Origin of the sequence: Hydrogenophaga sp. ANAO-22, assembly GCF_042466645.1 — a bacterium.
Classification (GTDB): Bacteria; Pseudomonadota; Gammaproteobacteria; order Burkholderiales; family Burkholderiaceae_C; genus Hydrogenophaga.
This window is the reverse complement of sequence record NZ_CP159956.1, coordinates 5,396,248-5,505,266: the sequence shown is the minus strand read 5'-3', so window position 1 is coordinate 5,505,266 and position 109,019 is coordinate 5,396,248. Positions and strand designations below refer to the sequence as shown.

General features: G+C 65.6%; 113 protein-coding genes, 1 tRNA gene and 2 pseudogenes (2 of these 116 only partly in view). 56 read left to right on the top strand and 60 right to left on the bottom strand.

All coding sequences use genetic code 11. From position 1 onward, the window contains the following. A protein-coding gene (locus ABSY19_RS26755) for an RlmE family RNA methyltransferase (protein WP_382157366.1) crosses the window boundary here: on the bottom strand, nt 1–660 show its 5' portion. The gene continues 12 nt to the left of window position 1, outside the view; only the first 660 of its 672 coding nucleotides appear in the window; the start codon lies at nt 658–660; its stop codon lies beyond the left edge, outside the window. Nucleotides 661–704: 44 nt separating this feature from the next. On the opposite strand from ABSY19_RS26755, the gene ABSY19_RS26750 reads away from it, so the two are divergent. The 3 genes from ABSY19_RS26750 to ABSY19_RS26740 all read left to right on the top strand — a co-directional run bounded on the left by ABSY19_RS26750 (nt 705) and on the right by ABSY19_RS26740 (nt 4,030). Further along, nucleotides 705–1,181 (top strand): YhbY family RNA-binding protein, encoded by a 477-nt coding sequence (locus ABSY19_RS26750; protein ID WP_291112915.1) that lies wholly within the window; start codon nt 705–707, stop codon nt 1,179–1,181. Between the two features lie 76 nt (nt 1,182–1,257). Next, nucleotides 1,258–3,339 (top strand): M3 family metallopeptidase, encoded by a 2,082-nt coding sequence (locus ABSY19_RS26745; protein ID WP_382157364.1) that lies wholly within the window; start codon nt 1,258–1,260, stop codon nt 3,337–3,339. A 31-nt stretch (nt 3,340–3,370) separates the two neighbouring features. Further along, on the top strand, nt 3,371–4,030 hold the full coding sequence (locus ABSY19_RS26740) for a glutaredoxin family protein (RefSeq protein WP_382157362.1): 660 nt from the start codon (nt 3,371–3,373) through the stop codon (nt 4,028–4,030). Between the two features lie 33 nt (nt 4,031–4,063). Here ABSY19_RS26740 and rpiA read toward each other — a convergent pair whose 3' ends face one another. Further along, nucleotides 4,064–4,735, bottom strand: a complete 672-nt coding sequence (rpiA, locus tag ABSY19_RS26735) for a ribose-5-phosphate isomerase RpiA (protein WP_382157360.1) — start codon at nt 4,733–4,735, stop codon at nt 4,064–4,066. Nucleotides 4,736–4,773: 38 nt separating this feature from the next. Between rpiA and ABSY19_RS26730 the strand changes: the two genes are divergently transcribed. Beyond that, nucleotides 4,774–5,859 carry a quinone-dependent dihydroorotate dehydrogenase gene (locus tag ABSY19_RS26730; protein ID WP_382157359.1) on the top strand — a complete coding sequence of 362 codons (1,086 nt, stop codon included), beginning with the start codon at nt 4,774–4,776 and terminating at the stop codon, nt 5,857–5,859. On the opposite strand, the gene ABSY19_RS26725 is transcribed toward ABSY19_RS26730, so the two are convergent. The 15 genes from ABSY19_RS26725 to thrS form a co-directional block, all read right to left on the bottom strand. Next, nucleotides 5,860–6,978 carry an NAD(P)/FAD-dependent oxidoreductase gene (locus ABSY19_RS26725; RefSeq protein ID WP_382157357.1) on the bottom strand — a complete coding sequence of 373 codons (1,119 nt, stop codon included), beginning with the start codon at nt 6,976–6,978 and terminating at the stop codon, nt 5,860–5,862. 9 nt (nt 6,979–6,987) lie between these two features. Continuing rightward, nucleotides 6,988–7,713, bottom strand: a complete 726-nt coding sequence (locus tag ABSY19_RS26720) for a S1C family serine protease (RefSeq protein ID WP_382157355.1) — start codon at nt 7,711–7,713, stop codon at nt 6,988–6,990. Between the two features lie 32 nt (nt 7,714–7,745). Continuing rightward, nucleotides 7,746–8,852, bottom strand: a complete 1,107-nt coding sequence (locus tag ABSY19_RS26715; protein ID WP_382157353.1) for a nucleotidyltransferase family protein — start codon at nt 8,850–8,852, stop codon at nt 7,746–7,748. Continuing rightward, on the bottom strand, nt 8,849–9,673 hold the full coding sequence (locus ABSY19_RS26710; RefSeq protein ID WP_382157351.1) for an HprK-related kinase A: 825 nt from the start codon (nt 9,671–9,673) through the stop codon (nt 8,849–8,851). Before ABSY19_RS26710 ends, ABSY19_RS26715 begins: the two co-directional genes overlap by 4 nt. A gap of 92 nt (nt 9,674–9,765) precedes the next feature. After that, the gene (locus ABSY19_RS26705; RefSeq protein WP_382157349.1) at nt 9,766–9,975 is read right to left on the bottom strand and encodes a hypothetical protein; all 210 of its coding nucleotides are present in this window, start codon (nt 9,973–9,975) and stop codon (nt 9,766–9,768) included. A gap of 80 nt (nt 9,976–10,055) precedes the next feature. Continuing rightward, complete coding sequence (locus tag ABSY19_RS26700; protein ID WP_382157347.1) at nt 10,056–10,601, bottom strand: hypothetical protein; 546 nt, start codon at nt 10,599–10,601, stop codon at nt 10,056–10,058. A 346-nt stretch (nt 10,602–10,947) separates the two neighbouring features. After that, nucleotides 10,948–11,024: transfer RNA gene (locus ABSY19_RS26695), tRNA-Pro, on the bottom strand. A gap of 36 nt (nt 11,025–11,060) precedes the next feature. Next, nucleotides 11,061–11,513: a MerR family transcriptional regulator gene (locus tag ABSY19_RS26690; RefSeq protein WP_291112894.1), complete on the bottom strand. Its 453-nt coding sequence runs from the start codon at nt 11,511–11,513 to the stop codon at nt 11,061–11,063. A gap of 191 nt (nt 11,514–11,704) precedes the next feature. Continuing rightward, entirely contained in the window at nt 11,705–12,031 is a 327-nt protein-coding gene (locus ABSY19_RS26685) for an integration host factor subunit alpha (RefSeq protein ID WP_297402608.1), read from the bottom strand. Between the two features lie 25 nt (nt 12,032–12,056). Continuing rightward, entirely contained in the window at nt 12,057–14,492 is a 2,436-nt protein-coding gene (gene pheT, locus ABSY19_RS26680) for a phenylalanine--tRNA ligase subunit beta (RefSeq protein WP_382157345.1), read from the bottom strand. 9 nt (nt 14,493–14,501) lie between these two features. Next, on the bottom strand, nt 14,502–15,554 hold the full coding sequence (pheS, locus tag ABSY19_RS26675) for a phenylalanine--tRNA ligase subunit alpha (protein WP_382157343.1): 1,053 nt from the start codon (nt 15,552–15,554) through the stop codon (nt 14,502–14,504). Between the two features lie 121 nt (nt 15,555–15,675). Beyond that, nucleotides 15,676–16,035, bottom strand: a complete 360-nt coding sequence (rplT, locus tag ABSY19_RS26670) for a 50S ribosomal protein L20 (RefSeq protein WP_086120609.1) — start codon at nt 16,033–16,035, stop codon at nt 15,676–15,678. A gap of 25 nt (nt 16,036–16,060) precedes the next feature. After that, the gene (gene rpmI, locus ABSY19_RS26665; protein WP_159596967.1) at nt 16,061–16,264 is read right to left on the bottom strand and encodes a 50S ribosomal protein L35; all 204 of its coding nucleotides are present in this window, start codon (nt 16,262–16,264) and stop codon (nt 16,061–16,063) included. A gap of 185 nt (nt 16,265–16,449) precedes the next feature. Then, nucleotides 16,450–17,019, bottom strand: a complete 570-nt coding sequence (gene infC, locus ABSY19_RS26660; RefSeq protein WP_382163960.1) for a translation initiation factor IF-3 — start codon at nt 17,017–17,019, stop codon at nt 16,450–16,452. A gap of 159 nt (nt 17,020–17,178) precedes the next feature. Then, nucleotides 17,179–19,086 (bottom strand): threonine--tRNA ligase, encoded by a 1,908-nt coding sequence (thrS, locus tag ABSY19_RS26655; protein WP_382157341.1) that lies wholly within the window; start codon nt 19,084–19,086, stop codon nt 17,179–17,181. Between the two features lie 425 nt (nt 19,087–19,511). Between thrS and ABSY19_RS26650 the strand changes: the two genes are divergently transcribed. Continuing rightward, nucleotides 19,512–20,612, top strand: a complete 1,101-nt coding sequence (locus ABSY19_RS26650; RefSeq protein ID WP_382157339.1) for an alpha/beta hydrolase family protein — start codon at nt 19,512–19,514, stop codon at nt 20,610–20,612. A 77-nt stretch (nt 20,613–20,689) separates the two neighbouring features. Here ABSY19_RS26650 and ABSY19_RS26645 read toward each other — a convergent pair whose 3' ends face one another. After that, complete coding sequence (locus tag ABSY19_RS26645; protein ID WP_382157337.1) at nt 20,690–20,962, bottom strand: hypothetical protein; 273 nt, start codon at nt 20,960–20,962, stop codon at nt 20,690–20,692. Between the two features lie 170 nt (nt 20,963–21,132). Between ABSY19_RS26645 and ABSY19_RS26640 the strand changes: the two genes are divergently transcribed. The 3 genes and pseudogenes from ABSY19_RS26640 to ABSY19_RS26630 all read left to right on the top strand — a co-directional run. Next, the gene (locus tag ABSY19_RS26640; RefSeq protein WP_382157335.1) at nt 21,133–21,372 is read left to right on the top strand and encodes a helix-turn-helix domain-containing protein; all 240 of its coding nucleotides are present in this window, start codon (nt 21,133–21,135) and stop codon (nt 21,370–21,372) included. Nucleotides 21,373–21,385: 13 nt separating this feature from the next. After that, nucleotides 21,386–21,730: a helix-turn-helix domain-containing protein gene (locus tag ABSY19_RS26635; protein WP_382157333.1), complete on the top strand. Its 345-nt coding sequence runs from the start codon at nt 21,386–21,388 to the stop codon at nt 21,728–21,730. Then, a pseudogene (locus ABSY19_RS26630) lies at nt 21,723–21,854 on the top strand (hypothetical protein); the annotation flags it as partial. The gene ABSY19_RS26635 and the pseudogene ABSY19_RS26630, both read left to right, overlap by 8 nt. A gap of 138 nt (nt 21,855–21,992) precedes the next feature. Here ABSY19_RS26630 and ABSY19_RS26625 read toward each other — a convergent pair. Together ABSY19_RS26625 and ABSY19_RS26620 are read right to left on the bottom strand one after the other, a co-directional pair. Next, on the bottom strand, nt 21,993–22,715 hold the full coding sequence (locus ABSY19_RS26625; RefSeq protein WP_382157331.1) for an MOSC domain-containing protein: 723 nt from the start codon (nt 22,713–22,715) through the stop codon (nt 21,993–21,995). Beyond that, nucleotides 22,712–23,254, bottom strand: a complete 543-nt coding sequence (locus ABSY19_RS26620; protein ID WP_382157329.1) for a carboxymuconolactone decarboxylase family protein — start codon at nt 23,252–23,254, stop codon at nt 22,712–22,714. Before ABSY19_RS26620 ends, ABSY19_RS26625 begins: the two co-directional genes overlap by 4 nt. A gap of 122 nt (nt 23,255–23,376) precedes the next feature. Here ABSY19_RS26620 and ABSY19_RS26615 point away from each other — a divergent pair, with 122 nt between their 5' ends. After that, complete coding sequence (locus ABSY19_RS26615) at nt 23,377–24,375, top strand: cupin domain-containing protein (RefSeq protein WP_382157327.1); 999 nt, start codon at nt 23,377–23,379, stop codon at nt 24,373–24,375. Nucleotides 24,376–24,477: 102 nt separating this feature from the next. Continuing rightward, a complete protein-coding gene (locus ABSY19_RS26610; RefSeq protein WP_382157325.1) occupies nt 24,478–26,391 on the top strand; it encodes a hypothetical protein in 1,914 nt (637 codons plus the stop codon). A 90-nt stretch (nt 26,392–26,481) separates the two neighbouring features. Here the strand turns inward: ABSY19_RS26610 and aceA are convergent, their stop codons facing one another. Next, a complete protein-coding gene (aceA, locus tag ABSY19_RS26605; RefSeq protein ID WP_382157324.1) occupies nt 26,482–27,813 on the bottom strand; it encodes an isocitrate lyase in 1,332 nt (443 codons plus the stop codon). A 364-nt stretch (nt 27,814–28,177) separates the two neighbouring features. Here aceA and ABSY19_RS26600 point away from each other — a divergent pair, with 364 nt between their 5' ends. Then, nucleotides 28,178–29,062, top strand: coding sequence for a DMT family transporter (locus tag ABSY19_RS26600; protein WP_382163958.1), 885 nt, complete (start codon nt 28,178–28,180; stop codon nt 29,060–29,062). Between the two features lie 7 nt (nt 29,063–29,069). Here the strand turns inward: ABSY19_RS26600 and ABSY19_RS26595 are convergent, their stop codons facing one another. Then, nucleotides 29,070–29,741: a sulfite exporter TauE/SafE family protein gene (locus ABSY19_RS26595; protein WP_382157322.1), complete on the bottom strand. Its 672-nt coding sequence runs from the start codon at nt 29,739–29,741 to the stop codon at nt 29,070–29,072. Nucleotides 29,742–29,761: 20 nt separating this feature from the next. Beyond that, a complete protein-coding gene (hemN, locus tag ABSY19_RS26590; protein ID WP_382157320.1) occupies nt 29,762–31,141 on the bottom strand; it encodes an oxygen-independent coproporphyrinogen III oxidase in 1,380 nt (459 codons plus the stop codon). Nucleotides 31,142–31,293: 152 nt separating this feature from the next. Between hemN and fnr the strand changes: the two genes are divergently transcribed. Further along, nucleotides 31,294–32,013, top strand: coding sequence for a fumarate/nitrate reduction transcriptional regulator Fnr (gene fnr, locus ABSY19_RS26585; protein WP_382157318.1), 720 nt, complete (start codon nt 31,294–31,296; stop codon nt 32,011–32,013). On the opposite strand, the pseudogene ABSY19_RS26580 reads toward fnr, so the two are convergent. From ABSY19_RS26580 to ABSY19_RS26540, 9 genes and pseudogenes are all read right to left on the bottom strand, one after another. Continuing rightward, a pseudogene (locus tag ABSY19_RS26580) lies at nt 31,991–32,202 on the bottom strand (hypothetical protein). The gene fnr and the pseudogene ABSY19_RS26580 overlap by 23 nt on opposite strands. Before the next feature lie 19 nt (nt 32,203–32,221). After that, on the bottom strand, nt 32,222–32,524 hold the full coding sequence (locus tag ABSY19_RS26575; protein WP_382157317.1) for a nitrogen fixation protein FixH: 303 nt from the start codon (nt 32,522–32,524) through the stop codon (nt 32,222–32,224). 30 nt (nt 32,525–32,554) lie between these two features. Then, a complete protein-coding gene (gene ccoG / locus ABSY19_RS26570; RefSeq protein WP_382163956.1) occupies nt 32,555–33,928 on the bottom strand; it encodes a cytochrome c oxidase accessory protein CcoG in 1,374 nt (457 codons plus the stop codon). A gap of 93 nt (nt 33,929–34,021) precedes the next feature. Beyond that, nucleotides 34,022–34,951 (bottom strand): cytochrome-c oxidase, cbb3-type subunit III, encoded by a 930-nt coding sequence (ccoP, locus tag ABSY19_RS26565; protein WP_382157315.1) that lies wholly within the window; start codon nt 34,949–34,951, stop codon nt 34,022–34,024. After that, nucleotides 34,948–35,115: a cbb3-type cytochrome oxidase subunit 3 gene (locus ABSY19_RS26560; RefSeq protein ID WP_382157313.1), complete on the bottom strand. Its 168-nt coding sequence runs from the start codon at nt 35,113–35,115 to the stop codon at nt 34,948–34,950. The genes ccoP and ABSY19_RS26560 overlap by 4 nt, the downstream gene beginning before the upstream one ends. Before the next feature lie 19 nt (nt 35,116–35,134). Continuing rightward, nucleotides 35,135–35,761, bottom strand: a complete 627-nt coding sequence (ccoO, locus tag ABSY19_RS26555) for a cytochrome-c oxidase, cbb3-type subunit II (protein ID WP_382157311.1) — start codon at nt 35,759–35,761, stop codon at nt 35,135–35,137. 12 nt (nt 35,762–35,773) lie between these two features. Continuing rightward, nucleotides 35,774–37,219 (bottom strand): cytochrome-c oxidase, cbb3-type subunit I, encoded by a 1,446-nt coding sequence (gene ccoN, locus ABSY19_RS26550; RefSeq protein ID WP_382157309.1) that lies wholly within the window; start codon nt 37,217–37,219, stop codon nt 35,774–35,776. A gap of 81 nt (nt 37,220–37,300) precedes the next feature. Continuing rightward, entirely contained in the window at nt 37,301–37,438 is a 138-nt protein-coding gene (gene ccoS / locus ABSY19_RS26545; protein ID WP_204735344.1) for a cbb3-type cytochrome oxidase assembly protein CcoS, read from the bottom strand. Nucleotides 37,439–37,447: 9 nt separating this feature from the next. Continuing rightward, the gene (locus ABSY19_RS26540) at nt 37,448–39,820 is read right to left on the bottom strand and encodes a heavy metal translocating P-type ATPase (protein ID WP_382163954.1); all 2,373 of its coding nucleotides are present in this window, start codon (nt 39,818–39,820) and stop codon (nt 37,448–37,450) included. Between the two features lie 111 nt (nt 39,821–39,931). On the opposite strand from ABSY19_RS26540, the gene ABSY19_RS26535 reads away from it, so the two are divergent. Continuing rightward, the gene (locus tag ABSY19_RS26535) at nt 39,932–40,375 is read left to right on the top strand and encodes a universal stress protein (protein WP_291118227.1); all 444 of its coding nucleotides are present in this window, start codon (nt 39,932–39,934) and stop codon (nt 40,373–40,375) included. 289 nt (nt 40,376–40,664) lie between these two features. Here the strand turns inward: ABSY19_RS26535 and ABSY19_RS26530 are convergent, their stop codons facing one another. From ABSY19_RS26530 to ABSY19_RS26510, 5 genes are read right to left on the bottom strand one after another with little or no spacing between them, the layout of a single operon-like run. Further along, nucleotides 40,665–42,215, bottom strand: a complete 1,551-nt coding sequence (locus tag ABSY19_RS26530) for a malonyl-CoA synthase (RefSeq protein WP_382157307.1) — start codon at nt 42,213–42,215, stop codon at nt 40,665–40,667. 32 nt (nt 42,216–42,247) lie between these two features. Continuing rightward, nucleotides 42,248–43,015 (bottom strand): enoyl-CoA hydratase/isomerase family protein, encoded by a 768-nt coding sequence (locus tag ABSY19_RS26525; RefSeq protein ID WP_382157305.1) that lies wholly within the window; start codon nt 43,013–43,015, stop codon nt 42,248–42,250. Then, nucleotides 43,012–43,998: a Bug family tripartite tricarboxylate transporter substrate binding protein gene (locus ABSY19_RS26520; protein ID WP_382157304.1), complete on the bottom strand. Its 987-nt coding sequence runs from the start codon at nt 43,996–43,998 to the stop codon at nt 43,012–43,014. The genes ABSY19_RS26525 and ABSY19_RS26520 overlap by 4 nt, the downstream gene beginning before the upstream one ends. Nucleotides 43,999–44,030: 32 nt before the next feature. Continuing rightward, nucleotides 44,031–45,362 carry a malonyl-CoA decarboxylase domain-containing protein gene (locus ABSY19_RS26515; RefSeq protein WP_382157302.1) on the bottom strand — a complete coding sequence of 444 codons (1,332 nt, stop codon included), beginning with the start codon at nt 45,360–45,362 and terminating at the stop codon, nt 44,031–44,033. Then, complete coding sequence (locus tag ABSY19_RS26510; RefSeq protein WP_382157300.1) at nt 45,359–46,018, bottom strand: GntR family transcriptional regulator; 660 nt, start codon at nt 46,016–46,018, stop codon at nt 45,359–45,361. The genes ABSY19_RS26515 and ABSY19_RS26510 overlap by 4 nt, the downstream gene beginning before the upstream one ends. A gap of 669 nt (nt 46,019–46,687) precedes the next feature. Here ABSY19_RS26510 and ABSY19_RS26505 point away from each other — a divergent pair. The 14 genes from ABSY19_RS26505 (at nt 46,688) to ABSY19_RS26440 (ending at nt 58,509) form a co-directional block, all read left to right on the top strand. Further along, entirely contained in the window at nt 46,688–46,879 is a 192-nt protein-coding gene (locus ABSY19_RS26505; protein WP_382157298.1) for a Flp family type IVb pilin, read from the top strand. A 28-nt stretch (nt 46,880–46,907) separates the two neighbouring features. Next, nucleotides 46,908–47,390, top strand: a complete 483-nt coding sequence (locus ABSY19_RS26500; protein ID WP_382157296.1) for a prepilin peptidase — start codon at nt 46,908–46,910, stop codon at nt 47,388–47,390. Nucleotides 47,391–47,432: 42 nt separating this feature from the next. Beyond that, nucleotides 47,433–48,401, top strand: a complete 969-nt coding sequence (cpaB, locus tag ABSY19_RS26495; RefSeq protein ID WP_382157294.1) for a Flp pilus assembly protein CpaB — start codon at nt 47,433–47,435, stop codon at nt 48,399–48,401. 103 nt (nt 48,402–48,504) lie between these two features. Then, nucleotides 48,505–49,809, top strand: coding sequence for a type II and III secretion system protein family protein (locus tag ABSY19_RS26490; protein WP_382163952.1), 1,305 nt, complete (start codon nt 48,505–48,507; stop codon nt 49,807–49,809). Between the two features lie 16 nt (nt 49,810–49,825). Beyond that, a complete protein-coding gene (locus ABSY19_RS26485; protein ID WP_382157292.1) occupies nt 49,826–51,115 on the top strand; it encodes a CpaE family protein in 1,290 nt (429 codons plus the stop codon). A 6-nt stretch (nt 51,116–51,121) separates the two neighbouring features. After that, nucleotides 51,122–52,438 carry a CpaF family protein gene (locus tag ABSY19_RS26480; RefSeq protein ID WP_382157290.1) on the top strand — a complete coding sequence of 439 codons (1,317 nt, stop codon included), beginning with the start codon at nt 51,122–51,124 and terminating at the stop codon, nt 52,436–52,438. Beyond that, entirely contained in the window at nt 52,431–53,381 is a 951-nt protein-coding gene (locus ABSY19_RS26475; RefSeq protein WP_382157288.1) for a type II secretion system F family protein, read from the top strand. Before ABSY19_RS26480 ends, ABSY19_RS26475 begins: the two co-directional genes overlap by 8 nt. A gap of 16 nt (nt 53,382–53,397) precedes the next feature. After that, nucleotides 53,398–54,327: a type II secretion system F family protein gene (locus tag ABSY19_RS26470; protein ID WP_382157286.1), complete on the top strand. Its 930-nt coding sequence runs from the start codon at nt 53,398–53,400 to the stop codon at nt 54,325–54,327. Nucleotides 54,328–54,532: 205 nt separating this feature from the next. Further along, nucleotides 54,533–54,958: a hypothetical protein gene (locus ABSY19_RS26465; protein WP_382157284.1), complete on the top strand. Its 426-nt coding sequence runs from the start codon at nt 54,533–54,535 to the stop codon at nt 54,956–54,958. After that, nucleotides 54,958–55,116, top strand: coding sequence for a hypothetical protein (locus ABSY19_RS26460; RefSeq protein ID WP_382157282.1), 159 nt, complete (start codon nt 54,958–54,960; stop codon nt 55,114–55,116). Before ABSY19_RS26465 ends, ABSY19_RS26460 begins: the two co-directional genes overlap by 1 nt. A 32-nt stretch (nt 55,117–55,148) precedes the next feature. After that, complete coding sequence (locus tag ABSY19_RS26455; protein ID WP_382157280.1) at nt 55,149–55,448, top strand: DUF3613 domain-containing protein; 300 nt, start codon at nt 55,149–55,151, stop codon at nt 55,446–55,448. 18 nt (nt 55,449–55,466) lie between these two features. Further along, nucleotides 55,467–55,961 (top strand): TadE/TadG family type IV pilus assembly protein, encoded by a 495-nt coding sequence (locus ABSY19_RS26450; RefSeq protein WP_382157278.1) that lies wholly within the window; start codon nt 55,467–55,469, stop codon nt 55,959–55,961. Beyond that, nucleotides 55,958–56,422 (top strand): TadE/TadG family type IV pilus assembly protein, encoded by a 465-nt coding sequence (locus ABSY19_RS26445; RefSeq protein WP_382157276.1) that lies wholly within the window; start codon nt 55,958–55,960, stop codon nt 56,420–56,422. The genes ABSY19_RS26450 and ABSY19_RS26445 overlap by 4 nt, the downstream gene beginning before the upstream one ends. A gap of 2 nt (nt 56,423–56,424) precedes the next feature. Continuing rightward, a complete protein-coding gene (locus ABSY19_RS26440) occupies nt 56,425–58,509 on the top strand; it encodes a TadG family pilus assembly protein (RefSeq protein ID WP_382157274.1) in 2,085 nt (694 codons plus the stop codon). A gap of 106 nt (nt 58,510–58,615) precedes the next feature. Here ABSY19_RS26440 and lgt read toward each other — a convergent pair whose 3' ends face one another. Together lgt and ABSY19_RS26430 are read right to left on the bottom strand one after the other, a co-directional pair. After that, nucleotides 58,616–59,416 carry a prolipoprotein diacylglyceryl transferase gene (gene lgt / locus ABSY19_RS26435; protein WP_382157272.1) on the bottom strand — a complete coding sequence of 267 codons (801 nt, stop codon included), beginning with the start codon at nt 59,414–59,416 and terminating at the stop codon, nt 58,616–58,618. Nucleotides 59,417–59,420: 4 nt separating this feature from the next. Beyond that, nucleotides 59,421–60,341, bottom strand: a complete 921-nt coding sequence (locus tag ABSY19_RS26430; protein WP_382157270.1) for a LysR family transcriptional regulator — start codon at nt 60,339–60,341, stop codon at nt 59,421–59,423. 105 nt (nt 60,342–60,446) lie between these two features. Here ABSY19_RS26430 and ilvD point away from each other — a divergent pair, with 105 nt between their 5' ends. Beyond that, nucleotides 60,447–62,153 carry a dihydroxy-acid dehydratase gene (gene ilvD / locus ABSY19_RS26425; protein WP_382157268.1) on the top strand — a complete coding sequence of 569 codons (1,707 nt, stop codon included), beginning with the start codon at nt 60,447–60,449 and terminating at the stop codon, nt 62,151–62,153. An 18-nt stretch (nt 62,154–62,171) separates the two neighbouring features. Here ilvD and ABSY19_RS26420 read toward each other — a convergent pair whose 3' ends face one another. Further along, on the bottom strand, nt 62,172–62,417 hold the full coding sequence (locus ABSY19_RS26420; protein WP_291118286.1) for a TIGR04438 family Trp-rich protein: 246 nt from the start codon (nt 62,415–62,417) through the stop codon (nt 62,172–62,174). A gap of 123 nt (nt 62,418–62,540) precedes the next feature. Here ABSY19_RS26420 and ABSY19_RS26415 point away from each other — a divergent pair, with 123 nt between their 5' ends. After that, complete coding sequence (locus ABSY19_RS26415) at nt 62,541–62,855, top strand: c-type cytochrome (RefSeq protein ID WP_291118289.1); 315 nt, start codon at nt 62,541–62,543, stop codon at nt 62,853–62,855. A 72-nt stretch (nt 62,856–62,927) separates the two neighbouring features. On the opposite strand, the gene ABSY19_RS26410 is transcribed toward ABSY19_RS26415, so the two are convergent. Together ABSY19_RS26410 and acs are read right to left on the bottom strand one after the other, a co-directional pair. Then, nucleotides 62,928–64,268, bottom strand: coding sequence for a hypothetical protein (locus ABSY19_RS26410; RefSeq protein WP_382157266.1), 1,341 nt, complete (start codon nt 64,266–64,268; stop codon nt 62,928–62,930). A gap of 184 nt (nt 64,269–64,452) precedes the next feature. After that, the gene (acs, locus tag ABSY19_RS26405) at nt 64,453–66,447 is read right to left on the bottom strand and encodes an acetate--CoA ligase (protein WP_382157264.1); all 1,995 of its coding nucleotides are present in this window, start codon (nt 66,445–66,447) and stop codon (nt 64,453–64,455) included. 149 nt (nt 66,448–66,596) lie between these two features. Here acs and ABSY19_RS26400 point away from each other — a divergent pair, with 149 nt between their 5' ends. From ABSY19_RS26400 to proX, 4 genes are all read left to right on the top strand, one after another. Continuing rightward, a complete protein-coding gene (locus tag ABSY19_RS26400) occupies nt 66,597–67,196 on the top strand; it encodes a YqhA family protein (RefSeq protein ID WP_382157262.1) in 600 nt (199 codons plus the stop codon). Nucleotides 67,197–67,582: 386 nt separating this feature from the next. Then, the gene (gene proV / locus ABSY19_RS26395; RefSeq protein WP_382157261.1) at nt 67,583–68,782 is read left to right on the top strand and encodes a glycine betaine/L-proline ABC transporter ATP-binding protein ProV; all 1,200 of its coding nucleotides are present in this window, start codon (nt 67,583–67,585) and stop codon (nt 68,780–68,782) included. 23 nt (nt 68,783–68,805) lie between these two features. Next, on the top strand, nt 68,806–69,903 hold the full coding sequence (gene proW, locus ABSY19_RS26390) for a glycine betaine/L-proline ABC transporter permease ProW (RefSeq protein ID WP_382157259.1): 1,098 nt from the start codon (nt 68,806–68,808) through the stop codon (nt 69,901–69,903). Between the two features lie 44 nt (nt 69,904–69,947). Next, entirely contained in the window at nt 69,948–70,970 is a 1,023-nt protein-coding gene (gene proX, locus ABSY19_RS26385) for a glycine betaine/L-proline ABC transporter substrate-binding protein ProX (protein WP_382157257.1), read from the top strand. A gap of 48 nt (nt 70,971–71,018) precedes the next feature. Here proX and gltS read toward each other — a convergent pair whose 3' ends face one another. Both gltS and fumC read right to left on the bottom strand, forming a co-directional pair. Continuing rightward, nucleotides 71,019–72,248, bottom strand: a complete 1,230-nt coding sequence (gene gltS, locus ABSY19_RS26380) for a sodium/glutamate symporter (protein ID WP_382157255.1) — start codon at nt 72,246–72,248, stop codon at nt 71,019–71,021. 16 nt (nt 72,249–72,264) lie between these two features. After that, on the bottom strand, nt 72,265–73,662 hold the full coding sequence (gene fumC / locus ABSY19_RS26375) for a class II fumarate hydratase (protein WP_382157253.1): 1,398 nt from the start codon (nt 73,660–73,662) through the stop codon (nt 72,265–72,267). 151 nt (nt 73,663–73,813) lie between these two features. On the opposite strand from fumC, the gene ABSY19_RS26370 reads away from it, so the two are divergent. After that, a complete protein-coding gene (locus tag ABSY19_RS26370) occupies nt 73,814–75,367 on the top strand; it encodes a fumarate hydratase (protein WP_382157251.1) in 1,554 nt (517 codons plus the stop codon). After that, nucleotides 75,364–76,164, top strand: a complete 801-nt coding sequence (gene murI / locus ABSY19_RS26365; RefSeq protein ID WP_382157249.1) for a glutamate racemase — start codon at nt 75,364–75,366, stop codon at nt 76,162–76,164. Before ABSY19_RS26370 ends, murI begins: the two co-directional genes overlap by 4 nt. On the opposite strand, the gene ABSY19_RS26360 is transcribed toward murI, so the two are convergent. Together ABSY19_RS26360 and ABSY19_RS26355 are read right to left on the bottom strand one after the other, a co-directional pair. Then, complete coding sequence (locus ABSY19_RS26360) at nt 76,161–77,459, bottom strand: MFS transporter (RefSeq protein ID WP_382157247.1); 1,299 nt, start codon at nt 77,457–77,459, stop codon at nt 76,161–76,163. The two genes, murI and ABSY19_RS26360, sit on opposite strands and share 4 nt — an antisense overlap. A gap of 67 nt (nt 77,460–77,526) precedes the next feature. Then, a complete protein-coding gene (locus ABSY19_RS26355; RefSeq protein ID WP_382157245.1) occupies nt 77,527–78,147 on the bottom strand; it encodes a DUF6806 family protein in 621 nt (206 codons plus the stop codon). A gap of 271 nt (nt 78,148–78,418) precedes the next feature. Between ABSY19_RS26355 and ABSY19_RS26350 the strand changes: the two genes are divergently transcribed. The 7 genes from ABSY19_RS26350 (at nt 78,419) to ABSY19_RS26320 (ending at nt 85,736) form a co-directional block, all read left to right on the top strand. Then, nucleotides 78,419–79,618: a site-specific integrase gene (locus tag ABSY19_RS26350; RefSeq protein ID WP_056581584.1), complete on the top strand. Its 1,200-nt coding sequence runs from the start codon at nt 78,419–78,421 to the stop codon at nt 79,616–79,618. Between the two features lie 101 nt (nt 79,619–79,719). Continuing rightward, nucleotides 79,720–80,049 (top strand): type II toxin-antitoxin system RelE/ParE family toxin, encoded by a 330-nt coding sequence (locus ABSY19_RS26345; RefSeq protein ID WP_198149213.1) that lies wholly within the window; start codon nt 79,720–79,722, stop codon nt 80,047–80,049. Beyond that, nucleotides 80,046–80,363 carry a DNA-binding protein gene (locus tag ABSY19_RS26340; RefSeq protein WP_056581600.1) on the top strand — a complete coding sequence of 106 codons (318 nt, stop codon included), beginning with the start codon at nt 80,046–80,048 and terminating at the stop codon, nt 80,361–80,363. The genes ABSY19_RS26345 and ABSY19_RS26340 overlap by 4 nt, the downstream gene beginning before the upstream one ends. A gap of 12 nt (nt 80,364–80,375) precedes the next feature. Then, nucleotides 80,376–81,311 carry a hypothetical protein gene (locus ABSY19_RS26335; protein WP_056581602.1) on the top strand — a complete coding sequence of 312 codons (936 nt, stop codon included), beginning with the start codon at nt 80,376–80,378 and terminating at the stop codon, nt 81,309–81,311. Between the two features lie 17 nt (nt 81,312–81,328). Beyond that, entirely contained in the window at nt 81,329–82,147 is an 819-nt protein-coding gene (locus ABSY19_RS26330) for a TIGR02391 family protein (protein WP_056581607.1), read from the top strand. A gap of 119 nt (nt 82,148–82,266) precedes the next feature. Next, a complete protein-coding gene (locus ABSY19_RS26325; RefSeq protein ID WP_056581610.1) occupies nt 82,267–84,906 on the top strand; it encodes an AAA family ATPase in 2,640 nt (879 codons plus the stop codon). An 11-nt stretch (nt 84,907–84,917) separates the two neighbouring features. Then, a complete protein-coding gene (locus tag ABSY19_RS26320) occupies nt 84,918–85,736 on the top strand; it encodes a hypothetical protein (protein WP_056581614.1) in 819 nt (272 codons plus the stop codon). A gap of 25 nt (nt 85,737–85,761) precedes the next feature. Here the strand turns inward: ABSY19_RS26320 and ABSY19_RS26315 are convergent, their stop codons facing one another. Further along, nucleotides 85,762–86,235, bottom strand: coding sequence for a hypothetical protein (locus ABSY19_RS26315; protein WP_056582600.1), 474 nt, complete (start codon nt 86,233–86,235; stop codon nt 85,762–85,764). Beyond that, entirely contained in the window at nt 86,235–86,522 is a 288-nt protein-coding gene (locus ABSY19_RS26310; RefSeq protein WP_082548881.1) for a hypothetical protein, read from the bottom strand. Before ABSY19_RS26310 ends, ABSY19_RS26315 begins: the two co-directional genes overlap by 1 nt. Nucleotides 86,523–86,970: 448 nt before the next feature. Here ABSY19_RS26310 and ABSY19_RS26305 point away from each other — a divergent pair, with 448 nt between their 5' ends. Next, nucleotides 86,971–87,321 carry a DUF2958 domain-containing protein gene (locus ABSY19_RS26305; RefSeq protein WP_056582602.1) on the top strand — a complete coding sequence of 117 codons (351 nt, stop codon included), beginning with the start codon at nt 86,971–86,973 and terminating at the stop codon, nt 87,319–87,321. A 60-nt stretch (nt 87,322–87,381) separates the two neighbouring features. Here the strand turns inward: ABSY19_RS26305 and ABSY19_RS26300 are convergent, their stop codons facing one another. After that, complete coding sequence (locus ABSY19_RS26300) at nt 87,382–88,308, bottom strand: hypothetical protein (protein ID WP_056581617.1); 927 nt, start codon at nt 88,306–88,308, stop codon at nt 87,382–87,384. Nucleotides 88,309–89,014: 706 nt separating this feature from the next. Between ABSY19_RS26300 and ABSY19_RS26295 the strand changes: the two genes are divergently transcribed. The 3 genes from ABSY19_RS26295 to ABSY19_RS26285 all read left to right on the top strand — a co-directional run bounded on the left by ABSY19_RS26295 (nt 89,015) and on the right by ABSY19_RS26285 (nt 92,246). Then, entirely contained in the window at nt 89,015–89,845 is an 831-nt protein-coding gene (locus ABSY19_RS26295) for a DUF932 domain-containing protein (RefSeq protein ID WP_056581620.1), read from the top strand. A gap of 65 nt (nt 89,846–89,910) precedes the next feature. Next, complete coding sequence (locus tag ABSY19_RS26290) at nt 89,911–91,974, top strand: ParB/RepB/Spo0J family partition protein (RefSeq protein WP_056581626.1); 2,064 nt, start codon at nt 89,911–89,913, stop codon at nt 91,972–91,974. Nucleotides 91,975–92,036: 62 nt separating this feature from the next. Then, on the top strand, nt 92,037–92,246 hold the full coding sequence (locus tag ABSY19_RS26285) for a hypothetical protein (protein ID WP_056581629.1): 210 nt from the start codon (nt 92,037–92,039) through the stop codon (nt 92,244–92,246). Nucleotides 92,247–92,375: 129 nt separating this feature from the next. Here the strand turns inward: ABSY19_RS26285 and ABSY19_RS26280 are convergent, their stop codons facing one another. Continuing rightward, the gene (locus ABSY19_RS26280) at nt 92,376–92,894 is read right to left on the bottom strand and encodes a GNAT family N-acetyltransferase (protein WP_056581635.1); all 519 of its coding nucleotides are present in this window, start codon (nt 92,892–92,894) and stop codon (nt 92,376–92,378) included. Between the two features lie 735 nt (nt 92,895–93,629). Here ABSY19_RS26280 and ABSY19_RS26275 point away from each other — a divergent pair. Next, the gene (locus ABSY19_RS26275; protein WP_013517162.1) at nt 93,630–93,944 is read left to right on the top strand and encodes a DUF736 domain-containing protein; all 315 of its coding nucleotides are present in this window, start codon (nt 93,630–93,632) and stop codon (nt 93,942–93,944) included. A 380-nt stretch (nt 93,945–94,324) separates the two neighbouring features. On the opposite strand, the gene ABSY19_RS26270 is transcribed toward ABSY19_RS26275, so the two are convergent. Beyond that, nucleotides 94,325–94,618, bottom strand: a complete 294-nt coding sequence (locus ABSY19_RS26270) for a helix-turn-helix domain-containing protein (RefSeq protein WP_056582604.1) — start codon at nt 94,616–94,618, stop codon at nt 94,325–94,327. 215 nt (nt 94,619–94,833) lie between these two features. Between ABSY19_RS26270 and ABSY19_RS26265 the strand changes: the two genes are divergently transcribed. The 9 genes from ABSY19_RS26265 (at nt 94,834) to ABSY19_RS26225 (ending at nt 102,231) form a co-directional block, all read left to right on the top strand. Then, the gene (locus ABSY19_RS26265; protein ID WP_056581638.1) at nt 94,834–95,181 is read left to right on the top strand and encodes a DUF2958 domain-containing protein; all 348 of its coding nucleotides are present in this window, start codon (nt 94,834–94,836) and stop codon (nt 95,179–95,181) included. A 309-nt stretch (nt 95,182–95,490) separates the two neighbouring features. Continuing rightward, complete coding sequence (locus ABSY19_RS26260) at nt 95,491–96,258, top strand: DUF2285 domain-containing protein (RefSeq protein WP_056581641.1); 768 nt, start codon at nt 95,491–95,493, stop codon at nt 96,256–96,258. An 83-nt stretch (nt 96,259–96,341) separates the two neighbouring features. Further along, nucleotides 96,342–96,623 (top strand): AlpA family transcriptional regulator, encoded by a 282-nt coding sequence (locus ABSY19_RS26255; protein WP_013721771.1) that lies wholly within the window; start codon nt 96,342–96,344, stop codon nt 96,621–96,623. Between the two features lie 14 nt (nt 96,624–96,637). Then, entirely contained in the window at nt 96,638–97,483 is an 846-nt protein-coding gene (locus ABSY19_RS26250; protein WP_369882130.1) for a replication initiator protein A, read from the top strand. A 253-nt stretch (nt 97,484–97,736) separates the two neighbouring features. Then, the gene (parA, locus tag ABSY19_RS26245) at nt 97,737–98,375 is read left to right on the top strand and encodes a ParA family partition ATPase (protein WP_056582609.1); all 639 of its coding nucleotides are present in this window, start codon (nt 97,737–97,739) and stop codon (nt 98,373–98,375) included. Then, complete coding sequence (locus ABSY19_RS26240) at nt 98,372–98,656, top strand: hypothetical protein (RefSeq protein WP_056582611.1); 285 nt, start codon at nt 98,372–98,374, stop codon at nt 98,654–98,656. The genes parA and ABSY19_RS26240 overlap by 4 nt, the downstream gene beginning before the upstream one ends. Then, nucleotides 98,653–99,198, top strand: coding sequence for a DUF2840 domain-containing protein (locus ABSY19_RS26235; protein WP_056581644.1), 546 nt, complete (start codon nt 98,653–98,655; stop codon nt 99,196–99,198). Before ABSY19_RS26240 ends, ABSY19_RS26235 begins: the two co-directional genes overlap by 4 nt. Continuing rightward, nucleotides 99,195–99,791, top strand: coding sequence for a S26 family signal peptidase (locus tag ABSY19_RS26230; protein ID WP_056581647.1), 597 nt, complete (start codon nt 99,195–99,197; stop codon nt 99,789–99,791). The genes ABSY19_RS26235 and ABSY19_RS26230 overlap by 4 nt, the downstream gene beginning before the upstream one ends. A 448-nt stretch (nt 99,792–100,239) precedes the next feature. Further along, on the top strand, nt 100,240–102,231 hold the full coding sequence (locus ABSY19_RS26225) for a relaxase/mobilization nuclease and DUF3363 domain-containing protein (RefSeq protein WP_056581648.1): 1,992 nt from the start codon (nt 100,240–100,242) through the stop codon (nt 102,229–102,231). Nucleotides 102,232–102,431: 200 nt separating this feature from the next. On the opposite strand, the gene ABSY19_RS26220 is transcribed toward ABSY19_RS26225, so the two are convergent. The 9 genes from ABSY19_RS26220 to ABSY19_RS26180 all read right to left on the bottom strand — a co-directional run. Next, nucleotides 102,432–104,330, bottom strand: a complete 1,899-nt coding sequence (locus ABSY19_RS26220; protein WP_056581650.1) for a propionate--CoA ligase — start codon at nt 104,328–104,330, stop codon at nt 102,432–102,434. Nucleotides 104,331–104,496: 166 nt separating this feature from the next. Further along, nucleotides 104,497–104,685 carry a hypothetical protein gene (locus tag ABSY19_RS26215; protein WP_081266257.1) on the bottom strand — a complete coding sequence of 63 codons (189 nt, stop codon included), beginning with the start codon at nt 104,683–104,685 and terminating at the stop codon, nt 104,497–104,499. Nucleotides 104,686–104,714: 29 nt separating this feature from the next. Continuing rightward, nucleotides 104,715–105,506, bottom strand: coding sequence for a sterol desaturase family protein (locus tag ABSY19_RS26210; protein WP_081266375.1), 792 nt, complete (start codon nt 105,504–105,506; stop codon nt 104,715–104,717). Nucleotides 105,507–105,573: 67 nt separating this feature from the next. Beyond that, entirely contained in the window at nt 105,574–105,873 is a 300-nt protein-coding gene (locus tag ABSY19_RS26205; RefSeq protein ID WP_082548887.1) for a DUF6166 domain-containing protein, read from the bottom strand. A gap of 13 nt (nt 105,874–105,886) precedes the next feature. Continuing rightward, nucleotides 105,887–106,189, bottom strand: a complete 303-nt coding sequence (locus ABSY19_RS26200; RefSeq protein WP_382157243.1) for a hypothetical protein — start codon at nt 106,187–106,189, stop codon at nt 105,887–105,889. Next, a complete protein-coding gene (locus ABSY19_RS26195; RefSeq protein WP_382157241.1) occupies nt 106,093–106,611 on the bottom strand; it encodes an ATP-binding cassette domain-containing protein in 519 nt (172 codons plus the stop codon). The genes ABSY19_RS26200 and ABSY19_RS26195 overlap by 97 nt, the downstream gene beginning before the upstream one ends. After that, entirely contained in the window at nt 106,605–107,399 is a 795-nt protein-coding gene (locus ABSY19_RS26190; protein WP_066123746.1) for an ABC transporter ATP-binding protein, read from the bottom strand. Before ABSY19_RS26190 ends, ABSY19_RS26195 begins: the two co-directional genes overlap by 7 nt. Beyond that, nucleotides 107,396–108,412: a branched-chain amino acid ABC transporter permease gene (locus ABSY19_RS26185; protein WP_056581651.1), complete on the bottom strand. Its 1,017-nt coding sequence runs from the start codon at nt 108,410–108,412 to the stop codon at nt 107,396–107,398. Before ABSY19_RS26185 ends, ABSY19_RS26190 begins: the two co-directional genes overlap by 4 nt. After that, nucleotides 108,409–109,019, bottom strand: the 3' portion of a protein-coding gene (locus tag ABSY19_RS26180) for a branched-chain amino acid ABC transporter permease (protein ID WP_056581653.1). 271 nt of this gene lie beyond the right edge of the window; only the last 611 of its 882 coding nucleotides appear in the window; its start codon lies off the right edge, out of view; it ends in the stop codon at nt 108,409–108,411. The genes ABSY19_RS26185 and ABSY19_RS26180 overlap by 4 nt, the downstream gene beginning before the upstream one ends.

Genomic DNA, 109,019 nt, shown 5'->3' with positions numbered 1-109,019 from the left:
TTTCAGACCCAGTCCCACCAGGAAGGTTTCCGAGGATTTGTCCCGGGAGGCCTTGGGTTTGACCGCCTTGACTGTGCGAAAGGTCTCGCGAAACAGCGCCACCATGGGGTCATAGGCCCCGCCATGGAACAGTTTGACCACCAGCGCACCGTCGGGCTTGAGGTGATGAACGGCAAAATCCACCGCGAGTTCAACCAGATCGGAGATCCGGGCGGCGTCGGTCATGCCGATGCCCGAGAGGTTGGGCGCCATGTCCGACACCACCAGATCGACCTGCTGCACGCCCCGGTCCACCAGGGCCTGCTCCAGCTCAGCCAGCACCGCCGCCTCGCGGAAATCGCCCTGGATGAAGTGCACACCTTCCACCGCCTCCATGGGCAGCATGTCCAGCGCGACGATGGTGCCGTGCAATTCGCCCACGGCCGCCCCGTTCGGGCTGAGCCGGCGGCGCAGGTACTGGCTCCAGGCCCCGGGCGTGGAACCCAGATCGACAACCGCCTGTCCGGGCCGCACCAGCCCCAGCGTGTCATCGATTTCCTGCAGCTTGTAGGCCGCCCGCGCACGGTAGCCGTCCTTCTGCGCCAGGCGCACGTACGGGTCGTTGACGTGCTGGTTGAGCCAGGCCTTGTTGACCTTCTTGCTCTGTGTTTTGACTTTCATGCCCATGAGGGACGCCTGGGGTCTGTGTAAACGATAATTGTCCCATGCCCCAGATCACACTCACCCCCGCCCAGCGCAAAGTCCACCGAGCCGAGGCCCACCACCTCGATCCCGTCGTCCACATCGGGGGTGACGGTCTGAGCGCCTCGGTGAAGAAAGAAGCCGACGCCGCGCTCAAGGCCCACGGCCTGATCAAGATCCGGGTGCTCAACGACGACCGCACCGCCCGCGAAGCCATGCTCCAGACCCTGGCCGACGAGCTGGACGCTGCGCCAATCCAGCACATCGGCAAGCTGCTGGTGCTCTGGCGCCCCATGCCGGAGAAGGAAAAGGTCGTCGACGAGGACCGCAAGCCGGGCCCGCGCGACGTCAAGGTGCTGAAATTCAGCAAGCGCGGCGGCCAGCGCCCCGAGGTCAAGGTGGTGCGCGTGCTGGGCAACCAGCGCCTCACGCCCGGTGGCCAGGTCAAGCGCGCCAAGGTCATGAAAAAGAGCGTGAAGAAGAGCGCGCAATCCCAATAGCCGCGATAGCCTCTGGCTCCCCGTTCGTGCAGGGCCGCGCCTTGAACTTCCCTCATACCGCCACATCTGACAACGCATGAACGACCGAACCGCCCCAGCCACCCTCAATCCCCTGCTCGACTTCAGCGACCTGCCCCGCTTCGATGCGATCACGCCAGCGGCGGTGGGTCCCGCGATGGACCTGCTGCTGCAGGCGGCGAGCACCGCGCTGGAAGAGGTCACGGCACCCGGTTTTCCCAACGATTGGGCCCGGATTTCCCTCACGCTGGACGTGCCCGCGGAGCGCCTGTCACGCGCCTGGGGCGCGGTGAGCCACCTCAACAGCGTGGCCGACACCCCTGAGCTGCGCGCGGCTTACAACGAGGCGCTGCCCAAAGTCACCGAGTTCTGGACGCGGCTGGGTGCCGACGAGCGCCTGTACGCCAAGTACAAGGCCATGGACCCCGCCACGCTCAATGCCGAACAGGCCCAGGCCCACCACAACGCCATGCGCGGCTTCGTGCTGGGTGGCGCGGCCCTGGAAGGTGAGGCCAAGGCCCGCTTTGCCTGGCTGCAGGAACGCCAGGCCGAACTGGCCCAGAAGTTCAGCGAAAACGCATTGGACGCCACCGACGCCTTTTCGCTGATCGCCACGGCCGACGAGATGGCCGGCGTGCCCGACGACGTGCTCCAGGCCACCGCCGCGGCGGCCCAGGCCGAAGGCAAGACCGGCCACAAGCTCACGCTGAAGATGCCCTGCTACCTGCCGGTGATGCAGTTCGCCCACAGCAGCCCCCTGCGCGAGAAGCTCTACCGCGCCTACGCCACCCGCGCCAGCGATCAGGCCGCTGGCGAGGCCGCGAAGTTCGACAACACCGCGATCATGGGCGAGCTGCTCGCCCTGCGCCACGAAGAGGCCCGCCTGCTGGGCTACCGCCATTACGCCGACGTGTCGCTGGTGCCCAAGATGGCCGAGTCGCCCGAGCAGGTGATCGCCTTCCTGCGCGACCTGGCCGCCAAGGCCCGGCCCCACGCCGAGAAAGACCTGGCCGACCTGCGCGAATTCGCGGCCACCGAACTGGGCCTGAACGATCCCCAGGCCTGGGACTGGCCCTACATCGGCGAGAAGCTCAAGGAGGCGCGCTACGCCTTCAGCGAGCAGGAAGTCAAACCCTATTTCACCGCCCCCAAGGTGCTGGCCGGTCTGTTCCAGATCGTCGAGACCCTGTTCGAGGTCGCGATCCGCCCCGACCAGGCGCCCGTGTGGAACCCGGGCGTGGCGTTCTACCGCATCGAGCGCTCGGGGCCTCAGGGCACCGAGCTGGTCGGGCAGTTCTACCTGGACCCGGCCGCCCGCACCGGCAAGCGGGGCGGCGCCTGGATGGACGATGTGCGCGCGCGCTGGCTGCGACCCGACACGGGCGTGCTGCAAACGCCGGTGGCGCACCTGGTCTGCAACTTCGCCGAGGGGGTGAACGGCAAGCCCGCGCTGCTCACGCACGACGACGTCATCACCCTGTTCCACGAGTTCGGCCACGGCCTGCACCACATGCTCACGAAAGTGAACGAGCGCGATGTCTCCGGCATCAGCGGCGTGGAGTGGGACGCGGTCGAGCTGCCCAGCCAGTTCATGGAGAACTTCTGTTGGGAGTGGGATGTGCTCAAGCACATGACGGCCCACGTGGACACCGGCGAGCCGCTGCCGCGCGCGCTGTTCGACAAGATGTTGGCCGCCAAGAACTACCAGAGCGGCCTGCAGACGCTGCGCCAGGTGGAGTTCTCGCTGTTCGACATGCTGCTGCACAGCCTGCCCGAGCCCGCCGCCAGTGGTGCGGCCATTCTGGCGCTGCAGCAACAGGTGCGCGACGAAGTGGCCGTGCTGCAACCGCCGGCCTACAGCCGCACGCCGCACACCTTCAGCCACATCTTCGCCGGCGGTTATTCCGCGGGCTACTACAGCTACAAATGGGCCGAAGTGCTGTCGGCCGACGCCTACGCCGCCTTCGAGGAAGCGGCGCTGCAAAATGGCCACAGCACGCTGGACGTCGCCACGGGGCGCCGCTATCGTCAGGCGATCCTGGAAGCCGGTGGCAGCCGCCCGGCCATGGAGTCGTTCAAGGCCTTCCGGGGCCGCGAGCCGAGCATCGACGCCCTGCTGCGCCACCAGGGCATGGCTTGATTTGTCCCGTGGCCTGCCGATAGGAACCGCCATGAACGCCCATTGCCCCGCGCCCCGACTGCTTGCCCTGGCCGTGTTGGCCGGCCTGGTCGCCGCCCCCGTGCTCGCGCAAGGCGTCTACCGGATCGTGGGGCCGGACGGCAAGGTCACCTACTCCGACCAACCACCGCCGGCGACCCCCCCGGCACGGCCCGTGGGCGGCACGGCGGCGGGCACCTCCGCCGGCGCAAGCGCCCAATTGCCCTTTGAACTGCGCCAGACCAGCAGCCGCTACCCGGTCACGCTCTACACCGGTCGCGACTGCGCACCGTGCAACAGCGGGCGCAACCTGCTCAATGCGCGTGGCATTCCCTACAGCGAGAAGACGGTCGAGACGCCACAGGATGCTGAAGCGCTCAAGCGCCTCAGCGGCGAGGCCTCTCTGCCCTTCCTGACCATCGGCAGCCAGCAGATCAAGGGCTATTCGGACACCGAGTGGTCGCAGTTCCTGGACGCCGCCGGTTACCCCAAGCAATCCGCCCTGCCCTCCAGCTACCGCCGCCCGGCCGCCACGCCTCTGGTGGCAACGGCGCGGCCTGCTGAAGCGGCAGGTGCGTCTTCTGCCGCGCGCGAGCAACCCGCAGCGCCCTCGACACCGGCCGAAGTGCCCGTGACGCCGCCCCCGCAGAACCCCGCCGGCATCCGTTTCTGATCACCGGGCCGCCTTCGGCGGCGGCCCACTCTCTCAGAACGTCAGCGTCTTCACGCCATCCGGCGTGCCCAGCAGGCACACGCCAGCCTTCTGGTGGGCGAACACCCCCACCGTCACCACGCCAGGCCATTGGTTGACCTGGCTCTCGAACGCCAGCGGGTCGGTGATCTGCAGACCGGTCACATCCAGGATGTGCTGGCCGTTGTCGGTGACCAGGGGAGCGCCATCCTTCATCCGCACCTGGGCGGTGCCGCCCATCTGCGCGAACTGGCGCACCACCCGGGCCGTCGCCATGGGAATCACCTCCACCGGCAAGGGGAAGCGGCCCAGCACCTTCACCAGCTTGGAGTCGTCGGCGATGCAGACGAAGCGGCGCGATTGCGCGGCCACGATCTTCTCCCGCGTGAGCGCCGCGCCGCCGCCTTTGACCATGTGGCCCTGGCCGTCGATCTCGTCCGCGCCGTCGATGTAGACCGAGAGTTCGCCCACGGTATTGGCCTCGAAGACCGGGATGCCCAGCGCCTTCAGGCGCGCGGTGGACGCCTCCGAGCTCGACACGGCGCCCGGGATCTGGTCCTTCATGCCGGCCAGCGCGTCGATGAACTTGTTGACGGTCGAGCCAGTGCCGACCCCCACGATGTCGCCCGGGGTCACGTATTGCAGGGCGGCCTGGCCCACCAGGGCTTTGAGTTCGTCTTGGGTCATTTGAGACAATCGGTTGGAACAACAAGTCGGATTATCCAATGTCGCTTCTTCCCTACGCTGTCGCACGCCCCTTTCTGTTCGGTCTGGACCCCGAAGCCGCCCACGAACTCACCCTGGGCTCCATCGCCCGGCTGCAGCATTCGCCGCTGACCTGCCTGTATGGCGAACCTCGGGTGCACGACCCGTACACGCTGGCGGGCCTGCAGTTCCCCAACCGCGTGGGACTGGCCGCCGGGCTGGACAAGAACGCGCGCTGCATCGACGGCCTGGCCGCCATGGGTTTCGGGTTCGTGGAGGTCGGCACCGTCACGCCCAAGGCCCAGGCCGGCAACCCCAAGCCCCGCATGTTCCGCCTGCCCAAGGCCCAGGCGCTGATCAACCGCCTGGGTTTCAACAACGAAGGCTTGGACGCGTTCATCGCCAACGTGAAACAGGCGCGCTTTCGCCAACAGAAGGGCGTGAGCCCCATGCTGCTGGGCCTGAACATCGGCAAGAACGCCAGCACGCCGATCGAGCGCGCGATCGACGACTACCTGGTCTGCCTCGACGGGGTCTACCCCCACGCCGACTACGTCACCGTCAACATCTCCAGCCCCAATACGCAGAACCTGCGCAGCCTGCAGAGCGATGAGGCCCTGGACGCCCTGCTCGGCGCCGTCGCGGAGCGGCGCGAGCTGCTGGCACAGCGCCATGGCCGCCGCATCCCGGTGTTCGTGAAGATCGCGCCGGACCTGGACGAAACGCAGGTCGAGATCATCGCCACCACGCTGATGCGCTACGGCGCCGACAGCGATGGCGTGGCCACCAGCGCCTTCGGCGTGATCGCGACCAACACCACATTGAGCCGCGAAGCGGTCGCGGGCCTGCCGCACGCCCAGGAAACCGGGGGCCTGTCGGGCGCCCCCGTGCTGCAGGCCAGCAACCGCGTGATCCGCCAGCTGCGCGCCTGCCTGGGCAAGACCTTTCCCATCGTGGGCGTGGGCGGCGTGATGAGCGCGGACGATGCGGTGAGCAAGATCCAGTCGGGTGCCAACATCGTGCAGATCTACACCGGCCTGATCTACCAGGGCCCTTCCCTGGTCTGGGAATCGGCGCGGGCGATCCAGGCCCTGGCCGACAGCTGATCAGGCCAACGCAACCACCTGGTCCGCGATGGCCAGGCAGCTGGTCAGGCCCGGGGACTCGATGCCGAACAGGTTGACCAGCCCCGGCACCCCATGCACCGCCGGCCCCTGGATCACGAAGTCGGCCGCCGGCTCATGCGGACCGCTGATCTTGGGCCGCATGCCCGCATAGCCCGGCTGCAAGGCACCATCGGGCAGGCCGGGCCAGTAGCGGCGGACCTCCGCATAGAACGCCTCACCCCGGGCCGGGTCCACCTGCAGGTCGTCGGCCCGATCGACCCATTGCACGTCCGGCCCGAACTTGGCCTGCCCACCCAGGTCCAGCGTGAGGTGCACGCCCAGACCGGCCAGGTGCTTGTCCGGCTCGGGCGCGGGGTAGATCAGATGCTCAAAAGGGGATCGGCCCGACAAGGTGAAGTAGTTGCCCTTGGCGAACCAGGCCCTGGGCACGTGGTCGGCCGCCAGTCCGCGGATGCGCAAGGCCAGATCGCAGGCGCCGAGACCGGCGGCATTGATCACCGTGCGCGCCCGCAGGCGCGTGCCGTCGACGGTCTGCACATCGATGCCGGCATCGGTTGCCGCGAGGTGATCCACCTGCGCGTGGCACACCACCATGCCGCCCGCGTGCTCCAGATCGCCTTGCAGCGAGAGCATGAGGCCATGGCTGTCCACGATGCCCGTGGAAGGTGAATGCACCGCGCCCAGGCACTCCAGTTCTGGTTCGAGTTCACGCGCCTGCTCGCGGTTGAGCAGCCGCAGGTCGTGCACCCCGTTCGCGCGGGCCTTCTCGATGATCGATGGCAACGCCGCCAGCTGCGAAGCCGTGTTGGCCACGATCAGCTTTCCGCAACGCTGGTGGGCAATGCCCCGCTCCGCGCAATAGGCGTACAGGGCCTGCTTGCCCTGAACGCAGAGTTGCGCCTTGAGCGAGCCCGCCGGGTAGTAGATGCCGGCGTGAATGACCTCGCTGTTGCGCGAACTCGTGCCCGTGCCGATGTCGGCTTCGCTCTCGAGCACCATCACCTCGCGCCCCGCCAGCGCCAGGGCACGCGCCACGGCGAGCCCCACCACACCGGCGCCCACCACCAGGGCATCGACCTGTTCGATCGCAGCGCTCATGGGAAGGCCTCAGCGGTGGCGATCCACCAGTTCCTGCACATAACGCGCGGGAATGGCATACGAGATGCCGGAGGGCTGGCTCAGCGCCGACTCGCGCGTGTTCTTGATGAGCACCATGTTCATCACCCCCATCACCTCGCCCGTGTCCGGATCGAACAAGGGCCCGCCGCTGTTGCCCGGGTAGGCCGTGGCGTCGAGCTGGAAGATGTCGAAAGTGCCATTGCGCAGGCTGCGGATGGCCTGCTCCCGCAAGCGCTCCGCCGATGGGCTGGGCAACGCCGCCGAGGTGATGGTGGACACGGTCGCGCGGTGCGTGACGTGCGAGAACCCCAATGAGCCTCCAATCGGAAAACCCATGAAGGCCAGGTCATCGCCCTCTCTCACGCGCCGGGAATCGCCGATCTTAAGCGCGGGCCCGGGCGCGCCCGACACGCGCAGCAGCGTCAGATCGCGCGCCACATCGGTCTCCAGCACCGTGGCCGTGCGCATCTGCCAATCGCCTTGCCCCACGCGCACCTGGACCACCAGCGACGCCTCGTCGGCCTCCGACGGCAGCACATGGGCATTGGTCACCACCAGATCACCGCGCGCGACCAGAAAGCCCGCGCCCCGCAGTTGAAACCGCGGGTTGTCCGTGGTCCTGAACGTGCCGACCAGCACCACTGACGGCTTCACGCGCACCACCGTGTCGGCCAACCCCGCCCAAGCGCCGGCCCCGCCCAGGAGAGCGATCATCCCGAGGCCCAAAGCATGGAAAAGGCGTCGTTTCATTTCGCGTCCGCAGGCTCGGCCCGCATCGATTTGACCAGCTTGCGCAACAGATGCCACACCAGCATGACCGGCGGCATGCGCAGCCAATGACCGCGCAGGTACAGGACGAACCGGGCGGTGGGCGTCCACGCATCCGATGCGGACGGATGGGCGGGGCGCAAGGCGCGCAGGAAGAGCGCATCCATCATGCGCTGGCGCCAGGGCGCCATGCGCACAGCGGGGCTGGCGCGCAGCACCTCGGTCACCGCCGGGGGGATGGGCGCATCGAGCAGCAGGCCGACATAGCGCAAGGCCTGGTGCAGCGGCCATTCCAGTTGCAAGGCGCGAGCCCGCGCAAGCAATTCGGGCCAGAAGTCCGGATTCGCGGTGAACTCACGCAGCAATGCCTCCAGATCGACCAGCCCCCGAAGACCCAGCTCCAGATCGCCCTCGTGGAACAGGTGCGCCGCGCTGTGCAGCACCATGTCGGCCGGGCACAGCACCTGGATGCGCGGATCGTCAGCCACCGGCCGGGCACTGGCCAAGAGCAGATCGGAGTCGGGCTTGAGCCGAGCCGTCAGCGGCATGATGGCGTGGTGCACATCGAGCACCGTGCCACGCTTCATGTGCTTGAGCGGTGGCAGCTCGTGCATCCAGGTGCGGTAGTAGCGCTGGTCGTAGGCGTCTCGGTTCATGGACACCCAGCCACCCATCATCAGCGCCGACTCCACCTCCGCCAGGCGCTGCCTGGGCACCAGGATGTCCACGTCCGACACCATGCGGCCCCGCGAGGCATCCAGCCCGGCCATGGTGTAGGCCGCGCCCTTGAGCAGCACCGCCGGCAAACCCATGGGCTCCAGCGCGCGCGCAATCTCGACCACCTCGTAGCGCAGCTCGGTGTGCTGTCGGGCCGCCAGCGCCATGGCCGAGCCAAGATGCCGTCGGGGCGCCGCCGGCAAACCATCCCAATCGCCCGTGGCCTGGGCACCGCTGCCGATGCGGGCGAGCACGTCGGCCTGACGGGCCTGACGAATGAGCAGATCCCAGGCGCCTGGTCCCAAGGCGCCCAGGCTGTCCGGCCGTTTCAGGGCCGCCACGAGGGTATCGATGCGGGGCAGCGTCATGCGGGTGTGGCGGCAAGGGCCTCGAACCAGGCAATGGCCTCGTCGAGGTGGCCGTATTGCAAGTCATGGCAGCCGCACTCGTCCACCAGCGCCGCCAAAGCTTGAAAGCCAGCACGCCCATGCACGTGGTGGTTGAAACTGTTGGACGCGAGCTCCACCAGCGCGCTGGGCTTGGGACGCGCTTCCACGGTCAGCGGAGCCTCTCGCTTGAACTGGGGAAAGACGACCCAGGCCGGCCGGGCCGGCTGATCTGCGCGCGCGAGGCTGTCCGGCGAAATGCGCATGTGGGCCACCGTGCCCTTCATCGTGTCCCGGGCCACGGGGCCGAAGTTCGCATTGGGCGCCCGTTTCCGGATGACCTCGATCGACTCGTTCTTCAGGCTCACCGGGCGCGGCGACGGGGTCACCAGGCCCGACACCGGATCGAGCAAGGCCATTTCGTCGGACAACAGACGCCAGCCACTCAGCATGAGGGCCGCGCACAGCGTGCTCTTGCCCGAGCCCGGTGGCGCTGGCAGGACGAGCACCCGCCCGCCCCGCTCCAGCACCGCCGAATGGATCGTGATCCAGGTGTGGCAATAGCTGGTCACGCACCAGTTCATGCCCCACTCCAGAAACGCGAACGCCTCGCCGTACGCCAGGGGCGTGAACGGCTGGAAGCCGTCCATCTCGAACACACAGACCGTCTTGAGCAGGTGGCGCTTGGGCTTCACCTTCACGTGGAAGTCAGCAAAAACGTCTTCCCCCGTCAACACCTCATGGTCGGGATAGAGCGCCTGCAAACCCTGCGCTACCACCGGAATGGGGCTGCGGATGTGCATGACAAAGGGGTGGACGCGCAGAAAGAGACCGTCGGAACGCAGGCGGTGCGCCAGTTCCGCTGGAGGGAGTGCGGCCAGCGCCTGCGTGGACCTTACCCCTGCGTGCACTCGACCAGACCCATGGACTCGAATTGCACAAGCAAGGACTGCAGCATGTCCAGTTCCTCGGCCGCGGGCTCGACAAGGCCCATGGCTTGGGCGAGGCTTTGGGCATCGCGGGCCTGTCCGGCCTGGATCAGGCCAAACGCCTCGCCAGCGATGGGCGTCAGCGCGTGAAGACTGCCGCTGGAGTCGTCGTACACGACCACACCATCCGGCCAATGCTGAATCGCGAAATGATCGGCCCGGGCACAACCGAAGTTGACCTGAGCCTGAGCCAGGGTCACAGGAAGGCTGGACCGTAGATCATGTCAAAGTAGGCCATCGTCTGCGACAGCGTCCAGGTCGTCCCCGCAAAGGGCGACCACACACCTTGACCATTCCAGATCGCGCGGCACTGGCTCTTGGTCAAGAGCACGCGCGTCGAGTCGTTGTTGAATGCGGTGGCCGTCAGGAAAGCGGCCGCCACATGGCGCGCCAATGCCGCGTTGTTGCGGTTGCCGCCCTGGTCGAGCACTTCCTGGATCGTCATCTTGCCGTAGACGTTGCCGGGATCGCGCGTGAAGCCCGTGGTCGTGGACAGGAACTTCGTTTCCTTGAACTTCGTGGCCAGGCCCGCTTCGCTGTTCTTCCAGTAGCCATGCGACTTGCATTCGTAGTCGGTCTTGATCGCGCGCCCCTGGCTGACCTTCATGTGCGCAGCGGCCAGCGACGAGAACGACGACGGGCGGATGCAGGTATGGTCACCAGCCAGCACGCTGTTGCTCTTCAAGGCGGCCATCACAGGAGCAGCCGACAGGCCTGCGCGCACCAGACGGCGACGCGACACGCCAGAAGCGGGTTGCTGAGACGGAGTGGAAGAATCGATCATCTTGTTTACCTCTCTTGCAAGACAGGCCCAGGTGCGGATGGAAGCCCAATGGGTGCTTGAGCCTTTGGTAGCGTAAGTATAGACCACGCGCAACAAAAAGTAAGCAAATACGGGTCAAAAGCGGACATATTGCCGGTTTGGCGCTCCCTCAAAATGGGGAGAATTCTGTCAGACCCGTGTGACGATTTGACAGCACTTTCTCAACAAGCGCGCAAAGCGTTTTGATTTTCTTGGGATTCGGTTTTTCCGCAGAGACAAAAAACAGAAAAGCCCGGAATCTTTCGATTCCGGGCTTTCGTAAAAATGGTCGGCGTGGCGGGATTCGAACTCGCGACCCCTTGCACCCCATGCAAGTGCGCTACCAGGCTGCGCTACACGCCGACAAGCCTCAAATTATAGCGTCCAAATGAGGGCAAATCAGGCAGAGTGCCTCAGAAGCTCACGAATTTCAAGCAGTTCACGCCGAACGTCGTGCAGGAGGCCGCCTGAACCGGTGTGCACAGGGTATTCGGCTTCGATCAAGGGGATCACCACGTCACCATGAACGACTTCATCGAGGTCGATCACATCGATGGCTTCATCTTCCTCGTTGCGGCGCTTGTCGCGCTCGGCCTGAACGATTTCCTGCAGCTTGTTGCGTGCACCGCTGATGGTGAACCCCTGGTCGTACAGAAGCTCGCGGATGCGGCGGATCATCAACACCTCATGGTGCTGGTAATAACGGCGATTGCCGCGCCGCTTCATGGGCCTGAGCTGCGTGAACTCCTGCTCCCAGTACCGCAGCACGTGCGGCTTGACGCCACACAGCTCGCCCACTTCACCAATGGTGAAGTAGCGTTTGGCGGGAATGGGTGGAAGCGTTTTTTCCATGAAAATCAAGGCGGTACGGACCGAACCTTGAAATCTACTCTAACTGGTGCGTGTGTGCACGGCATGGTGAACATTTCCGTGTGAAATGTTGCAACGGCCCCGCCCGCCAACAAAAACGCCCCAAATCGGGGCGTTTTGTGTTGTGAAGACCGCAGTGGCGGCCGGTCGGCTGTTGCCGTCCCGGGGTGCGCTCAACCCCCGATGATGGCGGTCTGCACCTGTTCCTTGAGCTTGGGACTGGCGTGAAACGTCACCACGCGGCGCGCTTCGATGGCCACGGGTTCACCCGTTCTCGGGTTGCGCCCGGGCCTGGGCGCCTTGGTGCGGATCTGGAAATTGCCGAAACCCGAAATCTTCACGTCGGTGCCGTTCACCAGGCTGTCGGTGATCAGATCGAAGAAGGCATCGATCATGTCCTTGGATTCGCGCTTGTTCAGGCCAATCTGGTCGAACAGCAGCTCAGCGAGCTGTGCCTTGGTCAGGGCAGGCGTTTCCAGGCTTTCCACAGCGAGTTCCATGCGGGCATTCTCCATTTTGTTCGTATCAGGCACGCAACCGGCCAGCCACACGCTGGGCCACCGCCTCGACGGCGGCGTTGACGGTCGCGTCGATGTCCTCTTCGGTCAGTGTAGCGTCGTCGCGGTTGAGCACCAGCCGCACCGCCAGGCTTTTTTCATCCGCGGCCAGCGACCCCGGGGGCGTGCTCTCGGACGACGCCTGCTTCTTGGGCCGGTACACGTCGAACAGCACGACGTCGCGCAACCAGGGGCTCGCCGGCGCGCGGATCGCCTCCAGCACAGCGGCGTGGGTCACCGACTCCTTGACCACGATGGCCAGATCGCGCTCCACCGCCTGGTGGCGGCTCACCGCCTGGTAGGCCGGCACGAGGCGGTCCAGCACGGCATCGAGCTCCAGCTCGAACAGCACCGGAGCCTGCGCCACCTCGTAGCCCTGGCGCCAGCGGGGGTGCAGTTCACCGACATGGCCGATGCAGCGGTCGTCCAGCCAGACGCTGGCGCAGCGCCCCGGGTGCATCGCCGGGTGTTCAGCCACCTTGAACTCAGGCCGGCGCGGGGCCAGCAAGGCCTGCACATCGCCCTTCACGTCGAAGAAGTCCACGGCGCGTTCGGCGGCGCCCCATTGAAGCGTGTCGGTGGCACCGTAGGCCAGGCCGGCCACGCGCATGGGCTGGCGGAAGCCGGCCACGGTCGTGTCGCTCTCGACGATGGAGGCGTCCTTGAAGAACACACGCCCAACTTCGAACAGGCGCACGCGATCGGTCCGCCGATCCAGGTTGAATTTGAGGACCGACAGCAAGCTGCCGAGCAAAGACGAGCGCATCACGCTCATCTGGCTGGCGATGGGGTTCAGCAGGCGGATCGGATCGTCATTGCCGGCCAGTTCGCGCTCCCAACGCTCTTCCACGAAGCTGAAATTGATGGTTTCCTGATAGCCCAGCTGCGCCAGGCTGCGGCGAACCGCAAACGGACCGCGGCGCGCCTCGGTGCGGATCTTGGCCGTGATGGGCGCCAGCGGCGGCGTGTCGGGCAACTTCTCGTAGCCGACGATGCGGGCGACCTCTTCGATCAGGTCTTCTTCGATCTGCAGGTCGAAACGGTAGGCGGGCGGCATGACCGTGAGCACGCCATCGCCCTCTTCCACCGGCAAGCCCAGGCGGCGCAGGGCACCCGCGCACTGGGCCTGGTCGACCGGCATGCCGATGACCTTGGCCGCGCGAGCCACCCGCAGGCTCACGGGTTGCGGCGTGGGCAGCTGCACCACGTGGTCGTCCAGCACGGCGGCCTGACCACCGCAGATGTCCAGCACCAACTGCGTGATGCGCTCCACGTGCTCGCGCGTGGTGGACGGGTCCACACCCCGCTCGAACCGGTGACCGGCGTCGGTGGAGAAGTTGTAGCGGCGCGAACGGCCCGCAATGGACTTGGGCCACCAGAAGGCGGCTTCGATGTAGATGTTCTGCGTGCCGTCCGACACCGCCGTGGAGTCGCCGCCCATGATGCCGGCCAGCGATTCAACGCTTTGATCGTCCGCGATCACACCAACCCGCGCGTCCACCGCGACCGTGTTGCCATTGAGCAGCTTGAGCGATTCGCCTTCCCGACCCCAACGCACCTGCAGGCCACCATGGATCTTGTCGAGATCGAAGATGTGGGACGGGCGGCCCAGTTCGAACATCACGTAGTTGGAGATGTCCACCAGTGGGGAGACGCTGCGCTGGCCGCAACGCGCCAGCCGCTCGACCATCCAGGCCGGCGTGGTGGCGCGGGTGTTCACGCCACGCACGATGCGCCCGGTGAAACGGCCACACAGCTCGGGGGCTTCCACGCGCACCGGCAGGCGATCCTGCAGGGGTGCCGCCACCGCCGGAAACGCCGGCTCGATCAGAGGCGAGCCGGTGAGCGCCGACACCTCGCGGGCAACGCCGTACACGCTCAGGCAATGCGCCAGATTGGGCGTGAGCTTGAGCGTGAACAGCATGTCGTCCAGCGCGAGCTGTTCGCGGATATCGCGCCCCACGGGCGCGTCGGCCGGCAGCTCCAGCAGACCGCCATGGTCTTCGGACAGCTTGAGCTCGCGCGCCGAGCACAGCATGCCCTGGCTCTCCACGCCACGCAGCTTGCCCAGCTTGATCAGGAAGGGCTTGCCGTCTTCGCCGGGTGGCAACTCGGCCCCCACCAGCGCGCAAGGCACCTTGATGCCCACGCGGGCATTGGGCGCACCACAGACGATGTTGAGCAGACTGCCCTGCCCCACGTCCACCTGGCACACGCGCAGGCGATCGGCATTGGGGTGTTGCACGGCGTCCTTGATCTCGCCCACCACCACCTTGGTGAACGGAGGCGCCACCGGCTCCAGCTCTTCGACCTCCAGACCCGCCATGGTCAGGGTGTCGGCCAGTTGCTGGCTGGTCAGGGGTGGATTGCAGAAGGCACGCAGCCAGGATTCGGGAAATTGCATGTCGTGGTCTCAGCGGAACTGGGCGAGAAAACGGACGTCACCGTCGAAGAACAGACGCAGGTCATTGACCCCGTAGCGCAGCATGGTCAGGCGGTCCGGCCCCATGCCGAAAGCAAAGCCGATGTAGCGCTCAGGATCCAGGCCCATGTTGCGCACCACGTTCGGGTGCACCTGGCCGGAGCCCGCCACCTCCAGCCAACGACCCGCCAGGGGACCGTGCTGGAACTGGATGTCGATCTCGGCGCTGGGCTCGGTGAAGGGAAAGAAGCTGGGGCGGAAGCGCAGCACGAGATCGTCGGACTCGAAGAAGGTGCGGCAGAAATCCGTGAAGACGTACTTCAGGTCCTTGAAGCTGACGTTCTCGCCGACCCACAGGCCTTCGCACTGGTGGAACATCGGCGAGTGCGTCGCATCGCTGTCCACCCGGTAGGTGCGGCCAGGCGCGATCACGCGGATCTCGGGCATGGAACGCCCCGCATCCAGGTCGGCGCGGTGGCGCTTGACGTGCTGCACCGCGTGGCGGATCTGCATCGGGCTGGTGTGCGTGCGCAGGAGGTTGGGCGCCTTCTCGCTGCCCCCCTCCACATAGAACGTGTCGTGCATCGAACGCGCGGGATGGTCTTCCGGCGTGTTCAGGGCGGTGAAGTTGAACCAGTCGGATTCGATCTCGGGGCCGTCGGCCACCTCGAAGCCCATCGAGCCGAAGATCGCTTCGATGCGCTCCAGCGTCAGGCTCACCGGGTGAAGACCACCCTGGCCGCGCTGGCGACCGGGCAAGGTCACGTCGAGCGCCTCGGCCTTGAGTTGCGCCTGCAACTCGGCATCGGCCAGAGCCTGGCGCCGCTCGGTCAGCGCGCCTTCGATCGCCTGCTTGGCCTGGTTGATGGCCGCGCCACGGGTCTTCTTCTCTTCCACGGAGAGCGCGCCCAGGCCCTTCATCAGCTCGGTGATGCGGCCCGACTTGCCCAGGTACTGGGCCTTGGCGTTTTCCAGATCGGCCGGCGTGGCGGCTTGAACAAACCCGGCACGGGCGCTCTCGACCAATGCGTCCAACTCGTTCATGTGTGTGCTTGAATCGTTGGGAAATAAAAAAGGGGTTGAAGCCAGCGAGGGAATCCCTCAAGCCTCAACCCCTTTGAGCGACGGAGCACACCGCCGTGAGGCGGCGCGCTCCTGCCGTGAATCAAGCGGCCAGCTTGGCTTTGACTTGCTCCACGATGCTGCCAAAGGCAGCCGGATCGTTCACCGCCAGATCGGCCAGCACCTTGCGGTCGATTTCGATCTGGGCCTTCTTCAGGCCGTTGGCGAATTGGCTGTACGTCAGGCCGCAAGCACGGGCACCCGCATTGATACGGGCGATCCACAGTTGACGGAAGACGCGCTTTTTCGTGCGGCGATCGCGGTAGGCATATTGCCCAGCCTTCATCACCGCCTGTTTGGCGATGCGGAAGACGTTGCCGCGGCGGCCGCGGAAACCTTTGGCCAGAGCCAGAACCTTTTTGTGTCGGGCGCGAGCCGTTACACCACGTTTGACGCGAGGCATGTGTGTTCTCCTTGTTCGTCGTTGATCAAATGCCCGTGCCGGGCAGCATCTGTGCCATGTGACCCATGTTGGTCTCATGCACGGTGACTGCTCCACGCAGGTGGCGCTTGTTCTTGGTGGTCTTCTTGGTCAGGATGTGACGCTTGAAGGCTTGACCGCGCTTGACGGTGCCACCGGGACGAACGCGAAAACGCTTCTTCGCGCTGCTCTTGGTCTTCATTTTGGGCATCTTCATGCTCCTTTTCATTTGTGCTCGTGAGGCGCCGCGAACCTTCCGCGGACTTGTTGGCCCCGAGCCACTTTTATGGGCAGCCTTTCGGCTCCCCGATTCGGCGTCCGGCTTTTCAGCCAGCGCCTCGGACCGGCAGGAGACTACCCTGCCCGTCCAATGCTGTTCTTGGCCGCCAACCGCCCTCAGGCGGCCGACTGGCTTGCCGCAGGCGCTGCTGCTGCTGCAGCGGCCTCGGCGGGTTTGGCCGCTCCACCGGCCTTCTTGCGGCCGGGCGCGATCATCATGATCATCTGGCGCCCTTCGAGCTTCGGAAACTGCTCCACCACGATCGAATCGGCCAACTCATCGCGAATGCGGTTCAGCAGGGCCAGCCCCAGATCCTGGTGGGTGATCTCACGGCCGCGGAACCGCAGCGTGATCTTGCACTTGTCACCATCGTCCAGAAAGCGCCGGATGTTGCGCATCTTGATGTTGTAGTCGCCGTCGTCGGTACCGGGCCGGAACTTGATTTCCTTGATCTCGATGACCGTCTGCTTGGCCTTGGCTTCCGCCGCCTTCTTCTGCTCCTGGTACTTGAACTTGCCGTAGTCCATCAGGCGACACACCGGAGGGACGGCAGTGGCCGCGATTTCGACCAGGTCCACATCCAGCTCACCGGCCATGCGCAGCGCTTCCTGCAAACTGACGATGCCCAAGGGCTCGTTCTCGGGGCCGTTGAGGCGAACCTCAGGGGCCATGATTTCCCGGTTCAGTCTGTGTGCGCGCTCTTCACGTTGGCGGCGGTCGCGAAAGTTGGTAGCTATGGTGAGTTCCTTTGTGTGGGCCGGTTCAGGCGAATTGGCGGCCACCCGGCCGCCTCACGCACACGAAGTGCGCCATGGCAGCAGGGGCATCCAGCCAGATGTTTGAAATCAAACTTTGGATGAAACGTCAGCCGCGATCAATTTGGAAAAGGCTTCCAGCGGCATGACACCGAGGTCTTTGTTCCCTCGCGCCCGCACAGCCACGGCACCAGCTTCTTTCTCTTTGTCGCCCACGACAAGGATAAAAGGCAGCTTTTGCAACGCGTGCTCCCGTATTTTATACGTAATTTTCTCGTTGCGCAGGTCCGTCGTCACCCTAAGCCCTTGATTCTGCAGAGTTTTCGCGATTTCCAGACAGTATTCGGCCTGGGAATCGGTGATGTTGAGCACCGCCACCTGCACCGGCGCCAGCCAGGTGGGCAACGCGCCGGCGTGCTGCTCGATCAGGATGCCGATGAAACGCTCCAGGCTACCCACGATGGCGCGGTGCAGCATGATGGGGCGGTGGCGCGCGCCGTCCTCCCCCACGAATTCGGCGTCCAGGCGCTCGGGCAGGTTCGGATCGACTTGCATCGTTCCGCACTGCCAGGGGCGGCCCAGCGCGTCCTTGAGGGTGTATTCGATCTTCGGGCCGTAGAAGGCTCCCTCGCCCGGCAGGTACTCGAAGTCACAGCCCGAGGTGCGCAAGCCTTCGGCCAGCGCTTTTTCCGCGCGATCCCAGCTCTCTTCCGTGCCAATGCGCTTTTCCGGGCGTGTGGAGAGCTTGTAGATGATGTCGGTGAAGCCGAAGTCCTTGTAGACCTTCTGCAGCAGCGTGGTGAAGGCCACCACCTCCGCCTGGATCTGGTCTTCCGTGCAGAAGATGTGGCCGTCGTCCTGGGTGAAGGCGCGCACGCGCATGATGCCATGCAGGCCGCCCGAGGGCTCGTTGCGGTGGCACTGGCCGAATTCACCAAAGCGCAGCGGCAGATCGCGGTAGCTCTTGATCCCCTGCTTGAAGATCAGGATGTGGCCCGGGCAGTTCATCGGCTTGAGCGCGTAGTCGCGCTTTTCCGACTCCGTGACGAACATGTTCTCGCGGTACTTGTCCCAGTGGCCGGTCTTCTCCCACAGGCCCTGATCCAGGATCTGCGGGCCCTTCACCTCCTGGTAGCCGTTCTCGCGGTACACGCGGCGCATGTACTGCTCCACCTCCTGCCACACCGTCCAGCCCTTGGGGTGCCAGAACACCGTGCCCGGTGAGTGCTCGTCGATGTGGAACAGGTCCAGTTCGCGGCCCAGCTTGCGGTGGTCGCGCTTCTCGGCCTCTTCCAGCATGGTCAGGTACTGCTGCAGCTCGTCCTTGGTCGCCCAGGCCGTGCCGTAGATGCGTTGCAGCATCTCGTTGCGGTGGTCGCCGCGCCAGTAGGCGCCGGCCACCTTCATGAGCTTGAAGTGCTTGAGCTTGCCGGTGCTGGGCACGTGCGGGCCACGGCACAGGTCTTCAAAAGCGCCTTCGCGGTACAGCGACACATCCTCGTTGCTGGGAATGCTGGCGATGATCTCCGCCTTGTAGAACTCGCCCAGACCCTTGAAATACGCCACGGCCTCGTCGCGCGGCAGCACGCGGCGCACCACGGGCTCGTCCTTGGCGGCCAGCTCGGCCATGCGCTTTTCGATCGCCACCAAGTCTTCGGGCGTGAAGGGGCGCTTGTACGAGAAGTCGTAGAAGAAGCCGTGCTCGATCACCGGGCCGATGGTCACCTGCGCGTCGGGAAACAGCTCCTTGACGGCGTAGGCCAGCAAGTGAGCCGTCGAGTGGCGGATCACCTCCAGACCATCAGCGTCCTTCGCCGTGACGATGGACAGCGGGCTGTCCTGCGTGATGAGGTAGCTGGTGTCCACCACCTTGTCGCCGATCTTGCCGGCCAGGGCAGCCTTGGCCAGGCCGGTGCCGATCGAGGCCGCCACGTCGGCGACCGTGACCGGGCCGGAGTATTCGCGTTGGGAGCCGTCGGGGAGCGTGATGTGCAACATGGGGAGGTCCAGAAAACAAAAAAGCGCGGCAGGGGCCGCGCTGGTGTGGGGTGAAAAGGAAATCAATCGGGCAGGCGCGAACTGCAGGCCTCAGAGGGCCGTGGAGGTGGTCTCCATAGTTCGCGGTGTCATAACCAGATTGCCTTTCTCGCTCTTGCTGATTCAGAAGAGCAAACATTTTCCCACAAAACCCGGACATACCGTCGCCCTGCTCGCCTCAGCGCCGCGGCATGCGCCACCGCGTCGTTTCTTCCTTGGAATTTCGGTACCGGGAAATTCCCATGGAGTCATCGGCTGACCATCAGTACCATTTACTTGATTCTTATGTGAATCACAGTTTTATATATAAAACAATCGTTTCATTCCCGAAGGAGCACCCATCCATGCATTTCCAGCTTCTCCGCCTCCCGCTTCTTGTCGGCAGCTTGTCCGTCCTCGCCGCGTGCGGCAGCACGCCCGGTGCTCGCAACGCCATGCCCAGCCCCGGCCAGGTGGTCAACGTCCAGCCCCAGACCCGGTCCCTGCTCACGGAATCCTCGCAACGCTGGATGGTGTCCTACATCACCACCTCGCACTCGGGGCAGAGCACCGTGGTCCAGGGCCTGATCGATCTGCCGAAAACGCCACCGCCGGCTGGCGGCTACCCGGTCGTGAGTTGGGGCACCGGCACCACCGGCGTGGCGCCGCAATGCGCCCCCTCTCTGGCAGCTTCGCCCTCCCGGCTCGAATACCAGAACCTGCTGCTGAAACAGGGCTACGCCGTGCTGCGCACGGACTACGAAGGCTGGGGCGCCTTCGCCGGCCGGCCTGACCTCGAAGGCCGCAGCAACGCCTACGCCATGGCCGACCTCGTCACCGCCGCCCATGCCCTGCCCATCCAGCTCAGCAAGGAATGGATCGCCGCCGGGCACAGCCAAGGTGGGGGTGCGGTCATCTGGGTGGCCTCGATGAAGGAGCGCACACCCGCCTATCCGCTGAAGGCCGCCGTGGCGCTGGCACCCACCGGGCCCGGCGTGCTGAAGTTCCTGAACGACGTGGTGGACGGCCAACCCGTCTCGGCCGGCGCTCAGCCCTTCGTCGCCATCACGGCCTTGGCGACGAAAGTGGCGGACCCGAGCCTCGATCTGGACAAGCTCACGCACCCCGCCATGAAGCCTCAGATCGAGGCGGCCAAGACCACCTGCATCGGCGGCTTGTTTGGCATGCCCGTGCTGGCGCCGGGCCAGTACCTGAAGAAGGGGCCGGAGTTCGACAAGATGGTGAAATTCTTTGCCGCGCAGGACCCTACCCAGCTCAAGCTGCAAGTGCCGGTGTTCATCGCCCAGGGCGAGAAGGACCAGACCACCGTCACGCCGCCCACGACGCGGCAGATGATGGGCGCTCTGTGTGGCAAGGGCGCGCGCATCCAGTACAAGGAATACGCGGGCGAAGATCACGGCTCGGTGATCATGGCATCGAGCGCGGATTCGTTGCGCTTCATCTCGTCCGTGCTGTCGAACCAGGCACCGGCCAACGACTGCCGCTGACAGGCCCTCGCGCTCCTTCCCCAAAGAACGCCACCCAGCCGGGTGGCGTTTCTGCTTTCTCGACCCGGCTTGCCGATTCAGCGCTTGGCCCGTTGGGCCGAGACAGCTTGCAGCTCACCGATCTTGTTGCAGAGCGCCTCGAACCGCAGGTCCAGCTCGGTAAAAAGCATCTTCGGGTTCTCCAGCTTGGGCGCGAGCCCTTTCTCTCGATCCGTGTAGCGCTCCAGCGTGGCGGCCAGCTGATCGAGCTGGAGGGAAGCGTCAGAGGCGAGGACGGACACTTGGGTCGCGAAGTCGTTTCGATCACGCAGGCGGGTGAGCACGTTTCGGAAATAAAGACTGATAGCCATGCTTGAGATTTCCATTTGCTAAAGGTTGAACTATTGAGCATTGAGGCAAGAACTTCTTGCCTCAATGCTCTACCCCTCGACACCAACGGTGCAAGAGTATTTTGCCGGGAATTACCGGCAATTGTGAGATTGCTCTGGCCCAACCTTGCTCATCCTTCAGGGCAAGCTACGTGGAACCAGATCAAGCATTCGGGCAGGCATTGAGAAACCTGCGTACGCGTCGTAAGTGGAGCCAGACCGAGCTCTCACTTCGCGCAGACGTGGATCGACGCCACCTCTCGGAGATTGAGCTGGGGCGGAATAGTCCGGGTCTGCGTCTAATTTTCAAACTCTGCGACGCACTTGACGTCACCCCGTCGGACCTCATGAAGGACGTCGAAAAGCGCATGCGCGCTCAGCGTGCCCGCTAAAACCTGGCACGCCATGAACCTCGAGCCAGGCGGCCAAAAATTCGACCACCCCATCCCCAACCTCGTCGGCGAGCGCATTCGCTCGCGACGGGAAGAATTGGGGTGGTCTCAGGAAAAACTAGGGGTAGCCATCGGCATCGACGAGTCGTCGAGCCGCGCGCGGATCAGCCGCTATGAGCTGGGAAACCATGAACCTCCGTTGGACACGGTGCGCAACATCGCGAAGGCACTCGGTGTGCCGCTGGCGTATCTCTACTGCGAAGAGAACGACGTGGCTGGCTTGCTGCTCGCCCTCAAGAAGGTGCCTGTAAAGCAACGCGGGCCCTTGATCTCGACCTGGATGAGCGAGATTGCCTAACCAGCCTTACAACGCGAGCCGTCGATTCGATCCCGATGAGGCACTCGGGCAGGCATTGCGCAGTCTGCGAACGCGCCGCAAGTGGAGCCAGACCGAGCTTTCACTTCGTGCGGACGTGCATAGAAGCTACATCTCGGCAATCGAGCTCGGGAAGAACAGCCCGAGCGTGCGGCTTCTGTTCAAGCATCTGCGATGCACTCGACGTCACCCCCTCGGATTTCATGAAGGACGTCGAGAAGCGCATGCGCACACAGCGCGTCCGCTAAGTACCGCTTTTCGCCCCTTCCAATCGCGAGGCCCAGGCCTCGACCTGCCCCGTCTCCAGTCGCCGACGAAACAACCTGGCCCAGGAAGGCGGCAGCGGCAACGCCAGAATGTGGGCCAAGGTTTCGGGGTTGCAATCGCGCTCGGCAATGGCGCTCAACAGCCTCGCCAGTGTCCAGTCCGGGTGCGGTCGTGCCACGAGCCGAACCGCATCGCCTGTCTGAACCAGCCCCGGCCGCAAGACGCGCAGGTACCAGCCAGCGTGGCCGCCCTGCTGCACGCGCCGCGCCATGTCGGGCACGCCAAATCGGTCGTTGAGCTTCCAGCAAGGCTGACGGCCCTGGCTCACCTCGAACAGCGCATCACCAACCGCCCATTGATCGGCGATGCAGACGTTCGTTTCGTCCAGGCCCGGCTCCAGGCTGAAGTTTTCACCGAAGGCACCGGGTTGGCGCAACAAGGCGGCAGCCGTCTCGCCCGGCAGATCGCGCTGCCAGGCGCCGTAATGCACCCAGGTGTAGCAATGCACGGCCTTGTCGGGTCCACCATGCACCCGTGGGTCACCCTGCTCATCGCCTTCCAGACCGGTGAGGCCCGCCATGACGGCGCCGTCCCACGGCTGCTTGTCGATCGCGCTGAGGCTGCCGGCCCGGGTGTACGGCCGGGCCTTGCCCATCAGCACGGCGCGCAAGCGGCCGATGATCACCGGCGCCTCGCTCATCGCGGCCTCAGCTTCACGGCAGGGAAATCGACCGGCACCGCGAAAGCCACGTTCACGTAGTTGGTGAAAAGGTTCAGTGCCACATGGGCGAGTATCTCAACGATCTGCTCGTCGTTGAAACCAGCCCCGCGCAGCGTCTGCACGTCGGCGTCGCCGAGCTGGGCGCGGTCGTTGACGACCTTCAAGGCAAAGCGCAGCGCGGCGGCGGTTTTCGGGTCGTCGGATTCGCCTTGCTGCGCGGCGGCCATCTCGGCGGCCGTTGCACCGGCCTTGCGACCCAGAGCGTTGTGGGCGGCCAGGCAGTACTCGCACTGGTTGCGGTCAGCGATGGCGACGGCGATCTGCTCGCCCAGCTTCGGCGAGATCACGCCACCACCCAGGGCGCCAAAACTGCCCCACATGCTCTTGAGCGCGGCGCTGGAGTTGGCGACCGCCCGGAACATCGCCGGCGTCGCCCCGAAGGCGCCATGGATCTGGTCGAGCACTTGCTTGCGCTCGCCAGTGGCTTGGGCGGGATCGATCAATGGAACGCGTGACATGGTGTGGTCCTTTCGGTGGATTCGGGTCGGAGGGATGAAGCAGCTGCTGTGCGCCAGTGTGCGCCGGCAGGAAGTACCATTGGGAACGAATCGTCTATGTGACATACCGAATCGTCCAACGCATGAGCAACCTGCCGATCGACCGCCTGTCCAGCCTGCTGGACCGCTTCAAGGTGCGGGCGCACCTGTTCCACAACGGGCCGCTGTGCGGCGTCAGCCGCTTCCCTGCGGAGCCGGGGCGTGGCTTCCTGCATGTGATGCGGCGCGGCGAACTGGAACTGCGGCACGGTGCCAAAACCGCACTGCCGCGCCGGCTGACCATCACGGAACCGAGCCTGCTGTTCTACCCACGGGCGCTGGCGCACGAGTTCCGCAACCCACCTCAGGACGGTTCAGATTTCGTCTGCGCCGAACTGGCGTTCGACGGCGGCGAGCGCAACCCGCTGGTGCGTGCCCTGCCCCCTTTGATCCTGCTGCCCCTGGCGCGGGTGGAGGGGTTGGAGCCGGCGCTGGCCCTGCTGTTCGCCGAGACCGAGCGGCTGCGCTGCGGCCAGCGGCTGCTGGCGGATCGCCTGTTCGAAGTGGTGCTGATTCAGCTGCTGCGCTGGCTGATCGACCATCCGGCCGAGGCTGGCATCCCGCCCGGGCTGCTGAACGGGCTGGCGGACCCTCGGCTGGCGCGCGCGCTGGTGGGGCTGCACGAGCACCCCGGTGCGCCCTGGAGCCTGGCCACCATGGCCCAGGAGGCGGGCATGTCCCGCAGCGCGTTCGCTGCGGCGTTCAAGGCCGCCGTGGGTCAGACGCCCGCCAACTACCTGGCGGACTGGCGGCTGAGCCTGGCCCAGACGCAGTTGCGCCAGGGACGCCAGGTCAAGGAGATTGCCGACGCACTGGGCTACGCCAGCGCGCCAGCGCTGTCGCGCCTGTTCAGCCAGCGCCTGGGCTGCTCGCCGCGTGAATGGCGGGAGCGCAACGCCGCCCCTAGACGCTCACCACCGTGCTTACGTACCGCGTGGCCGGGGGCAAGTGGGACGCAGCGGCAATCGCGAAGACCACCGCCGGTGACACGCTGGTCGCGAAATCCGCCGCGTGGACCACCTTCGAGGTGGCTGAGCCGTTGACCGGTGATCGTGTCCAAGGCAGCCTTTTTTGAACCTTTGGAATTGAGCGTTCACTGCTTGTGCTGAACTTTCACCGCCAAGCAGCAGCATCAAAGATCTGACATGCCTTCATTGCTACCCATTTCCAACCATCAACTCGACACGCAGACGGTCGAAGACCATTTGCCGCCCACCCGCACGCAAATCCACACCGCCCTGCAGGAAGCGCTGATCACCCAACACGACAACCACATCAACCAGTTGCTCAACCGAATTCGCCACGAGCCCCGCATCGAGATGGCGGGCGTCGTCGGCGAGATCTACTTCGAAGCCAATGAGCACCAGAGACTCGCCATTGACATCTGGTCCGCGCATCTTTCCGCTGATCAGCTCTCTTGCTTCGAGGCCAGAAGGGAAGACGCAAGGAGCATGGCGTACTCCCGTTTGCTGACCATTGCGCTCCAGAAGCCGCACGATCGGCTTCTAAGCAAACTCCTGGATGTTGCAAATACGCTCGACAACGTGCGCATTTTTCAATTGATCGGCATTCACTATGCCGATGCACAACCGACTCAAAAAGAAAAAATCAATGCATGGCGGTCCACTTTGAGCGACCAGCAAGCACGAGATTGCAATCCATTGGTTGAACCCAAGGAGCGCCATCTCAAGCAGCATGTGCTGCCCTTTCTAAGCGGGAATGACCTCGCGCGCGCGTCCGCCGCGAGCAAGGGCCTGAAGCAGGCGATTCAACAGGAACCGTCCTTGTCCGGCCGGCTGCTCAGCCACAGAATCTCCAGGTTCATCAGCTCCCACGAAGATGCGGAGAACAACCGCCTGAGGGGCTTGTTGAAAGAAATCACCGAGTTGAAGGAGCAACCTCTCCAACTGGATCTGATGAAACAGCTGGTGGAGGTCATCGCCGGTTTGGAAGACAAGCTCGACCGAAGAGAGATCGCCGACCTGCTGGAATTCACGAACTCAACACTGTCCATGGCATCCCGAGCCTCACTTCTGGAGACGGTGGCCGAGCACTTTCCAAAGCTCGAAGGAAAAGAGAAAAGGACGAACGACAAAAGCCAGCGCTACCAGCGCTCCATCCGCTGGTTCAACGACAACCCTCTGAGAGAAAACCTCCCGGGAGACAGACACTTTTGCTACTCCGCGCCGAGCAACGGCGTCGTGCGCAGCTTCCTGAAAAGCTTGAACTTGCTGGATTCTCCAGAATTGAGAATTCAACCACTTGTCGCGCTCATGAAGAATCGCGTCGGCAACAACATGAACGAACAATACTGGCCCATGTTTGCCGAAGCCGTCCTGGCCATTCAGCCCGAGCCCTTGTTGCACACGGACTTTGAGCATTTCCTGGACGCCTTGGCGCTCTCTTCAGACTACGTTGCTGGCGCCGACGAGATGGTCCAAAGGCTAGAAGGGATCATCGAACACCACCAAGAGCAAGGTCGATTGAGCGAGGACAAACGACTTGAACTTCTGTCCAAGCTGCTGCCGATTGACGACGGTGGAAACACGCAAACGCAACAGATCCAAGAGCAGCTGTTGTCCCGATTGCGCTCGGGCTTGCGAAACCACGCCGTGGCACTGAATCTCGCTGCTTACATCGGCCGGTTGGGCAACAGTGAACAATTCGAAGCCCTGGCGCTTTACATCGAAGACGCACCCGAACACCGGCAGGCCGAGCAGCTGGCCATCGCACTGTCAAAGCCCCTCAGGCTGCGCCTAAACACCTGTCTCAAGTTCGACCTCGTGGAGGAACTCCTCCCGACTTTCAGAATGGCACTGCGCTCCCTGCCACTGTTGCCCCGTTTGGAGCGGGGGTATGAGCTTGGTTACTTGATCCGGCATTTTTCGAAGGCCGTCGGCCAACCTGGTCGTTCTTTTTACCCGGCCTATCGTTCCATTCATGACCTGCCTAGGCGAGAAAAGAGCGACATGGCCAGACAGCTGCAAAACGTCGCCAACGGGCTGCCCAACATCGCTTTTGGCGATTTAATGGATGAAATCCGCAGGCTTGCGGCGTAAGCGCGCTGTGCGCATCCGAATTGGCACTCCACCCACAAAAAAACCGCCCCGAAGGGCGGCTTTCTGTCTCCTCTTCGCGAGGGATTCAGCTCAGTGGAACTGCTCTTCCTCGGTCGACCCCGTCAGCGCCTTCACGCTCGAAGAACCGCCCTGGATGACGGTGGTCACGTCGTCGAAGTAACCCGCGCCCACTTCCTGCTGGTGCGACACGAAGGTGTAGCCCTTGTCGCGCGCAGCGAATTCGGGTTCCTGCACCATTTCCGTGTAGTGCTTCATGCCTTCGCCGCGGGCATAGGCGTGGGCGAACTGGAAGGTGTTGAACCAGTTGATGTGGATGCCTGCCAGCGTGATGAACTGGTACTTGTAGCCCAGCGCGGCCAGGTCTTCCTGGAACGAGGCGATCTGCTTGTCGTTGAGGTTCTTCTTCCAGTTGAACGAGGGCGAGCAGTTGTACGACAGCAGCTTGCCGGGGCAGGCGGCTTGCACGGCTTGCGCGAATTCGCGGGCGAAGCCGATATCCGGCACGCCGGTTTCGCACCACACGAGGTCGGCGTACGGGGCGTAGGCCACGCCGCGGCTGATGGCTTGCTCCAGGCCGTTCTTGACGCGGTAGAAACCTTCTTGCGTGCGCTCGCCGGTCAGGAAGGGCTTGTCGTTGGCGTCGTGGTCGCTGGTGATCAGGTTGGCGGCTTCGGCGTCGGTGCGGGCCAGCACGATGGTGGACACACCCATCACGTCGGCGGCGAAGCGCGCGGCGATCAGCTTCTCGCAGGCTTCTTGCGTGGGCACGAGCACCTTGCCACCCATGTGGCCGCATTTCTTCACGGCGGCCAGCTGGTCTTCGAAGTGCACGCCGGCGGCACCGGCGGCGATCATGTTCTTCATGAGTTCGAAGGCGTTGAGCACGCCGCCGAAGCCGGCTTCCGCATCGGCCACGATGGGCAGGAAGTAGTCGATGAATTCCGCGCTGCCCGGCTCGATGCCACGGCCCCACTGGATTTCGTCGGCGCGCTTGAAGGTGTTGTTGATGCGGCGAACCATGGTGGGCACCGAGTCGTAGGCGTAGAGCGACTGGTCGGGGTACATGGTCTCGGAGGTGTTGCCGTCGGCGGCGACTTGCCAGCCCGAGAGGTACACGGCTTCCAGGCCGGCCTTGGCCTGTTGCATGGCCTGGCCGGCGGAGATGGCGCCGAAGGCGTTCACGTAGCCCTTCTTGGCGCCGCCGTTGACCTTGTCCCACAGTTTCTCGGCACCGCGCTTGGCCAGCGTGTGCTCCACCTGCATGCTGCCGCGCAGGCGCACGACGTCGGCGGCGCTGTAGCCGCGCTTCACACCTTTCCAGCGCGGGTTGGTCGCCCAGTCTTTTTCCAGGGCTTCGATCTGTTGGGCGCGGCTCAGTTGCTCGGTCAGGGATTGCGGCATTTGAATACTCCGTGAGGTTGATGGATCGGGGCGGCTGGCTTGCATGCAAACGCGGTGCCGTTGAGAAGACTTTAAGTCTTATAGAAGAGTTTTGGAAGCTCTTATGTCTTATATAAGAGAAAAAATTTCTTGTTGTTTTTCAACGTACTTTTCATAAAATTTCTCAATGTAGAAATCCGTTTCTTGCATTGAGAAATTTTCTTGCGCCGCAACATTTTGTGTTTTCATATTGCAAAACAAACATCTCTCATCCCGGAATACCCTGAAACGCTTCAGGCATGATGCGACCCACTTTCGTGCACACCCGTCAAAAACCGTGACTTCCCCGAACCGTTGGTGGGCCTATGCGTGCCTGGCCTTGAGCATGTCGCTGGTGGGCAGCTATGTGGCCCTCTCCAAGCCCCTGGTGCTGGTGTTCCCTGTGTTCCTGCTCGCCTGGCTGCGCTTTGGCATCGGCGGCCTGGCGATGTGGAACTGGTTGAAGAAGCCGGCCGACGAACCGCCGATGTCGCCGCGCACGCGCGGCCTGCTGTTCCTCGAATCGTTCCTGGGCAACTTCCTGTTCTCCATCTGCATGCTGTTCGGCGTGAGCCTGACCACCGCCGTGGCCGCGGGCGTGGTGATGTCGTCGATCCCGGCCGTGGTGGCCTTGCTGAGCTGGCTGTTCCTGCGCGAGCGCATTGGCTGGCGCAGCGCGGCCGGCATTGCCTGCGCGGCGCTGGGCATTGGCCTGTTCTCGCTGCAGAAGGTGGACGCCGGCGCGGTGGTGGCCGACACCAGCGGCCCGTTCGGCATCAGCAAGGCGCTGCTGGGCAACCTGCTGGTGTTCGCCGCCGTGGTGTGCGAGGCCTCTTACGTGGTGATCGGCAAGCACCTCACCGAGGGGCTGGGTCCGAAGCGCATTTCGGCCATCATCAACCTCTGGGGTTTCGCGCTGGTCACGCCGTTCGGCCTGTGGGCGGCGTGGACGTTCGACTTCTCCACCGTCGCCCTGCCCGTCTGGGGCCTTCTGGTGTTCTACGCGCTGGCCGCGAGCGTGTGGACGGTGTGGCTGTGGATGACCGGGCTCAAGACGGTGCCCGCTTCGCAGGCCGGTGTGTTCACCGTGATGCTGCCGATCAGCGCGGCCGCCATCGGCGTGTTGTTCATGGGCGAGCGGCTGTCGCTCTTGCAAGGCGTGGCGTTCGGCATCGCCCTGCTCGGCCTGGTGCTGGCCACCCTGCCCGGCCGCGCCGCGCCCAAGGCCTGAGCGTTTTTCAGAGACACCAGAGGCCGGTGGGCCGGGTGATGCCCATCCACAGCGCCCAGCCCGAAGTGACGGCCAGGGCCAGCCCGGCCAGGCGGATGCCCCAGCCACCCGAGCGCGCGCCGCGCAGGCGCAGCAGCAGCCACGGCCCGGCGGTGAGCGAGACCGAGGTGCCGATGGAGAACAGAGCCATGATGGCCGCGCCTTCCAGCGCGTTGGCCGAGAGCGAAGCCACCAGCAGCGCCGAGTACAGCAGGCCACAGGGCATGAGCGCCCAGGCCACGCCCAGCACCATGGGCGCGCGCGGCCCCAGTCTCACCATGGCGGGCCGGGCGCGGCGCCACACCTGCTGCCCAAGGTTCTCGATCCAGGCCGGTTGGCGCGCGCGCCAGAGCAGCACCGCGCCCAGGAGCAGCGCGGCCACATGGAACATGGTCCACACCGGCCGCAGCACCGCGGTGTTCGTGCCCAACCAGGCCAGGCCCTGCACCGAGCCGGCCGCGAAGGCGCCGAACAGCGCGTAGCCCAGCATGCGGCTCGCCTGAAAACCCAGCAGGGCCTGCGTGCTGCGCGCGCCAGCCGCGCGGCCGATGCCGGCGCAGGCTGCGCCGCACATGGCCACGCAGTGCGGGCCGCCCACCAGGCCCATGAAGAGCGCCGTGATCGCCATGGAGGTTTGCATGGTGGGCGCCCGCGCCGGCCTCAGATGATGCGCGAGAAGCGCGCGCGGTCGAGGTCGACCTGCAGGTTCTTGTCGAACACCATGGCGATGGCGCGCACCAGGAACCAGCCGGCCTCGGTGACCTGGATGCCGGTCGGGCTCAGGCACACCAGGCCCTCGGCGGCCAGGCCTTCGAGCACCTCGAGTTCGCGCGCGAAGTGGTTCTTGAAACTGATCAGGTGGCCGAGTTCGATCGACTCGAACTGCACCTCGCCCTGGCACATGAGCGCCATGATCACCGCGCGGCGCAGGAGGTCGTCGCGCGTGAGCGCGAGCCCGCGCACGATGGGCAGTCGGCCCTGGTCGAGCAGGTCGCGGTATTCCTCCAGCGTCTTGGCGTTCTGGCTGTAGGTGGCGCCGATGCGCCCGATGGCGGACACGCCGAGCGCGATCAGGTCGCAGTCGGGCTGCGTGCTGTAGCCCTGGAAGTTGCGGTGCAGGCGCCCCTGGCGCTTGGCCACCGCGAGCGCGTCGTTGGGCAGCGCGAAGTGGTCCATGCCCACGTAGACATAGCCGGCGTCGATCAGCGCATCGAGCGACATCGACAGCATGCCGAGCTTGTCGCCCGGGCTGGGCAACTCAGCCGCCGAGATGCGCCGCTGCGGTTTGAAGCGCGATGGCAGGTGGGCATAGGCGTAGAGCGCGATGCGGTCGGGCCGCAGCTCGTTCACCTGCGCCAGCGTGCGCGCGAAAGACGCGGGGGTCTGCAGCGGCAGGCCGTAGATCAGGTCCACGTTGACCGACTCGAAGCCGATGCGCCGCGCCGCGGCCACCAGCGCGAACACCTGCTCGGCGGGCTGCACGCGGTGCACGGCCTTCTGCACCGCGGGGTCGAAGTCCTGCACGCCGAAGCTCAGGCGGTTGAAGCCCAGGCGGGCCAGGGTCTTCAGGCGGTCCTCGGTCACGGTGCGCGGGTCCACCTCCACCGAGTACTCGCCGCCGGGCGCCAGCGTGAAGTGGCGCCGCAGCATGGCCATGAGTTCTTCGAGCTCGGCATCGGAGAGGAAGGTGGGTGTGCCGCCGCCCAGGTGCAGTTGCGACACGCTGTGGCCCTGGCCCAGGTGCGCCACCTGCAGCTCCACCTCGCGCGCCAGGTAGCGCAGGTACTCGGCCGCGCGCGAATGGTGTTTGGTGATGACCTTGTTGCAGGCGCAGTAGTAGCAGACCGATTCGCAGAACGGGATGTGCACGTACAGGGACAGCGGAAGGGCCATCGAGCCCGCTCGGCGCTGTTGCAGCGCCTGGATGTAGTCGTTCTCGGTGAACGCCTCCACGAACCGGTCGGCGGTGGGGTATGAGGTGTAGCGCGGCCCCGGCACGTCAAAACGCTTCAGCAGCTCCTCGGAAATGGCGTGGCTCAAGATCGAATCTCCATCAAGGCCCTCACTGTGCGACAGAGTGTCTGGAATTCCCTTGATCCTGGTCAAAAGGTGGTGAACTGATCCGCTGCCGGGGCGCGAAGTCGACACCGTGGGGGGTATGCTGTAACCTTTTGCGAATCCGGACTTTTCTAATGGACGCTCAACGCATCAAAGTCGCCTGCTCGAGCTGCAACCTGCGCGAGCTGTGCTTGCCCATGGGCTTGAACCCCGACGAGATGGACAAGCTGGACAAGGTGATCTCCAAGCGCCGGCGCATCAAGCGCGGCACGGCGCTGTTCAGCGTGGGGGACAAGTTCACGTCGCTGTACGCCGTGCGCTCGGGCTTCTTCAAGACCTGCGTGACAACGGCCGACGGCCGCGATCAGGTGACGGGCTTCCAGATGACGGGCGAGATCATCGGCCTGGACGGCATCGTGAGCGACCACCATTCCTGCAACGCGGTGGCGCTGGAAGATGCCGAGGTCTGCGTGATGCCGTTCGACCAGGTCGAAGAGCTCTCGCGCGAATTCACCACCCTGCAGCACCACGTGCACAAGATCATGAGCCGCGAGATCGTGCGCGACCATGGCGTGATGCTGCTGCTGGGCAGCATGCGCGCCGAAGAGCGCCTGGCGGCCTTCCTGCTCAACCTGGTGCAGCGCCTGCATGCGCGCGGCTTCTCGCAGTCCGAGCTGGTGCTGCGCATGACGCGCGAAGAGATCGGCAGCTACCTCGGCATGAAGCTCGAGACGGTGAGCCGCACCTTCTCCAAGTTCGTGGAGGACGGCATCATCGATGTGAAGCAGCGCTACGTGCACATCAAGAACACCGACGGCCTGCGCCGCATCGTCAATCCTCAGACTTGCGGATGACGAGCAGCGCGGTCAGCGCGCTCGACACCGCCGTCACCCCCAGAAGACGAAGAAGGCCACGGTGTAGACCGCCTGGCGCGACCAGTCCAGCGGCTGGCCGAACCAGTGCAGGTCGCCCGGGTCCACCATCGCGAAGACCAGCATCTCCAGCACCGCCGCGAGCAGGAAAGCCGGCCAGGCGATGCCCATCCAGTGGCGCGCCTGCACCTCAGCGCTCCGGTTGAGGCACCACCGGCGAAGCCGCGTGGTTGCGCGCCTGGTGCGCGGGCTGCAGCTTGATCAGCGCCTCGGCCTTGGCCTGTCCTTCCAGCGCCAGCGCGGCTTCGCGGTCGCGTTCGAACACGGCCTTGTCGAGCACCGGGTCGGCGTTGTTGACCGCGATGAAGGCGGTGATGAGGCTGGCCACCACCACCACCAGCGGGCCGCCCACCACCAGCCACATGTGTGGGACACGCCACCAGGACACCGGCGGCACGGGGGCCGCCACGGCGGGAGAGCTGGATGGGTTCATGAGAGAGCTCCTTCGAGAAGATGGATCGGATCAGCGCGGCACCAGGAAGGCTGCCTTTTCGGAGACGTGGATCGATTCGTCGCCGATGGCGCGGATGTCGAAATGGATCGGGTGCGAGCCCGGGCTCGCGGCATCGGGCGGGATCTGCACCCGCACCGCCACCGCGCGCACCTCGGTGGAGAGCACCTCCACCTCGGCGCTGGAGTCCAGCGCGATGCCGGGCAGGCCGGAGACACCGATGGCGTAGCGCTGCGGCGACTCGGTGGCGTTCATGATCTGCAGGCGGAACACGTTCTCGATGCGCCCCTGCTCCACCATGCGGGCCAGGGCGCCGCGGTCGCGGATCACGTCCACCTTGAGTGGCGTGCGCATGTAAAGGCTCAGTCCCACGGCGAGGGTGATGGCGCCGAGGATCGCGGTGTAGATCAGCACGCGCGGGCGCAAGGCGCGCCGCAGCATCTGCCGCGTGGTCCAGCCGTTGTCCAGGCCGTTCTCGGTGGAGAAGCGGATCAGCCCACGCGGGTAGCCCACCTTGTCCATCACGTCGTCGCACACGTCGATGCAGGCCGCGCAGCCGATGCAGTCGGACTGCAGGCCGTTGCGGATGTCGATGCCGGTGGGGCACACCTGCACGCACAGCGTGCAGTCCACGCACGAGCCCAGGCCGAGGGCCTTGGGGTCGGCCTTCTTCGAGCGCGGGCCGCGCGGTTCACCGCGCCGCGTGTCGTAGGTGACGATCATGGTGTCCCGGTCGAACATCGCGCTCTGGAAGCGCGCGTAGGGGCACATGTACTTGCAGACCTGCTCGCGCAGGAAGCCGGCGTTGCCGTAGGTGGCGAAGCCGTAGAAGAAGATCCAGAACAGCTGCCAGGGCCCCAGCGCGGCGGCCACCGAGAGAGCGCCCAGCTCGCGGATGGGCGTGAAGTAGCCGACGAAGGTGAAGCCCGTCCAGAGCGAGAAGGCGATCCACAGCGCGTGCTTGAGCGAGCGCTTGCCCAGCTTGCTGGCGGACAGGGCCGACTGGTCCAGCCGCAGGCGGGCCGAGCGGTCGCCCTCCACCTTCTTCTCGATCCACAGGAAGATTTCGGTGTAGACCGTCTGCGGGCAGGCGAAACCGCACCACAGGCGACCGGCCACGGCGGTGAACAGGAACAGCGCGAAGGCGCAGATGACCAGCAGGCCGGTGAGGTAGATGAAGTCCTGCGGGTAGAGCACCAGCCCGAAGATGTAGAAGCGGCGCGCCTCCAGGTCGAACAGCACGGCCTGGCGCGCGTTCCACTCCAGCCAGGGCAGCCCGTAGAAAACGAGCTGCGTGATCCAGACCATGACCCAGCGCCAGTTGGCGAACAGGCCCTGGACCGATCGCGGCTGGATCTTCTCGCGCGACGCGTAGAGGGACACCATCGTCTCGTCATCGACGGGGACGATGGGAATGGAGGCTCTGGGCTTGCTGGACGGAATGGTCACGTGGGCTGGCTGGGAGCAGGTGCGAATCGATCAGTTGCCGGCGGCGGCGGCGGTTGCGCCGGCCTTGTTGGACAGGCCCCAGACGTAGGCGCTCAGCACACGGATCTGGTCCGCGTTGAGCTTGCCGGCCTGTGCCGGCATCTGGTTGTTGAAGCCCTTGGTGATGGCGCGCACCACGGCGTCTTCGCCCCAGCCGTGCAGCCAGGTGTTGTCGCTCAGGTTGGGCGCGCCCATGGCGGTGTTGCCTTTGCCGTCCGCACCGTGGCAGGCCGCACAGGCGGCAAAGCCGGCGCGGCCCAGCGCGGCGCGCACCGAGTCGTGCGGGCTGCCCGAGAGGCTGAGCACGAAGTGGGCGACGTTGCGCACGTCGTCCGGCGTGCCCACGGCGGCGGCCATGGGCGGCATGACGCCGTTGCGGCCCTGGGTGATGGTGGCCTTGATCGCCTCGGGCTCACCGCCCCAGAGCCAGTCGCGGTCGGTCAGGTTGGGGAAGCTGCGCGCGCCGCGCGCGTCCGAGCCGTGGCACTGGGCGCAGTTGTTCATGAACAGGCGCTCGCCGATGGCCATGGCCGAGGCATCGCCGGAAAGCTGCTGCGGCGTCATGCCGTTGAACTGCGCGTAGATCGGTGCGATGGCCTTCTCGACCTTGGCCACCTCGGCCTTGTGCTGGCCGTCGGACGACCAGCCCAGCAGGCCCTGGTACTTGCCGAAGGTCGGGTACAGCAGGCCGTAGGCGATCGAGAACACGCAGGTGATGATGAAGAGGTAGACCCACCACTTGGGCAGCGGGTTGTTCATCTCGCGCAGGTCGCCGTCCCACACGTGGCCGGTGGTGTTGTCGGCCGTGGCCTTGACCTTGGTGGTGCCGCTGATCCAGAGCAGGATCAGGCAGGCGATGATGCTGACCACGGTCAGCACGGCCACGTACCAGTTCCAGAATTCGCTGGTGAAGTCGCTCATGACGGTTCTTTCGTGCTGTCGGTGGTGGCTTCGTCCTGGAACGGCAGCATCGCTGCCTCGTCGAAGCGGGACTGGTTGCGCCGGGCCCAGGCCCAGGCCACGATGCCCAGGAAGGTCATCAGGCTGATCACGGTGACGGCGCTGCGCAGGTCATTGATGTCCATGTGATGTTCTCCTTGGCACTCACTTGATGGCGGTGCCCAGCACCTGCAGGTAGGCGATGAGGGCTTCCATCTCGGTCTTGCCCTTCACGTCGACCTGGGATGCGGCGATCTCTTCGTCGGTGTAGGGCGCGCCCAGGGTGCGCAGCACTTCCATGCGCTTGGGCAGGCCGGCCTCGTTCACGGTCTTCTTCTCCAGCCAGGGGTAGGCCGGCATGTTGGACTCGGGCACGAGATCGCGCGGGTTGTTCAGGTGGATGCGGTGCCATTCATCGCTGTAGCGCCCGCCCACGCGCGCCAGGTCGGGGCCGGTGCGCTTGCTGCCCCACTGGAAGGGCCGGTCGTAGACGAATTCGCCGGCCACCGAGTAGTGGCCGTAGCGCAGCGTCTCGGCCTGGAAGGGGCGGATCATCTGCGAGTGGCAGTTGTAGCAGCCCTCGCGCACGTACACGTCGCGCCCGGCGATCTGCAGCGCGCTGTAGGGCTTGAGGCCCTCCACCGGCTGCGTGGTGGACTTCTGGAAGAACAGCGGAACGATCTCGACCAGGCCACCGACCGCGATCACCAGCACGATGAGCACGATCATCAGGAAGTTGTTGGTCTCGATCCGCTCGTGGGTGAAACCCTGGGGCTTGTTGTTGTCGGCCATGGTTGTGGCTCCTCAGGCGTGGACGGGGTTGAGAGCGGGAATGCGGACGTCTTCCACGCGGCCGTTGCGCGCGGTCATCACCGTGTTCCACAGCATCACGCCCATGCCGGCCAGGTACAGCACGCCACCGAGCAGGCGGATGACGTAGAACGGGAAGGTGGCCTTGACCGATTCGACGAAGGTGTAGGTCAGGCTGCCGTCGGGGTTGACGGCGCGCCACATCAGGCCCTGCATCACACCAGCAATCCACATCGCGGCGATGTAGAGCACGATGCCCAGGGTCGCGATCCAGAAGTGCAGTTCGATGGCTGGCACCGAGTACATCTTCTTCTGGCCGTACAGGCGCGGGATCAGGTAGTACATGGAACCCATGGTCACCAGGCCCACCCAGCCGAGGGCGCCGGAGTGCACGTGGCCGATGGTCCAGTCGGTGTAGTGCGAGAGCGCGTTGACCGTCTTGATCGACATCATCGGACCCTCGAAGGTCGACATGCCGTAGAACGAGAGCGAGACGATCAGGAAGCGCAGGATGGGGTCGTCGCGCAGTTTGTGCCAGGCGCCCGAGAGCGTCATGATGCCGTTGATCATGCCGCCCCAGCTCGGCGCGAGCAGGATGAGCGAGAACACCATGCCCACCGATTGCGTCCAGTCCGGCAGCGCGGTGTAGTGCAGGTGGTGCGGGCCGGCCCACATGTAGGTGAAGATCAGGGCCCAGAAGTGCACGATGGACAGGCGGTACGAGTACACCGGGCGCTCCGCCTGCTTGGGGATGAAGTAATACATCATCCCGAGGAAGCCGGCGGTGAGGAAGAAGCCCACGGCGTTGTGGCCGTACCACCACTGCACCATCGCGTCCTGCACGCCGGCGTAGGCCGAGTAGCTCTTGAAGATGTCCACCGGCAGCGCGGCGCTGTTGACGATGTGCAGCACCGCCACGGCCAGGATGAAGGCGCCGAAGAACCAGTTGGCCACGTAGATGTGGCGCACCTTGCGCACGCCGATGGTGCCGAAGAACACGATCGCGTAGGCCACCCAGACGAGGGTGATGAGCACGTCGATCGGCCACTCCAGTTCGGCGTACTCCTTGCCGGAGGTCATGCCCAGCGGCAGCGAGACCACCGCCAGCAGGATCACCGCCTGCCAGCCCCAGAAGGAGAAGGCGGCGAGCTGCCCGCCGAACAGCCGCACCTGGCAGGTGCGCTGCACCACGTAGTAGCTGGCGGCGAACAGGCCGCAACCGCCGAAGGCGAAGATCACCGCGTTGGTGTGCAGCGGCCGCAGGCGGCCGTAGGACAGCCACTCGACGCCCAGGTTGAGCGCCGGCCAGGTCAGCTGCGCGGCGATGATCACGCCCACCAGCATCCCCACCACGCCCCAGACCACCGTCATGATGGCGAACTGCCGAACGACTTTGTCGTTGTAGACCGCCGACTGGCTGGCCCTGTTGGTCACGGACATACACATACTCCTTGCCAATGTCACTGCCGACAGTGTGCGCAGGGAGTTCCTGTTTGGCCTTGACCTAGGTCAAGCGCGCCCTCAATCGCCCTTGAGGATGCGCTCGCCTTCGCGTTCGATGTTGTCGAACTGCCCCGCCTGGAGCGCCCACCAGAACACGCCGATGATGCCGAACACGAGCAGCACGGACAGCGGGATCAGGAGGTAGAGGATGTCCATCGAAAGCCTTCAGTGCCGCGCCAGGCGCAGGGCGTTGCCGATCACCAGCAGCGAACTCGCCGCCATGCCCAGGCCGGCCAGCCAGGGCGGCATGTAGCCGGCCAGCGCGAGCGGCACGCTGACCACGTTGTAGGCCGCGGCCCAGGCCAGGTTCTGCCGCACGGTGCGCAGCGTGGCGCGCGCCTGCGTGAGGGTGTTGACCACGTCCATGACCTGGCCGCCCTGCACGATGAAGTCCGACTGCGACTGCGCCAGCGGTGCCGCGTGGCCGAGCGCGAAGGAGGTGTCGGCGCGCGCGAGCACGGGCCCGTCGTTGAGGCCGTCGCCCACCATCGCCACCTTCAGGCCGCGCGCCTGCAGCGCCGCGATCTCGGCCAGTTTCTGCTCGGGCGATGCGCCCGCGATCACGTGGTCCACGCCCACCACCTGGGCCACCTGCCGCGCGGCGGTCTCGCGGTCGCCCGACAGCAGCCAGGTGCGCACACCGAGCGCGCGCAGCGCGGCCACGGCGGCCACCGCGTCGTCGCGCAAACTTTCTTGCAGAACAAAGCTCGCGATCCAGCCGCGGGCGTCGCTCAGGTGAACGGCAGGCAGCTGCTCACCGGCCACCGAAGGCGGGAGGCCGCAGTACCGGGCCGAGCCCAGGCGCACCCAGCTTCCGTCGGGCCGCAAGGCCTGCATGCCCTGCCCTGCCCGCTCGGTATGCCCCGCCAGTGGAGCCAGGTCGGGCTGGCGCGCCATGGCCTCGCGCGCGATCATCCGGGACACGGGGTGCAGCGAGCCTTCGGCGAGGGCACCCGCCAGCGCCCACGCTTCCGAGAGGCTTGCACCTTCCCGGAGGGTGACCTTCTGCAGCGCCAGGCGGTCGTGCGTGAGCGTGCCGGTCTTGTCGAACACCACCGCGTCGATGCCCGCCAGCGCCTCGAAGGCCTGCAGCCGGCGCACCAGCACGCCGCGCCGCGCCAGCGCGCCGGCCGAGGCCAGCATGGCCGTCGGCGTGGCCAGCGACAGCGCGCAGGGGCAGGTGACGATGAGCACGGCCACCGCCACCGCGAGGGCCTGCGTGTGGTCGATCTGCCACCAGTAGAAGCCGGCCACGGTGGCCGCGAGCAGCACGCAGACGAGGAAAGGCGCCGCGACGCGGTCGGCCAGCACGGCCAGGCGGGGCTTCTCGGTCGAGGCCCGCTCCATCAGCTGGACGATCTGCGCGAAGCGCGTGTCGGCGCCGAGGCGGTCGATGCGCACCCGCACCGGGCCGCCGAGGTTGAAGCTGCCGGCCACCACGCCCTGCCCGGCCTGGAGCGACACCGGGTGCGACTCGCCGGTCAGCAGGGCTTCGTCCACCGTGGCCAGGCCATCGAGCAATTCGCCGTCGGCCGGGAAGGCCTGGCCGGCCTGCACGCGCACGGTGTCGCCCACGCGCAGGCGGCGCAGCGAGACGGACTCATAGCCGCCGTCGGGCTTCTGCCGCTCGCAGACCTCGGGCAGCCGGTTCATGAGGCCGTCGAGCGCGCCGGCCGTGCGGTCGCGCGCCTTGTGCTCCAGGTAGCGCCCGCCCAGCAGGAAGAACACGAACATGGTCAGCGAGTCGAACCAGACCTCGGCGCCCCAGGGGCCGGTGGGGTCGAAGGTGGCGGCCGAGCTGACGAGGAAGGTGACGAGGATGCCGATGGACACCGGCGTGTCCATGCCCACGCGGCCGTGCTTCAGGTCGCGCCAGGCGCTGGCGAAGAAGGGGCCGCTGGCGAAGAACACCACGGGCAGGCTGATCACCCAGCTGGCCCAGCGCAGCAGCTGGGTGATGTCGGGCGGGATCTCGCCGGGCGCGGTCACGTACGCGGGCCACGCGTACATCATCACCTGCATCATGCAGAAGCCGGCCACGAAGAGGCGCCACAGCGCCTGGCGGGTTTCGCGCAGGCGTTCGCTGACCGAGAGCGCGTGCTGCATGGGCAGCAGGCGGTAGCCGGTGTCGCCCAGCGCGCGGGCCAGGCTGGAGAGGCGCGTGCGCGTCGGGTCCCAGCGCAGCGTGAGGCGCCGCGTGGCGGCGTGCACCTGGGCGCGCTGCACGCCGGGCAGGTGCTGCAGCACCGACTCGACCGTGTCGGCGCAGGCGGCGCAGTACATGCCCTGCACCACCAGCACGGATTCGGCACCGGCGCCCTCGCCATCGGGCGCGAGGGCGCGCGTGAAGGTCTCCTGTTCGACGGGGTCGTCCAGGACGGCGAAGTCGTCGGTGACCGTGAGGGAGCCGCGGTGGGTGCCCAGCCAGTCGGCGCGCGGCGGCCATGGCGTGGCCTCGCCTGCCGCAGGGGGCAGGACGGCGGGCGCGGGAGGGGCAGGCACGTGGCTTGCCACGAGCGCTGAGGCGGCCGGGTTCATGGTGGGAGCGTATTCCACGCCGTGCTTCGGGCCATTGACATAGGTCAACACCTCAGGCCCCTGCTTTGTTACCCTGAGGGTTCCGAGTTCAACCACACAAGGAGATCAACAATGTACAAGCGAATTCTCGTGGCGACCGATGGTTCGAAGCTGTCGCAGAAGGCGGTGGAGCATGGTCTGAATCTGGCCGATCTGACGGGTGCCGAGGTGGTGGCGCTCAAGGTGATTCCGCGTTACCCGCAAACCTATTTCGAGGGTGGTGTGGCGTTGGCGGCGGCCGAGGTGGCCCGCATCGAGAAACAATGGCAGGAAGAGGCGCTGGTGGCGGTGAATGCGGTGAAGTCGGCCGGGCAGTTGCGTGAGGTGAAGGTGAAGCCGGTGACGGTGAAGTCCGATCTGGTGGCCGAGGCGATCATCGCGGCGGCCAAGCGCAACAAGTGCGATCTGATCGTGATGGCTTCGCATGGGCGTCGGGGCATCAAGCGCCTTTTGCTGGGCAGTGAGACGCAGCAGGTGCTGACGCATTCGCACATTCCTGTGCTTGTTCTGCGCTGACGTTTTTTTGGGGTGATACCTCGCGGGAGTCAGGGGCAGTGGGCTCTGCTCCGCGGGTGTCCCCCGGCGGCTGGTGCCGCCTCCTCCTTTACCCCGCTGCGCAGAGCCCACTGCCCCTGACTCCGCAAAAGCATCGGCGTGCCAACGTTCCGAACCACCCGTAGGTCCTCGGTGACCGGGGTGGCCGGCGCAGCGAAGTCAAGGAGGAGAACCGGCGAAGCCGGTTCGGGGGACATGAGCGGAGCCGGCCACCCCGGTCGCCGAGGACCGCTGCGGCCGGAGAAAACAGTCAGGCGAACAAGCCCTTGTACTGATCCCGAAGAAGGTTTTTCTGCACCTTCCCCATGGTGTTGCGCGGCAACTCCGCCACCACCACACAGCGCTTGGGAATCTTGAAGTTGGCCAGCCGCGCCTTGAGCGCGGACACCACCTCATCGGGCTTCACCGAAGCCCCGGGCTTGGTGATCACCACCGCCACCCCCACCTCGCCGAAGTCCGGGTGTGGCACCCCCACCACCGCGCTCTCGGCCACGCCCGGCATCTCGTTGATGTAGCCCTCGATCTCGGCCGGGTAGACGTTGTACCCCCCGGAAATGATCAGGTCCTTGCTGCGCCCGACGATGCTCACATAGCCCCGCTCGTCGATGCGCCCCACATCGCCCGTCTTGAAGAACCCATCGGCGGTGAACTCCTCGGCCGTCTTCTCCGGCATGCGCCAGTAGCCCTTGAACACATTGGGCCCGCGCACCTGGATCGCACCGATCTCGCCCACCGGCACCGGTTTCGTGTCCTCGTCCACCACCCGCAGCTCGTTGCCCGGCAGGGGAAAGCCCACGGTGCCGCCGCGCCGCTCGCTCTCGCCACCGAAGCGCGCGTCCGCCGCATAGGGGTTGGAGGTGATCATCACCGTCTCGCTCATGCCGTAACGCTCCAGGATGGTGTGGCCCGTGCGGGTCTTCCACTCCTCGAAGGTCTCGATCAGCAAGGGCGCGGAGCCCGAGATGAACAGGCGCATGTGGGCCACCTGCTGTTTCGTGAGGCCCGGTTCGGCGAGCAGGCGCACGTACAGCGTGGGCACACCCATGAACACCGTGGCGCGCGGGAACAGCTCCAGCACCGCGCGCGGCTCGAACTTGTTGAGCCACAACATCGGGCTGCCGTTGATCAGCGCGCCGTGGATGGCCACGAACAGGCCGTGCACGTGGAAGATCGGCAGCGCGTGGATCAGCACGTCGCCCGGTTTCCAGCCCCAGTATTCGCGCAGCACTTGCGCGTTGCTCAGCATGTTGCCGTGCGACAGCATCGCCCCTTTGCTGCGGCCGGTGGTGCCGCTGGTGTAGATGATCACGCCCAGGTCTTCGGCGCGGCTGTGTGCTGGCGTGTGCTCGGCGCTGTGGTGCGCGGCGCGCTCCAGCAGGCTGCCGGTGCGGTCGTCGCCCAGCGTGAACACGTGGCGCGTACCGGCCTTGAAGGCGATCTTGGACACCCAGCCGAAGTTGGCCGGGCTGCAGACCACCACGGCGGGTTCGGCGTTGCCGATGAAGTACTCGATCTCACCGGCCTGGTAGGCCGTGTTGAGCGGCAGGAACACGTGGCCCGCGCGCAAGGTGGCGAGGTACAGCACCAGGGCCTCGACCGACTTCTCCACCTGCACCGCGATGCGCGAGCCTTCGGGCAGCTTCATCGAATCGAGCAGGTTGGCCATCATGGCGCTGGCGCGGTCCAGGTCGCGCCAGGAGTAGCGCAGGCCGGCATGGGCGCCGCCCACCGTCTCCACGGCGGTGCTGTCCAGATCGGCGGGAAAGGCCGCGCGCAACGCGGCGTACAGGTTGTGGTTCATGGTGTGGGAACGCAACAAAGAGAAGAAAGGATTCAGAAAACGGGTTGGCGCTTGGCCAGGAAGGCGGCGATGCCTTCGCGGTGTTCGGCCTGGGCGGCGTAATGGTAGGCCTGCTCGACCACGGCCTGCACCGGCTGGCCCGCGCCGAGCGCGCGCAGGGTCTGCTTGTTCTGGCGCGCGGCCTGCGGCGCCAGGCGCGCGATGCGCTGCGCGCGGGCCTGCACTTCGGCGCTCAGCTCGGCATCGGGCCGCACCGCCTGCAGGAAACCGCGCGCCTTCATCTCGTGCGCATCGAGCACGGCGGCTTCCAGCAGCATCTCGCGCGCGGTCGCCAGGCCGGCCTCGCGCGCCACCAGCTGGGCTTCGCGCGGGGCCATGGGAAAACCCAGGCGGGCGATGGGCGCGCCGAAGCGCGCGCCCTCGCCGGCCACGCGGATGTCGCAGCAGCTGGCGATCTCCACACCCGCGCCCATGCAGTTGCCCTCGATCTGCGCCAGCAGCGGCAGGTCGCAGGCCAGCATGGCGCCCAGGCCGCCCCACACGTCGTTCTCGTGGAAGTCGCGCAGCGCGTCGGCATCGAAGCGAAAGCCCGGGTACTCGGCGATGTCGCCACCGGCGCAGAAGTGCCCGCCCTCGCCCGCCACGATCACGCCGCGCAACTCGGTGCGCGCCTGCAGCTCGGTGAAGACCACCTTCAGCTCGCGCCACATCGCGCGCGACATGGCGTTGAACTTGCCCGGGTGGAACAGCGTCACGCGCGCCAGCGCGTGATCGATGGCCAGGTGAACCCGGCCGCTCATTCGAGCGTGGCGCCCGAGGCCTTGACCACCTGCGCCCACTTCTGGATTTCACCCTTGACGAAGGCATCGAACTGCGGGCCACTCACGTTGGCGAATTCCGCACCCTGGTTGGCCCAGACCGCTTTCGCTTCGTCCGTGCTCACGGCTTTGCGGATTTCATCGATCGCGCCTTTCTGCGCGTCCGCCGGCGTGCCCTTGGGCGCCCACACGCCGTACCAGGTGGTCACGTTGTAGTCCGGCAGGCCCATCTCGGCCGCGCAGGGCACGTCCGGCAAGGCCGGGCTGCGCTGCTTGCCCGACACCATCAGTGCCTTGATGCGCCCGCCCTTGATGTGCGCGGCCGACGAGCCCAGGCCGTCGAACATCACGTCCACCTGGCCGGCGATCAGGTCGTTGAGCGCCGGGCCCGCGCCGCGGTAGGGAATGTGGGTGATGAAGGTCTTGGTCTGCTGCTTGAACAGCTCACCCGCGAGGTGGTGCGAGGTGCCGCTGCCGGCCGAGGCGTAGTTGAGCTTGCCCGGGTTGGCCTTGGCCATGGCGAGGAATTCCTTGAAGTTGGCGGAGGTCACGCGCTTGGGGTTGACCACCACCACCTGCGGCACGCTGGCCACCAGGATCAGCGGCACCAGGTCCTTGTCGATGTCGTAGTCGAGCTTGGGGTACATGCTGGGCGCGATCGCATGGTGCACCGCGCCCATGAACAGGGTGTAGCCGTCGGGCGCGGCCTTGGCCGCGATGCTGGCGCCCAGCGTGCCGCCCGCACCGCCCCGGTTGTCGATCACCAGGCTCTTGCCCGAGAGCCGCGCGAACTGCGCGGCCATGGGCCGGGCAAACGCATCGGTGCCACCCCCTGCCGGGAACGGCACGATCAGGGTCACCGGCTTGGTGGGCCAGGTGGACTGGGCATGGCCCGCCGTGGCATAGAGGGTGGCGCCGGCCACGGCCGCGCGCAGGATGTCTCGTCGATTCAGGCTCTCGGTCATGCTGTTGTCTCCTTGTGGTTGAAATGGCGGCTTCAAAGATAGAGGTCCTTGATGGCCGCGGCTATCGGGATCTTTCCCTGCGCGAGCGAGGCGCGGTGCTTGTCCAGTCGCTTGAGATCGTAGAGGTAGTTCACCATCAGGCCGTAGGACTGTTTCAGCCCCTTGGCCGACGGATCGGCGGCCCAGTTCAGGCGCTCGACCCGCGCGCCGTTGCCCAGGTGGAAGCGCGCCACCGGGTCCAGCGGTTTGCCCTCGTTCAGTTCGTCGCCCAGGTAACGCGCGGCCCAGCCCATGAGCGCGCGGCGCTCGGGCGCGTTTTCGGCCAGCTCGTCCACGCGCTCCCAGGCCTTGAGCATCTCGGCCGGGGCGTTCTTCGTGAGCCAGCCACGCAGGGCCGGAATGGGCGAGAGGGTGGCGAAGGTCTTGAGGCGGGGGAACTCCTGCTTGAGCGTCTCGACCACGCGCTTGATGAGCGAGTCCCCGAAGCTCACACCCTTGAGGCCGGTCTGCGTGTTGCTGATCGAATAGAAGATGGCGGTGGTGGCCTTGCCCAGGTCGGCCGGCGCGGCCGCCTCGTCGAGCAGCGGCGTGATGCTGGCGGCGATCTCGTTCATCAGCGCCACCTCGACGAAGATCAGCGGCTCCTCGGGCAGGCGCGGGTGGAAGAAGCCGTAGCAGCGGCGGTCGCTGTCGAGCCGGTTCTTCACGTCGGCCCAGCTGCGGATGTCGTGCACCGCCTCGTACTTGATGAGCTTTTCCACCAGCGAGGCCGGCGAGTCCCAGGTGATGCGGCGCAGGTCGAGAAAGCCCACGTCGAACCAGGTGGAGAACATGTACTCCATCTCCACGTCCAGCGCGAACAGGCGCTTGTCGCTGCGCAGCTGCGGCTGCAGCTCGGCGCGCATGTCCACCAGGAAGCGCACACCCTCGGGGTTGGCGCTGAAGCGCTGCAGCAGGCGGCGCCGGGGCGAGACGGTGGCGCGCCGGTAGAGCACCTCGGCCGCGGCCTCGTCGGGCGTGCCCACGGCGGCGGCGAACTGGGCCTGCGCCTTCTTGACGCGCTGGGGGTCGGCCACGAAGCGCTCGCTCATGAGCAGCCAGAGGTCGCGCCGGTGCGGCGGCGAGGCACTGGCGTACCAGTCCATCATGGCCTGCGCGCGGCGCCCGCCCTCGACCTCGCTCACCAACGGGTCCACGATGGCTTGCAGGTCCCGGAGGGACTGGCGCAGCATGCGCGGCGACATGGCCTCTTCGTCCTGCCGCAAGGTGGCATCGAGCCGCTCCTGGGTCGAGCGTGGGCCAGCGGCTTTCGCCGTCGGGCGCAGGAGGGAGACGCCTTGCGCCAACCAGTCGGGTGGGGTCATGCCGAAAGCCTCGATGTCTGATTGCGGGCCAGTTCCCGCAAGGCCACGCGCTGGCGCGTGAGGTGGGTGCGCATGGCGGCTTCGGCACCCTCGGCGTCGCGCGCCTTGAGCGCGGCGAACACCGCCATGTGCTCGGACAGGCTCTGGTCCAGCCGCCCCGGCGCGTGCAGCTGCTGCAGGCGCGCGAGCTTGACGATTTTGCGCAGGTCGCCGATCACCTGGGCCAGCCAGCGGTTGTTCGCCAGCGTGATGATGGCCTCGTGGATCTTGAAGTTGGCGTCGTAGTACTCGTTGATGAGCCGGGCCCGGGCGCTGCGGTTGAGCCGGTCGTGCAGTTGCTCCAGGGCCGCGAGGTCGGCATCGCTCGCGTTGTTCGCGGCCTCGAAGGCGCACCGCCCTTCGAGCAGCGCGATGACGGGAAAGATCTCGTCGAGATCGCGCTCGGTGACCTCGCTCACGAAACAGCCGCGCCGGGGTTCGTGCCGCACCAGGCCTTCGGCGGTCAGCACCTTCAGGGCTTCGCGCAGCGGCGTGCGCGAGATGGCCAGTTCCGCGCACAGCGCGGGTTCGTCGACGAAGCTGCCCGGGGCGAGCACCCCCGCGAAGATGCGCTCGCGCAGCTTCGTGGCCACTTCGTCATGCAGGGAGTTGAGCATCGGTCGCTTGCAAAATTATCTGTAATTACGCGTAATTCTAAGACCACCCGTCGGGCCCCCGACACCCCGGACTTACCCGAAGTACCGCCGAGGCCGGGCATGGGCGGCTGCGGATCGGCATCCCGGGTTGCCAGCCATTTCGCCCATCGATGCAATCGAATGCCCGTCCCCATGCAAATCTTTGCATGCCGGGACACGTCGCGCCCTGCCCTCTGTTCAAAAGCAAGACCATTTGGTCAAAATACAGACCCAATTACTTTGCATTGCCTGCGCAATACCTCACGGCAATTGCGTCAAACCGAATTAATAGGCGGTGCAAACCCCTAACTTCCCTTCATTATTCAATCGCCCCGTCGATACGATTGCCAGATCGAAGCGAATCCGTCTGGAAATCACCCCAACGGGCTGAACACCGCGGAAACGCAGTACCACAGCGCGCTCTCGGGCCGACACCCAAAAGCGTGTAGGGAATGTTGGATTGCCTTTCCGGTGCCGCATCGGATTGGCTTTCATACAAGGAGGTTGAATTATCGAAACCACCCATCTGCCCTCACCGATTAACCGTTCGGTGATGAAAACCAAGGGCCTCATTTCCAGCCGATCGGCAAGACCGATCAATTGATAGTCGATCCAAAGTTCTCAATCCAGTTTTCCCTACAGGAGTTCATCATGAAAGCAGCCATCACCCGTTTCCTGCGCGACGAAGAAGGCGCCACCGCAATCGAATACGGCATCATCGCCGGCCTGATGGCGGTCATCCTGCTCGCCGTTTTCAACAGCGACGCCGGCGTCAAGGGCACGCTGAACGCCATCTTTGCGCACGTGAAAACGGTGGCCACCACCGGCGCGGCCACCCCCTGACCTCACCACTTGGCCGAGGTTGCCCGCCATGAAACTGGTCCTGCTGCTCTGGCTGCTGATCGCCATCGTTCACGATGGCCTCGAGCGCCGGGTGCGCAACGGGCTGGTGCTGGCGGGCATCGCACTGGCGCTGGCCGCCCTGGCCCTGGACCTGCAGCCCTTCGGCCTGACCTGGCCGCAGGCTTTGCTGGGCGGTGCCACCGCGTTCGGCGGCCTGCTCTGTTTCTATGCCTTCGGACTCATGGGTGCGGGCGACGTCAAGTTCGCGGGCGCCCTGGGCCTGTGGGTGGGTCTGCAGCCGCTGCTGCCCATCTGGGTCGCCGCCAGCCTGCTGGCCGGGCTGCACGGCCTGCTCTGGCTCGCGCTGCAGCGCTGGCCCCTGGCGCCGCGCCTGGCGCTGGCGCTCTCGGGCCGGCCGCGTGGCACCGGGTCGCGCGCACGCCCGATCCCCCTGGCGGCGTATCTCGCCGTCTCGACCATCGCCTTCATGGCCTGGCGCGCTGGCGGCTGAAGCGCCGCGGACACCGACCCATCCCTTCAAAGGCCCGACACCATGATCCGATTCACCCAAATCATCGCTGGCGTCCTGGTGTTGCTGGCGCTCCTGCTGATCGGCTATGCGTGGATGCTCAGCCGCAAACCACCCCCGCCGGTCGCCGCCCCGCAGCCGGTTGTGCAGCTCGCGCCGGCCGAGGCCACTTTCCCGGTGGTGGTGGCCACCAAACCGCTGCCGGCGGGCCAGGCCATTGAAGCCGGCGCGCTGCGCGTGGCGCAACTTCCCATCAACCCGGCTGGCGCCTTCATGGCGGTGGCCGAGGCGGTCGGCCGCGTGCCGGTGTTCGACCTGGGCACCGGCGCGCCACTGCTCGAGAACCAGCTGGTGTCGGGCCTGGCCCTGCGCCTGGAGCCCGGCGAACGCGCCGTGGCCGTGAAGGCCGATGAGGTCATGGGTGTGGCCAACAGCGTGCGCCCGGGCGATTTCGTCGATGTGTTCTTCGCCCTCAAGGCCGACGGCCGGGACGTGGACCGCAGCCAGTCGCGCCTGCTGCTGGCGCGCAAGCGCGTGCTGGCCTTCGGCACGGCATCGGTGGACGGCATGCCCACCAGCGGCGAGGGCCGCGGCAACCAGAAACCTCAGGCAGGCAACCAGCAACCCGCGCGCACCGCCGTGCTCGCCGTGCCGGTGGAAGACGTGAACCGGCTCGCATTGGGCGAGGCCAACGGCCGCCTGCTGCTGGCGCTGCGCCACCCGAACGACACCGCCGAACCCGATCCCACCCTGTTCGCCGAGCTGCAGACCGCCTTGCAGCCGGCCCGCCGCAGCGGCGGTGCGCTCACCGGCATGGACCGCGCGCTCGCCGGCCTGACCACCCAGGACCTCGCGGCCGGTGGCGGCGCGGCGGGCACCCGCCGGCCGGCACAGCCGGGCGCCGCGCCCCGCGCGGTGCTGGCGACCGCGGCCCCCACGGGCCACGAGGTCGAGATCATCCGCGGCGACCGCCGCGACACCGTGCGCTATTGAGACCACGCGCGTCAACCCACCAGGTGCTCCGCATGATGTTCAAGCCCACACCCCCGCCCTTGCCCGCCCGTCGCGCTGGCCCCGCCTGGCGCTGCTGGCCGGCCTGTTGATCACCGCCACCTCGGGTGGCCTGTTCGCGCAACCGGCGAGCGACGCATCGGCCAGCTCGAGCACCGACCGGCTCCTGCGGCTGACCGCGGGCACGCAGCAGGAACTGGTGATCGACAAGGGGGTGGACCGCATCGCCATCGCCAACGAGCAGGTCGCCTCGGTCATGGTCACGCGCAAGGCGCGAGCGGCATCGGGTGCACCGGGCGCGCGCCTCATCATCACCGGCAAGGCCCCGGGCAGCACCTCGCTGCTGGTGTGGGAGCGGGGCAGCGACGCCGCCACCACCTACACACTGCACGTGCAGCGCGACGGCGCGGTGCTGCAAGGCGCCTTCCCGACGGCCGCCGAGCACCAGCAGGGGCGCGAGGCGGCCCTGGCGCTGCAGCCCGACAAGGCCCCGCTGGCCGACCGCTCCACGCTGAGCGTGAAGAGCCAGACCGTGCAGGTCGAAGTCAAGATCGTGGAATTCAACAAGCGCGTGCTCAAACAGGCCGGGCTGAACATCTTCAGCACCGCCCCGAACAAGCACGGCTTCAGCTTCGGCGTGTTCTCGCCCAGCTCGCTCCAGTCCTTCGGGTTCGAGCGCGACGGTGTGATCAAAGGCGAGATAACCTCGCCTCTCGCGCAGGCCTTCGGCCTGCTGCTGAGCTTCGGCAAGGCCAACATCGGCCTGAACCTGGGCCTGCTCGAAGGCAACGGCCTGGCCCGCGTGCTGGCCGAACCCACGCTGGTGGCGCTCTCGGGCCAGAGCGCGAACTTCCTCGCCGGGGGCGAGATTCCGGTGCCCGTGGCGCAAGGCCTGGGCACCACCAGCATCGAATACAAACCCTTCGGCATCGGGCTGACCGTCTCGCCCACCGTGCTGTCCAACCAGCGCATCGTGCTCAAGGTAGCGCCCGAGGCCAGCGACCTGGACTACACCAACGCCGTCACGCTCAGCGGTGTCGCCGTGCCCGCGATCACCACGCGCCGCGCCGACACCACCGTCGAACTCGGCGACGGTGAGAGCTTCGTCATCGGTGGCCTGGTCAGCCGCACCACCACCTCCAGCCTGGACAAGGTGCCCATGCTCGGCGACCTGCCGGTCCTGGGCACGATGTTCAAGCGCCAGGACTACCAGCAGAACGAACGCGAGCTGGTGATCGTGGTCACGCCCCACCTCGTCAAGCCGCTCGCCCAAGGTACCCAGGTGGATGCGGCCCTGCCCGGTCGCACCGAGCAGCGCGACCCCGCCTTCTGGCGCGGTTTCCTCGTGGGCAACGGCGCCGACGACGCCCTGCCCGGTTTTTCCCGGTGACGCCCGGCCACCCGCCATGAGCACCATGCCCACCCCCCTGCACACCACGGTCCAGAGCCGCAACGTCTACCTGTACGCGTCGGACAACGGCGAACACACAGGCTGGCTGAACGCGGCCCTGGGGCAACTCGGCCAGGTCACGGTGGTCACGCTCGACGAAGCCGCGCTGGGCGAACGCATCGCCACGGCCCAACCCCGCACCCTGTTCCTGGACTTCTCCGGCGCCCAGGCCCTGCGCAGCACGCGCCTGGCCACCGCCCTGCGGCGCGACTGGCCGGAGCTGCTGCTGATCGGCACCGGCCACGCGAACGAAACCAACACCACGCTCGCCGCCCTGCGCGCGGGCGTGGACGACTTCCTCGACCTCGACGGCCCGACCACCGAGGTGCTGGCGGTGCTGCAGGACCTGATGGCGCGGCGCCAGGGCCAGCGCTCGCCGCAGGTCAAGGGCCGCAGCATCGCCCTGCTCGGCGCGCGCGTCGGCCTGGGCGTCAGCACGCTGGCCTGCAACCTCGCCGCGATGCTGCAGGAGCAGCGCGCGGCTGCCCTGGCCCGCGTGCCCGGACGCGTGGTCCACCGCCAGGGCGTGGCCTTGCTCGACCTGGGGCTGCCCGCGCGCGACGCCCTGCTCTACCTCGGCCTCAAGAGCGAGTTCAGCTTCGTGGACGGCGTGCACAACCTGCACCGCCTGGACCCGACCCTGCTGCAGACCGCGCTGGTGCAACACGCCAGCGGCGCGGCGGTGCTGCCCCTGCCGGCCAGCCTGGCGCAGATCCGCGAGATCTCGCACGCCGAGTCGGTCTCGCTGGTCCAGCGCCTGACCGATTTCTTCGACGTGCAGATCGCCGACCTCGGCGGCTTCTCGTCGATCGACTTCGTGGCCCAGGTCGCGCGCAACGCCGACCAGGTCTGGGTGGTCTGCGACCAGAGCATCGGCGGCATCGTCTCCACCGCCGCGCTGTTGCGCGAGCTGCGGGAACACGACGTCAACATGCAGCGGCTCTCGCTGGTGGTCAACAAGTTCGAGCCGTTCGTGAACCTGCCCGCGCTGGACATCGCCCACCAGCTCGGCCTGCCCTTGAGCCACGTGCTGCCGGCGCGCGCCAGCGCCCTGCTGGCGGCCTCGTGCCAGGGCCAGCTGCTGGCGCGATCCGCGCGCAACGACCCCTACGTGCAGGCGGTCGGCCAGATGGTGCGCGGCCTGCTGCCGTGGATCGATGGCAGCGCGCCGCCCGACGGCGGCGAGCCCCCACCGTGGACGCCGCGCGTGGCGCAGATGCTCAACAAGTGGATCCACCGGAGGTAACAGGCCATGACGAACCACGTCGAGTTTTCCGACAACCAGCAGGCCTTCCTGAACTCCAACGAGTTCCAGACCGTCAAGACCTTCATCCACGAACACCTGCTCAACCGCATCGAGGAACTCGGTGCCGAGTTCGGGCGCTGGTCGCGCAGCTCGGTGCAACAGTTCGTCAACCTCGAATGCGAGAGCCAGGTGCGCCTGCACCGCGTACCGATCAACGCGCGCGAAACCCAGCTGCTCGCCGATGCCCTCACCAAGGAATTCGCCGGCTTCGGCCCGCTGGAAGACCTGTTGAACGACCCGAGCGTGGAGGACATCCTCATCAACGGCAGCAAGCTGGTCTACGTGTCGCGCCGCGGCATGCTGCAGAAGGAGCACGTGGCCTTCACCGACAACGAGCACCTGATGCGCATCATCCGCCGCATCCTCGCGCCCATCGGCCGCCGGCTCGACGAGTCCAACCCCATGGTCGACGCGCGCCTGAGCGACGGCGGCCGCATCAACGTGGTGATCGAGCCCCTGGTGATCAACGGCCCGGCGGTGTCCATCCGCAAGTTCCGCAAGGACCCGCTGAGCCCCGAGGAGCTGTTCGAACTCGGCACCTTCGACCAGGCCATGGGCCACCTGCTGGAGATGGCGGTGCGCTCGCGCTGCAACATTCTGGTCAGCGGCGGCACCAGCTCGGGCAAGACCTCGCTGCTCAACGCGCTGGCCAACTTCGCGCCCGACACCGAGCGCGTGGTCACCATCGAAGACACCGCCGAACTCGCTCTCAACCATCCCCACGTGGTGCGGCTGGAGAGCCGCCCCGGCGGCTACGACGGCTCGGGCAGCGTGGCCATCCGCGACCTGCTGCGCAACAGCCTGCGCATGCGGCCCGACCGCATCATCGTGGGCGAGGTGCGTGGCGGCGAGGTGATCGAAATGCTGCAGGCCATGAACACCGGGCACGACGGCTCCATGGGCACCATCCACGCCAGTTCGCCGCGCGAATGCCTGTACCGCCTGGAGATGCTCGCGGGCTTCGGGGGTTACCAGGGCAGCGAACTCAGCCTGCGCCGCCAGATCGCCAACGCGATCGACTTCATCGTGCAGATCGGCCGCCTGCCCAACGGCACGCGCCGCATCCTCTCCATCAGCGAGATCACCGGCCTGAACGACAGCGTGGTCGCGATGCAGGAGCTGTTCCGCCACGAACCGGTGACGCAGCCCGATGGCCAGGAAGGCGATCGCTGGATCGCCATGGGCGTGGTGCCGCACTCCCCCAAGATTGCGCGCCTGCGCCAGAGCCTGCAGGCCCAGCTCACGGAGCGCGGCCATGCCTGAACGCAGCGCCGTCGCCCTCGCCGTGGCCCTGCTGCTGGCCGCCGTCGGCGTGCTGCTGTGGGCCGCTTCGGTGCGGCGCCAGCGCCGCCAGCTGGCCCAGCGCCACCTGGCCGACCGCATCGACCCGGTGGCCGCCAACCCGCTGCCCTCGGGTTCGCTGCGGTTTGGCGCGCCCCCACCGGTGGTGCCGCTGCCCTCCTCGACCACCGCCCGCAAGCCCGCCGTGCGCCTGCCGGGCTGGCTGCTGGGCGCGGTGCCGCCCGGCGCGCTGCTGGGCGGGCTGGCCGCCACCACCGTCTCGGTCGGCGTCACCGCGCTGAGCTCGGGCGCCGTGAGCGCGTTGGGCCTGCTCGCGGTGCTGCTCATCGGTGGCGCCTTCTTCATCTGGCTTCGGGTGCAGCGCATGCGGCGCCAGATCATCCGGCAACTGCCCGGCTTTCTCGACGTGATCGTGCGCCTGATCGTGATGGGCCACTCCACCCAGGCCGCGTTCCAGACCGCCGCGGCCACCACCAAGCAGCCGCTGCGCGGCCACATGGACAACGCCATGGGCCTGATCAAGGCCGGCGTGAACATCGACCAGGCGCTGCTGCAGATCGCGCGCAAGGTGCACATCGAAGAGATCTTCCTGCTGGCCTCCATCCTCGGCCTGGGCATGCGCTATGGCGGCCGCTCCGACGTGCTGCTCGAACGCGTCGCCCACTTCATGCGCGACCACGAGGAGGCCGAACAGGAGCTGGTGGCGATGTCGGCCGAAACGCGCTTCTCGGCCTGGATCCTGGGCCTGCTGCCGGTGGTGGTCGGGGGGGCGATCGTCACCACCAACGGCGACTACTTCGCGCGCATGTGGAGCGATCCCACGGGGCAGGCCATGGTGTTCGGTGCCATCGGCCTGCAGGCGTTCGGCGCGCTGCTGCTCTACCGGCTGGCGCGGCTGTCCTGATCCGAGGCAACCCACCATGAGCGCCCTGCCCCTGTCCATCCTGGCCGTGCTGCTGCTGGCCCTGGCCCTGGCGATGGCCGCCGGCCTGCTGCTGCACCAGCACGCGCAGCGCCAGACCACGGCGCAGGTCATCCAGCGGGCCCTGGGCGAGAACGCCACACCGGCCCATGCCCTGCCCGACGAACTGGCCTTCCTGCAAGGCAGCCACTGGCCCGCGCGCTGGCTGGAAAGCCGCCTGGGCCGGCTGCTCGTGGCCGATGAGGACCGCCGCCTCATCCAGCAATGCGGCCTGCCGCCGGTGCGCGCCCAGCTCACCCTGCTGATCTCGCGCGCCGTGCTGGCGCTGGGCCTGCCCGTGCTGGGCCACCTCGCCTGGGGCCATTCGGGCAACGCCTTGTTGTGGTCCGCGGCGGCCTTCGCCGTGGGCTTCATGGGCCCCAAGTGGCTGCTCAAGCACCGCGCCGGCCAGCGCCGCGAGCGCGTGGCGCACGAACTGCCCCTGTTCGTGGACATGCTGGGCCTGCTGCAGAGCGTGGGGCTGAGCCTGGACCAGAGCCTGCAGGTGATCGCCAGCGACTTCCAGCACGTGCTGCCGGTGCTCGGCGCGGAAGTGGCGCAGGCCAACCGCCAGTACAGCCAGGGCCGCACGCGCGAGCAGGCCTACCAGCGCATGGCCGGCCTGCACGACAACCAGCACCTGATGGACTTCGTCGCCCTGATCAACCAGGTCGACAAACACGGCGGCGCCATCCAGGAACCGATCCGCCAGTTCAGCGAGCGCCTGCGCGTGCACCGCAAGGCCGGCATGAAGGCGCTCATCGGAAAGATCACCGTGAAGATGACCGTCGTGATGGTCACCACCCTCCTGCCCGCGCTGGTGATCATCACCGCGGGTCCCGGTTTCCTCGCCATCATCCGCTCCGTCGGGAGCATGACCGGATCATGAACACCACCGCCTCCACCCGCCTCTCTTCGCTCGGCCGCGCCTGCGGCAGCCTGCTGCTCGGTGCCGGCGCCCTGGCGCTGGGCGCCTGCGCCTCGCTGCCCGACGCGGCGCAGCTCGAAGCCGCGCAGGCCGCTGCCCGCGAACCCACGCTGGACAACCGGCCCACCTACCTGTCGCTGGTGCGCCAGATGCAGGGCAACGGCATGTGGTTCGCCTCGCTCGCCCACATCGACGCGCTGGAGCAGCGCTGGGGGTCAGTTCCGAAACCCGCCTGCTGCGCGCCGACGCCCTGCGCCAGACCGGCCAGCCCGGGCCCAGCGCGGCGCTGTACGACAAGCTGCTCGACACCCCCGAGCGCGCCGCCGCCTACCGGGGCCTGGGCCTGCTCGCCGGCGCCGGCGACGACTACGCGCGCGCGGCCGAGATGTTCGAGCGCGCGCGCCAGGTGCTGCCGGCCGACGGCCTGCTGCTCAGCGACCTGGGCTACGCCCTGCTGCGCGCGCAGCGCTTCGACGCCGCGCGCCTGCCGGTGCAACAGGCCGCGCAGCTGCTGCCCACCCACCCCGGGTGCGCAGCAACCTCGCGCTGTACCTGCTCACCCAGGGCCAGACCGAGCAGGCCCGCCAGGTGATGGACGAAGCCCGCTTCAGCGGCGCCACGCGCCAGGCGATCGAACAACTGGCCCAGGAACTCGCGCCGCACCGCCCGCTGGCGGGCACCCTGGCGGTGCAGACCGGCCTGCGGTTGAGCCCGATGCTCACCACGCCCCCGGCCCTGGCCACGCCCTGATCTCTCACGCTGTCACACCCTCAGGAGGTTCCATGAAAACAAGAACGCACCGCCCGCGCCCGCTGCGATGCCTGGCCCTGTGGGCCGCGCTCGCGGTGGTGCCGCCGCTGTGGGCGCAATCGGCCCCGGCGCCAGCCACCCCGGCCGCGCCTTCCGCGCGCGTGGGGGACGCCACCCATGAGCTGCTGCAGCGCCAGCGCGAGGGGCGCGAGGCCTCGGCCACGCCACGGCCCATCGACGGTGCGGTGGCCGAGGCCAGCCACCAGCGCTACATGAAGAGCTTCGAGCAGCCACTGCCGGTCTGGTTCGGCTCGCGGCTGCAGACCAAGTAAGGCCAGCGGTTCACGGCCATGCGCCCGGCCCAGGCCCTCCTTCGCCGACACCGGCGCCAGCGCGGTGTGTACGCCATCGAGTACGCCATGGCCTTCCTGCTCTTCTTCGGCCTCGTCTATTCGATCGTCTGCTACAGCATCCTGTTCACCTTCCGCTTCGGGCTGCAGAACGCGGCCGAAGACGGCGCGCGCGCGGCCCTGCGGCACCAGAACAGCCTGGCCGCGCGGCAGCTCAAGGCACAGCAGGTGGCCGAAGACCGCTCCCTGGGCTGGAAGCCCACGGCCGCGGTGCTCACCATCCCGTTGCCCGAGGTCTGCCAGACCGCCACCGGCACCTGCCTGCAGCCCGCCGGCACACTGCCCTGCGGCACCTCGTGGGCGCTGCGCTGCCAGGTGAGCGTCACCGTGCGGCTGGGCGGCCTGCACCAGGTGCTGCCACCCTTCCCGTCCTTTGCCCTGCCCAACGAACTGGTGGGCCGGGCCAGCGTGCTGCTCGACGGGAGCGCGCTGTGAACCGCCGGCAGCGTGGCGTGGCGGCGATCGAATTCGCCTTCGTGCTGCTGGGCCTGCTGCTGGCGTTCTACGGCATCGCCACCTTCGGCGTCGTGCTCTACACACAGCAGGCCTTGTCGCGCGCGGCGGCGGACGGTGCGCGCGCGGCGCAGATGTTTCCCCAGTTGCGCACCGCCACCGGCCCCGAGCTCGCCACGGCCAAGTCGCACATCGAGAGCGTGGTCTGGGACTCGCTGAGCGGCTCGGTCATCGTGCCGCTGGCGCACAGCAACACGCCGGCCATGCGCCGCGCCTGGCTCACTCAGACCGCGAGCGTGAACGTCGCCACCCCCAACACCACGCTCACCGTGACGGTGTCCTTCCCCTACACCGCCGGCCGCCTGCTGCCCTGGGTGCCGCTGCTCGACACCAGCCAGTGGCTGCCCGGCACGCTCACCAGCCGCGCCATCGCCGCGCTCTGACCATGCCACGCCGCCAGTCCGGTTCGATCGTCATCAACACGGCCATCGCGCTCAGCCTGATCGTGATCGCGCTCGTGGGCACCGAACTGGGCTACCTGTTTTTCATGAAGCGCGAGCTGCAGAAGACGGCCGACCTCGCGGCCATCGCCGGCGCCTCGGCCGTGCTGCCGGCCGATTGCACCGCGGCCCGCGCGGCGGCTCTCAACAACGCCGGCCAGAACCTCGCCGGCTTCACGCCCGTGGTGGCCTGCGGCCGCTGGGACCCGGCGCAGGGCACGGAACGCCACTTCACCGCTGGTCAGACCGCCTTCAACGCCATGCACGTGGTGATCGAAGGCGCGCCACCGCCCCTGCTCGCCTTCTTTCCGGGCGAGCGCAGCCTGCGGGCCGAAGCGATCGCCGCCGCCACCGACCCGCTGGCTTCGTTCTCGGTGGGCAGCACCCTGCTGCGCACCGGAGACTCGGTGCTGGGCGACCTGCTCAAGGGCATCGGGCTCGACCTCACCGGCACCTCGCTGGTGGGCTACGACGGCCTGGCGCAAGTGCAGATCACCCCCGCCGGGCTGCTGCAAGCCCTGGGCATCCCGGTGGCCACCGACATCGGCGTGGGCGAACTCAATACCCTGCTCGCGGCCGAGACCGTGCAACTGGGGCCGCTGCTCAACGCCATCGTCACGGCCGGTGGGCAGGACACGCTGCTGGCGAGCAACGCCGCGCTGCTCAATGCCGTGGCCACCCGCCTGGGCGTGCCGAACCTGGAGGTGCAGCTCGGCAGCCTGGCCAGCGGGCCCTCGGGCCTGTTCGCCGAGATCATCGCCCCCGGCGCCAACGCCGCCTCGGCGCTCAACGTGGGCGTGAACGCGCTGGACCTGCTGTACTCGGCCATCGGCGTGGCCACGCAGAAGCACGCGGTGGCCGTCAACGGCCTGAGCCTGGCGGGCCTGGTGAGCGCGAAGACCGTGCTGATCGAGCCGCCCTCCGTGGCCATCGGCGGCGTGGGCGCCACGGCCTACACCGCCCAGTTGCGCACCTGGATCGAGATCAGCACCAGCAACCTGCCGGTGATCAACCAGTTCGCGCAGATCAAGCTGCCCATCATGGTCGACCTGGTCAACGGCCGGGGCACGCTCACCGAGATGTGCACACCCGCGCTGCGCAAACCCGACGGCACGGAGCGCGCATCCATCGCGGTGAACGCCTCCATCGTCAAGGTCTGCGTAGGCCGGCCGGGTGCCAACCCGGCCAATGAAAATGAAATCTTCTCCACCAGCGCGAGCTGCGACCAGAACCTGGCCGACGAAGACCTGCTGCGCCTGGGCCTGGGGCCCGTGAACCTGGTGAGCCTGCGCACGCACCTCAAGATGGACGCGCTGCCGCTGCAGGCGAGCGTGACCCTGGCGGCTGGCGAAACCGGCACGGTGGGCAACGACCTGTTGCTGGGCAGCACCGTCAAGAACATCACCGACGCGCTGCTGGCCACCCTGCTGGTGGAAACGCTCGATCGGGGGCCGGCCCTGACCCTGGCGCAGCGCCAGGCCTCAGCGCAGGACCTGTGGAACGCGCAAGGTGCCGCCTGCGGCAGCCGGGCCTGCCGCGTGGGCCGCCTGGCCATCATCAAGGCCAACATCGAGAACACCACCAACGGCCTCGGTGGTTTCCTGGGCGGGCTGAGCAGCGAGGTGCTGGCCCTGCTCAGCCACACCCTGTCACTCAACCTGCAAGGCCTGTTGACCGGGGTGGGCAACCTCGTCGGCGGGCTGCTGACCAGCGTGGGCGACATCCTGGGGGCCGTGCTCGGCGGCGTGATCGGAGGGTGCAGCGCGCTCATCGGCTCCAACGACGCGGCCTGCGTCAACGAGATCGCCAACAGCCTGAACGGCAACTCGTCCGGCGGCGGCGATACCGTGCCCAACGCCATCACCGCCCTCACCGGCTACCTGCTGCAGGTGCTGCGTCCGTTGCTCGACGGCATCGGGAACAGTGTGCTCACCCCCATCCTGCACGACGTGCTGGGCCTGCACCTGGGCCAGATCGACGTGCACCTGCGGACCCTCAACTGCCAGGCGCGCGCGCACCTCGTGTATTGAGCAGGACCAGGGGCAACAAGGGTCCGGCTCCGCCGGCCCAAGGTGCCGTCCCCCTCCCAGCCGAAGGCGCCAGAGAGGGGGAAGCCGCGAAGCGGCGCAGGGGGTGTCAGCCTCTCCGGCCGAACCACCACCACATGAACGCGCCGGCCAGGATCATGGGCACACACAGCCACTGGCCCATGCTCATGCCCAGCGAGAGCAGGCCCAGGTGGGCGTCGGGCTCGCGGAAGAACTCGGCGATGAAGCGGAACACGCCGTAGCCGAACAGGAACACGGCCGAGACCTGGCCACGCGCATGCTCCTTGCGGGCGTAGAACCACAGCAGAACGAACAGCAACACGCCTTCGAGCAGGAACTGGTACACCTGCGAGGGATGGCGCGGCAGATCGCCCGCGCCGCGGAACACCATGCCCCAGGGCAGCGAGGGATCGGCCACGCGACCCCAGAGCTCGCCGTTGATGAAGTTGCCCAGCCGCCCCGCGGCCAGGCCCGTGGGCACGCAAGGGGCCACGAAGTCCATCACCTGCATGAAGGGCCGCTGGCGGCTGCGCGCGTACCAGACCATGGCCAGCATCACGCCCAGCAGGCCGCCGTGGAAGCTCATGCCGCCCTGCCACACCGCAAAGATCTCCAATGGGTTGGCGAGGTAGTACGCGGGTTTGTAGAACAGGCAGTAGCCGATGCGCCCACCGGCCACCACGCCCAGCACGCCGAGGAACAGGATGTCCTCCACGTCGCGGCGCGTCCAGGGCGGCTGGGTCACGCTGGCGAACGGGGGATGGCGCAGGCGCGCGTTGGCCAGCAGCAGGAACAGGCCGAAGGCCAGCAGGTAGGTCAGGCCATACCAGTGAATGGCCAGCGGGCCGATCTGGAGGGCGACGGGGTCGATCTGGGGATGTTGGAGCATGGTTCTATTGTGGTCCAGCTTGTGTGCGGGCGAATTCGATGAAATGGGCCAGCGCCGGCGTGACCGCGTCGGCGCGCCAGACCAGGCTGGTCTCGCACGCCGGCGCGGCCCGCCCGCGCGAGGGCCTGGGACTGCGATAGACCACGCCGGGGCGCTGGAACTGCCGCACGCTCTGCGGCACCCAGGCCAGCCCCAGCCCGGCCGACACCAGGTTGACGATGGTCTGCATCTGGATCGCTTCCTGCGCCACCTGCGGCGCGCGGCCCGCCGCGTGGTACAGCGCGAAGATGGCGTCGTGCAAGGTCGGCAGGATGCGCCGCGGAAAGATCACCAGCGGCTCGGCCAGCAGCGCCGCCAGCCCCGGGTGGTCCCGCGCGGCCAGCGGGTGCGACTCGGGCAGCGCGACCACGAAGGGCTCGCTGGCGATGCGCGCGTGCGCCAGGCCCAGCGCCTGGAACCCCGGGGAATGCAGCACCATGCCCGCGTCCACCTCGCCCCGCGCGAGCAGCTCCAGCTGCACGTCGCCCGTGGCCTCGATCAGCTCCAGCGCCACCTGCGGCCAGCGCTGGCGAAAGGCGCGCACCCAGCGCGGCAGCAATTCGAATCCCACGGTGGACACGAAGGCCAGCCGCAACCGGCCCAGCTCGCCCGCGGCGGCCGCGCGCGCCAGCTCGGGCAGCGCCTGCGCCCGGCCCAGCAGGTCGCGCACCTCGGGCAGCAAGGCCCGGCCCGCGGGCGTGAGCGCCACGCTGCGCTTGGTGCGGTCGAACAGGCGCACGCCCAGCGCCTGCTCCAGCCCCGCAATGGCCTGGGTGAGCGGCGGCTGCGTCATGTGCAGGCGCGCGGCGGCCCGGCCGAAGTGCAGCTCTTCGGCCAGCGCCGCGAACTGGCGCCACTGGCGCAATTCAATGCGCAGCGTTTTCATGGTATCACTCATATGCCCAGCATATTAATGGAAGCCGCCAAAGCAATTGGAAACGGCCGCCGGCCTGACGCATACTTCCCGCACCCTCCCCACGAAGAGACCTCCATGGCCGACAACAAAACCATCTCCATCAAGCCCATCAACAGCCGCAGCGCCAACATCACGCAAGGCAAGTCGCGCGCGCCCAACCGCTCCATGTACTACGCCATGGGCTACGAGGAAAGCGACTTCAAGAAGCCCATGGTGGGCGTGGCCAACGGCCACAGCACCATCACCCCCTGCAACAGCGGCCTGCAGAAGCTGGCCGACGCGGCGGTGGCCGGCATCGAGGAAGCCGGCGGCAACGCCCAGATCTTCGGCACGCCCACCATCTCCGACGGCATGGCCATGGGCACCGAAGGCATGAAGTACTCGCTGGTCAGCCGCGAGGTGATCTCCGACTGCATCGAGACCTGCGTGCAGGGCCAGTGGATGGACGGCGTGGTCGTGGTCGGCGGCTGCGACAAGAACATGCCCGGCGGCATGATGGGCATGCTGCGCGCCAACGTGCCGGCCATCTACGTGTACGGCGGCACCATCCTGCCCGGCCGCTACAAGGGCCAGGACCTCAACATCGTCAGCGTGTTCGAGGCCGTGGGCCAGAACGCCGCCGGCAACCTGAGCGACGAAGACCTGCGCGAGATCGAGATGCGCGCCATCCCCGGCTCCGGCTCGTGCGGCGGCATGTACACCGCCAACACCATGTCCTCGTCCTTCGAGGCCCTGGGCCTGTCGCTGGCGTACTCCAGCACCATGGCCAACCCGCACGACGAGAAGCAGAACTCGGCCAAGGAATCGGCCAAGGTGCTGATCGAGGCGATCAAGAAGGACATCAAGCCGCGCGACATCGTGACCAGGAAGTCGCTGGAAAACGCCGTGGCCGTGATCATGGCCACCGGCGGCTCCACCAACGCGGTGCTGCACTTCCTGGCCATCGCGCACGCGGCCGGCGTGGAATGGTCCATCGACGATTTCGAGCGCATCCGCAAGAAGACCCCCGTGCTGTGCGACCTCAAGCCCTCGGGCAAGTACCTTGCCGTCGACCTGCATCAGGCTGGCGGCATCCCGCAGGTCATGAAGGTGCTGCTCAAGGCCGGCCTGCTGCACGGCGACTGCCTCACCATCACCGGCCAGACCGTGGCCGAGGTGCTCAAGGACGTGCCCGATGCGCCGCGCGCCGACCAGGACGTGATCCGCCCCATCGACAAGCCCATGTACGCGGAAGGCCACCTGGCCATCCTCAAGGGCAACCTGTCGCCCGAGGGCGCGGTGGCCAAGATCACCGGCCTGAAGAACCCCGTCATCACCGGCCCGGCGCGCGTGTTCGACGACGAGCAGTCGGCGCTCCAGGCGATCCTGGACGGCAAGATCGTCGCGGGCGACGTGATGGTGCTGCGCTACCTGGGCCCCAAGGGCGGCCCGGGCATGCCCGAGATGCTCGCCCCCACCGGTGCGCTGATCGGCGCGGGCCTGGGCGAGAGCGTGGGCCTGATCACCGACGGCCGCTTCTCCGGCGGCACCTGGGGCATGGTGGTGGGCCACGTGGCGCCCGAAGCCGCCGCAGGTGGCACGATCGCCTTCGTGAAGGAAGGCGACTCCATCACCATCGATGCCCACCAACTGGTGCTGGAACTCAACGTGCCCGAGGCGGAGATCGCCAAGCGCCGTGAAGGCTGGACGCCGCCGGCACCGCGCTACACGCGCGGCGTGCAGGCCAAGTTCGCGTTCAACGCGGCCAGCGCCAGCAAGGGCGCCGTGCTCGACAACTACTGATCCGCCCGCGCGGATCGGTCAGCGCGAGGGGCGCTTGGGCTTGATGCCCAGCGCCTCGCGCTGCTTGTCGATGCGGTCCTTCTTCTTCTGATCCATCTTCTCCATCGCCTTGCGCTTGGTGTAGCCGGTGGCGTCGGCCCAGGCCCACCAGGCCACGGCCAGGGCGAACGGCGACAGCACCCACCACCAGGACCATTCGGCCACCACGCCGAACTCCAGGTACTTCAACAACGACAGCACGACGCCTGCGATCAGCAAATACATCACAAACTCCGGTAAAGGCCCCGTGAAGCGGGCAAGAAACTGTAAGCGTTCGTTTCTGGGCAGGTGCGGCTCGGTAGAATCGATCGCGTGACACTCTCCCGCATTCATCGACAAGGACACCCCATGAAACGCGCTCTCCTGATTATGGCCGCCATGACGACGCTGGCCGCTCCGGCCATCGCCGACGAAGCCCTCGCCAAGAGCAAGAACTGCATGGCCTGCCATGCCGTGGACAAGAAGCTGGTCGGCCCCTCCTACAAGGACGTGGCCAAGAAGTATGCGGGCGACGCCAAGGCCGTGGACGCACTGGCCGCCAAGATCGTCAAGGGCTCCGAAGTGGGCAAGGGCAACTGGGGTGCGGTGCCCATGCCGCCCAACCCGCAGGTCAGCGAAGCCGAGGCCAAGAAGCTGGCGGCCTGGGTGCTGAGCATCAAGTAAGCCACCTGCCTGCTATCCCACAAAAAAACCCGCTGGAGTCCAGCGGGTTTTTTGTTGCCGGTGGCGGTGGACTCAGTCCACGATGCCCACGTGCAGGAAGCCGGCCTGCGCCGAGCTGCGCGCGCCAATCAGCAGTTCGATGCGCGTCGAACGCATGGTGAAGAAAGTGTTGGGCGCTTGGGTGGCCGAGTAGATGCCGATCGATCTCTGAGGAACCCAGCTACCCAGGGTCAAGTCCAGCAGCTGGAGCCCCGCATCGGTCATGGACATTTTGTACTCGGTCGAGGTCGCGTTGGTCACATCGAGCGTGCCGTTGGTGGACCACCCGGTGCTGGTGAACGTCGTGGCGCCAGCGACCGTGGGAACACCGATGGTGAGCACCTGGGATCCATCCCCCGGCGAGGTGCCGGCGCTCAGATAAATCTTCTCGCCATCCACTTCGGCCACGCTGAAGCGGCCCTGAGACGTGCCCGTGACGGGATCCTTCATCTGCCACATCCCAGCCTGGGCGTCGGCCTCGACGTCGAAGGTGAGCAGATTGGCCGGAGGACAGTGGGCGACCTGGTAGATCGTGGCATCGGTGCAAAAACTGATCACGGTGCCGCTGCCCGATATCGCGAACTGCGAAATGGCCGATTGGCGACCGCCGCCCACCAAGTGTTGAATGTAGGCGCGGTCGTAGACGCCATCCAGGCTGCCTTGCGTGAGCACGAAGGCGCGGGTGGCCACGAAGGGGTAGACCGCATACGTCGCCGGTGCGGCAAACGGCACCGCGAATGGGAAGCCGCCCACAATGCTGTCCCCGACGCTGCGCAGGGAGGACGTGTTGGTGCCGACGATGCGGCTGCTCTGCACCGTCCAGTTCCTGGCGGGCGCCACGGGCGCGGTCAGCGTGCCCGAGGTTGTGGTGCCGACCGCATCTGTCATCGTGTAGGCGGCCTCGTCGTAGTCGATGCTGAGCTTCTGGCGCGAGCCGTTGGCGGCGAACACGGTGTAGTCGCCGCTGCGGGAGTCACGGGGCTGCACCAGGAAATCCACCGTTTTCGTGCGGCCACCCGAGGCGCTGGCCGTGAGCTTGTAGGCGCCGGACAGCACCGCGCTGGGGTTCTTGAACCGCGAGACCCACCGCGAGGTGCCCGTCTCCACGTCGGTGCGGGTCACGCCGCTCCCGCTGTCGCTGCCGGCCCAGGAGGCGGCGTCATTGGACTTGACCACCACCGATTGTCCCGGCCGCACGGTGTACTTGCCGGCCAGATCGGGGGTTGCTGCAGTGCCCGCAACTTCGACGGTGAGCGCGAACTCGGGGGGCGGTGCTGTCGGCGCGGGACTGTCGCCCCCTCCCCCTCCGCAACCCAGCAACCCCATGACCAATGCCGCGGCAAACGCGGACTTCACGCTTCTGAGCATGTCCATCCCTTGATGCAAATTGATTCGTTGATCCCTCCGACAGCGCCAGAGAGTGAATCAAAATGTAACCAAATGCAGAGTATTTGTAACATGAGGAGAAACCCTCATGGGTGCTCACAAAGAGCGGAGCGGCCCTTCAAGGGCCGCTCTGAAGGCCGCGGCGAGCGGCCTGAAAACACCCTGGCCGGGGTCAGTTGGTCTCGGCCAGCTGTTCGAGGATGGCCGGGTTCTCCAGGGTCGAGGTGTCCTGCGTGATGGCCTCGCCCTTGGCGATGGAGCGCAGCAGGCGGCGCATGATCTTGCCGCTGCGGGTCTTGGGCAGGTTGTCGCCGAAGCGGATGTCCTTGGGCTTGGCGATCGGGCCGATTTCCTTGCCCACCCAGTCGCGCAACTGCTTGGCGATGGCCTTGGCCTCCTCGCCCGTGGGGCGGCTGCGCTTGAGCACCACGAAGGCCACGATGGCCTCGCCCGTGAGGTCGTCCGGGCGGCCCACCACGGCGGCTTCGGCCACCAGGTCCGTCTTGCCCACCAGCGCGGACTCGATCTCCATCGTGCCCATGCGGTGGCCCGAGACGTTGAGCACGTCGTCGATGCGGCCGGTGATGCGGAAGTAGCCCCGGTCGGCGCTGCGCACCGCGCCGTCACCCGCCAGGTAGTAGCCCTTGAGTTCCTCGGGGAAGTAGCTCTTCTTGAAACGCTCCGGGTCGCCCCAGATGGTGCGGATCATGGACGGCCAGGGCTTCTTCACCACCAGGATGCCGCCCGCGCCGTTGGGCACGTCGTTGCCGGCCTCATCGACGATGGCCGCGGCAATGCCCGGCAGGGGCAGCGTGCACGAGCCCGGCACCAGCGGCGTGGCGCCCGGCAACGGGGTGATCATGTGGCCGCCAGTCTCGGTCTGCCAGAAGGTGTCCACGATGGGGCAGCGCTCGCCGCCCACGTGCTTGTAGTACCACATCCAGGCCTCGGGGTTGATGGGCTCGCCCACCGAGCCGAGCAGGCGCAGGCTGGACAGATCGGAGCGCGCGGGGTGCACCTTTTCGTCGCCCTCGGCGGCCTTGATCAGCGAGCGGATGGCCGTGGGTGCGGTGTAGAAGATCGTGACCTTGTGCTTCTCGATCATCTGCCAGAAGCGCCCGGCGTTCGGGTAGGTGGGCACGCCCTCGAACACGACCTGCGTGGCGCCCGCGGCCAGCGGGCCGTAGGTGACGTAGGTGTGGCCGGTGATCCAGCCGATGTCGGCCGTGCACCAGAAGATGTCTTCGGGCCTCAGGTCGAAGGTCCAGTTCATGGTGAGCTGCGCCCACAGCAGGTAGCCGCCGGTGCTGTGCTGCACGCCCTTGGGCTTGCCGGTGGAGCCCGAGGTGTAGAGCACGAACAGGGGGTGCTCGGCGCTCACCATTTCCGCCGGGCAGCTGGTGGACTGCTCGGCCATGGCGTCGTGCATGAAGGTGTCGCGGCCGGCGACCATGTTGCAGGCCGTGGGGGTGCGCTGGAACACGATCACGTTCTTGATGGAGTCGCAGCCACCCATGGCGATGCCTTCGTCCACGATGGCCTTGAGCGGCAGCTCCTTGCCGCCGCGCAGCTGGTAGTTGGCGGTGATCACGGCCACGGCGCCCGCGTCCTGGATGCGCTCCTGCAAGGCCTTGGCCGAGAAGCCGCCGAACACCACGCTGTGCGTGGCGCCGATGCGCGCGCAGGCCTGCATGGCCACCACACCCTCCACCGTCATGGGCATGTAGATGACGACGCGGTCGCCCTTCTTCACGCCGCGCGCCTTGAGCGCGTTGGCGAACTGCGAGACCTTGGCCAGCAGTTCCTTGTAGGTGACCTTGGTCACGTCGCCGTTGTCGGCCTCGAAGATGATGGCGGTCTTGTTCTCCACCGGCGTGCCCATGTGGCGGTCCAGGCAGTTGTACGAGGCGTTGAGCTCGCCGTCCTCGAACCACTTGTAGAACGGCGCCTTGCTGCTATCGAGCGTCTTGGTGAAGGGCTTGTGCCAGCTCAGGGTTTCGCGCGCCAGCCGGGCCCAGAAGCCTTCGAAGTCCTTGTCGGCCTCGGCGCACAGCGCCTGGTAGGCCTCCATGCCCGAGACCCGCGCGGCCTTCACGGTGGCGGCCGAGGGCTCAAAGACGCGGTTTTCGACCAGGGTGGATTCGATCGTCGACGAAGGCGCGGACATGAAAGTCTCCTAAATGTTGTGGGCAGATGACAGGCCGGGACTGTGCTGAAGGGCTCTTACGAGTCTCTTACAGAAAAGGGCGCAGACCTACAATACCGCCTGCCGTCTGGCCGCCCATCCCGGGGGCTCGGTACATTGTGTCACCATCCATGAGCGACCCCGTCAAAGTCCAAGCCCCGATCCGCGCGCTGCCCAACCTGATCTTCGCCAGCCGCTGGCTGCAGTTGCCGCTCTACATCGGCCTGATCGCGGCACAGGCCATCTATGTCTTCCATTTCTGGGTTGAACTGGTCCACCTGATCGAGGCCGCGTTCGGCAACGACGTGGCACTGGCCAAGCTGGTCACCAGCATCGGCTACAAGAGCGACGTGCAGCTCACCGGCCTGAACGAGACCATCATCATGCTGGTGGTGCTCGCCCTGATCGACGTGGTGATGATCTCCAACCTGCTGATCATGGTGATCGTGGGCGGCTACGAGACCTTCGTGAGCCGCATGCACCTGGAAAACCACCCCGACCAGCCCGAGTGGCTCAGCCACGTGAACGCCTCGGTGCTCAAGGTGAAGCTGGCCACGGCCATCATCGGCATCAGCTCGATCCACCTGCTCAAGACCTTCATCAACGCCGCCAACTACGACGTGAAGGTCCTGATGTGGCAGACCATCATCCATGTGGTCTTCCTGCTCAGCGCCATGGCCATCGCCATGACCGACCGGCTGATGGCCCACCCGGCGGACAACGGCCACTGACCGCGCGCCTTCGGGCGCCTTGTGGGGTTTTCTGCGCCCCGGCATGGGCCATCCATGCACAAAAGTTATAATTGACGCCTCAGCCATCCGGCCCCTGGCCGGGTGGCGCTCATGTGCTACTCGCGGATCGCCCTGCATCCCGTCGCGGCACAGAGATTTCAATGGCCGGTCTTCCGGCCTCGACGCCGCGTCACTCCCGCACCGTGCCAGCCCCCCAGACAGGGCCCGCTGACCGGGCTTGCGTGATGGCAGGCGCTGGGTTTGCCGATTCGTCGCTGTCAGTGTCTGTCTGCGGTCTTGAATGACCCGGTCGGGCACGCGCGTGCCCCCTGCTTCAAGACCGTTCGCGGTGCCTTGTCCAACTTGCACAGGAGGCAGCACCACCCATGGCCCAACCCATTTCCATCGAACACGTCTTCAAGGTGTTCGGCGACCAGCCCGGGGCCGCCCTCGATCTCGTCCGCGAAGGCCGCAGCAAGCAGGAGATCCTCGCCGAAACCGGGCAATCCATCGGGGTCTTCGACGCCCATTTCGAAATCGAGGCCGGCGAGATCTTCGTCATCATGGGCCTGTCGGGCTCGGGCAAATCGACGCTGGTGCGCCTGCTCAACCGGCTGATCGAACCCACGGCCGGCCGCATCCTGGTCAACGGCCAGAACATCAACGACCTCTCGGACGCCGGCCTGCGCGCCCTGCGGCGCAAGGACATCAGCATGGTGTTCCAGTCGTTCGCGCTGATGCCGCACATGACCGTGCGCGACAACACCGCCTTCGGCCTCGAACTCGCGGGCGTCAAGCCCGCGCAGCGCCTGGCGCTGGCCGACCAGGCCCTCGAACAGGTGGGCCTGGCTGGCTGGGGCGACAGCTACCCCGACGAACTCTCCGGCGGCATGCAGCAGCGCGTGGGCCTGGCGCGCGCGCTGGCTTCGGACCCGTCCATCCTGCTGATGGACGAGGCCTTCTCGGCGCTGGACCCGATCATCCGCACCGAGATGCAGAGCGAGCTGCTGCGCCTGCAGCAGGTGCGCCGCCGCACCATCGTCTTCATCTCGCACGACCTCGACGAGGCCATGCGCATCGGCGACCGCATCGCCATCATGAAGGACGGCCAGGTGGTGCAGGTCGGCACGCCGGAAGACATCCTGCGCCAGCCGGCCGACGACTACGTGCGCAACTTCGTGCGCGGCGTCGACGCGGCGGCGGTGTTCAAGGCCGGCGACATCGCCCGGCAGACGCAGGTCGTGGTGGCCGAGCACCCGAACAAGGGCGCGCGCGCCGCGCTCAAGCTGCTCGAAGACAAGGACCGCGACTGGGCCTACGTCGTCAGCCCCGACCAGCGCTACCTCGGCCTGGTGTCGGCGGATTCCCTGCGCCATGCGTTGCAGGACCACGACGGCCCGCTGGGCCTCTCGCGCGCCTACCTGCCCGACGTGCAGGTGGTCAACGCCGCCCACCCGGTGGCCGAGCTCTTCGGCCAGGCCGCGAACGCGCCCTACCCGCTGCCCGTCGTGGACGCCCACGGCCGCTACCGCGGCGCCATCAGCAAGAACACGCTGCTGAAGTTCCTGGACCGCGCGGCAGCTTGAGGCCGCCCCCCACTGGAGAGAACATGAACGACACCGACATCGAGATCACCGCAAGCCCCGCCACCACCGACGCGTGGGGCGCGTCCACCGCGGCCGCCAGCGACAACTGGCTCGACACCCCCGCGCTCAGCGACACCACCGCCCCGATGGCCGACGAAGGTTTTCGCCTCAGCCAGCTGTGGGACGGCTCGCTGCCCGTCGAGAACTGGATCAACGACGCCCTGAGCTGGACGGTGGACCACTTCCGCCCGTTCTTCCAGACCGTGCGCGCGCCCATCGACACCACGCTCACCAGCGTGGAACAGCTGCTGTTGAGCGTGCCGATGCTGGCCATGGTCACGCTGATGGGCCTGCTGGCCTGGCAGTTCGCCGGCCGCGCCATCGCCATCGGCACCGTGGTCTCGCTGCTGCTGGTGGGCATGCTGGGCATCTGGCCCGAGGCCATGGTCACGCTCTCGCTGGTGCTGACCTCGCTGGTGTTCTGCATCGCCATCGGCCTGCCGCTGGGCATCCTGCTGGCGAGCAGCGACCGCACGCAGCGCCTGCTTCGCCCAGTGCTCGACGCGATGCAGACCACCCCGGCCTTCGTCTACCTGGTGCCGGTGGTGATGCTGTTCGGCATCGGCAACGTGCCCGGCGTCATCGTCACCATCGTCTTCGCCCTGCCCCCGCTGGTGCGCCTGACCGACCTGGGCATCCGCCAGGTGCGGCCCGACCTGATCGAGGCAGCGCGCGCCTACGGCGCCTCGCGCTGGCAGATGCTGGCCAAGGTGCAGTTGCCGCTGGCCCTGCCTTCCATCATGGCGGGCATCAACCAGGCGCTGATGCTCTCGCTGTCCATGGTGGTCATCGCTTCGATGATCGCCGTCGGCGGCCTGGGGCAGATGGTGCTGCGCGGCATTGGCCGCCTGGACATGGGCATGGCCACCGTCGGCGGCCTGGGCATCGTGCTGCTGGCGATCGCGCTGGACCGCATCACCCAGGCCCTGGGCCGGCCCGGCCGCGGTGCGCGCCACTGGTGGCAACAAGGCCCCGCCGGCCTGATCGTGCGGCTGCTGCGCGCTTCGCCAAGCCGCCCGGTGGCGCCCACGCCTTCCACCGCCCCTCTTTCCACCTCCTGAGCGTTCGCGCCCAGGCCCTCCCACCCACCATCGAAAGGAAACCGATGACCTTCCCCTCGCCCACCCCTCTGTGGCGCACCCTGCTCGGCGGCGGCCTCATGGCCCTCGCCCTCACGGGCCCGGCCCAGGCGCAGAACCTGCCCGGCAAAGGCATTGCCGTGCAGCCGCTGCAAAGCTCCATCGCCGAAGAGACCTTCCAGACCCTGCTGGTGTCGCGCGCGCTGGCCAAACTGGGTTACGACGTGAAGCCGATCAAGGAAGTGGAGTACCCGACCGCCCACGTGGCCATCGCCAACGGCGACGCCACCTTCATGGCCGACCACTGGGACCCGCTGCACGCGGACTTCTACAAGAACGCCGGCGGCGACGCCAAGCTCTACCGCCAGGGCGCCTACTCGCCCGGCGCGGCCCAGGGCTACCTGATCGACCGCAAGACCGCCGAGGCCCACAAGATCACGCGCGTGGACCAGCTCAAGGACCCGGCGATCGCCAAGCTGTTCGACCACAACGGCGACGGCAAGGCCGACCTGACCGGTTGCAACCCCGGCTGGGGCTGCGAGGCGGTGATCGAGCACCACCTCGACGCCTACAAGCTGCGCGACACGGTGACGCACCAGCAGGGCAGCTACGCCGCGCTGATCGCCGACACCATCACGCGCCTCAAGCAGGGCCAGCCGGTGCTGTACTACACCTGGACGCCCTACTGGGTCAGCGGCGTGCTGCGCCCCGGCCAGGAAGTGGTGTGGCTGCAGGTGCCGTTCTCCTCGCTGCCGGGGGAGCAATCCAAGCTCGACACCCAGCTGCCCAATGGCCAGAACTACGGCTTCGTGCTCAACACGCAGCGCATCGTGGCCAACCGGCAGTTCACCGAGCAGAACCCGGCGGCCGCGCGGCTGTTCGAGGTGATGGCGCTGCCGGTGGCCGACATCAACGCCCAGAACCTGCGCATGCGCGAAGGCCAGAACAAGCCGCAGGACGTGGAGCGCCACACCGACGCCTGGATCAAGGCCCACCAGAAGACTTTTGACGGCTGGATCTCCCAGGCCCTGTCGGCCGCGAAACGCTAAGGCGCCGCCCCCCTGAAAAAGCCCGGCCTGCCGGGCTTTTTCATGCGCTCAACGCGCCAGCAAGCCGATCACCAGCGCGTTGGCGAGGTCGATGAAGAACCCGCACACCAGCGGCACCACGATGAAGGCCCGGGGCGCCGCGCCGTAGGCCCGCACCACCGCGCTCATGTTGGCGATGGCCGTGGCGGTCGAGCCCAGCGCGATGCCGCCGAAGCCCGAGCAGATGACGGCCGCTTCGTAGTCGCGCCCCATGAAGCGGAACACGACGAAAGCCGTGAAGGCCACCGCGAGCAGCACCTGCAGCGTCATGGTCACGGCCATGAAGCCCAGCACCGGCTCCAGCTCCCACAGGCGCAGGCCCATGAGCGCCATGGTGAGGAACAGGCCCAGGCTCACGTCGGAGATCAGCGCCACCCCCAGCCGCATGCTCGGCCAGTTCCACAGGCGACCGCCTTCGGGCGCCAGCCACTGCCCGGCGCTGCGCAGGCCGATGCCCGCCATCAGGCAGCCCACGAAGGCCGGCAGGTGCAGCCCGGTGAGCGCGACCAGCTCGTTGACGCCCTGCCCCAGCATCAGGGCCAGGTTGAGCCAGAGCAAGGCCATCAGCACGCCGTGGTAGTCGAGCCGCAGGTGGGCTTCGTCCTGGTAGCGCGTGCCGACCTCCACGTCGGCCGAGCCCGAGGGCACGATGCGGTGGCGGCGCATCAACCACGCCGCCAGCGGCCCGCCCACCAGGCAGGCCGCGATCATGCCCACCATGTTGGCCGCCAGGCCCAGCTCGCCCGCGTTGGCGATGCCCAGGCGGTCAACGAAGTGCGGCGTCCAGGCCAGCGTGGTGCCGACCCCGCCGGTGAGCGAGATCGAGCCGGCCATGAGACCCGCCCGCGCGTCCATACCGAACGCGCTGGCCGCCGCCATGCCGACCCCGTTCTGCAGCAGCATGAAGCCGATGGCCAGCACCAGCAGCACCACCAGCGAGCGCCCGCCCTGGCGCAGCGTGCGCACGTCCGTGCCCAGGCCGATGGCGGCGAAAAAGTACAGCAGCAGCATGTCCCGCGCGCCGAGCTCGAACACCACCCGCACATCCAGCGTGTAGTACAGGGTGCAGACGACCAGCGCGCACACCACTCCGCCCACCACGGCCTCCGGGATGTTGTAGCGCTGCAGCCAGGCGTGGCGCTGCGTGAGCCACTTGCCGACGAAGAGCAGCAGGATGGCGAGCGTGAAGCTGGCGAAAGGATCGACGAGGAAGCTGGTGCGCCAGGGGAACAGGATCATGGCGCCATGGTAGCGGTCAACGCCCCGTCATCTTCTCCGGCACCACCCACTGGTCGAACTGCTCGGCCGTCACGTGGCCCAGCGCCAGCGCAGCCTCGCGCAGCGTGGTGCCCTCCTTGTGCGCCTTCTTGGCGATCTGCGCGGCCTTGTCGTAGCCGATGTGCGTGTTCAGCGCCGTCACCAGCATGAGCGAGCGGTCCACCAGCTCGGTGATGCGCGCGCGGTTGGGCTCGATGCCCACGGCGCAGTGGTCGTTGAAGCTCTTCATGCCATCGGCCAGCAGGCGCACGCTCTGCAGGAAGTTGTGCGCCACCATCGGCCTGAACACATTGAGCTCGAAATTGCCCGAGGCGCCGCCGAAGTTGATCGCCACGTCGTTGCCGAACACCTGGGCCGCCAGCATGGTGACGGCCTCGCTCTGGGTCGGGTTGACCTTGCCGGGCATGATGGACGAGCCGGGCTCGTTCTCGGGAATGCTGAGCTCGCCGATGCCGCTGCGCGGGCCGCTGGCGAGCCAGCGCACGTCGTTGGCGATCTTCATGAGGCTGGCCGCGAGCGTCTTGAGCGCGCCGTGCGCGTGCACCAGGGCATCGACGCTGGCCATGGCCTCGAACTTGTTGGGCGCGGTCACGAAAGGCAGGCCGGTGAGCCGGGCCAGCTCGGCCGCCACCTGCTCGGCATAGCCCTTGGGCGCGTTCAGGCCGGTACCCACCGCCGTGCCGCCCAGCGCCAGCTCGCACAGGTGCGGCAGGGCAGCGCGCACATGCGCCTCGCCGTGCGCGAGCTGCGCCACCCAGCCCGAGAACTCCTGCCCCAGCGTGAGCGGCGTGGCGTCCTGCAGGTGGGTGCGGCCGATCTTGACGATGCCGTCGAAGTCGCGCGCCTTCTTCTCCAGCGTGCCGCGCAGCAGCGCCAGCGCCGGCAGCAGGCGGTGCGTGAGGGCCTCCACCGCCGCCACGTGCATGGCGGTCGGGAACACGTCGTTGCTCGACTGGCTGCGGTTCACGTCGTCGTTCGGGTGCACCAGGCGCCCTTCGCCGCGCTCGCCGCCCAGCAGCTCGCTCGCGCGGTTGGCCAGCACCTCGTTCACGTTCATGTTGGTCTGCGTGCCCGAGCCGGTCTGCCAGACCACCAGCGGGAACTCCACCTCGTGGCCGCCGGCGATCACCTCGTCGGCCGCTTTCGCGATGGCCTCGGTCTTCTTCTCGTCCTGCAGGCCCAGCGCGTGGTTGACCACGGCCGAGGCGCGCTTGACCTGCGCCAGGGCGCGGATCATCTCGCGCGGCTGTCGCTCGCCCGAGATGTCGAAGTTCTGCAGCGAGCGCTGCGTCTGGGAGCCCCAGAGGCGGTCGGCCGGGACGTCGATGGGGCCGAAGGTGTCGCGTTCGGAGCGGGTGGCCGGGCGGGTGTTCATGGTGTGGCGTGACCTGTCAAAATAGAGGGCTGGAGAAGCCAAGCCCCAAGGCCCTCCAGCATAGCTCCAAATAAAAGCAATTCTCATCTGATGGCCACTTGACGCCTTGCCCCGGCCGCCGACGCGATTTGCCCCCTACGCCCACGACACCATGACGACCACCATCCGCCAGGCCGACCTCATCGAATCCATCGCGGCCGCGCTGCAGTACATCAGCTACTACCACCCCGCCGACTACATCGCCCACCTGGCCCGCGCCTACCAGCGCGAGCAGAGCCCCGCCGCGAAGGACGCGATCGCCCAGATCCTGACCAACAGCAAGATGAGCGCCACCGGCCAGCGCCCGATCTGCCAGGACACCGGCATCGTCAACGTCTTCCTCAAGGTCGGCATGAACGTGCGCTGGGAAGGCTTCACCGGCAGCCTGGACGACGCCATCAACGAAGGCGTGCGCCGCGGCTACAACCACCCCGACAACACGCTGCGCGCCTCGGTCGTGGCCGACCCGCAGTTCGCCCGCAAGAACACCAAGGACAACACCCCCGCCGTGATCGTCACCGAGCTGGTGCCGGGCGACACCGTGGAAGTGACCGTGGCCGCCAAGGGCGGCGGCAGCGAGAACAAGAGCAAGATGATCATGCTCAACCCCGGCGACTCGGTGGTCGACTGGGTGCTCAAGACCGTGCCCACCATGGGGGCCGGCTGGTGCCCGCCGGGCATGCTGGGCATCGGCATCGGCGGCACGGCCGAGAAGGCGGTGCTGATGGCCAAGGAAAGCCTGATGGACGACATCGACATGTACGAGCTGCAGGCCAAGGCCTCGAAGGGCGAGAAGCTCGACCAGGTCGAGGAACTGCGCCTGGAGCTGTACGAGAAGGTCAATGCCCTGGGCATCGGCGCGCAAGGCCTGGGCGGCCTGACCACCGTGCTCGACGTCAAGATCAAGATGTACCCCACGCACGCGGCCAGCAAGCCCGTGGCCATGATCCCCAACTGCGCGGCCACGCGCCACGCGCACTTCGTGATGGACGGCAGCGGCCCGGTCTACCTGGACGCGCCGAGCCTGGACCTCTGGCCCAACGTGAACTGGGTGCCCGACACGCAGAAGAGCAAGCGCGTCGACCTCAACACGCTGACCAAGGAAGAAGTCGCCAGCTGGAAGCCCGGCGACACCCTGCTGCTCAACGGCAAGATGCTCACGGGCCGCGACGCGGCGCACAAGCGCATCAAGGACATGCTGGCCAAGGGCGAGAAACTGCCGGTGGACTTCACCAACCGTGTGATCTATTACGTCGGCCCGGTCGACCCGGTGCGCGACGAGGCCGTGGGCCCGGCCGGCCCCACCACCGCCACCCGCATGGACGGCTTCACCGAAATGATGCTGGCCGAGACCGGCCTGATCGCGATGATCGGCAAGTCCGAGCGCGGCCCGGTCGCCATCGAGGCCATCAAGAAGCACAAGAGCGCCTACCTCATGGCCGTGGGCGGCGCGGCCTATTTGGTCTCCAAGGCCATCAAGACCGCGAAGGTGCTGGGTTTCGCCGACCTGGGCATGGAAGCCATCTACGAATTCGACGTGGTCGACATGCCCGTGACCGTGGCCGTGGACGCGGGCGGCACCAGCGCGCACATCACCGGCCCGGCCGAGTGGCAGAAGCGCATCGCCACCGGCGAGTTCAAGGGCATCGAGGTCGCCGCCGCTTGAAAACCGTCGGGGTGTTCGACAGCGGGGTCGGCGGCCTGAGCGTGCTGCGCGCCCTGCTCGCCGAACTGCCGGGCACGCGCTTCGTCTACGCCGCCGACAGCGCGCACGCGCCCTACGGCGAGCGCACGGCGCAGGACGTGTCGGCGCGCACGCACCGCATCACCGCCCAGCTGCGCGAGCAGCACGGCATCGATGCCCTGGTGGTGGCCTGCAACACCGCCACGGCCCACGCCATCGACGACCTGCGCAAGGCCTACCCCGACCTGCCCATCGTGGGCGTGGAACCTGCCCTCAAGCCCGCCGCCGCCCTGAGCCGCAGCGGCGGCATCGGCGTGCTGGCCACGCGCGGCACGCTCGAGAGCGCGCGTTTCGCCCAGCTGCGCGACCGGCTGATCGCCGCCGCGCCCCGTCCCCTGCGGTTCATCAGTCAGCCCTGCGATGGCCTGGCGGCGGCCATCGAGCGGCACGAGCTGCCGACCATCGAGGCCTTGAGCACGCGCTATGTGAAGGAGCTGCTGCAAGGCCCCCAAGGCGACCACCCCATCGACACCCTGGTGCTTGGTTGCACGCACTACCCGTTCGCGGCCGAGTTGCTGGGCCGCCTGTGCGGCCCCGATGTGACGCTGGTGGACACCGGCGCCCCCGTCGCGCGCCGCACCCGCGACGTGCTGGGCCTGCCCCTGCTCCCGGGCGCGCCCGCCGTGCCGCCCTTGCTGCTGTCCAGCGGCAACCCCTCGGCCCTGGCCCAGGCCGCCCAGCGCTGGCTGGGCCTGGGCGTGGAAGCGCGAAGCCTCTAGGCCTGCAGCGCAGCGGCACGCCCGCGCTGCATGTTCACCGGCACCAGCAAGGCCAGGCCGATCACGAACAGCACGGCCGTGAAGCCGATGGCCAGGCGCTGGTTGCCCCCGGTCATCCAGGTGATGGCGCCATAGCTCAGCGGACCGATGATGCTGGCCACCCGCGTGGCGAAGGTCCACAGGCCGAAGAACTCGGCCAGTTGCGCCGGTGGCGCCAGCATGCCGGCCATGGCACGGCCCGAAGACTGGCTCGCACCCATGCACACGCCCGCGATGGCCGCGGCGTACCAGAAGCCGCCCTTGGTGGTGGTGAGCGCCGCGATGATGCAGGTCGCCACCCAGCCCACCAGCGTGATGCCCAGCGCCAGCTTGTGGCCCAGGCGGTCCTGCCAGTAGCCAAAGGCCAGAGCCCCGAGCGCGGCCGCGATGTTGAGCACGAAGATCAGCACCATGGTCTCCTGCTGCACGAAGCCGATCACCTGCTCCGCGTAGATCGCCGCCAGGGTGATGGCCACCGCCACGCCGCCCTGGTAGGCCGCCACGCAGGCCAGCAGCCACATGAAATCGCGGTAACGGCGCGCCTGCTGGAAGGTGCGGTGCAGCTGGCGCAGCGATTCGCGCCACCCCGCCGCGCCGGCGGGCCCGGTCTGGGGCTGGGCGCGCTCACGCAGCAAACCCAGCGTGAACAGCGCCGCCACCGCGAACACCGCCGCCGTGATCCCCATCGTCACCGGCACGAACTGCTCGGCTTTCTGGCCCTGCGCCTGGGCCCAGAGCACATAGCCCAGGCTCAGCCCCAGCGCCAGCATGCCGCCCACGTAGCCCAGGCTCCAGCCCCAGCCGCTCACCCGGCCCATGGCCTCGGGTTTCGCCAGCTCGGGCAGGAACGCGGCAATGAGCGACTCGCCCCAGGCAAAGAACACGTTGGACACGACGATGAGCACCATGCCCAGCACCACCGCCCCCGGCCCCACCAGACCCAGCGCGGCCGTGGCCAGCACACAGCCCAGCGTGGTCATCATGAGCAGCCGCTTCTTGGCCGCGTGGCGGTCCGCCCACGCGCCCATGGCGGGGATGGTGAACATCACGATCAGGTGCGAAATGCTGAGCGCCAGCGTCCAGGCGAAGGTCGCCCATTCGGCGCCACCGGCCACCGCCCCCACGAAATAGGCCGCGAACACCGCGGTGATCACCACCGTGGTGTAGCCGGAGTTCGCGAAGTCGAACATCGCCCAGCCGAACACCTCGCGCTTGCGCACGCCGGGGTTCAGGGCATCGGTAGAGAAAAAGGCCATGGGGACTCCGGAGGGCGAGGCCAGGTGCTCGCGCTCTGAAGTCTATTACGCGCCCGTGACCGGGCCGTCAGTGCAGGTGGCGCGGCTTGCGCGGGCCACCGTGCGAGGGGCCGCCATGGCCGCGCGGCGGCTTGCCCAGCTGCATCGAATTCACCAGCGACTCGAAGCGCTGGTTGAAGAGCTTGTCGATCGCGCCCACGACGTCGCCCAGTTCGGCCTGGTCGAAGTGGCGCTCCATGACGTGCAGCACGTCCTGCACCAGCAGATCGCGTTGCACCTGCATGATGGCGGCGGGCGTGGGGCCCACGAAGCACATCAGGAAGTCGTCGCGCGCTTCCTCGTCGGGCGCACCCTCTTCTTCGTCGTACTCGGCGTCGTAGAACGACACTTCCAGCGGTGCCCCGGCCGACGCGATGTCGTTCAGGCCCATGCAGGCCTCTTCGATCACCTGGCGGAAATCCTCGTCGCCCGGCACCGTCCAGCAGATCTGCAGCACATGGGCCTCGGCGTCGAAACGGATGCCCGGCTCGTCTTCGTAGCTGCTCTCGGCCGCCGCCGCCAGCGAGCGAGCGCCCGCGTACTGCCACAAGGGTTTGAGCGCATCCTGGATCTGGCCGTAGGCCACATCCTCGCGCAACGGCACGTCGCCGTGCACGTGGATCTCGAAGGGCGCGTTGTATCGGGTCATGGAAAACTCACTGTAGCGGCGAAACCGCAAAAAACCTAGAGGTGGTGCCTCGAAGCGGACTCGAACCGCTAAGTCTCGCGACGGGGGATTTTAAGCCTGAGCATGGCATCCGCACCGGACTAAGGATGGGCTTGGATGAGGCTTGCTGCAGCAGGTTTTCCCCGAGGCCAGTGCCTTCGATCATATCCCGGTGCGCGATGCAAACCGCCCCGGTTCCCCTCCGCCTGGCTCCTAGCCGGCCCCTGGAATCGGGGCCTTTCAGGAGCACCTCATGGCGAAGGTCAAACTCACCAAGTCCGTCGTTGACACATCGCAGGCTCAAACCTGCGACGTGGAACTCCGGGATACGCTCGTTCCGGGCTTCTTGTGCAAGATTACACCAACGGGCCGCAAGGTCTTCATGGTTCAGTACCGCACGAACTCCGGCGTGCGGCGCAAGCCGGCAATCGGCCAGTTCGGCGAACTGACGGTCGAACAGGCGCGATTGCTTGCGCAAGACTGGCTGGCCGAAGTCCGGCGCGGGGGCGATCCCGGACTCGACAAGGCCGAATCCCGCAAGGCGCCGACGGTCAAGGAGCTGTGCGGCCGGTTCATGGACGACCACTCCAAGCCGCACAACAAGCCCAGCACACAGGCCGGCTACCAGTACCAGATCGACAGCTTCGTCATCCCGGCCTTCGGCAGCAAGAAGGTTCACGAGGTCACACGCCACGACATCACCGCGCTGATGAAGCGCATGGAGAAGTCGCCCACCCAGGCTAACCGGGTGCTGTCGCTCGTCCGCAAGATGTTCAACCTGGCCGAGCTGTGGGGCTACCGGCCCGATGGCTCCAACCCGTGCCGCCACGTCCCCAAGTACCCGGAAAAGGGTTCGACCCGGCTCATCACCGACGACCAGATGACCAAGCTGTTCACCTATCTGGAGAAGGCCGAGGCCGAAGGCTTGGAGCATCCCACCCACCTGCTGGCAGTCCGGCTGCAATTCGAGTTCGCCGCACGCATGTCGGAAGTCCTGCTCTTGCAGTGGGATTGGCTCGACCTACCCAACGGCCGGGTGGTCTGGCCGGACAGCAAGACCGGCGATATGTCCAAGCCCTTGAGTGAGGAAGCCCGCCGGCGGCTGACCAATGCTCCTCGCTACGGCGATTCGCCCTATGTCTGCCCGGCGATCCTCGACCACAGCAAGCCCCTCAGCACCCACACCTACTATCAGGCGTGGCGGCGCATCCTTGACCGTGCCGGTGTGCCGAAGGTCGGCACTCACGGTATCCGCCACCGCTCGGCGACCGACATTGCCAATTCGGGCGTTCCCCTAAAGGTCGGCATGGCGCTGACAGCGCACAAGACCGCGGCGATGTTCATGCGCTACGTCCATACCGAGGACGATCCGGTGCGGCAAGCGGCCGAACTAGTGGCGGCCCGGCGCAAGACGATCACGGGTGCGCAACGCCAGGCGGAGGTCGAAGCATGAGAAGGAGGCCCACCCGGGAAATCCGAGACAGTGTCTCGGAAATGTGGACGCGGGCTCGCCCCTTCTCCTTGACTTCCATTCGTCTATAAACGAAAATAACAATGTACCGAATCGAGCACTACCTCTCGGCCGACGTACAGAAGGATCTCTACACCGACTGGCTGCGGCGCTTGCGTGATGCACAAGCCAAGGTGGCGGTCATCCGCCGCGTGGCCCGTATCGAGCAAGGCAACTTCGGCGACCACAAGTTTTGCCGAGATGGCGTGTGGGAGCTGCGCATCGACGCGGGGCCTGGCTATCGGGTTTATTACGGCCTAGCGGGGCAACGGTTGGTGCTGCTGCTGTGTGGTGGCGACAAGCGCACCCAGGATGCGGACATTGACCGGGCGGTGGGCTATTGGCAGGACTGGCAACGGAGAATCGACGAATGAGAGGCAAATCCCATGACGAGGCGATGGCCGAGCTGTACCGCAACGATCCGGCGCTCGCACTTGAAGTCATCAACAACATCCTGGCCGATGGCGACCAAGCCGAACTGATGACCGTGCTGCGCCAGCTTGCGCAGACAGTCGGCGGCGTGCAGGCGGTGGCCGAACAGGCTCACCTTAACCCGACGCAGCTTTACCGCACGTTGTCGCCGAAGGGCAATCCCGCCCTGAACAGCTTGACCGCCATCCTCAAGACGATGGGCCTACGCTTGGCTGTGCAGCCGCTGGCTTCTGCGCCCTCGGCGCACGCGGCTTGATGTTCGATGCCTATGGCAAGCATCGTTCATCCGATTCACTTTGAAGACTACAGCGGCGTTCAATTTGAGCGCCTTGCTTTTGCTTATCACGTTCGTACCGGCTGGCGCGACCTGATCTGGCACGGCCAATCGGGTAGCGACCAGGGACGAGACATCTTCGGAATCGAGGAGTTTGACGATCGACCTTCGCGCAAGACGATTATCCAGTGCGCTAATCGTGACATGCTGACCCTGGCGAAAGCCCGAACCGATATGGAGAAGGCTGTCGAGGCTACTGGCGGTACGCCAGATGCTTTCAAATTCATCTGTCGTGGTGCAGTCTCTGACGCCAGCAGAACACGGATCAGCGATAGCGCTGCTGCACTTGGCGTAGCGCATGTGACGATCTGGTCGAGCGTCGAGTTCGAGGAGAACCTGCGTTTGCGTGGCGAATACCTCTTGCACCGCTTCGTCCAGGGAGTCGAGTTCCCCGAAGCCGAAGCTGAGATCCGAAAATTCGTTGATGACTTCCCTGGCTTATCCGACGCCGAGGCGCTGGGTTTGATGGCTGCCGTATTCGACCGGCCTGCTTTTCGCACACCTTTTCAACAGGAAAGTTCGCTACCCGCCTTCCAGCAAGCTGTTGAGGACACCATTCGAGCACTCAACACCGGAGCGTGGAGAACACGTGAAGGCACCGAAATTCGGCGCATTCCATCGATCCATCACATCAGAGATCAGCGTGTTCGCAAGGTGCTGGCCCAGGTTGTGCGTCAAGTCGATGAACTGCGCCGCATCTTCGTCTCTCGCCTCCGAGAAGGCGAGATCCGGCATTGTGAATGCGGCAAGGCGGACTGCCCCACCTACATGCTCAGTTCTCGTGTAGCGGACGAACTGGATTGCGCCCGTGACCGCATCCTCGCTACCTTTCGCTCGGTGCATGCACCGTTCGATGTTGTCGTCCGCTAAACGCGGAGAGGTCGGCAATGGCGGCGCAAATTGACCTGTTCAGTTCTCAGCATCTTGAAGCTGCCTGCCGTGTGCTTGCAGACACCGAGCGCGGCTTGAGTGGCACACAGATTGGGAGGCTGCTGCAAGAGATGGAAGTGATCGACCCATCGCCGGGCATGACGAAGTGGAAGCGGTTGTTCAACGCGCTCGCCGAGTTGCAGAACAAGCATCAGCGAGGCAACCATCTGATTATGTTCATCAACCGCGCAATGAACCCGGTGAACTACGTGCGCGATCCTGGAACATTTGCTTGGCTGCGGGATGAACTCAATGTCGTGCTGGCGTTCTCTGGCTTCTATGTTCGCGACGATGGCAAGGTGGGATATGCCGACAAGGCGACGACGTTGGATGCAGCCCGCGCACGCGCTGGACGTCTCAAGGCGGCGCTGGAAAGCAGAGTCGTCCATGCGGAGGTCTTGAATTACTGCCGAGCCGAGCTGTTGGACGAGAACTATTTTCATGCGGTCTTCGAGGCGAGCAAGGGTGTCGCCGAGCGAATTCGCATACTGTCGGGGTTGACCGGCGATGGTGCCGACTTGGTGAACAAGGCGTTCGCGGGTCAGCAGCCAATCTTGGTCTTGGGACCACTGAGCACCGAGTCCGAAAAGAGCGAGCAGAGAGGATTTGCGAACTTGCTAATCGGTCTGTTCGGCGCCGTGCGCAATCCCTTGGCCCATGCCCCGAAGACGAATTGGCCTATGTCTGAGCAGGATGCGCTCGACATCTTGACGCTGGTTTCACTGATCCATAGAAAACTGGATGGCGTGCAGAAAGCGGCAGTGTCCTTTTCGTAGGCGTCGCAACGCCGTCCTGATCGATTGTTGTATCGTGATACGACAATCACCTGCCTCCTCTGAATAGACCGTCCCAGCCTGTTGAACGAGATTCAAATGGCTTAAAACAAGGAATCTTCATGTCGCAAGCGGCGTTCAATGTCTTCGATGCGCTGTCCGCTTGGGGCAAGACGCTTTCCAACTGGCAGCGGTGCCTGCTGGTCAAACTCGTTGGCGCCGTCGATTTCCCGGACGAGGCTTTGGATGAGGTCTACCGCGAGTACTTGATGGACCAGCAACTGGCCACCACGGAGATGCCACGCGCCACATGGGACATCGCCTTGCCCCAGATCCAAGGCGGCCCCACAACGGACTCAAGCGTAGTGACCGCCATGACCGCACTGACCGGCGTCAACGCCCTGGCGCCGGGTGAAACACTGACTTTCGGGCGCAAGCTCACTGTGATCTATGGTCCCAACGGTGCGGGCAAGTCCGGCTATGCGCGAGTGCTCAAAGCCGCATGCTTCACCCGTTCCAAGCAAACCGCGATTCTCGGCGATGTGAAGTTGGCCAAGCACAAACAACCCACGCCTAGCGCGACGTTTGCCTTCGACGACGGCTCCAACACGACATTTGTCTACAAGGAGCCTTGCCAGCGACTGCGCGACAACTTCGCGGTGTTCGACTCGACCTGCGTGCGTGTCCATCTGGATGAGCGCAATGCCTTCCAAGTCATGCCTTATCTGTTCGATGTTTTTCCCCGCATGGTGGAGGTCTTCGGAAAGCTCCAGCGCAAGCTGCGCGATGACATCGCTCTACGTTCCCACGCTACGGACAAGTTCGCGATTCCAGGCAGCACGTCCGAAGTCGCTTCGCTGCTGATCACCCTGACGGCACAGACGGACCTCGTTGGCTTGCAGGCATTGGCCGCCTTCGGCGACGAGGAGCGCGCGCGCCTGGAATCGGTTGTCCAGCAACTCGCGACACTCAGGACCACCGATCCCAAGGAGATCATTCGCCAGAATGAGCAGCGCATCATCGATCTGGACGCACTGAAAGCATCGATCTCAGGTTTGCACATGGCTGTATCGCCTGCAGTCGCGGAACAGATCACCAATGCCGTCAAGCAGATTCAGACGCTGACGGAAAAGGCGTCAGCGCTCTCAGCGGCACAGTTGGGCGAGGAGCCGGTGCAGCCCATCGGCACAGCAGCATGGCGTGACCTGCTGGCTGCGGCCATTGCTTACAACGCCGAAGCCTATCCTGACGAGGCGTTTCCACCGAAGGCGGATGCGGCCCGATGCGTGCTTTGCCATCAGGTTCTCGACGAAGACGGCATTGCACGATTGACCCGCTTCTATCAGTTCGCAACCAGTGGTGTCGAAGCGCAGCTTGGCCAGGCCAAGACAACGCTCGCAGGGTATGGCACGAAGTTGTCGAAGATCAGTCTCGCCTTCTTCGACGAGGGCAGTGTCGCGCGCCGGACCTTGACCGAGGTGGATGCCGCAATGGCCGCGGCGGTTTCCAGTCATGTCGAAGGCTATCGGGAAGTCATCGGAGCATTGGCGCGGGCGGTTGCCGGTGCCTTCGACCCTGGCTTGAGCATGTTGGACCATGACCCGGTCTCGGTACGCATCACGGAGTTGGTTGAGCGCCTGAAATCCGACAACGATGCCTTGCGACAGAAGGACCCCAAGGTACTGATGGGGTCGTTGATGGCAGAGGAGCGATTGTTACTCGATCGCCAGGTGCTCTCCGGCCAGTACGATGCCATCGCTGCGGCGGTGGCAGACCTCAAATGGGTGGTGAAGGCCAATTCGTGCATCCGCGGCTTTGCCGTATCCCAACGCGAAGTGACCAGCAAGCAGAAAGCGCTGGCCACAGAACTGGTGGCGCAGGGCTTCATCGCGCGATTCACGGAGAACTGCGCCGCCCTGCAGCTCAAGCTGCCGGTGCAATTCCGCTTCGCGGGCGATGCTGGAACGACTGATCGCAAAATCGAGATTGCCAACGCCAGCGTGGCCGGCATCGACCCGTCTTCGGTGCTGAGCGAGGGCGAACAGACCGCCGCGGCATTGGCCGACTTTCTCACTGAAGTGGAACTCAACGGTTCCTGTTTGGGCGTGGTGTTCGATGACCCCGTGACCTCGATGGACCATGTACGCAAAGAGGCGATCGCACAACGCCTGGTGGACGAAGCCGCCAAGCGGCAGGTGATCGTCTTTACGCACGACATCCTGTTTACGAACTATCTGGCGACGGCTGCGGTGGAAAAGGGTGTCGATTTCGCGGGCCGGACCGTGTGGCGTGGCGAGGCCGAAGAGCCAGGTGTCATCGACAGCCTGGCCTTCCCTCACGAACATTACGAAGGTGCTGCACACGATCGCGCACGAAAGCACCTTGACGTCGCCCGCACGCTGGATGGCGACAAGCAGCGCGACAGCCTGGAGAAGGCGTGTGGCAGCCTGCGTACCGCCTATGAGGACTTCATTCAGCGAAAGCTGTTCGGCAATGTCGTGCGCCGCTGGCGGGAGAACATCACCTTCACCCTCAGTCAGGTGTATTTTGATGAAGGCATTGCTGCACAGGTTCACACGCGCATGGTGATGTTATCCCGATACATCGATGCTCACTCCCACTCGCCAGACTTCCACGAAGTGCCGTTGACGATTGATTTCGTGGTTGACGAATTGGCACAGATGGACCGCATCAAGGCTGAGTACAACACAGCGCGCAAGGCATGGGAGAAAGCCAAGCCCCAGGCGGCGACCTTTAGCTGATCCGGACTTCAATGGCAAAGCCCACGATTGTTCTCGACAAGAACTACCTGCAAGGATCGACGGCGGCGCACATGCTGCAACTCGCGCAGTCGCACCAGTTGCTGATGGCCGACGTACTTTTCTACGAGTTGATCTCGTCGTCCGAACCGGGACGCTCGCGCTGCTTCGCCAAGTTTCCCAAGATCGAGAACCCGGTGATCTTGGTCAATCACGTAGGGGCGCTGCTGAAACAGGAGATAGAGTCGCACGAAGCCTGCGGCAAGCCCTCTACGCGGTACGAGGATATCCGCTTCCAATTCAACGAGGCGCTGACCGGCGCGAACTACGCGCTGCCGCCTTCGGCGGCTGAGGCGCTTCAGGAGCAGACGGCGGAACTTCGTGAAGATGTCGAACGATTTCTTGACCGGGTGCGCTTGATTCCGACCCTAATCCCAAATCTTCTGGAAGGCACCAGCGCGGAGCGACAGTCACTGCGGGAGGCCGCCGAGGAGGTCATCGCGACCAATACCGATGCAATGTTGAAGTTCTACGGGAGCCTGGAAGTCCCTTCGGGCGAACTTCCACTACCGCCTGCCACGATCATGACCCGGGATTGGGCACTATTTCGTTGGCAGCAGGTCCAGTTGCTTTTCGCGCTGGACGCATATTGTCGTTATGGTGGACGTGTTCCCGACACACTGAGCGGAAAAGCCTACGAGAAAATCGAGCACGATGTTCTCGACGCGCACTACCTCCTGTTGGGAACACTGGAAGGATCGTTCGCCACGCGAGAAAAGAAACTGCAGCGGTGGTTTGGTCTGCTTTGTCCCGACGGCCAGCTCTATTCCTAGCCAGTGGCCTTGCGCAGGCATCTTTTCAGATCGTCGGGTAGACCACCTTCTCGTTGTGATCGCTGAAATCGTCGCTCCACGTCAGCTTGATGGAGTGCTTGCTTTTGCTACCCAGTGATATGGACGCAATCAATTCCACCGACTGGAGCGTGTCCAGTGTCTCTAGCGGAAATTTCGAGTCGATGTCCGATTGAACCAGGCAGTCGTTGCCATCGGGAAACGACAGCGACACGTTGCGCGCGGCCGATTTCCCCTTGTTCCAGATTTTCAGCCGTCGGTTGTTGCTGCCGATCTTGATGAACGTCGCGCCGAGGTCCGCTTTCTTAATGTTGAGGATTTCAGTGGCTTCTTTTTCCAGAAGTAGCTTGTTCAGTCGATCCTGGCTCTCAATCAACTTGTTCTGTTTCTGATTGAATCTGAACGTCGTCCAAGTGGCGTACGCGGACAGCAAAAGAGCGCCTATGGCGATGGCATCACCAACACTGATTGGGAAGGGCATCATCGGATCTTGATGTTCTTGCTGCCGCGGAATGCCCTCTTCAGCGATTCGTGCAGTTCCTTCTGAAGATCTTTGACGACGGCTTTCCCGATCTCCTTGGCATGCGCTTGCACGTTCTCATCGTTGGCTCGGATGAGATCATCCTTGGAAATCTGCAACCCACAGTTGCCGCAGGTGAACAGTTCGCTCGTCTGCCCATCAGCGCCGTCGTGTGAAAACTCAGTGCCACCGCACGTTGGGCAATTCAGACAGACCGACCGGTTGTACTTGTCCGCTTTGAACGTCATGCCGTATCTCCGATCGTGTCAACGCTGTGAGCCGTGAATGATCGCAGCGAAGAAAAGAATAGCATCGCTGCACGGGGATCTTTCGTCGACGCGATGCCTATTTATTCTATCTGACAGTCTTCATTGCGTCCCGGCGTGCCGCCGCCGGGTTCGAGGGCTGCGCCCCGCGCTTCGTGCCGAATCGCGGCCATTCGGCTTTGCCCCCTGACGCCTCCGGCCCTTTCGAGCCTGCGCGTTCCGCTTGCCCTAAAAGCCGAGTGTGTGCAGCGGGCGGGTGTGGGCAGTCTTGCTGTTCCCTTCACCGTATCACGGCGTTCTCGCCGTCAAGGGCGGCGCGCGCCATGCGCGCTTGCGTCCTGTCGGCCGTCTGCGACCCCTGACTGCTTGCGCTGCGCCGTGCCCCGGAAGGGTCGGGCAATTCCGCCCGGCATCCTTGCAGGAGTTCACCATGAACAACGCACTCATCACTGACGAGCAGCGCATCGTACTGCTGGCCAACGGCCGCGAATCCTTGGAGAACCCGGACTTTGATCCGGCCCCCGTGGTCAAGCTGTTCACGCCGGACGCCGGCGCGACCTGGCTGCTGACCGAGATTGATCCTGACGACCACGACCACGCTTTTGGTCTTTGCGACCTGGGCCTGGGGGCGCCGGAAATCGGCTGGGTCAGCCTGGGCGAGTTGGCGATCGTGCGCGGCGGGCTGGGCTTGCCGATCGAGCGCGACCTGTCTTTCCGCGCTGAGAAGCGGTTGAGCGCCTACGCGCGCGAGGCGCGGCTGAGCGGGCGGATAGCTGTCTGACTCGGCCTTGGGCGGATGGCCCAGCAGCGCATCCCGTATCGGGATGCGCTTACTGCATCGTCAGCGAGGCCAGTCGTCGCTACGAACGCCTTCAAAGAAGCCAGGGCCGACTTCGATACGCAGTGAAGAGTGACGGCGCAAGATCTTCTGCGCTATCTCGGGCGATGCGTAGTCCGTGAAGTCGAGGAGGTAGCCGTAGACCATTTCACCGCTACTGCCGTCCAACTCCATTGCTTCTACATCGGCGAGATTGCCAACCTCATGCAGTTCGAGGCCCAGCAGTTCGGCATAGGATTGCGATACGCTGCGCGGCGGTGGCTCGCCGTCGTGGTCGTCATCCCCCCAGTTCGTATCGAGTTCCGCTTTGGTGACTTGGCAGTCCACTGACCCAAAGCACTGGCTGCCCAATCGCTCCACGCTCAAAGTGCCCTCCACATTCACGATGTGGCCCGCGTAGGGACGCTCAGTGTCGATGCCCAAGCCAACATGGCCATCCAGGTCGATTTCCAGCGAGCTGCCAACGGGGACGTTTTCAGACTCAACCTCGAAATCGAAATAGACCTCATCAATGCCATCGTAATTGGCGTTGGCCATCTCGCTGTTCACGTCATCGTCTTCGATGACCACCTGATCCACATGCTCACGCAGATAGTTATCGAAGCCTGCGTGAGAGGCGTGAATGTGTGTGTGGGGTGCTCGTTCCTTGAAGGCTGCGTCGATCAGCTCATGCAGTTGGCTTGGCGCGGGGGCTGCGCCAAGTTCGCTGGCGCGCCTATCGAGCGAGTCGTAGTCGAGTACAACGTGGTAGACATTGCTCAAGTCTTTGGGTTCGAGTGCGGCTACCTGGGCGGCCTGGTAGGCGGCAAGGCTCTTGTAGCCGAGTGCAGCAACAATGATTTGCTGCGCATGGCCAAGCTGCACAGGGGCGGCCACAGAAACGCTGTTCTTGCGAACAGAATGGGCAAGGTCGGAAATGCCGATGGGCATACGATTCTCCTGATTTCAGCGCAGGCCAATCGAGCGATTACTTGGCCTACGCCCAGGCGATATCGCATGGTGGTGGCAAGAAATACGGGGGGAAAGCAGAACGCAGTCTTGATTGAGCCGCTCGAAGCTCAGGCGGACAGGGCCTTGCCCACATTGTCCGCGAAAAATCCGCCGAAGACAAATCCCGCGATGCCCAAACTGCATGGGCGTCCCCGGCCACCTGGGAGATGGCCGGTCGCGCTGTCGTGCTGCGCATCGAGCCGCCTGCGGCGTCTCGCCCCTGACGGGCTTCCATCGTTCCCTCGCTCCGCTCGGCTGACGCCTCCGGCCCGGCTTCCAGCTTCGGGCCTGCGCGCTTCGCTTGCCGTGCGGTCGGCGTGTGGGGAAGGCCGTTGCCTTGTCCAGCCGTCTCCCCTGACTTCATCACCTTCACCGCGACTGTAGCCCGCGCCCGTGTGCCGTCAAGGCGCGCAGGGCCGTGTCCTCGGCTGCGCCTGCGGGCCGCACCAACCCTGCGCTTGCCTCCTTGACGGCGCCCGTTCGCGCGCTCCTGACCGTCGCGGGCGATGAACTCAGGAAAGACGGTGGCAACAGGGCCAACCGGGTTCCTCGTGCCGACCGCACCGAACAGCCGAAAGGCTGGGCTCCGAATCTAGGAATCCGGTGTGCGGTTTTCTTCAACAGCCTTTTTGTTCAGGAGAAAGACATGCAACTCGCATCCCGTTTCGCTTCCCGCTCCCCTTCGCTGCGCAGTGACTACCCGCTGTCCGATGACCAGATTCATCGCGTGGCCCCGTCCATCTTCGCGGATGCCCCGCACGAAAGCCGTTCGCAGCGGTACGCCTATATCCCCACCGCCGCCGTGCTGACCGAGCTTCGCAAGGAGGGATTTCAACCCTTCATGGTGACGCAGACCCGCGTGCGCGATGAAGGCAAGCGCGAGCACACGAAACACATGCTGCGCCTGCGCCACGCCAGCCAGATCAACGGCGCAGAGGCCAACGAAATCGTGCTGCTGAACTCGCATGACGGCACCAGCAGCTATCAGATGCTGGCCGGAATGTTCCGCTTCGTTTGCAGCAATGGTCTTGTGTGCGGCGACACCGTGGCGGACGTGCGCGTACCCCATAAGGGCGACGTAGCCGGTTCCGTCATCGAAGGCGCTTTCGAGGTGTTGAGCGGCTTCGAGCGGGTGAAGGATTCCCGCGATGCCATGCGCGCTATCACGCTGGATGAAGGCGAAGCCGAAGTGTTCGCCCGTTCCGCGCTGGCCCTCAAGTACGACCCCACCGACAAGAAGCCCGCGCCCATCACCGAATCGCAAATCTTGATGCCGCGCCGGTTCGACGACCGCCGCCCCGACCTGTGGAGCGTGTTCAACCGCACGCAGGAAAACCTGACCAAAGGCGGATTGCATGGCCGCAGCGCCAACGGACGCCGCCAGCAGACCCGCCCGGTGCAGGGCATTGATTCCGATGTGCGCCTCAATCGCGCCCTCTGGATGCTGGCCGATGGCCTGCGCCAGTTGAAAGCCTGAACCGTTTCCCCGCCGGAGGGGCGGTTCCCCTCCATTCCCTTGTTTCACTCGATTGGAGATTCACCATGAACGCCGTTACCCAAACCGAAGCCCGCGCCGTCAATACCGCCGCCGCTATCCCGTTGGAAGCCGCCGACCCGACCAAGAACCTGATTCTGGTTCCACTGTCGCGGCTGGTGCTGCGCCCCACGGGCCGCAACGTGCGCAAGACCCCGCGCATGTCCATCCCCGAACTTGCCGCAAGCATCCAGCGTGTCGGCCTGCTGCAAAACCTGATCGTGATTGCATCCGCCGATGGCGAGCATTACGAAGTCGTGGCCGGTGGCCGTCGCCTCGCAGCCCTCAAGCTGCTGGCGAAAAAGCACCGAATCAGCAAGGAATGGGAAGTGCCTTGCCTGCTGGTGGCCGATGGCACCGCCCGCACCGCCAGCCTCACCGAGAACGTGCAGCGCGAAGCCATGCACCCGGCAGACCAGTTTGAAGCCTTCGCGGCGCTGGTGGCCGAAGGCCGCCCCATCGAGGACATTGCGGCGGATTTCTCCGTTACGCCGCTGGTGGTGCAGCGCCGCTTGAAGCTGGCGAACGTGTCGCCCCGCCTCATGGCCGACTATCGCGCCGATGCCGTGAGCCTTGACCAGTTGATGGCCCTTGCCATCACCGATGACCACGCCGCGCAGGAAAGCGCGTTCTACGATGCGCCAACCTGGCAGCGTCACCCGTCCAACCTGCGCGAACGCCTCACCGAAAGGGAAATCGACGCCTACCGGCATCCGCTGGTGCGCTTCGTCGGGCTGGACAGCTACGAGGCCGCAGGCGGTGGCATCCGCCGTGACCTGTTCGCCGAAGATGACGCGGGCGTGTATCTGACCGATGCCGCGCTGCTGGAAGGGCTGGCGTTCAATAAGCTGACGGGCATTGCTGCCGAGGTGAAGGCCGAAGGCTGGGCATGGGTGGATGCCACGCCAGGCGTGACCCATGCCGACCTGCACGCCTTCCAGCGTGCGCCGAAGGAGCGGCGCGAACCGAACAAGCGTGAAGCCGCACGCATCGAGAAGCTGCAAACCAAGATGCACGAACTGGCCGAAGCCGTGGATGCTGCGCTGGACGCTGACGATGAGGAAAAGGCCGACGCCTTGCAGGAGGAAGGCGAAACCCTGGGCGAGCAGTTGCAGGTGCTGGAAGATGGCTTGCAGGACTACGGCGCGACCGTGAAGGCCGCAGCCGGTGCCATCGTCACCATCGACCGCAACGGCGAAGCCGTGATTCATCGCGGCTTGATGCGCGAGGCCGAGGCCAAGGCGCTGCGCACGCTGGAAAGGCTGCGCCAAGGTTTCGGCAGCGAAGGCGAAGCCGCGAACGACGACGAAGGCGAGGACGACGAGCCACCCAAGACCGCCGCCATGTCCGACCGGCTGGCGCAACGCTTGAGCGCCCACCGCACCGCCGCGCTACAAATCGAAGTCGCCCGGCATCCGCAAGCCGCGCTGGCCGCCGTGGTGCATGGCATGGTGCAGACCGTCTTGCAGGAACGCCGCTACGGCCGCAGCCGTGATTCTCTGCCGCTGGGCGTGGGCCTCAAAGTGCAAGACCGGCTGGAAGGCATGGCCCCGGACTGGCCGGAAACTCCCGCCGCCGTGGCGCTGTGCGAATTGCAACAGGTGGCGGGCGAAGCCTTGCCGGAGGACAGCGCCGAACTGTTTGCCGCGCTGCTGGCGAAGCCGCAAGATGAACTGGTGCGGCTGCTGGCCGTGTGCGTGGCTTCCACGGTGGACGTGGTGACGCCCCGTGCCACACCGCACCAGCCCGGCGAGGAACTGGCGCAGGCCGTGGGCCTCGACATGGCTGCATGGTGGAAGCCGACCGCAGAAGGCTACTTCAAGCACGTTTCCAAGGCCGTGATTCTGGAAGCCGTGGGCCAGTACGCGCCCGAGCACGTCACGCGACTGGCGAAGTTGAAGAAGGCCGACATTGCCAGCGAAGCCGAGCGGTTGGCCGATGGCACGGGCTGGATGCCTGCCATCTTCAAGACCGAAGGCCCGGAAGCTGCGCCGCAGGAAACGCAGGCGCAGGATGCCCCGGAGGATGCCGAGGCAATGGCGGATGAACCCGCCGAGGCGCTGGCCGCTTGACCCGCGCCGAAGGCAAGCGCCCCGGCCTCGACCGGGGCGCTTCGCTGCAAGGAGAAGCCCCCATGACCCGCATCACCAGCAGCCGCCCGCGCATGGCGGCGATCTACGCGCCCAGCACGGTACGCGCTCGCCGCTGGCACGACGATGGCGACGTGCGCGGCTACCGCCCGCCCTCGGGCTGGTCGGCCCGCGCCGACCTCACCGACATTCACCCCATCACGGGCCGCGCCTTGCCGCGTGCCGTGTGGTGGCTCATCGAGACGAAGGAATAACCGCGTTCAGCACCGCGCCCAGGCCGTTCCGTCCTGGGCGCGGTGGACGCAAAATCCGGGCGCGGCAGTGGCCGCGCCCGGTGTTCAAGGCCAGCAGCCGAGTCAGAACGCCGCCGCCTTCGCGGTGGCTCAGGCGGTGGCGTTGAAGGCATCGCTGTAGCGCGCGATGCCTTCGGGCACTGGCCCATGCAGGGCCAGCGCCATGAAGTAGCCGGGCGGCACGCCCGGCAGTTGCAGGCCCGCATGGGCCTGAAAACCAAAACGCGCGTAATACGCGGGATCGCCTAGCAGCACGCAGCCTGCGGCCTGCATGGCCCGCAGTTCAGACAGCGCCTGCTCCATCAGGCGCGAGCCGATGCCGTGCCCCTGCCTTTGCGGCAGGACGGAGATCGGCCCCAACCCGTACCAGTCCTCAGCCTGGCGGCCGTGGCCGTCGGTGATGGTCACGGGCGACAGGGCCACATGGCCGATGATCTGGCCGTGTTCTTCGGCCACGATGGAAAGCGTCAGTTCGTTGGCAGTGCGCAGTGCGCGCACGATGAATTGCTCGGTGTGGCTGGTGTGCGGCGCATCGGCGAAAGCGGCCGTCGTGACGGCTTCGATGGCAGCAATGTCGTCCGGGGTTTCGTGTCGGAGCTGGAGAGTCATGGGCTTGTCTTGGGTTACTTCCTGAAAATATAGAACGGCCTGGGCGTGTCGGCGCGAGGCGCCGCCGGGCTTTCGGGCTGCGCCCCGTGCTTCGTGCCGAATCACGGCCATTCGGCTTCAATCCCTCACGCCTTCGCGCCTGTGGCGCTGCGCGCTTCGCTTGCGAGGAAGGCTGCGCCCCGCCGCAATGGGCGGAGCTTGTGGGGCTACGCCCCGGCTTGCTGCGGCAGGTTGTGCAAAAGCGTGCCGTCCTCGACGCTGGCGATTCGTTGCCTGTACGTCACGAAGGACGGTTCACCGACACACCGCTCGGCCTCGCCCGATGGAGCTTCCTCACCACGCCTCAAGCATGTGCCGCGAGCTGCGGCTGGGGCGCTCTGGCCTTGTCGTCGGGGCATTGACCTGGCCCGCGTCAGGGCGCAAGCCGGTGAAGCCGTCACGCGGGGATGCCGAGTCGGCCCTGTCTCCATTCGGGAGCGGGCGGCCTGTGCGTCCTTGTCTTGTTGTGAATCCTGGCGGTGGCGCGGCTGCGCCTTGGGCTTCATGGCCGCAACCTTCCAGCGAAAACAATTTCCCCTGCGCTGCGCGCATTCCTCGCGGGACAAATTCTTTTCGCCTCCAGGTTCTCCACGGTGTTGCGACCGCTGCGCGGTGCGGCCAGCCCATCCCCCGCCGGACGGATCACAACAAGGACGCACTGGCGCGACCTTGTTCAACCCGAAAGGAGAAATCATCATGGCCAACATCGGCACCTTCACCGCAGACAAAGACGGCTTCAACGGCCAGCTCCGCACCCTGACGCTCAACGTCAAGGTCAAGCTGGTTCCCAACGACAAGGGCAACAACGAGAGCGCCCCCGACTTCCGCCTGCAAGCGGCTGGCCACGACATCGGCGCGGCGTGGAAGAAAACCAGCGAGGCCGGACGCCCCTACGTGTCCGTGACCCTGGACGATCCTTCATTCCCGGCAACGGTCTATGCCCGCCTGATCGAGAACGAGGACGGCACGCACGACCTGATCTGGTCGCGCAACAAGCCCAAGGCGGCCTGACGGCCGCCCACAGCGCCCCGCCCATTGCGGCGGGGCGCTGTGCTGCTCATCGCAGCACCGCACGCACGGGGTTCGGCAACGGGTGCCTCTTGGCATGTTCACCAGGGCCGGTATTCATCGGTGGATGGCCCGCAGCCCGTGGCGTAGCAAGCCCAGGATGGCGTGTCGGCGCTGCAAGCGCCGCCGGGCTTTCGGGCTGCGCCCCGTGCCGGCAAGCCGTCACGGCCATTCGGCTCCAATCCCTCACGCCTTCGCGCCTGCGGCGCTACGCGCTGGCGCTTGCACTCCAGGGGAAAGCCCTGTGGGCTATCCCCGCCGCGCGATGCTTGGCGCCCCTCGATGCCGCCGAACCGGCTGCGCCGGATCGGCCCGGCCAGCGCCTACGGCTGGGCCGCTGCCGCGAGCTGGCTTTCAGCCTCGCTCATCAGCACCGCCGTGCTGCATTCGAGCGCGCCGGCAATCTTGAAGATCAGCGATAGCGTGGGCTGGTGTTCGCCACGCTCCACCTTGCCCATGTGCGAACGCTCGACGCCGGCCAGGTGCGCCAGCGTCTCCTGGGCGATGCCGCGTTCCGTGCGCAGCGCACGCACCGCCGCGCCGAAGGCTTGAGCCAGCTCGGCGTCGAAGGTGGTGGCGCCGGCCGGTCGGCCGGGCTGGACGGATCGCTTCTGCATGGACAGAAGCGTCGATTCGCAGCACAATTAAAACCACGTTATCTTTAACTCATTCATCAAAAGCTCACTGTTCTGCGCTTCTACAGAAATCCGCATTTGCGGGTTTCAACAAAGGCGCGAAATCACGGAACCGCCATCGTGTTTATGCCCAAATCCGCAGGTACGGCTTTGCGCTTTTGCGCTTCGGCGGATTCGTGCGGCCGGAGGGTGGCGCCATGACGGCACTCATCACCGAGGACGACCGCGCGCGCCTGCTGGCCCACGGCAAGGCCCGCGCCGCTGGCGAGGCCATCGACCCGGTGCCCGTGGTGCGGTTGTTCACGCCGGACGCGCATGTGACCTGGCTGCTGGCCGCGCTCGATCCTGCGGACGGCGATACGGCCTACGGCCTGATCGACCTCGGGCTGGGGATGCCAGAGCTGGGGACGGTGAAGCTGTCCGACCTGGCCGGCATCGTCGGGCCGCGCCAGCAGCCCGTGCTACGCGACCTCTATTTCCGCCCCACGCGCACGCTGTCGGAATACACCCGGCTGGCCGAGCGCGACGGAGCGATCCCGGACTGAATACGGCCTACTGTGACTTTTTCAGTCTGGCGTCATGCCGGGCAGGTCTCAATCGGGATTCTTGCGGCATACCCCGGCCAGTCTGATCGAAACAGTCATGATGCCTGGCTTGGGTTGCGGCAGGCTGGCCGATACGGCGTCCCACGGTCGGGGCGCTGCCACCGCCGCATTGAGACGGAAACCGCAACGCATCGGAGCCAATCGGTCTTGACAACCCCAGTCACCATTTTTACCCATGACGTTCTGACGATGGCGATGTAGCGCGTAGCCCAGCCGTGGCGGCGATTCCTGTTCCCAGGAGGTTGCGTCATGGCCGACCGCGCCGCCGAGCCTTGGTATCCGACTGCCGCGTATCTGTACGTGCTGCATCTGGACAGCCTTGCGCTCGCCTGGGAGTACCTGCGCAGGCACCCCGACTACCGGCTCGACTGGCTGCGCCATCGTCGTCGGTCGCAGGCGGCACAGGAAGCGGCGCAACGCTGGGGCTTGCGCCTGCTGGAAGACCCGGCCCTGGATGCGCGCGACGCGCATCCGGCCTGGCTGCCCGGCCACGCTGCGATGGTGCAGCTCTACCCGGATGAAGATCCGCCACCCGATGCCTCGATCTTCGCGTTCTGGCGCATCCCTGGCCATAAGCAACTGCTCCATGACGGCAAACGGCTGGCGCTGATCGCGCGCAGCCCAGGCCATTGCCTGCGCTTTGCGCTGGCCCCCGGCCTGGAAGACGGCATGGCTGTCGCCTATGCCCATCGCGGCGGCACTGCCGCGCCTGTGCGCGGTCATGTGCCCGGCGTGACCTTCGCCGCCACGCCCAGGCCAACACCTTCCGCGCTGCTGGAACTGCACACCTTGCAGGCGCTCGACGCGACCCTGGCGGGCGCGTCCTCGCGTGAGGTCGGCGAAGGCTTGTTCGGTGCCGACGCCGTGGCCGACTGGTACGCCGACGGCGGCTTGCGCTCCAAGGTGCGCCGCTTGGTGCGGCGTGGCGATGCGCTGATGCGCGGCGGCTATCGCCGCCTAGCACAGCTTGCGCCGCTTGAGAAGGGTCGTTTTGAAGGCGACGCAAAACGACCCTGAGCAAGTGGGCCGCGTTTTCTGAGACTGCCTCCATCCGGTTGCGCTGTGTGGCCGGAGCTTTGAAAGCTATGGAGGTTCACACCATGCGTCCTGCTCCCTTGCGGCCTGCCGCCGCTGTCTCGACCGCTGCCGCGCAGCCCCAACGCTATCTCACCAACGACGAAGCCGCCGAGTACCTGCGCCTGTCGCCGCGCACGCTGGAAAAGCAGCGCGTGATCGGCGGCGGCCCGCGCTTTCGCAAGTTCGGCCGGCGGGTCATGTACGCCGTGGCCGACCTCGATGCCTGGGCCGCCGACCGCAGTTTCGAGACGACTTCCGATCCCGAGTACGCCGAGCACCACTCGGCCGACAGCCGTGCGCGCTGATCGGCGGCGCGTGGATGGCCTTCGCCATGTCCACACCCTTGCAGGAGCGCGAACAGCTCGACCTGTTTCGCGCGCTGCCGGGCGACATGGCGCCACGCGACAGCCAGGACTTGATGGCCTTTCCGTTCTTCTCGCTGGCGAAGTCCAAACGGGTCAAGCCCATCGACTTCCGGGCGGGCAACGTGACGATCCGCGTGGAAGGCACGCAGGAGCACGGCATCGCCACGATCTGGGATGCCGACATCCTGATCTGGGCCGCCAGCCAGATCGTGGAGGCGCGCGACGCGGGCCTGCGGCCTTCGCGCTTGATGCAGGTACGCCCCTACGAGGTGCTGCGCTTCATTGGGCGCGGTACGTCGCTGCGCGACTACCAGCGCCTCAAGGCTGCGCTGGATCGGCTGCAATCGACCACGGTGGCCACGTCCATCCGCGAGACGACCGGGCGGCGATTGCATCGGTTTTCCTGGATCAACGAGTGGAAGGAACTGGCCGATGCCAGCGGCACGCCGCTGGGCCTCGAACTGATCCTGCCGGACTGGTTCTTTGCCGGCGTGCTCGACGCCGCCCTGGTGCTGACCATCGACCCGGCGTATTTCCGGCTCACGGGCGGCATCGAGCGGTGGCTGTACCGCCTGGTGCGCAAGCACGGCGGGCGGCAGCCGGGCGGCTGGCAATTCGACTTCCAGCACCTGTACCGCAAATCGGGCAGCGTGGCGCGCTACTACGACTTCGCCGCCGACCTGCGGGCGCTGGTGGCGCGGCAAGCCTTGCCGGGCTACCTGTTGGGCATCGAGCACGCGTCCGGGATTTCCTCGCCGCTGCTGACCTTCCGGCCCGTGCCGCAAACGGCACGGGGATAACTTCGGGAGAGTCTGTGGATGGACTCGTGCTATCAGGCAACAGAGGTGTCGTGCTATCAGGCAACGAATCCTCGTGCTATCAGGCAACAAAATCGGCCGCAAACCCGCGCCAGCACTGGGTTTCGCGTCCCTCTAACTTCCCTAACTTAAATTCTCTAACTTTTAGTAGAAGCGCCGCGCCACGGTGGATAACCACCACACGGCATGAAAGGCAGCAGCAAAAGCCCGGCTTTCCAGCATGGAGGGCCAAGCCATGATCGTTGCTCTGCTCAATCAGAAAGGCGGCGTGGGCAAGACCACGCTCGCCACGCACATCGCCGGCGAGCTGGCGATGCGCGGGCAGCATGTCATGCTGCTGGACGCCGACCCGCAGGGTTCATCGCTAGACTGGACACAGCGCAGAAGCCAGCAAGGCTTGCCAAGGCTGTTCAGCGCCGTGGGCCTCGCACGCGAAACGCTGCACCAAGAGGCGCCAGAACTCGCCAGGCGGGCCGATCACGTCATCATCGACGGCCCGCCCAGGATCGCTGCCTTGGCGCGTTCCGCGCTGCTGGCGGCCGAGCGCGTGCTGATTCCCGTGCAGCCCAGCCCCTATGACCTGTGGGCCAGCGCGGAGATGGTGGCGCTGATCCGTGAGGCGCAGGTGTTTCGGCCAGCGCTGCGCGCGGCCTTCGTCATCAATCGGCGCGTCAGCACCACCGTGATCGGGCGCGAAGCGCGCCAGGCTCTGGCCGACCAACCGCTTCCTGCGCTGCGCGCGGAAGTGCATCAGCGCATCGTGTTCGCCGACAGCGTCGCCGCTGGCCGGCTTGCACGCGAGACGGCGCCGGACAGCACCGCCGCACGCGAAATCACTGCGCTGGTCGATGAACTATTGCGGTGGACGACATGACAACGACGCCGCCACCGAACAGCAAACGCACGGCCAAGCGCGTCGGCATCGGCGCGCGTCCGCCCGCGAATCCGCACGCCGAGGCGTGGATTCGCCAGGGCGATGCCGATGCGCTGGGCAAGGGCGACCTCTACACGGCTCGCCTGACCCTCGACATCACGCCCGCGATGCGGGCGCGCATCAAGGTGTCGGCCTTCACGCAGGGCGTGACCGTGGCCGACCTGCTGCGCGGCCTGCTGGAGCGGGAGTTTCCAGAGCACCGCAGGGAGAACACCCCATGACTGCATCCGTTTCGTCTGCCGCCGCGCCTGTTGCGTGCGCGGCCACGGCTGCGCACGCAGCACCTTCCGGCCAGCCTGCCAGCACGCCGCTGACGCGCGTGGCGCTGGCCTACATCGAACCGCGCTTCAAGCTCTACCTGCGCTTCGGCGAACCTGCGCGCACGCTCCAGCTCGACCGCTGGCGGCGCTGCGCGGTGTTCCTGCCGGGCGCCATGTTCAGCCGCATCCGCTGGCAGGCCAACGACTACGGCACGATCCGCTGGCAGCTCATGGTGATGCAGGCTTGCACGCCGCTGGATGCGGCGCAGCGCATCCCCGGCGTGCAGCCGGGCGCGCGCCTGCTGCTGCACGCCGAGGGGGAGAACCAGGTGCGCGCCGTGCTGGAGCGCATCGACGCCATCGAGGCGCTAGGCATCGCGCCATCCGCCGCTTCGCCCGTGTACTGGCGCACGCTCGCCAACCGGCTCGCTGCGCGTCTGCCGCTGCCCGAATACACCGCCGAGCGGCACGCCGCCTGGCTGACCGGGAGGGCACTGCCATGACCGCCGTTTCGACTGCCGGCGCCGCGTCGCGTCCTCGCTCGCCCCGCGCACGTTTGCGCGCTCGCCTCGTACTGGCGGGCCTGTCCGCCTGCGGCCTCGCTGCGCTGGCCTGGGCGTCCTTCGTGCAGCCGCTGCCGCGCCTGATCTACAACCCGTCCGACAGCGTGGCGGTCGGCTGGTATCGCGTCAATCCGCAGCGCCACGGCACCGGCTCGCTGCCGCGTCGGCTGGAAGTGGGCAGCATCGTCCTGACCACGCTGCCGCCAGACGCCGCCGCGCTGGCCGCGCAGCGCGGCTACCTGCCGGCGCGCGTGCCGCTGCTCAAGCGCGTGGGCGCCATCGCGCCGCAGGAGGTGTGCATCACTGGCCGCATCGTCCGCATCGACGGCGTGCCTTCGGCCGCTGTGCTGCCTGCCGACCGCTGGGGCCGGCCGCTGCCATCCTGGCAGCAGTGCCGTCGCCTCGAACCCGGTGAACTGTTCCTGCTCAGTGTGACCAACCCGGCGTCGTTCGACAGCCGGTATTTCGGGCCGGTCAGTGTGGGCGCCGTGATTGGCGTCGCGCATCCGGTCTGGCTGGAGTCCCGCCCATGATGGCCGCCGACTTGCTGCACGTTGCCGTGCATCTTGTCGTGCCATCGGGCGTGTCGTGCTGCTGGCCGTCGCCGTGTCGTCGCGCGTGCAGTGCGAGCGCATCCGCGCCGCACTTCGCGCTGCCTTCGGCGCAGCCGTCCAACGTGCAGGTGTCTTGCCTCGAACGCGCCCGGCCTGTGGCCGTCGCTGCGTTCGCCGGCGTGCTGGCTGCTCGTGCAGCAGCGCCGCCGGGCCGCCGCTGCCCGGAGCGCCAGCGAGGGGCAAAGGCGGAAGGCAAGATTGAAGGGCGCGGCACCACGGTGCGCGCAAAGCCAGTCTGCACATGGGTTTGGGGCAGCACGCGCCACAGGGTGGCTTCGTGCCGCCAACAGCGCAAATGCCATGCAGGCATTGGGAACACCGTGTGCCGCATCCGCTCGGGCGCGATGGGCTTGGCTGGAGGCGCATCATGAGCCAGCGCGGAAACTCGGATGGTGATGACCGTTTCCGCGTGCGGCCAGGCAAGCCGAAGCAGCGCGGCGACACCTTCATTGCGCAGGTGCTGCGTCAGACCAGCAAGGCGGCTGGCGTTACAGGCGGCAAGCGCGGAATGGGTGGCAAGGTGAGGGGCAAAACCACCGGCAAGGCGCCTGGTTCTCGTCTGGGGCGCGGGCATACGGCGGCGAGCTTCACGGGCCAGTCCTTGACTGCCTATTCACGCCGGGCCACGGTCAAGGTTCGGCTGGTGTATTTGCAGCAGGCCAGCGGCAAATCGACGGTGCAGCACCTGCGTTACATCGGGCGCGAAGGCGTGGATCGCCAGGGCGAACAGGGACGGGCCTATGGGACCATCACCGACGAGGCGGACACGGCAGCTTTCGAGGAACGCGGGCGGGGCGACCGTCACCAGTTCCGCTTCATCGTCTCGCCCGAGCATGCCGACCAACTCGAAGACCTGCGCACCTATACCCGCCACCTGATGCAGCGCATGGAGGCTGATCTGGGCACCCGGCTGGACTGGGTGGCGGTGGATCACTGGAACACCGACAACCCGCACACCCACGTCGTGCTGCGCGGCAAGGACGATACGGGCAAAGACCTCATCATCTCGCAGGAGTACATCACCCGCGGGATGCGCGAGCGGGCGATGGAGCTGGCCACCGAATGGCTCGGGCCACGCACCGAGCTGGAGATCCAGCGCACTCTGGCCCGCGAGGTGGAGCAGGAGCGCTGGACTTCTCTGGATCGAACCTTGCAGCGTGAAGCGGTAGAGGGATTGGTGAAAATCGAACGCTTCAATGATCCCAAGCTGCAGCGCCAGCGCCTGCTGCTGGTCGGGCGACTGCAACGGCTTCAGCGCATGGGCTTGGCGACGGAAACCCAGCCTGGCACCTGTGCCGTCCACGCCGAAGCTGAGTCCACCCTGCGGGCGATGGGCGAGCGCGGCGACATCATCCGCACCATGCAACGTGCGATGGGCGGCAGGCAGCGCGACCTGGCCGTGTTCCAGCCGGCCGAAGATGGGCACTCCATCATCGGCCGCGTAGCGGGCAAGGGGCTGGCCGACGAACTGTACGACCGGGGCTATCTCGTGGTCGATGGCATCGACGGCAAGGCGCACTACGTCGCGCTGTCGCCCAGGACGAAACTGGAGCAGTATCCGATGGGCGCGGTGGTCGAGGTGAAAGGCTCTGCCGAGATACGGGCGGCGGACAAGACCATCGCCGCGATGGCAAGCAATGGCCTGTACCGCACCGACCATCACCTTGCCATCGCGCAAGGGCAGACTGTCCCTGGCCGCGATCCGCAAGAAGTCGTGGCAGCCCATGTCCGGCGCCTGGAAGCCCTGCGCCGGGCTGGCATCGTGGAGCGCGTGGCCGAGGGGCTATGGAAGGTGCCGGACGACCTGCCCGAGCGTGGCCGCCAGTACGACGCGCAGCGCCTGGGCGGCGTGGCCGTGGAGCTAAAATCGCACCTGCCCATTGAGCGTCAAGCTCGCGTCATCGGCGCCACCTGGCTCGACCAGCAGTTGATCGGCGGCGGCTCCGGCTTGGGTGATTTGGGTTTTGGTAGCGAGGCCAAGCAGGCAATGCAGCAGCGTGCCAACTTCCTGACGGAACAGGGGCTGGCCGAGCGGCGCGGGCAGCGCGTGATCTTGGCGCGCAACCTGCTGGGCACGCTGCGCGACCGGGAACTGACGCTCGCCGCGAAGGACATTGCCGCCGAAACCGGCTTGGGGTATCGCCCCGTGGCTGACGGCCAGCGCGTGGCCGGCATCTACCGGCGCAGCGTGATGCTTGCCAGCGGACGCTACGCACTGCTCGATGAGGGTATGGGGTTCAGCTTGGTGCCTTGGAAGCCGGTGCTTGAACAGCGGCTGGGGCAGCAACTCGTCGCCACAATGCGAGGCGGGAGCGTGTCATGGAAGATCGGGCGACGGCGCTACCTGTCCATCCAATGATGAATGGAGCAAATCAGAGATTCAACACGCCCCCTCATTCGGGCCAGCAATCACTGGGATTTTACCGTGTGTTGGCTTTGATACCGAGGTGATGGACTGCACAACTCTCTCCGTCTGTTTGTGACAGAGGGCTGACTTCAAAGCTTTGCTACTACCGTACGCAAGTGAGGCACGTTTCGGCAATTCCGGTGTGTTTTCTTCTAGTATTCTTCTACCAACAATGCACGTATCTGTTGCAGCGCAGCAGGATCGTCCATGGTGGTGAGGTCACCCGGATCGCGCCCCTCGCACACGGCCTGGATGGCGCGGCGCAACAGTTTGCCGCTGCGGGTCTTGGGTAGCACTGTCACGAAGCGCACCCGTGCCGGGCGCGCCACGGCACCCAACTGCTCGTCCACCCGCTTCATGATCTCGCCCTCCAGCTTGAGTTTCGAGGCATCGTCGTAGAGCGAAGAACTGTCCTTGGCCACCACGAAAGCCATCGCCACCTGCCCCTTGAGCTGGTCGGCAACCCCTACCACCGCCACCTCGGCCACATTGGCGTGGCTGGAAATGCTTTCCTCGATCTCCCGCGTGCCCAGGCGGTGGCCCGCCACGTTGATCACATCGTCGGTGCGGCCCAGGATGTAGAAGTAGCCATCCTGGTCGCGAATGCCCCAGTCGAAGGTGCTGTAGACCAGCTTGCCGGGAATGCTCTTCCAGTAGGTGTTGACGAAGCGCGCGTCGTCCTTCCAGACCGTCTGCATGAAACCCGGTGGCGTGGGCCCTTCGATGACGACCACCCCTTTCTCATCGGCACCGGTGAGTTCTTCGCCGGTGGATTCGTGCAGCAGCTTGACGCTGTAGCCATACATCGGCACACCCGGGCTGCCGAACTTGCTGGCTTTCTTCTCGACACCGTTGGCGATGGTGAGAATGGGCCAGCCGCTCTCCGTCTGCCAGTAGTTGTCGATGATGGGCACCCCCAGGCTGTCGCTGATCCAGCGCGCGGTGGGTTCGTCCAGCGGCTCACCGCCCAGGAACAGGGCCTTGAGGCTGGAGAGGTCGTACTGCTTGAGGTAGGCCGGGTCCTGCTTCTTGAGCACGCGCACGGCGGTGGGCGCACTGAACATCACCGTCACCTTGTACTTCTCCACCAGGCGCCACCAGATGCCGCCATCGGGCCGGATCGGCAGGCCTTCGTACAGGATGGTCGCCATGCCCGCGATCAGCGGGCCGTAGACGATGTAGCTGTGCCCCACCACCCAGCCGATGTCGCTGGTGGAGAAGTAGGTCTCGCCGGGTTCGCCCATGAAAATGTGCTTCATGCTGGCGGCCAGGGCCACGAGATACCCGCCCGTGTCGCGCTGCACGCCCTTGGGCTTGCCCGTGGTGCCGCTGGTGTAGATGGTGTAGCTGATGGCGGTGGACTCCATCCACTCACAGGGCACCTGTGCGTCCAGGTGCTGCTCGCGCAGGGCCGCGTAGTCGTGGTCCCGCCCGGGCACAAGGCTCATCGGCGCCAGGCCACGGTTCACCATCACCACCGACGCTGGCTTGTGGGTGGACAGCCGCAGCGCTTCGTCCAGCAGCGGCTTGTACTCAACCACCTTGCCGCCGCGCGATCCGGCATCGGCGCTGACGATGGCCACAGGGGCGGCGTCATCGATGCGGTTGGCCAGCGAATGGCTGGCGAACCCCCCGAACACCACCGAGTGGATGGCGCCAATGCGCGCACAGGCCAGCATCGCGAAGGTGGCCTCGGGAATCATGGGCATGTAGATGAGCACGCGATCGCCCTTCTTCACGCCCTGCCCCAGCAGCACCGCCGCCATGCGCTGGACCTCGGCATGCAGCTCCCGGAAGCTGTAGGTGCGCTCGGTGTCCGTTTCGGTGGACACGTAGATCAGCGCGTTCTGGTCTGCGCGGTCTTTCAGGTGCCGGTCCACCGCGTTGTGGCACAGGTTGGTCAGCCCGCCCTCGAACCAGTGCGCGAACGGTGGGTTGTCGTGGTTGCACACCCGGTCGAAGGGCTTGTGCCAGTCCACCAACCCGGCCTGTTCGGTCCAGAAGGCATCACGGTCGTCGATGGAGAGATTGCGAAAATCATTGAATCTCATCAGGATGTACTAGGTTAAGTTAAGTATGACGTCACTGGCCGCCAAAGCTGTACCAACGAACTTGTTCTAAATCAAACAGAACGACCACACATCTGCGTCTGCCTTGAGAGCGAACATTTTCTTAATCCGATCTGAAGTAGAAGTAATCAGAGCACCCCTCTGCCGCTCAATTGGCGTCGACAGGATCATCCCTGCTTACCTCAGGAAAAATCCAGATCGAAAACACCATAAACCCGCCCAAGAAAAATGCAGCCCAACCAGCCGTTCGAAGATCAATCGAAAACTCATACAAACCTATCACCCCGAAGAGCATCAAAATCAGTATGGAAATAATTACTTTGAATTTAGTTGGCATTTAATCACTCCGGATATTTGGCAGTCATGTTAGAAGCTTGCCGATTTCACAACGCCATCATTTGAATTGGGTGTACGAACTGTTTTTCGAAGATCTTGCTTCAAATAACGCGTGCTGTAGCCGTTAAAGATATGACCCCAAAATCCTCTTTTGAGATCGGAGGTTCCAAACAACCAATCAAAAATAGGGGTTCCGATACCCATATTAACTTCCATCATCAATGGATGATCGTGATGCGCCGTATGATGCCGGCGCGCAGTATTAATAATCGGCGTATTTCGAATAAGCCAGTTGTCGTTCACATGGCATGAGAAATGAACGAGTTCATAGAACATGTAGCTACCCGTCAGCGCGGCCATCAACAGCCAGCCGAAATTAGGGGAGAGAATCCAGCCAGCGACGAGCGATGGCACGAGAGACAGCAAGGTAAGCACGATCATTGTGAAAGGGGGAAAGAACGTTACACGCCAATCTCTATGATCCGCGAAACGCATTTCTTCGCGCGTAAAGAACTGATGATGCATCAATGTGTGTCGCACATAGAGCGCCCGGAAAATGACGTTCTTGCGAGGCCGATGCATTACATGCGCATGCAGCAAGTATTCGGTGAGTTGATAAGCCATGAAACCCAATGGCAAGGCCAGCCATTCCCACAGTTGGACGTTGCGAAGATTGGCAGCATAGATGTAGAGCGCCGTGAAACCGCTGATGGCAATGATCGCCAAGTGCAGCCAACCGTGGTACCAACCCGCCACACGATGTCGATACTCTTTGCGATATCGACGCTGGCGTTCCTTCATCATAGTAGATTGAAGCTCCATGAAAACCTCCAATTAAATTCACCCCAACAGGGGCATGCCTGCCAACAACACTCGATTTCAGCCGCAGTCAATACCTTGACTTGCTTCGTAGCCAGTTTTCAATATCTGCGGAAGCAATGCTCCACTCATTATCAAAATTTGCAACCATGACCTTCATGAAAGATTCGCAAGAATCAGCGGAAAGATTCAAGTCACCGGTGTGATCCAAAAGAAGAGCGAAAGCCAACTGCCGCGGCTCGGCACCTTCGTACCCCCATTCGAACCCCATTTCCGCATAGCGACGCAGGTCGGTCCGGTCAGGCAACAATTGGCCATCGGCGAGCACTTTAATTCCATCGATAGTTCGATCGCCCGTATATGTCTTCATATCTCGCCCCTGGTCAAGTTTGAGGTTCCGCATCCACGGCACCCGCGATAATTTTCATAACCTCCACGTCCCCGAGAGCTCCGCTCAACGAGCCCGTGTAAATAATTTCACCGCGCTCAATCACCACTAGTTTATCTATGTAATCTGGAACATGATGCAAATTGGATTCAGCCATCACAATGGCTTTCCCAGATTGGCGAATCGCGGCGACTCCCTCCGCTACAAGTGGAATGATGGCGGGTGAGAGACCTTCAAAAGGTTCGTCGAGTAAAAGGAGTTCTGCGTCGAGAGCCAATGCGCGGGCGATAGATACCATCTTGCGCTCGCCACCCGAAAGCTCTGCCCCCCGCGTTTACGGTATCGTTCCAGCTTGGGGAAAATACGATATGCTTCCGAAATGCGCTCCGCAGCAGGTCTGCCACAGGTACGAGTCCACGTCGGAAGTTCAATGTTTTCCTCGACCGTGAGGTCGGCATACACTTCCGATTCTTCAGGGGAAAAGCCAATGCCCAGTTGCGCAATCTGCCATGTGCTCAAGCGCGCAAGATCTTTATCTTCCCACGAGATGCGCCCGGAAACGGGCCGAAGATAGCCCATCAACGACCGAAAAGTGGTGGTCTTTCCCGCTCCATTTCTGCCGAGAAGACATACCAGTTCACCGGCGCGAACCTCAAGACTGATACCTCGAAGAATTCGACTTCCCTGGATGTCCACGGTCAGTTCGGACACGTTCAGCATGGCTGGTGTTCCCCCTCGTTTTTTTTCTGACTACTGTGGACAGGGCCGATCACTGCTTCAAGCATCAAGGAGTCCTTAAAGAAAACATCCGGAGACATATCTCCAATCACACGCCCTTCCTGAAGCGCGATCACCCGATGCGAGTAACGTGCGACCAGTGTCATGTCATGCTCGACTTGAATGATGGCGCTCACCCCTTCCGAGCGTGCCGCCTTCACTAACAGTTCCATAATCCCGTATTTGTCTCCACTTGAGACGCCCGAAGTAGGTTCATCTAAAAGGATGGCCTTAGGACGAAGTGCAAATGCGCTGGCGATATCAAGGAGTTTTTTCTCTCCTTGTGAGAGAGAACCAGCTCGTTCAAAAAGCTTGTGATGCAAGCCAAGTGTTCCAGCAATATGCTGAACTTCGTCCTCGATCTGAGGATCTTTGGTCAATGTTCGTAATGGATTCGAAGCTCTACGCAACCTTGAACTTACAGCAACTGCGATCGTCTCCCAAACGCTCACCTCTGGAAAAATATTGACCAGCTGGAATGAACGGGCCATGCCCATCGCAGCCAACTTAACCGGACCTACTCCAGCAATACTATTTCCCATGAAATGCACCGTCCCTTGGGAGGGGGCCGCCAACCCCGTCAACACATTGACGAGTGTGGTCTTCCCTGCTCCATTCGGGCCGACTATTGACACGAATTCACCGCCTCCGATCTCCAAAGACACATTCTTTAGAGCTTGGTACGATCCATAAGATTTGGATACATTGCATGCGCTCAACATGGCACTCATTGGGCATCTCCCCTTACACGACGTTGCAAGTGATTGGAAATCGTGCCGATCAATCCTTCTGGAAGCACAAGCACGAGAAACACCAACGTAGCACCCAACATAAATCTCCAGTAGGCCGTACTCGATACCAGTACTTCATGCAGCAGAACAAAAATGAGCGCCCCTACCCCAGGCCCCACAAAGGTTCCAGCCCCCCCAAGAATCATCATGAAAATAAGATTGCCTGACTGAGGCCAATACGCAAGCTCCGGATCAGCAAGTCCAGTGGAAACCCCCAACATCGCGCCAGCGATTGCACCGAAAACGCCAGACACTACAAAGGCAAACAGTCGGAGGCGATAGACACGTACGCCAAGGTACCGAGCCTTGCTCTCATTGTCTCTAATAGCGCGCAGCTGGAGGCCAAGAGGCGAACTGACGATGCGCCAGGTGAGCAATCCGAGCAGCACATAAACTATCAAACAGTAGTAATAGAACGGACCACTGAGAAACTGAGTCGCAGTCATATCCCAATCCTGCCCCAGTAACATCGGCCGCAGGACACGCATACCTTGATCACCTCCTGTCAAGTTGTAGAACTTGAACAGGAAAGAGTGAAGAAGCATGCCAAACGCAAGTGTGAGCATGCCAAAGAAGATATGTGTGAAACGGACACAGAGAGCACCAATCGCCAATGCGAATAGTCCTCCCAAACTCGCTGCTGCGATCAAGATCAACTCAAAGTGGAGAACGCCCGCCTGGGTCGCTGCGGCCGCCACGTATGCCCCTACAGCCAAGAACATTGCATGGCCAAAGGACAGCAACCCCGTGTAGCCAAACAGAAGATTCATGCCGAGAAGAGCGATTCCAAATGCCAAGGCAGGCATAAGCATCACGGTGCTGTACGGCGTTAGCATCAAAGGTGCAATTGCAAGTCCAGCTAGCAACACAACAAATGGAATAACGCCGTTAAGCAACCGCGGCTTCGGCCGAGGCCGAATTCTCGGAGAAATTACGTCAAATACTGCGCTCAAGATGCGCTCCTTCCAAACAATCCAACAGGGCGAATCAAGAGGACAACAACGACAACTAGATAGATGGAGAGAATCTCCACTTCAGGAGCTAACGAAACTGCGAACGCCCGCATGAGCCCGACAATGATGGCGCCAACAGCAGCCCCAGCCATGCTGCCCAAGCCCCCGATCACAACAACTGCAAAGGCCTCCACCACGAGTTCAGCGGCCATGGTCATAGAGGCAGCCGAAGTGGGAATAACCAATGCCCCACCCACAGTTCCTAGAATGCAGCCCAGCGTAAAAACCATTGTGAATACTTTGGATGAATTAACACCCAATGCTTCAGTCATGTTCCGATTTTCAGCCGTAGCCCGTACGATCCGTCCAATACGGGTTCGCTTGAGTGACAATCCTAAAATCATTGCGATTAGGATGCTCGCTCCAATGACAAGAAAGTTATATACAGGGATCTGCAATCCACTTATGTCGATCGTTCCATATATTCCATATAGAGAGCTGTCCATTGATCTCGGTGCAGCACCCCAGAAAAAACGAAAAACATCCTGGAACATCAGCAAAAGACCAAAGGTCAGCAAAAGTTGATAGCTAGGGTCTCGCCTATATA

What these genes read in the sequence shown, in the direction of transcription:
- ABSY19_RS26505 (WP_382157298.1), top strand. Translation starts at nt 46,688, where the DNA reads ATGAAAGCAGCCATCACCCGTTTCCTGCGCGACGAAGAAGGCGCCACC.
- ccoS (WP_204735344.1), bottom strand. Translation starts at nt 37,438, where the DNA reads ATGGACATCCTCTACCTCCTGATCCCGCTGTCCGTGCTGCTCGTGTTC.
- ABSY19_RS26530 (WP_382157307.1), bottom strand. Translation starts at nt 42,215, where the DNA reads ATGAACCACAACCTGTACGCCGCGTTGCGCGCGGCCTTTCCCGCCGAT.
- ABSY19_RS26275 (WP_013517162.1), top strand. Translation starts at nt 93,630, where the DNA reads ATGGCCAACATCGGCACCTTCACCGCAGACAAAGACGGCTTCAACGGC.
- rplT (WP_086120609.1), bottom strand. Translation starts at nt 16,035, where the DNA reads ATGCCTCGCGTCAAACGTGGTGTAACGGCTCGCGCCCGACACAAAAAG.
- ABSY19_RS26610 (WP_382157325.1), top strand. Translation starts at nt 24,478, where the DNA reads ATGCCTTCATTGCTACCCATTTCCAACCATCAACTCGACACGCAGACG.
- ABSY19_RS26480 (WP_382157290.1), top strand. Translation starts at nt 51,122, where the DNA reads ATGACGAACCACGTCGAGTTTTCCGACAACCAGCAGGCCTTCCTGAAC.
- ABSY19_RS26740 (WP_382157362.1), top strand. Translation starts at nt 3,371, where the DNA reads ATGAACGCCCATTGCCCCGCGCCCCGACTGCTTGCCCTGGCCGTGTTG.
- ABSY19_RS26430 (WP_382157270.1), bottom strand. Translation starts at nt 60,341, where the DNA reads ATGAAAACGCTGCGCATTGAATTGCGCCAGTGGCGCCAGTTCGCGGCG.
- ABSY19_RS26595 (WP_382157322.1), bottom strand. Translation starts at nt 29,741, where the DNA reads ATGCAAACCTCCATGGCGATCACGGCGCTCTTCATGGGCCTGGTGGGC.
- parA (WP_056582609.1), top strand. Translation starts at nt 97,737, where the DNA reads ATGATCGTTGCTCTGCTCAATCAGAAAGGCGGCGTGGGCAAGACCACG.
- ABSY19_RS26410 (WP_382157266.1), bottom strand. Translation starts at nt 64,268, where the DNA reads ATGGACATGCTCAGAAGCGTGAAGTCCGCGTTTGCCGCGGCATTGGTC.
- lgt (WP_382157272.1), bottom strand. Translation starts at nt 59,416, where the DNA reads ATGCTCCAACATCCCCAGATCGACCCCGTCGCCCTCCAGATCGGCCCG.
- rpiA (WP_382157360.1), bottom strand. Translation starts at nt 4,735, where the DNA reads ATGACCCAAGACGAACTCAAAGCCCTGGTGGGCCAGGCCGCCCTGCAA.
- gltS (WP_382157255.1), bottom strand. Translation starts at nt 72,248, where the DNA reads ATGATCCTGTTCCCCTGGCGCACCAGCTTCCTCGTCGATCCTTTCGCC.
- ABSY19_RS26215 (WP_081266257.1), bottom strand. Translation starts at nt 104,685, where the DNA reads ATGCCAACTAAATTCAAAGTAATTATTTCCATACTGATTTTGATGCTC.
- ABSY19_RS26645 (WP_382157337.1), bottom strand. Translation starts at nt 20,962, where the DNA reads ATGGCTATCAGTCTTTATTTCCGAAACGTGCTCACCCGCCTGCGTGAT.
- thrS (WP_382157341.1), bottom strand. Translation starts at nt 19,086, where the DNA reads ATGTTGCACATCACGCTCCCCGACGGCTCCCAACGCGAATACTCCGGC.
- ABSY19_RS26260 (WP_056581641.1), top strand. Translation starts at nt 95,491, where the DNA reads ATGGCCGACCGCGCCGCCGAGCCTTGGTATCCGACTGCCGCGTATCTG.
- ABSY19_RS26615 (WP_382157327.1), top strand. Translation starts at nt 23,377, where the DNA reads ATGAGCAACCTGCCGATCGACCGCCTGTCCAGCCTGCTGGACCGCTTC.
- ABSY19_RS26320 (WP_056581614.1), top strand. Translation starts at nt 84,918, where the DNA reads ATGGCAAAGCCCACGATTGTTCTCGACAAGAACTACCTGCAAGGATCG.
- ABSY19_RS26515 (WP_382157302.1), bottom strand. Translation starts at nt 45,362, where the DNA reads ATGACCCCACCCGACTGGTTGGCGCAAGGCGTCTCCCTCCTGCGCCCG.
- ABSY19_RS26560 (WP_382157313.1), bottom strand. Translation starts at nt 35,115, where the DNA reads ATGGACATCAATGACCTGCGCAGCGCCGTCACCGTGATCAGCCTGATG.
- acs (WP_382157264.1), bottom strand. Translation starts at nt 66,447, where the DNA reads ATGTCCGCGCCTTCGTCGACGATCGAATCCACCCTGGTCGAAAACCGC.
- ABSY19_RS26370 (WP_382157251.1), top strand. Translation starts at nt 73,814, where the DNA reads ATGACGACCACCATCCGCCAGGCCGACCTCATCGAATCCATCGCGGCC.
- ABSY19_RS26535 (WP_291118227.1), top strand. Translation starts at nt 39,932, where the DNA reads ATGTACAAGCGAATTCTCGTGGCGACCGATGGTTCGAAGCTGTCGCAG.
- ABSY19_RS26475 (WP_382157288.1), top strand. Translation starts at nt 52,431, where the DNA reads ATGCCTGAACGCAGCGCCGTCGCCCTCGCCGTGGCCCTGCTGCTGGCC.
- ABSY19_RS26685 (WP_297402608.1), bottom strand. Translation starts at nt 12,031, where the DNA reads ATGGAACTCGCTGTGGAAAGCCTGGAAACGCCTGCCCTGACCAAGGCA.
- ABSY19_RS26345 (WP_198149213.1), top strand. Translation starts at nt 79,720, where the DNA reads ATGTACCGAATCGAGCACTACCTCTCGGCCGACGTACAGAAGGATCTC.
- ABSY19_RS26250 (WP_369882130.1), top strand. Translation starts at nt 96,638, where the DNA reads ATGGCCTTCGCCATGTCCACACCCTTGCAGGAGCGCGAACAGCTCGAC.
- ABSY19_RS26330 (WP_056581607.1), top strand. Translation starts at nt 81,329, where the DNA reads ATGGCGGCGCAAATTGACCTGTTCAGTTCTCAGCATCTTGAAGCTGCC.
- ABSY19_RS26300 (WP_056581617.1), bottom strand. Translation starts at nt 88,308, where the DNA reads ATGCCCATCGGCATTTCCGACCTTGCCCATTCTGTTCGCAAGAACAGC.
- ABSY19_RS26750 (WP_291112915.1), top strand. Translation starts at nt 705, where the DNA reads ATGCCCCAGATCACACTCACCCCCGCCCAGCGCAAAGTCCACCGAGCC.
- ABSY19_RS26525 (WP_382157305.1), bottom strand. Translation starts at nt 43,015, where the DNA reads ATGAGCGGCCGGGTTCACCTGGCCATCGATCACGCGCTGGCGCGCGTG.
- ABSY19_RS26255 (WP_013721771.1), top strand. Translation starts at nt 96,342, where the DNA reads ATGCGTCCTGCTCCCTTGCGGCCTGCCGCCGCTGTCTCGACCGCTGCC.
- ccoO (WP_382157311.1), bottom strand. Translation starts at nt 35,761, where the DNA reads ATGGCCGACAACAACAAGCCCCAGGGTTTCACCCACGAGCGGATCGAG.
- ABSY19_RS26220 (WP_056581650.1), bottom strand. Translation starts at nt 104,330, where the DNA reads ATGAGATTCAATGATTTTCGCAATCTCTCCATCGACGACCGTGATGCC.
- ABSY19_RS26710 (WP_382157351.1), bottom strand. Translation starts at nt 9,673, where the DNA reads ATGCACATCCGCAGCCCCATTCCGGTGGTAGCGCAGGGTTTGCAGGCG.
- proV (WP_382157261.1), top strand. Translation starts at nt 67,583, where the DNA reads ATGGCCCAACCCATTTCCATCGAACACGTCTTCAAGGTGTTCGGCGAC.
- ABSY19_RS26450 (WP_382157278.1), top strand. Translation starts at nt 55,467, where the DNA reads ATGCGCCCGGCCCAGGCCCTCCTTCGCCGACACCGGCGCCAGCGCGGT.
- ABSY19_RS26470 (WP_382157286.1), top strand. Translation starts at nt 53,398, where the DNA reads ATGAGCGCCCTGCCCCTGTCCATCCTGGCCGTGCTGCTGCTGGCCCTG.
- ABSY19_RS26520 (WP_382157304.1), bottom strand. Translation starts at nt 43,998, where the DNA reads ATGACCGAGAGCCTGAATCGACGAGACATCCTGCGCGCGGCCGTGGCC.
- ABSY19_RS26620 (WP_382157329.1), bottom strand. Translation starts at nt 23,254, where the DNA reads ATGTCACGCGTTCCATTGATCGATCCCGCCCAAGCCACTGGCGAGCGC.
- ABSY19_RS26190 (WP_066123746.1), bottom strand. Translation starts at nt 107,399, where the DNA reads ATGAGTGCCATGTTGAGCGCATGCAATGTATCCAAATCTTATGGATCG.
- ABSY19_RS26340 (WP_056581600.1), top strand. Translation starts at nt 80,046, where the DNA reads ATGAGAGGCAAATCCCATGACGAGGCGATGGCCGAGCTGTACCGCAAC.
- ccoP (WP_382157315.1), bottom strand. Translation starts at nt 34,951, where the DNA reads ATGAGCGACTTCACCAGCGAATTCTGGAACTGGTACGTGGCCGTGCTG.
- fumC (WP_382157253.1), bottom strand. Translation starts at nt 73,662, where the DNA reads ATGAACACCCGCCCGGCCACCCGCTCCGAACGCGACACCTTCGGCCCC.
- ABSY19_RS26635 (WP_382157333.1), top strand. Translation starts at nt 21,386, where the DNA reads ATGAACCTCGAGCCAGGCGGCCAAAAATTCGACCACCCCATCCCCAAC.
- ABSY19_RS26725 (WP_382157357.1), bottom strand. Translation starts at nt 6,978, where the DNA reads ATGAGCGCTGCGATCGAACAGGTCGATGCCCTGGTGGTGGGCGCCGGT.
- ABSY19_RS26715 (WP_382157353.1), bottom strand. Translation starts at nt 8,852, where the DNA reads ATGACGCTGCCCCGCATCGATACCCTCGTGGCGGCCCTGAAACGGCCG.
- ABSY19_RS26350 (WP_056581584.1), top strand. Translation starts at nt 78,419, where the DNA reads ATGGCGAAGGTCAAACTCACCAAGTCCGTCGTTGACACATCGCAGGCT.
- ccoG (WP_382163956.1), bottom strand. Translation starts at nt 33,928, where the DNA reads ATGGTGTCCCTCTACGCGTCGCGCGAGAAGATCCAGCCGCGATCGGTC.
- ABSY19_RS26210 (WP_081266375.1), bottom strand. Translation starts at nt 105,506, where the DNA reads ATGGAGCTTCAATCTACTATGATGAAGGAACGCCAGCGTCGATATCGC.
- ABSY19_RS26690 (WP_291112894.1), bottom strand. Translation starts at nt 11,513, where the DNA reads ATGGAAAAAACGCTTCCACCCATTCCCGCCAAACGCTACTTCACCATT.
- ccoN (WP_382157309.1), bottom strand. Translation starts at nt 37,219, where the DNA reads ATGTCCGTGACCAACAGGGCCAGCCAGTCGGCGGTCTACAACGACAAA.
- ABSY19_RS26420 (WP_291118286.1), bottom strand. Translation starts at nt 62,417, where the DNA reads ATGTATTTGCTGATCGCAGGCGTCGTGCTGTCGTTGTTGAAGTACCTG.
- ABSY19_RS26460 (WP_382157282.1), top strand. Translation starts at nt 54,958, where the DNA reads ATGGACGAAGCCCGCTTCAGCGGCGCCACGCGCCAGGCGATCGAACAA.
- ABSY19_RS26285 (WP_056581629.1), top strand. Translation starts at nt 92,037, where the DNA reads ATGACCCGCATCACCAGCAGCCGCCCGCGCATGGCGGCGATCTACGCG.
- ABSY19_RS26270 (WP_056582604.1), bottom strand. Translation starts at nt 94,618, where the DNA reads ATGCAGAAGCGATCCGTCCAGCCCGGCCGACCGGCCGGCGCCACCACC.
- ABSY19_RS26360 (WP_382157247.1), bottom strand. Translation starts at nt 77,459, where the DNA reads ATGGCCTTTTTCTCTACCGATGCCCTGAACCCCGGCGTGCGCAAGCGC.
- ABSY19_RS26440 (WP_382157274.1), top strand. Translation starts at nt 56,425, where the DNA reads ATGCCACGCCGCCAGTCCGGTTCGATCGTCATCAACACGGCCATCGCG.
- rpmI (WP_159596967.1), bottom strand. Translation starts at nt 16,264, where the DNA reads ATGCCCAAAATGAAGACCAAGAGCAGCGCGAAGAAGCGTTTTCGCGTT.
- ABSY19_RS26455 (WP_382157280.1), top strand. Translation starts at nt 55,149, where the DNA reads ATGAAAACAAGAACGCACCGCCCGCGCCCGCTGCGATGCCTGGCCCTG.
- ABSY19_RS26575 (WP_382157317.1), bottom strand. Translation starts at nt 32,524, where the DNA reads ATGAACCCATCCAGCTCTCCCGCCGTGGCGGCCCCCGTGCCGCCGGTG.
- ABSY19_RS26415 (WP_291118289.1), top strand. Translation starts at nt 62,541, where the DNA reads ATGAAACGCGCTCTCCTGATTATGGCCGCCATGACGACGCTGGCCGCT.
- ABSY19_RS26315 (WP_056582600.1), bottom strand. Translation starts at nt 86,235, where the DNA reads ATGCCCTTCCCAATCAGTGTTGGTGATGCCATCGCCATAGGCGCTCTT.
- ABSY19_RS26295 (WP_056581620.1), top strand. Translation starts at nt 89,015, where the DNA reads ATGCAACTCGCATCCCGTTTCGCTTCCCGCTCCCCTTCGCTGCGCAGT.
- ABSY19_RS26745 (WP_382157364.1), top strand. Translation starts at nt 1,258, where the DNA reads ATGAACGACCGAACCGCCCCAGCCACCCTCAATCCCCTGCTCGACTTC.
- pheS (WP_382157343.1), bottom strand. Translation starts at nt 15,554, where the DNA reads ATGAACGAGTTGGACGCATTGGTCGAGAGCGCCCGTGCCGGGTTTGTT.
- ABSY19_RS26730 (WP_382157359.1), top strand. Translation starts at nt 4,774, where the DNA reads ATGTCGCTTCTTCCCTACGCTGTCGCACGCCCCTTTCTGTTCGGTCTG.
- aceA (WP_382157324.1), bottom strand. Translation starts at nt 27,813, where the DNA reads ATGCCGCAATCCCTGACCGAGCAACTGAGCCGCGCCCAACAGATCGAA.
- ABSY19_RS26510 (WP_382157300.1), bottom strand. Translation starts at nt 46,018, where the DNA reads ATGCTCAACTCCCTGCATGACGAAGTGGCCACGAAGCTGCGCGAGCGC.
- cpaB (WP_382157294.1), top strand. Translation starts at nt 47,433, where the DNA reads ATGATCCGATTCACCCAAATCATCGCTGGCGTCCTGGTGTTGCTGGCG.
- ABSY19_RS26240 (WP_056582611.1), top strand. Translation starts at nt 98,372, where the DNA reads ATGACAACGACGCCGCCACCGAACAGCAAACGCACGGCCAAGCGCGTC.
- ABSY19_RS26205 (WP_082548887.1), bottom strand. Translation starts at nt 105,873, where the DNA reads ATGAAGACATATACGGGCGATCGAACTATCGATGGAATTAAAGTGCTC.
- ABSY19_RS26625 (WP_382157331.1), bottom strand. Translation starts at nt 22,715, where the DNA reads ATGAGCGAGGCGCCGGTGATCATCGGCCGCTTGCGCGCCGTGCTGATG.
- pheT (WP_382157345.1), bottom strand. Translation starts at nt 14,492, where the DNA reads ATGCAATTTCCCGAATCCTGGCTGCGTGCCTTCTGCAATCCACCCCTG.
- ABSY19_RS26305 (WP_056582602.1), top strand. Translation starts at nt 86,971, where the DNA reads ATGAACAACGCACTCATCACTGACGAGCAGCGCATCGTACTGCTGGCC.
- ABSY19_RS26310 (WP_082548881.1), bottom strand. Translation starts at nt 86,522, where the DNA reads ATGACGTTCAAAGCGGACAAGTACAACCGGTCGGTCTGTCTGAATTGC.
- ABSY19_RS26355 (WP_382157245.1), bottom strand. Translation starts at nt 78,147, where the DNA reads ATGACCCGATACAACGCGCCCTTCGAGATCCACGTGCACGGCGACGTG.
- ABSY19_RS26280 (WP_056581635.1), bottom strand. Translation starts at nt 92,894, where the DNA reads ATGACTCTCCAGCTCCGACACGAAACCCCGGACGACATTGCTGCCATC.
- ABSY19_RS26720 (WP_382157355.1), bottom strand. Translation starts at nt 7,713, where the DNA reads ATGATCGCTCTCCTGGGCGGGGCCGGCGCTTGGGCGGGGTTGGCCGAC.
- ABSY19_RS26235 (WP_056581644.1), top strand. Translation starts at nt 98,653, where the DNA reads ATGACTGCATCCGTTTCGTCTGCCGCCGCGCCTGTTGCGTGCGCGGCC.
- ABSY19_RS26225 (WP_056581648.1), top strand. Translation starts at nt 100,240, where the DNA reads ATGAGCCAGCGCGGAAACTCGGATGGTGATGACCGTTTCCGCGTGCGG.
- ABSY19_RS26200 (WP_382157243.1), bottom strand. Translation starts at nt 106,189, where the DNA reads ATGGTATCTATCGCCCGCGCATTGGCTCTCGACGCAGAACTCCTTTTA.
- ABSY19_RS26500 (WP_382157296.1), top strand. Translation starts at nt 46,908, where the DNA reads ATGAAACTGGTCCTGCTGCTCTGGCTGCTGATCGCCATCGTTCACGAT.
- proX (WP_382157257.1), top strand. Translation starts at nt 69,948, where the DNA reads ATGACCTTCCCCTCGCCCACCCCTCTGTGGCGCACCCTGCTCGGCGGC.
- ABSY19_RS26400 (WP_382157262.1), top strand. Translation starts at nt 66,597, where the DNA reads ATGAGCGACCCCGTCAAAGTCCAAGCCCCGATCCGCGCGCTGCCCAAC.
- ilvD (WP_382157268.1), top strand. Translation starts at nt 60,447, where the DNA reads ATGGCCGACAACAAAACCATCTCCATCAAGCCCATCAACAGCCGCAGC.
- ABSY19_RS26230 (WP_056581647.1), top strand. Translation starts at nt 99,195, where the DNA reads ATGACCGCCGTTTCGACTGCCGGCGCCGCGTCGCGTCCTCGCTCGCCC.
- ABSY19_RS26485 (WP_382157292.1), top strand. Translation starts at nt 49,826, where the DNA reads ATGAGCACCATGCCCACCCCCCTGCACACCACGGTCCAGAGCCGCAAC.
- ABSY19_RS26600 (WP_382163958.1), top strand. Translation starts at nt 28,178, where the DNA reads ATGTCGCTGGTGGGCAGCTATGTGGCCCTCTCCAAGCCCCTGGTGCTG.
- ABSY19_RS26265 (WP_056581638.1), top strand. Translation starts at nt 94,834, where the DNA reads ATGACGGCACTCATCACCGAGGACGACCGCGCGCGCCTGCTGGCCCAC.
- fnr (WP_382157318.1), top strand. Translation starts at nt 31,294, where the DNA reads ATGGACGCTCAACGCATCAAAGTCGCCTGCTCGAGCTGCAACCTGCGC.
- ABSY19_RS26540 (WP_382163954.1), bottom strand. Translation starts at nt 39,820, where the DNA reads ATGAACCCGGCCGCCTCAGCGCTCGTGGCAAGCCACGTGCCTGCCCCT.
- ABSY19_RS26325 (WP_056581610.1), top strand. Translation starts at nt 82,267, where the DNA reads ATGTCGCAAGCGGCGTTCAATGTCTTCGATGCGCTGTCCGCTTGGGGC.
- ABSY19_RS26335 (WP_056581602.1), top strand. Translation starts at nt 80,376, where the DNA reads ATGGCAAGCATCGTTCATCCGATTCACTTTGAAGACTACAGCGGCGTT.
- proW (WP_382157259.1), top strand. Translation starts at nt 68,806, where the DNA reads ATGAACGACACCGACATCGAGATCACCGCAAGCCCCGCCACCACCGAC.
- ABSY19_RS26290 (WP_056581626.1), top strand. Translation starts at nt 89,911, where the DNA reads ATGAACGCCGTTACCCAAACCGAAGCCCGCGCCGTCAATACCGCCGCC.
- ABSY19_RS26195 (WP_382157241.1), bottom strand. Translation starts at nt 106,611, where the DNA reads ATGCTGAACGTGTCCGAACTGACCGTGGACATCCAGGGAAGTCGAATT.